The sequence below is a fragment of the Marinomonas phaeophyticola genome (assembly GCF_026966905.1).
Classification (GTDB): Bacteria; Pseudomonadota; Gammaproteobacteria; order Pseudomonadales; family Marinomonadaceae; genus Marinomonas; species Marinomonas phaeophyticola.
In genome coordinates this window covers 1-115,343 of the sequence record NZ_JAPUBN010000021.1, presented here as the reverse complement: position 1 = coordinate 115,343, position 115,343 = coordinate 1, and the positions used below count along the sequence as shown (strand labels likewise).

The 115,343-nt window shown below is 40.6% G+C and carries 102 protein-coding genes and 1 pseudogene (1 of these 103 running past the window's edge); 31 read left to right on the top strand and 72 right to left on the bottom strand.

Features of this window, described 5'->3' with window-relative positions; genetic code table 11:
- From O1D97_RS17925 to gorA, 4 genes are all read right to left on the bottom strand, one after another.
- Positions 1-701, bottom strand: partial view of a carboxypeptidase M32 gene (locus tag O1D97_RS17925; protein WP_269127552.1) — the beginning only. 790 nt of this gene lie to the left of the window's left edge; 701 of the gene's 1,491 nt are visible here — the first part of the coding sequence; it begins with the start codon at positions 699-701; the stop codon falls past the left edge of the window.
- A gap of 123 nt (positions 702-824) precedes the next feature.
- On the bottom strand, positions 825-1,100 hold the full coding sequence (locus O1D97_RS17920) for a TfoX/Sxy family DNA transformation protein (RefSeq protein WP_269127551.1): 276 nt from the start codon (positions 1,098-1,100) through the stop codon (positions 825-827).
- A gap of 53 nt (positions 1,101-1,153) precedes the next feature.
- Positions 1,154-1,624: an SH3 domain-containing protein gene (locus O1D97_RS17915; RefSeq protein ID WP_269127550.1), complete on the bottom strand. Its 471-nt coding sequence runs from the start codon at positions 1,622-1,624 to the stop codon at positions 1,154-1,156.
- A gap of 79 nt (positions 1,625-1,703) precedes the next feature.
- Positions 1,704-3,110, bottom strand: coding sequence for a glutathione-disulfide reductase (gene gorA, locus O1D97_RS17910; RefSeq protein ID WP_269127549.1), 1,407 nt, complete (start codon positions 3,108-3,110; stop codon positions 1,704-1,706).
- A gap of 276 nt (positions 3,111-3,386) precedes the next feature.
- Between gorA and xthA the strand changes: the two genes are divergently transcribed.
- The gene (xthA, locus tag O1D97_RS17905) at positions 3,387-4,196 is read left to right on the top strand and encodes an exodeoxyribonuclease III (protein ID WP_269127548.1); all 810 of its coding nucleotides are present in this window, start codon (positions 3,387-3,389) and stop codon (positions 4,194-4,196) included.
- Between the two features lie 162 nt (positions 4,197-4,358).
- On the top strand, positions 4,359-4,679 hold the full coding sequence (locus O1D97_RS17900) for an ArsR/SmtB family transcription factor (RefSeq protein ID WP_269127546.1): 321 nt from the start codon (positions 4,359-4,361) through the stop codon (positions 4,677-4,679).
- A 13-nt stretch (positions 4,680-4,692) separates the two neighbouring features.
- On the opposite strand, the gene O1D97_RS17895 is transcribed toward O1D97_RS17900, so the two are convergent.
- The 11 genes from O1D97_RS17895 to sdhC all read right to left on the bottom strand — a co-directional run bounded on the left by O1D97_RS17895 (position 4,693) and on the right by sdhC (position 18,696).
- On the bottom strand, positions 4,693-5,532 hold the full coding sequence (locus O1D97_RS17895) for a DNA ligase (RefSeq protein ID WP_269127545.1): 840 nt from the start codon (positions 5,530-5,532) through the stop codon (positions 4,693-4,695).
- 89 nt (positions 5,533-5,621) lie between these two features.
- Positions 5,622-6,842: an L-2-hydroxyglutarate oxidase gene (lhgO, locus tag O1D97_RS17890; RefSeq protein WP_269127544.1), complete on the bottom strand. Its 1,221-nt coding sequence runs from the start codon at positions 6,840-6,842 to the stop codon at positions 5,622-5,624.
- A 155-nt stretch (positions 6,843-6,997) separates the two neighbouring features.
- Entirely contained in the window at positions 6,998-7,870 is an 873-nt protein-coding gene (gene sucD / locus O1D97_RS17885) for a succinate--CoA ligase subunit alpha (protein WP_269127543.1), read from the bottom strand.
- The gene (gene sucC / locus O1D97_RS17880; protein ID WP_269127542.1) at positions 7,870-9,036 is read right to left on the bottom strand and encodes an ADP-forming succinate--CoA ligase subunit beta; all 1,167 of its coding nucleotides are present in this window, start codon (positions 9,034-9,036) and stop codon (positions 7,870-7,872) included. The genes sucD and sucC overlap by 1 nt, the downstream gene beginning before the upstream one ends.
- Before the next feature lie 99 nt (positions 9,037-9,135).
- Complete coding sequence (lpdA, locus tag O1D97_RS17875) at positions 9,136-10,575, bottom strand: dihydrolipoyl dehydrogenase (RefSeq protein ID WP_269127541.1); 1,440 nt, start codon at positions 10,573-10,575, stop codon at positions 9,136-9,138.
- Between the two features lie 133 nt (positions 10,576-10,708).
- Positions 10,709-12,235, bottom strand: coding sequence for a 2-oxoglutarate dehydrogenase complex dihydrolipoyllysine-residue succinyltransferase (gene odhB, locus O1D97_RS17870; RefSeq protein ID WP_269127540.1), 1,527 nt, complete (start codon positions 12,233-12,235; stop codon positions 10,709-10,711).
- 49 nt (positions 12,236-12,284) lie between these two features.
- Positions 12,285-15,116, bottom strand: coding sequence for a 2-oxoglutarate dehydrogenase E1 component (locus O1D97_RS17865; RefSeq protein ID WP_269127539.1), 2,832 nt, complete (start codon positions 15,114-15,116; stop codon positions 12,285-12,287).
- 366 nt (positions 15,117-15,482) lie between these two features.
- Positions 15,483-16,187, bottom strand: a complete 705-nt coding sequence (locus tag O1D97_RS17860; protein WP_269127538.1) for a succinate dehydrogenase iron-sulfur subunit — start codon at positions 16,185-16,187, stop codon at positions 15,483-15,485.
- Between the two features lie 14 nt (positions 16,188-16,201).
- On the bottom strand, positions 16,202-17,974 hold the full coding sequence (gene sdhA / locus O1D97_RS17855) for a succinate dehydrogenase flavoprotein subunit (RefSeq protein WP_269127537.1): 1,773 nt from the start codon (positions 17,972-17,974) through the stop codon (positions 16,202-16,204).
- A gap of 3 nt (positions 17,975-17,977) precedes the next feature.
- Entirely contained in the window at positions 17,978-18,325 is a 348-nt protein-coding gene (sdhD, locus tag O1D97_RS17850) for a succinate dehydrogenase, hydrophobic membrane anchor protein (RefSeq protein WP_269127535.1), read from the bottom strand.
- On the bottom strand, positions 18,319-18,696 hold the full coding sequence (sdhC, locus tag O1D97_RS17845; protein WP_269127534.1) for a succinate dehydrogenase, cytochrome b556 subunit: 378 nt from the start codon (positions 18,694-18,696) through the stop codon (positions 18,319-18,321). The genes sdhD and sdhC overlap by 7 nt, the downstream gene beginning before the upstream one ends.
- 561 nt (positions 18,697-19,257) lie before the next feature.
- Here sdhC and gltA point away from each other — a divergent pair.
- A complete protein-coding gene (gene gltA, locus O1D97_RS17840) occupies positions 19,258-20,541 on the top strand; it encodes a citrate synthase (RefSeq protein ID WP_269127533.1) in 1,284 nt (427 codons plus the stop codon).
- A 71-nt stretch (positions 20,542-20,612) separates the two neighbouring features.
- Here the strand turns inward: gltA and O1D97_RS17835 are convergent, their stop codons facing one another.
- Complete coding sequence (locus O1D97_RS17835; RefSeq protein WP_269127532.1) at positions 20,613-20,843, bottom strand: hypothetical protein; 231 nt, start codon at positions 20,841-20,843, stop codon at positions 20,613-20,615.
- Between the two features lie 2 nt (positions 20,844-20,845).
- Positions 20,846-21,928, bottom strand: coding sequence for a DUF2066 domain-containing protein (locus O1D97_RS17830; protein WP_269127530.1), 1,083 nt, complete (start codon positions 21,926-21,928; stop codon positions 20,846-20,848).
- 118 nt (positions 21,929-22,046) lie between these two features.
- Here O1D97_RS17830 and purM point away from each other — a divergent pair, with 118 nt between their 5' ends.
- The 3 genes from purM to O1D97_RS17815 are packed head-to-tail and all read left to right on the top strand — an operon-like array spanning position 22,047 to position 24,483.
- Positions 22,047-23,105, top strand: coding sequence for a phosphoribosylformylglycinamidine cyclo-ligase (gene purM / locus O1D97_RS17825; RefSeq protein ID WP_269127529.1), 1,059 nt, complete (start codon positions 22,047-22,049; stop codon positions 23,103-23,105).
- The gene (gene purN / locus O1D97_RS17820; RefSeq protein ID WP_269127528.1) at positions 23,102-23,755 is read left to right on the top strand and encodes a phosphoribosylglycinamide formyltransferase; all 654 of its coding nucleotides are present in this window, start codon (positions 23,102-23,104) and stop codon (positions 23,753-23,755) included. Before purM ends, purN begins: the two co-directional genes overlap by 4 nt.
- Before the next feature lie 14 nt (positions 23,756-23,769).
- Positions 23,770-24,483, top strand: a complete 714-nt coding sequence (locus O1D97_RS17815; RefSeq protein ID WP_269127527.1) for a DUF3108 domain-containing protein — start codon at positions 23,770-23,772, stop codon at positions 24,481-24,483.
- A gap of 7 nt (positions 24,484-24,490) precedes the next feature.
- Here the strand turns inward: O1D97_RS17815 and O1D97_RS17810 are convergent, their stop codons facing one another.
- The gene (locus O1D97_RS17810; RefSeq protein WP_269127526.1) at positions 24,491-25,087 is read right to left on the bottom strand and encodes a molybdenum cofactor guanylyltransferase; all 597 of its coding nucleotides are present in this window, start codon (positions 25,085-25,087) and stop codon (positions 24,491-24,493) included.
- 244 nt (positions 25,088-25,331) lie between these two features.
- Between O1D97_RS17810 and O1D97_RS17805 the strand changes: the two genes are divergently transcribed.
- Positions 25,332-25,976, top strand: a complete 645-nt coding sequence (locus O1D97_RS17805) for a hypothetical protein (protein ID WP_269127522.1) — start codon at positions 25,332-25,334, stop codon at positions 25,974-25,976.
- Positions 25,977-26,067: 91 nt separating this feature from the next.
- Here O1D97_RS17805 and O1D97_RS17800 read toward each other — a convergent pair whose 3' ends face one another.
- The 13 genes and pseudogenes from O1D97_RS17800 to O1D97_RS17740 form a co-directional block, all read right to left on the bottom strand.
- Entirely contained in the window at positions 26,068-27,063 is a 996-nt protein-coding gene (locus O1D97_RS17800) for a glycosyl transferase family protein (protein WP_269127521.1), read from the bottom strand.
- A complete protein-coding gene (locus tag O1D97_RS17795) occupies positions 27,060-29,780 on the bottom strand; it encodes a nitrate reductase (protein WP_269127520.1) in 2,721 nt (906 codons plus the stop codon). The genes O1D97_RS17800 and O1D97_RS17795 overlap by 4 nt, the downstream gene beginning before the upstream one ends.
- A gap of 324 nt (positions 29,781-30,104) precedes the next feature.
- Positions 30,105-30,428 (bottom strand): nitrite reductase small subunit NirD, encoded by a 324-nt coding sequence (gene nirD / locus O1D97_RS17790; RefSeq protein WP_269127518.1) that lies wholly within the window; start codon positions 30,426-30,428, stop codon positions 30,105-30,107.
- Between the two features lie 13 nt (positions 30,429-30,441).
- Positions 30,442-33,005: pseudogene (gene nirB / locus O1D97_RS17785) on the bottom strand (nitrite reductase large subunit NirB).
- A 54-nt stretch (positions 33,006-33,059) separates the two neighbouring features.
- Positions 33,060-34,292 carry an NAD(P)/FAD-dependent oxidoreductase gene (locus tag O1D97_RS17780; protein ID WP_269127516.1) on the bottom strand — a complete coding sequence of 411 codons (1,233 nt, stop codon included), beginning with the start codon at positions 34,290-34,292 and terminating at the stop codon, positions 33,060-33,062.
- A gap of 45 nt (positions 34,293-34,337) precedes the next feature.
- On the bottom strand, positions 34,338-35,186 hold the full coding sequence (locus O1D97_RS17775) for an ABC transporter ATP-binding protein (protein WP_428981137.1): 849 nt from the start codon (positions 35,184-35,186) through the stop codon (positions 34,338-34,340).
- A 12-nt stretch (positions 35,187-35,198) separates the two neighbouring features.
- Complete coding sequence (locus tag O1D97_RS17770) at positions 35,199-36,170, bottom strand: ABC transporter permease (protein ID WP_269127515.1); 972 nt, start codon at positions 36,168-36,170, stop codon at positions 35,199-35,201.
- An 82-nt stretch (positions 36,171-36,252) separates the two neighbouring features.
- Positions 36,253-37,596 (bottom strand): CmpA/NrtA family ABC transporter substrate-binding protein, encoded by a 1,344-nt coding sequence (locus tag O1D97_RS17765; protein WP_269127639.1) that lies wholly within the window; start codon positions 37,594-37,596, stop codon positions 36,253-36,255.
- Between the two features lie 336 nt (positions 37,597-37,932).
- Positions 37,933-39,135: a CmpA/NrtA family ABC transporter substrate-binding protein gene (locus tag O1D97_RS17760; RefSeq protein WP_269127513.1), complete on the bottom strand. Its 1,203-nt coding sequence runs from the start codon at positions 39,133-39,135 to the stop codon at positions 37,933-37,935.
- Entirely contained in the window at positions 39,135-39,743 is a 609-nt protein-coding gene (locus tag O1D97_RS17755) for an ANTAR domain-containing response regulator (protein WP_269127512.1), read from the bottom strand. The genes O1D97_RS17760 and O1D97_RS17755 overlap by 1 nt, the downstream gene beginning before the upstream one ends.
- A gap of 190 nt (positions 39,744-39,933) precedes the next feature.
- On the bottom strand, positions 39,934-40,584 hold the full coding sequence (locus O1D97_RS17750) for a response regulator transcription factor (RefSeq protein WP_269127511.1): 651 nt from the start codon (positions 40,582-40,584) through the stop codon (positions 39,934-39,936).
- A gap of 106 nt (positions 40,585-40,690) precedes the next feature.
- Positions 40,691-42,388 carry an HlyD family type I secretion periplasmic adaptor subunit gene (locus O1D97_RS17745; RefSeq protein WP_269127510.1) on the bottom strand — a complete coding sequence of 566 codons (1,698 nt, stop codon included), beginning with the start codon at positions 42,386-42,388 and terminating at the stop codon, positions 40,691-40,693.
- Position 42,389: 1 nt separating this feature from the next.
- A complete protein-coding gene (locus O1D97_RS17740; RefSeq protein ID WP_269127509.1) occupies positions 42,390-44,687 on the bottom strand; it encodes a type I secretion system permease/ATPase in 2,298 nt (765 codons plus the stop codon).
- A 152-nt stretch (positions 44,688-44,839) separates the two neighbouring features.
- Between O1D97_RS17740 and O1D97_RS17735 the strand changes: the two genes are divergently transcribed.
- Entirely contained in the window at positions 44,840-45,196 is a 357-nt protein-coding gene (locus O1D97_RS17735; protein ID WP_269127508.1) for a hypothetical protein, read from the top strand.
- 58 nt (positions 45,197-45,254) lie between these two features.
- On the opposite strand, the gene O1D97_RS17730 is transcribed toward O1D97_RS17735, so the two are convergent.
- From O1D97_RS17730 to O1D97_RS17710, 6 genes are read right to left on the bottom strand one after another with little or no spacing between them, the layout of a single operon-like run.
- Positions 45,255-47,204, bottom strand: a complete 1,950-nt coding sequence (locus O1D97_RS17730; protein ID WP_269127507.1) for a bifunctional diguanylate cyclase/phosphodiesterase — start codon at positions 47,202-47,204, stop codon at positions 45,255-45,257.
- Positions 47,205-47,218: 14 nt separating this feature from the next.
- Positions 47,219-47,662 carry a transglutaminase-like cysteine peptidase gene (locus O1D97_RS17725; protein ID WP_330221510.1) on the bottom strand — a complete coding sequence of 148 codons (444 nt, stop codon included), beginning with the start codon at positions 47,660-47,662 and terminating at the stop codon, positions 47,219-47,221.
- A 41-nt stretch (positions 47,663-47,703) separates the two neighbouring features.
- Entirely contained in the window at positions 47,704-47,868 is a 165-nt protein-coding gene (locus tag O1D97_RS19700; protein WP_330221509.1) for a hypothetical protein, read from the bottom strand.
- 36 nt (positions 47,869-47,904) lie between these two features.
- Positions 47,905-48,195: a DUF1244 domain-containing protein gene (locus O1D97_RS17720; protein WP_269127506.1), complete on the bottom strand. Its 291-nt coding sequence runs from the start codon at positions 48,193-48,195 to the stop codon at positions 47,905-47,907.
- A gap of 43 nt (positions 48,196-48,238) precedes the next feature.
- A complete protein-coding gene (locus O1D97_RS17715) occupies positions 48,239-48,811 on the bottom strand; it encodes a DTW domain-containing protein (protein ID WP_269127505.1) in 573 nt (190 codons plus the stop codon).
- Positions 48,812-48,833: 22 nt separating this feature from the next.
- Positions 48,834-49,562 (bottom strand): pyridoxine 5'-phosphate synthase, encoded by a 729-nt coding sequence (locus tag O1D97_RS17710; protein WP_269127504.1) that lies wholly within the window; start codon positions 49,560-49,562, stop codon positions 48,834-48,836.
- A 208-nt stretch (positions 49,563-49,770) separates the two neighbouring features.
- Here O1D97_RS17710 and O1D97_RS17705 point away from each other — a divergent pair, with 208 nt between their 5' ends.
- The 4 genes from O1D97_RS17705 to O1D97_RS17690 all read left to right on the top strand — a co-directional run bounded on the left by O1D97_RS17705 (position 49,771) and on the right by O1D97_RS17690 (position 52,062).
- A complete protein-coding gene (locus O1D97_RS17705; RefSeq protein ID WP_269127503.1) occupies positions 49,771-50,133 on the top strand; it encodes an alpha/beta fold hydrolase in 363 nt (120 codons plus the stop codon).
- Complete coding sequence (locus O1D97_RS17700) at positions 50,070-50,606, top strand: alpha/beta fold hydrolase (protein ID WP_269127501.1); 537 nt, start codon at positions 50,070-50,072, stop codon at positions 50,604-50,606. The genes O1D97_RS17705 and O1D97_RS17700 overlap by 64 nt, the downstream gene beginning before the upstream one ends.
- A gap of 62 nt (positions 50,607-50,668) precedes the next feature.
- Positions 50,669-51,352, top strand: coding sequence for a DNA-3-methyladenine glycosylase I (locus O1D97_RS17695; protein ID WP_269127500.1), 684 nt, complete (start codon positions 50,669-50,671; stop codon positions 51,350-51,352).
- A 71-nt stretch (positions 51,353-51,423) separates the two neighbouring features.
- Positions 51,424-52,062 (top strand): DsbA family oxidoreductase, encoded by a 639-nt coding sequence (locus O1D97_RS17690; protein ID WP_269127499.1) that lies wholly within the window; start codon positions 51,424-51,426, stop codon positions 52,060-52,062.
- A gap of 110 nt (positions 52,063-52,172) precedes the next feature.
- Here the strand turns inward: O1D97_RS17690 and parC are convergent, their stop codons facing one another.
- Complete coding sequence (parC, locus tag O1D97_RS17685) at positions 52,173-54,458, bottom strand: DNA topoisomerase IV subunit A (RefSeq protein WP_269127498.1); 2,286 nt, start codon at positions 54,456-54,458, stop codon at positions 52,173-52,175.
- A gap of 164 nt (positions 54,459-54,622) precedes the next feature.
- Between parC and O1D97_RS17680 the strand changes: the two genes are divergently transcribed.
- Complete coding sequence (locus tag O1D97_RS17680; RefSeq protein WP_269127497.1) at positions 54,623-55,342, top strand: cupin domain-containing protein; 720 nt, start codon at positions 54,623-54,625, stop codon at positions 55,340-55,342.
- Positions 55,343-55,367: 25 nt separating this feature from the next.
- On the opposite strand, the gene O1D97_RS17675 is transcribed toward O1D97_RS17680, so the two are convergent.
- The 17 genes from O1D97_RS17675 to O1D97_RS17595 form a co-directional block, all read right to left on the bottom strand.
- Positions 55,368-56,255, bottom strand: coding sequence for a GNAT family N-acetyltransferase (locus O1D97_RS17675; RefSeq protein ID WP_269127496.1), 888 nt, complete (start codon positions 56,253-56,255; stop codon positions 55,368-55,370).
- Positions 56,256-56,522: 267 nt separating this feature from the next.
- Positions 56,523-57,404: an N-carbamoylputrescine amidase gene (aguB, locus tag O1D97_RS17670; RefSeq protein WP_269127494.1), complete on the bottom strand. Its 882-nt coding sequence runs from the start codon at positions 57,402-57,404 to the stop codon at positions 56,523-56,525.
- 3 nt (positions 57,405-57,407) lie between these two features.
- Complete coding sequence (locus O1D97_RS17665; RefSeq protein ID WP_269127493.1) at positions 57,408-58,451, bottom strand: agmatine deiminase family protein; 1,044 nt, start codon at positions 58,449-58,451, stop codon at positions 57,408-57,410.
- 17 nt (positions 58,452-58,468) lie between these two features.
- Positions 58,469-60,364 carry a biosynthetic arginine decarboxylase gene (gene speA, locus O1D97_RS17660; RefSeq protein ID WP_269127492.1) on the bottom strand — a complete coding sequence of 632 codons (1,896 nt, stop codon included), beginning with the start codon at positions 60,362-60,364 and terminating at the stop codon, positions 58,469-58,471.
- Positions 60,365-60,485: 121 nt separating this feature from the next.
- Positions 60,486-61,337, bottom strand: a complete 852-nt coding sequence (gene speE / locus O1D97_RS17655) for a polyamine aminopropyltransferase (protein ID WP_269127491.1) — start codon at positions 61,335-61,337, stop codon at positions 60,486-60,488.
- A 144-nt stretch (positions 61,338-61,481) separates the two neighbouring features.
- Entirely contained in the window at positions 61,482-62,441 is a 960-nt protein-coding gene (gene lipA, locus O1D97_RS17650; RefSeq protein ID WP_269127490.1) for a lipoyl synthase, read from the bottom strand.
- Position 62,442: 1 nt separating this feature from the next.
- Positions 62,443-63,087: a lipoyl(octanoyl) transferase LipB gene (lipB, locus tag O1D97_RS17645; protein WP_269127489.1), complete on the bottom strand. Its 645-nt coding sequence runs from the start codon at positions 63,085-63,087 to the stop codon at positions 62,443-62,445.
- Entirely contained in the window at positions 63,087-63,395 is a 309-nt protein-coding gene (locus O1D97_RS17640) for a YbeD family protein (RefSeq protein WP_269127488.1), read from the bottom strand. The genes lipB and O1D97_RS17640 overlap by 1 nt, the downstream gene beginning before the upstream one ends.
- A gap of 37 nt (positions 63,396-63,432) precedes the next feature.
- On the bottom strand, positions 63,433-64,581 hold the full coding sequence (locus O1D97_RS17635; protein ID WP_269127487.1) for a D-alanyl-D-alanine carboxypeptidase family protein: 1,149 nt from the start codon (positions 64,579-64,581) through the stop codon (positions 63,433-63,435).
- 78 nt (positions 64,582-64,659) lie between these two features.
- A complete protein-coding gene (locus O1D97_RS17630) occupies positions 64,660-65,559 on the bottom strand; it encodes a septal ring lytic transglycosylase RlpA family protein (RefSeq protein WP_269127486.1) in 900 nt (299 codons plus the stop codon).
- Positions 65,556-66,626, bottom strand: coding sequence for a lytic murein transglycosylase B (gene mltB, locus O1D97_RS17625; RefSeq protein ID WP_269127484.1), 1,071 nt, complete (start codon positions 66,624-66,626; stop codon positions 65,556-65,558). Before mltB ends, O1D97_RS17630 begins: the two co-directional genes overlap by 4 nt.
- 2 nt (positions 66,627-66,628) lie before the next feature.
- Complete coding sequence (gene rodA / locus O1D97_RS17620; RefSeq protein ID WP_269127483.1) at positions 66,629-67,750, bottom strand: rod shape-determining protein RodA; 1,122 nt, start codon at positions 67,748-67,750, stop codon at positions 66,629-66,631.
- A complete protein-coding gene (gene mrdA, locus O1D97_RS17615; protein ID WP_269127482.1) occupies positions 67,747-69,624 on the bottom strand; it encodes a penicillin-binding protein 2 in 1,878 nt (625 codons plus the stop codon). The genes rodA and mrdA overlap by 4 nt, the downstream gene beginning before the upstream one ends.
- Positions 69,625-69,635: 11 nt before the next feature.
- A complete protein-coding gene (gene rlmH, locus O1D97_RS17610; protein ID WP_269127481.1) occupies positions 69,636-70,103 on the bottom strand; it encodes a 23S rRNA (pseudouridine(1915)-N(3))-methyltransferase RlmH in 468 nt (155 codons plus the stop codon).
- 12 nt (positions 70,104-70,115) lie between these two features.
- Positions 70,116-70,469, bottom strand: coding sequence for a ribosome silencing factor (gene rsfS / locus O1D97_RS17605; protein ID WP_269127480.1), 354 nt, complete (start codon positions 70,467-70,469; stop codon positions 70,116-70,118).
- Positions 70,466-71,146 carry a nicotinate-nucleotide adenylyltransferase gene (nadD, locus tag O1D97_RS17600; protein WP_269127479.1) on the bottom strand — a complete coding sequence of 227 codons (681 nt, stop codon included), beginning with the start codon at positions 71,144-71,146 and terminating at the stop codon, positions 70,466-70,468. The genes rsfS and nadD overlap by 4 nt, the downstream gene beginning before the upstream one ends.
- 11 nt (positions 71,147-71,157) lie before the next feature.
- Complete coding sequence (locus O1D97_RS17595) at positions 71,158-72,417, bottom strand: glutamate-5-semialdehyde dehydrogenase (protein ID WP_269127477.1); 1,260 nt, start codon at positions 72,415-72,417, stop codon at positions 71,158-71,160.
- A 118-nt stretch (positions 72,418-72,535) separates the two neighbouring features.
- Here O1D97_RS17595 and tsaA point away from each other — a divergent pair, with 118 nt between their 5' ends.
- Both tsaA and O1D97_RS17585 read left to right on the top strand, forming a co-directional pair.
- Positions 72,536-73,285 (top strand): tRNA (N6-threonylcarbamoyladenosine(37)-N6)-methyltransferase TrmO, encoded by a 750-nt coding sequence (gene tsaA, locus O1D97_RS17590; protein WP_269127476.1) that lies wholly within the window; start codon positions 72,536-72,538, stop codon positions 73,283-73,285.
- The gene (locus O1D97_RS17585; RefSeq protein WP_269127475.1) at positions 73,282-73,524 is read left to right on the top strand and encodes a hypothetical protein; all 243 of its coding nucleotides are present in this window, start codon (positions 73,282-73,284) and stop codon (positions 73,522-73,524) included. The genes tsaA and O1D97_RS17585 overlap by 4 nt, the downstream gene beginning before the upstream one ends.
- 192 nt (positions 73,525-73,716) lie before the next feature.
- Here O1D97_RS17585 and rpsA read toward each other — a convergent pair whose 3' ends face one another.
- The 6 genes from rpsA to gyrA form a co-directional block, all read right to left on the bottom strand.
- A complete protein-coding gene (rpsA, locus tag O1D97_RS17580; protein WP_269127474.1) occupies positions 73,717-75,399 on the bottom strand; it encodes a 30S ribosomal protein S1 in 1,683 nt (560 codons plus the stop codon).
- 136 nt (positions 75,400-75,535) lie between these two features.
- Positions 75,536-76,219 carry a (d)CMP kinase gene (gene cmk / locus O1D97_RS17575; RefSeq protein WP_269127473.1) on the bottom strand — a complete coding sequence of 228 codons (684 nt, stop codon included), beginning with the start codon at positions 76,217-76,219 and terminating at the stop codon, positions 75,536-75,538.
- A gap of 19 nt (positions 76,220-76,238) precedes the next feature.
- A complete protein-coding gene (locus O1D97_RS17570; protein WP_269127472.1) occupies positions 76,239-78,470 on the bottom strand; it encodes a prephenate dehydrogenase/arogenate dehydrogenase family protein in 2,232 nt (743 codons plus the stop codon).
- A gap of 63 nt (positions 78,471-78,533) precedes the next feature.
- The gene (gene pheA, locus O1D97_RS17565; RefSeq protein WP_269127471.1) at positions 78,534-79,655 is read right to left on the bottom strand and encodes a prephenate dehydratase; all 1,122 of its coding nucleotides are present in this window, start codon (positions 79,653-79,655) and stop codon (positions 78,534-78,536) included.
- A gap of 6 nt (positions 79,656-79,661) precedes the next feature.
- Positions 79,662-80,741, bottom strand: a complete 1,080-nt coding sequence (serC, locus tag O1D97_RS17560) for a 3-phosphoserine/phosphohydroxythreonine transaminase (protein WP_269127470.1) — start codon at positions 80,739-80,741, stop codon at positions 79,662-79,664.
- A gap of 72 nt (positions 80,742-80,813) precedes the next feature.
- Entirely contained in the window at positions 80,814-83,525 is a 2,712-nt protein-coding gene (gene gyrA / locus O1D97_RS17555; RefSeq protein WP_269127468.1) for a DNA gyrase subunit A, read from the bottom strand.
- A 264-nt stretch (positions 83,526-83,789) separates the two neighbouring features.
- On the opposite strand from gyrA, the gene O1D97_RS17550 reads away from it, so the two are divergent.
- The 4 genes from O1D97_RS17550 to O1D97_RS17535 all read left to right on the top strand — a co-directional run bounded on the left by O1D97_RS17550 (position 83,790) and on the right by O1D97_RS17535 (position 89,790).
- Positions 83,790-85,145, top strand: a complete 1,356-nt coding sequence (locus O1D97_RS17550; protein WP_269127466.1) for a TRZ/ATZ family hydrolase — start codon at positions 83,790-83,792, stop codon at positions 85,143-85,145.
- Positions 85,146-85,173: 28 nt separating this feature from the next.
- Positions 85,174-85,887, top strand: coding sequence for a bifunctional 2-polyprenyl-6-hydroxyphenol methylase/3-demethylubiquinol 3-O-methyltransferase UbiG (ubiG, locus tag O1D97_RS17545; RefSeq protein ID WP_269127464.1), 714 nt, complete (start codon positions 85,174-85,176; stop codon positions 85,885-85,887).
- 49 nt (positions 85,888-85,936) lie between these two features.
- Positions 85,937-86,698 (top strand): YciK family oxidoreductase, encoded by a 762-nt coding sequence (locus O1D97_RS17540; RefSeq protein ID WP_269127463.1) that lies wholly within the window; start codon positions 85,937-85,939, stop codon positions 86,696-86,698.
- 206 nt (positions 86,699-86,904) lie between these two features.
- The gene (locus tag O1D97_RS17535) at positions 86,905-89,790 is read left to right on the top strand and encodes an insulinase family protein (protein WP_269127462.1); all 2,886 of its coding nucleotides are present in this window, start codon (positions 86,905-86,907) and stop codon (positions 89,788-89,790) included.
- Between the two features lie 74 nt (positions 89,791-89,864).
- On the opposite strand, the gene O1D97_RS17530 is transcribed toward O1D97_RS17535, so the two are convergent.
- From O1D97_RS17530 to O1D97_RS17510, 5 genes are all read right to left on the bottom strand, one after another.
- Entirely contained in the window at positions 89,865-91,388 is a 1,524-nt protein-coding gene (locus O1D97_RS17530; RefSeq protein ID WP_269127461.1) for an FMN-binding glutamate synthase family protein, read from the bottom strand.
- Between the two features lie 711 nt (positions 91,389-92,099).
- Positions 92,100-92,429, bottom strand: a complete 330-nt coding sequence (locus O1D97_RS17525; protein WP_269127460.1) for a pirin family protein — start codon at positions 92,427-92,429, stop codon at positions 92,100-92,102.
- A complete protein-coding gene (locus O1D97_RS17520; protein ID WP_269127459.1) occupies positions 92,384-92,812 on the bottom strand; it encodes a pirin family protein in 429 nt (142 codons plus the stop codon). Before O1D97_RS17520 ends, O1D97_RS17525 begins: the two co-directional genes overlap by 46 nt.
- 9 nt (positions 92,813-92,821) lie before the next feature.
- Entirely contained in the window at positions 92,822-93,775 is a 954-nt protein-coding gene (locus tag O1D97_RS17515) for a glutathione S-transferase family protein (RefSeq protein ID WP_269127458.1), read from the bottom strand.
- Positions 93,776-93,832: 57 nt separating this feature from the next.
- Positions 93,833-94,273 carry a DoxX family protein gene (locus O1D97_RS17510; RefSeq protein WP_269127457.1) on the bottom strand — a complete coding sequence of 147 codons (441 nt, stop codon included), beginning with the start codon at positions 94,271-94,273 and terminating at the stop codon, positions 93,833-93,835.
- Between the two features lie 163 nt (positions 94,274-94,436).
- On the opposite strand from O1D97_RS17510, the gene O1D97_RS17505 reads away from it, so the two are divergent.
- A complete protein-coding gene (locus tag O1D97_RS17505) occupies positions 94,437-95,336 on the top strand; it encodes a LysR substrate-binding domain-containing protein (RefSeq protein ID WP_269127456.1) in 900 nt (299 codons plus the stop codon).
- A 46-nt stretch (positions 95,337-95,382) separates the two neighbouring features.
- Here O1D97_RS17505 and O1D97_RS17500 read toward each other — a convergent pair whose 3' ends face one another.
- The 5 genes from O1D97_RS17500 to O1D97_RS17480 all read right to left on the bottom strand — a co-directional run bounded on the left by O1D97_RS17500 (position 95,383) and on the right by O1D97_RS17480 (position 100,491).
- Positions 95,383-95,934 carry a hypothetical protein gene (locus O1D97_RS17500; protein WP_269127455.1) on the bottom strand — a complete coding sequence of 184 codons (552 nt, stop codon included), beginning with the start codon at positions 95,932-95,934 and terminating at the stop codon, positions 95,383-95,385.
- 144 nt (positions 95,935-96,078) lie between these two features.
- Positions 96,079-97,281 carry an enoyl-ACP reductase FabV gene (gene fabV / locus O1D97_RS17495; RefSeq protein ID WP_269127453.1) on the bottom strand — a complete coding sequence of 401 codons (1,203 nt, stop codon included), beginning with the start codon at positions 97,279-97,281 and terminating at the stop codon, positions 96,079-96,081.
- A 272-nt stretch (positions 97,282-97,553) separates the two neighbouring features.
- On the bottom strand, positions 97,554-98,213 hold the full coding sequence (locus O1D97_RS17490) for a LutC/YkgG family protein (protein WP_269127452.1): 660 nt from the start codon (positions 98,211-98,213) through the stop codon (positions 97,554-97,556).
- The gene (locus tag O1D97_RS17485; RefSeq protein ID WP_269127451.1) at positions 98,210-99,646 is read right to left on the bottom strand and encodes a LutB/LldF family L-lactate oxidation iron-sulfur protein; all 1,437 of its coding nucleotides are present in this window, start codon (positions 99,644-99,646) and stop codon (positions 98,210-98,212) included. The genes O1D97_RS17490 and O1D97_RS17485 overlap by 4 nt, the downstream gene beginning before the upstream one ends.
- Positions 99,643-100,491 carry a (Fe-S)-binding protein gene (locus O1D97_RS17480; RefSeq protein WP_269127450.1) on the bottom strand — a complete coding sequence of 283 codons (849 nt, stop codon included), beginning with the start codon at positions 100,489-100,491 and terminating at the stop codon, positions 99,643-99,645. Before O1D97_RS17480 ends, O1D97_RS17485 begins: the two co-directional genes overlap by 4 nt.
- Before the next feature lie 272 nt (positions 100,492-100,763).
- Here O1D97_RS17480 and O1D97_RS17475 point away from each other — a divergent pair, with 272 nt between their 5' ends.
- From O1D97_RS17475 to O1D97_RS17460, 4 genes are all read left to right on the top strand, one after another.
- On the top strand, positions 100,764-101,525 hold the full coding sequence (locus O1D97_RS17475) for an FCD domain-containing protein (RefSeq protein WP_269127449.1): 762 nt from the start codon (positions 100,764-100,766) through the stop codon (positions 101,523-101,525).
- 48 nt (positions 101,526-101,573) lie between these two features.
- Entirely contained in the window at positions 101,574-102,809 is a 1,236-nt protein-coding gene (locus O1D97_RS17470; protein ID WP_269127448.1) for a glycosyltransferase, read from the top strand.
- A 256-nt stretch (positions 102,810-103,065) separates the two neighbouring features.
- Entirely contained in the window at positions 103,066-103,275 is a 210-nt protein-coding gene (locus O1D97_RS17465; protein WP_269127447.1) for a hypothetical protein, read from the top strand.
- Positions 103,276-103,968: 693 nt separating this feature from the next.
- Positions 103,969-104,997 carry a succinylglutamate desuccinylase/aspartoacylase family protein gene (locus O1D97_RS17460; protein WP_269127446.1) on the top strand — a complete coding sequence of 343 codons (1,029 nt, stop codon included), beginning with the start codon at positions 103,969-103,971 and terminating at the stop codon, positions 104,995-104,997.
- A gap of 164 nt (positions 104,998-105,161) precedes the next feature.
- Here O1D97_RS17460 and O1D97_RS17455 read toward each other — a convergent pair whose 3' ends face one another.
- On the bottom strand, positions 105,162-106,094 hold the full coding sequence (locus tag O1D97_RS17455; protein WP_269127445.1) for a helix-turn-helix domain-containing protein: 933 nt from the start codon (positions 106,092-106,094) through the stop codon (positions 105,162-105,164).
- Positions 106,095-106,297: 203 nt separating this feature from the next.
- Between O1D97_RS17455 and exaC the strand changes: the two genes are divergently transcribed.
- The 7 genes from exaC to O1D97_RS17420 form a co-directional block, all read left to right on the top strand.
- Entirely contained in the window at positions 106,298-107,815 is a 1,518-nt protein-coding gene (gene exaC, locus O1D97_RS17450) for an acetaldehyde dehydrogenase ExaC (RefSeq protein WP_269127444.1), read from the top strand.
- 347 nt (positions 107,816-108,162) lie between these two features.
- Positions 108,163-109,737 carry a cytochrome ubiquinol oxidase subunit I gene (locus O1D97_RS17445; RefSeq protein ID WP_269127442.1) on the top strand — a complete coding sequence of 525 codons (1,575 nt, stop codon included), beginning with the start codon at positions 108,163-108,165 and terminating at the stop codon, positions 109,735-109,737.
- A gap of 1 nt (position 109,738) precedes the next feature.
- Complete coding sequence (gene cydB, locus O1D97_RS17440; protein WP_269127440.1) at positions 109,739-110,875, top strand: cytochrome d ubiquinol oxidase subunit II; 1,137 nt, start codon at positions 109,739-109,741, stop codon at positions 110,873-110,875.
- A gap of 70 nt (positions 110,876-110,945) precedes the next feature.
- Positions 110,946-111,056: a cytochrome bd-I oxidase subunit CydX gene (gene cydX / locus O1D97_RS17435; RefSeq protein WP_269127439.1), complete on the top strand. Its 111-nt coding sequence runs from the start codon at positions 110,946-110,948 to the stop codon at positions 111,054-111,056.
- A gap of 3 nt (positions 111,057-111,059) precedes the next feature.
- The gene (cydD, locus tag O1D97_RS17430) at positions 111,060-112,850 is read left to right on the top strand and encodes a thiol reductant ABC exporter subunit CydD (RefSeq protein WP_269127438.1); all 1,791 of its coding nucleotides are present in this window, start codon (positions 111,060-111,062) and stop codon (positions 112,848-112,850) included.
- Positions 112,843-114,492 (top strand): amino acid ABC transporter ATP-binding/permease protein, encoded by a 1,650-nt coding sequence (locus O1D97_RS17425; RefSeq protein ID WP_269127437.1) that lies wholly within the window; start codon positions 112,843-112,845, stop codon positions 114,490-114,492. The genes cydD and O1D97_RS17425 overlap by 8 nt, the downstream gene beginning before the upstream one ends.
- A gap of 519 nt (positions 114,493-115,011) precedes the next feature.
- On the top strand, positions 115,012-115,343 hold a 332-nt coding region (locus O1D97_RS17420), incomplete at its 3' end, for a site-specific integrase (RefSeq protein ID WP_269127435.1).

Here is a 115,343-nt window from a genome sequence, read left to right as displayed (position 1 = left end):
CAAAAAGGATGAGCACTAACATCCAAGCGACCACGCTCGAAGTCAAAACCAAGCATGGTCATTATTTGCTCACCCACACTCTTTTGAGCACTCTCTAAAAAAGGACCTAAAGGCGTTTTAATAGACTGTTTATTTTGAGAAACGATTACCTGTTGAATTAATTGAGGTAACCAAGTCTTTAAATCTGAAAATATGGCATCGAGTTTTTTTGATGTCATTCCAGGTTCAAACTTATCCAATAAAGCGTCATACCGCCCTAACCCTGTAGCCTTAGCGCGATAGTCAGCCTCTTGCCTAGCTAAACGAACCACTTCTTTGAGGTTCTCAGAAAACCCCGCCCAGTTATTTTTAGCCCTTTGTTCTCGCCATCCATGCTCGCATTTTGCCGCAGCAAGTGACTGTTGTTTTACTAAATCCGCTGGTAGACAGCTGGCCTCCTGCCAAACACGACGCATCTCCCGCACTGAACTTTTTTCATTGTCTGTCAGAGCGGTCTCATCCAATGTAAGAAAACATTCAGCTAACAAAGGAGAATTAAGCGACTCATGCATTAATAGGGACAATGTCGCCATCGCATCAGCTCTCGCTTGATGGCTTTGGTTCGGCATCATAGTCGCGGCATCCCAACTAAGAATGGCTTCAAAATGCTGAAGATGATGTAAACGTGAAAAGTGCTCGACAAGAGTACTGTAATTGGACATATAACCTCCTTATTTTGGGTTAACAAGTAACATAGAGGAAAATGTGGGTGGGGGGCAATCGAAATGAAGACTAACGGCTATAGAAAAAGTGTATCAACCTGCACTTTTGAAAATAAAAAAGCACTATTTAGGTGCTAACCCAAGATCATCAAGAGAAAGAAGTAGTTCACTACGACGTGTTTTTGCGATTTCGAGCCAAGTCACATTTTCATGCGCCCCTATCAACGCGTATAGTAAATTCATATTAGTAGTGCCTTTGTATTCAACAATACTGGCGTACACTAGGATCGGGTCCGAATTTAAGTAAGTAGTAACAGAATCAATTCCAACTGCATTTAATAGTTCTTCTGTTTTTATTCCAAACCCTTTTAAATCACGCAGTCGATTACTTCTTGCCATCAGCGTTTTCCTTAGTCAGTTAAGAAATAATTTTATATAAGAACAACTATTTATTATAAACAGAACATGTAAACACCAATGGACTCTTCGCCATAAGAGCAAATGAGACCTCCCCATTGATATCCTTCAACACCCTCTGTAGTGATTATTTTAAACCATGGATAACCATGCAGAATAACATCACTTCTCTCGACTAAAGTCACTCGATCCCCTTCTCGTAAAGAAAGAATTTTTACATATTTTTTTCCTGGGCCACTGCGAACAATACCGCCATAGGAGCGTCCTTTAACATTAAGCGCTTTCGAACCTACTGGATAACTTTTTTGCAACTGAACGCTATTCTGGTTGTTTTTTTGCTCATATAGCGCCAGCTTTTCTTCAAGGTTTTTAACCCTGTTCGTTAGCGCATTTAATGCTGATTCTACTTCGGCTGTTTTTGATGAGTTAAGAACATCTGATTGTGTAGGTGCCGCACATCCAGTTATTATCAAAGCCACCAGCATAGCCCCCATTTTATATAACATACTTAATCCTTTACTATTCATGGATCTTGTTCATCTAAAACAACAAACCGCTCAATTGAACGGTTTGTTTAATGTAGTCTTACCTTTGATATTCGTAACCTTGCTTTTTAGCCCAATTACCTTTTTTCAAAGAAGCTTCAGAGAAAGTAACAAACTCCTCAGCACTGGTTGGATGTACACCAACCGTAGAATCAAAATCCGCTTTGGTCGCACCGGCTTTCAATGCTACTCCAAGGCCTTGTATGATTTCTCCGGCATAATCACCTACCATATGAGCGCCAAGGACTTTATCCGTTTTATTATCCACCACCATTTTCATCAAGGTTCTTTCTGTTGAGCCACTTAACGTGTGTTTCATGGCTCTAAAATCGGTTTGATAAACTCTAAAATCGTAACCACGTTTTTCAGCCTCTTCCTCACCTAAGCCCACAGTACCAATCTGAGGCTGACTGAAAACGGCTGTCGGTACGTTATCATAATCAAAAGTAACGGCTTTACCCTCAAACCAATAACTGATGAGAGCCATGGCTTCTCCAATCGCTACCGGTGTCAATTGCAAACGATTAATCACATCCCCAATAGCAAACACGCTGGGTACATTGGTAGTGAAGTTGCTATCTACTTTTATTGCCCCTTTTTCTGTCTCAATACCGGCTTTATCAAGCGCTAACGAATCTGTGTATGGGATACGGCCAGTTGCATACAAAATCAAACCAAATATTTCTTCACGACCATCTTTAAATCGAACTAAGCGCTCCCCTTCTGGGTTTGACGAATCAACTAATTGAATCGATTCAACATCCGTATTAAGTTGAACATCCACACCAGCTTTCTTGTATTCTTCCTGTGCAAAGTCCCGAATATCTTGATCAAAACCACGTAAGACCTGCTCTCCACGGTAAGATAAGGTGGTATCAACGCCCAAACCATTTAAAATACCGGCAAACTCAACAGCAATGTAACCACCACCGACAACTAATGCTTTTTTAGGTAAAGCCTCTAAAAAGAACATTTCATTTGAACTCACCACTAAATCCGAGCCTTTAAACTCAGGAATAAACGGTTTACCTCCAACCGCGATTAAGATTTTTTCTGCGGTATACTGAGTGCCATTCACTTCAACTGTATGTTCATCAACAAAGCGCGCATAACCATTAATAATGTCTACACCCGCTCTGTCTAACATGGATTGATAAATACCATTTAAACGTTGAATTTCAGCGGTTTTATTATCACGCAACGTAGGCCAATTAAATTCACCTGAAACATTTTCCCAGCCATAACCTTGCGCGTCTTTGAAAGCGTGACTAAATTCAGAACCATAAACAAACAGTTTCTTTGGCACACAACCAATATTCACACAGGTACCGCCTAGCGCGCTGGCCTCAGCTACCGCCACTTTATAGCCTTTTCCTGCCGCAATTCGACTTGCACGTACACCACCAGACCCAGCGCCAATTACAAATAAATCATATTGGTATGACATTGATAAACCTCTTAAATTTTTTAAAAATAAACTTATTACATACATTATAGTAATACGACAGTTTTTAAATGAAAAAATTCAATTTCCTCGATGTTTACAATATATTAAAAATATTTAATGCTAATCGTTATATAAGAGAAACCTATATATAAACAATGAAGTCGCTTTTTTCTTGATTGATTATTCTAATTGAATGATAATCAAAAAATTACTGAGTTAATTTTTAGCATCTTCGGATAGTTCCTCCAAACCTTCATAAGAGGTTGTTTAGCAATAATGAAATTCATTTCTTTCAATATAAATGGCTTACGTGCCAGACCACATCAATTAGAAGAGCTAGTAAAGTCGCATGAACCTGACGTGATCGGATTGCAAGAGATCAAGGTTCATGATGAAGCTTTTCCTCATAACATTCCCGAATCCATCGGGTATCATGCCTATTACTTCGGGCAAAAATCCCATTATGGCGTGGCCATTTTTAGCAAACAGGAAGCCGTTGCTGTCGAGTATGGTTTTCCGGACGATGATGAAGACGCACAAAGAAGAATGATTATAGCGACCTTTGATACTCCTTCAGGTCCAGTAAAAGTCATTAATGGATACTTCCCTCAAGGTGAAAATAGAGACCACGAAACTAAATTCCCTGCCAAGCGTAAATTCTATCGTGACTTAATGTCCTATTTAGAAAATCAAAATCCAGGCGAAAAAATCATTGTCATGGGTGACGTTAATATTTCTCCCACAGACCTTGATATAGGCATTGGAGAGGTTAATGCAAAACGCTGGTTAAAATCAGGAAAATGCAGCTTTTTACCGGAAGAGAGAGAATGGTTTGCCACTCTAAAAGACTGGGGATTCACAGACACATTCCGACATTTACACCCATTAGTAAATGACCGTTTTAGTTGGTTCGACTATCGGTCAAAAGGGTTTAATGACACACCTAAACGCGGTCTTAGAATTGACGTCATCATGGCGTCTAGCGGGTTAATGCCAAATTTGCTTGAAAGTGAAGTAGATTATGATATTAGAGGTATGGAGAAACCATCAGATCATGCGCCAATATGGGCAACCTTTTCTCTCTAATAAAATCGCCAAGCCAATTTGGTTATAAAACGACCAAACTGGCATGGTTCGATGTTATAACTCTTTCATAGGATTTTGCTAAAGTTCTACGCAACTTATCCACATTAGATGTGGATTGTTTATATGAATTGAATACAAATAATAAAAAATTCTGGGAAAATAATGAATCACACTAAAAATTCTGACGTCGATGAGATGTTAAATAATGCTAAACAGGCCTCTAGTTTTCTTAAGGCTTTAAGCAATGAAAAACGCTTAATTATTCTCTGCCATTTACTAGATGAAGAACACACTGTTGGCTCCATTAATGAAAAGCTACCTTTAAGTCAATCGGCCCTGTCTCAACACCTCGCTGTATTAAGAAAAGACGGCTTGGTAAAAACACGACGGGATTCGCAAAGCATTTATTACTCAATTGCGGATGGAAAAACTGTCGCATTCATCCGCACCCTGCATGATTTATTCTGCAGCCCTAAATCCTAAGCACCGAGGCCATTTACTCGTCTTTTCTCACTCGAAGAAAGCTTGCAAACTTCGGCACGGAGTTTTTTGTTAGGCCATGATATTTAAACGTAATAGTTTCACCAACTTTTGGTGGATTATTACGTTCACCATCTGTAAACCCTGAACCTATTTTAAAGACAATTCCAGACTGTGTTTTTACAATTAACGCCCCCATTCGATCTTGGTTACGCCCTTTCCCTGCTACATATCCAATCACAACCGCTTCAGAATCCATATAAGGCTTTAATTTCACCAAAGCATTACTTCTTCCGTCTTGAAACATAGCGTCTTTCCTATGCAGCATGAGGCCTTCAGCTCCTCTCGCAACATACTCATCTAGATGTTGCAGTAACACTCCGCGAGACTCTATAGCAAACTGTTCAATAGGCCGAATATGCTTCAAACCTAGTCTTTCCAGCAGTGTTTTATAATACCGAGCTCTCTCACTAAATGGTTGTTTTTGATTGGGCGCATCAAACACCATGTAATGGATATTTTGCCAGTGATTTTCATTTGGTTTATAACTTAATACTGTGGATTGAATAAATTCAAAATCTTGTCGCTTACTCCACAATTCACCGTCCAACCACACATCAGGTAAGTCTTCTGTAAACCAGTCAGGAGCGAAGATCTGCTTACCAGTTTTGGTGACGAATTGCCCATCTTTCCAAATAGCTCGAATACCGTCGAGTTTCTCACTTACCAAGTATTCCGTTACCGGTAACTCGTCTGTATAAACTTGCGCTAATTGCACTGGGGGCGAAGCCGCTAGCAACGAAAGAGACATTACTGACAGCCATAAAACGGCGCACACCATTCTTATCTTTTTCATAGATCCTCCTTGATCTTGAATAGCCATGTTACTAAATTCAGTACATGTTCAGCTAACTTTAGCAAATTACTTATTGAGTAATCAATCCTTCAAACCTCTGTCATTATATCATCCAATTTTTCGATAATATGACGGCCGATAGGAAAAGAGGATGTCGCGGCTGGGGAAGGCGCATTACAAACATGTAAAGTACGCTTACTTTGCGCAAATAAAAAGTCATGTACCAAGCTACCATCTTTCATAACTGCTTGAGCCCGAACGCCGGCAGGATACGCTAATAAATCTGATTCAGAGACTTGATCACAGTATTTGTTGACTTGAGCTAGATAGCCAGATTTCATCCAAGAATTACGAGTTTCTTGCAACCCTGTTTTCCAATGATTGGTCAGCAACTTCCAATAACCGGTAAATAAAAGCATCTGCAAAGTATCTTTAATACTAAAGTTTACTTTCCCATAACCTTCCCTTTTCCAGCCTTGAACCGCATTGGGGCCTACAGTAACACTACCATCTATCATACGAGTCAAGTGCACACCTAAGAAAGGAAGCTCGGGGTCTGGGATTGGATAAATTAGGTGGTTTACTATTTGATTGTGACTAGGTGGTAATTGATAGTACTCGCCTCTAAATGGAATAATTTGAAAGTCTGTTGGAATACCTAGCATCTTCGTTATTCTATCGGCCATCAGACCTGCGCAAGATACTAAATAACGCGTTACTATTGACTGATTACCTAGTTTAATAATCACTTCTGAGGCATTTTCTTTTAATGAAGTTACCTTTGAATCCATGAATAACTGGCCACCATTTTCAACAAATAATTCAGAAAGTTTCTGACAAATTTTCTGATAGTCTACAATACCTGTCTCATGCACTAAAATAGCTGATTCACCTTTAATATTTGGTTCTTTCACCTTCAAAGCCGCCTTATCTAATAATTCGACTTTTATCTCATTTTCCAGACAGCGCTTATAAAGCGCATCCATTCTTTCCACTTCAAGTGAATTAGTTGCTACTAATAATTTTCCGCAAACCTCAAAGTCAATTTGGTGTTTATGACAGAAAGTTTTAATTTCATTTGAACCAATTTTGCAAAACTGAGCTTTCAAACTTCCTGGAGGATAATATACACCGGCATGTATAACGCCACTATTATGACCCGTTTGGTGAAGACCAACGCCTGTCTCTTTTTCGATCAAAGCAATTTTTTTACGAGGATGAGCTTGAGTTAACTGCCAAGCCGTTGCCAGCCCTACAATTCCTCCGCCAATAATAGCAATATCATAATCACAGTTCATAGAATCAGCCATTTCATTTACTCTCTCGAAGTCTAGTCATTAAATCTCTATTGTCATATTAATACCTCCATTTATCATAAAGATATTCGCACATACACGCGATGGTAGAATAAAAAAATCCCCGCAGATGCGAGGATTTTTAGATACTACCAGATCAACTTAGTTGCTTACCAACCAGTCAATTCTTTTAGTGCATCACCAATGTCGGCCAAAGAACGAACCGTTTTAACACCTGCGTCTTCTAATGCAGCAAATTTTTCATCCGCCGTACCTTTACCACCAGAAATAATGGCACCAGCATGGCCCATACGTTTACCAGCAGGTGCAGTAACACCAGCAATATAAGAAACAACTGGTTTAGTTACGTTTGCTTTAATGTAAGCAGCCGCTTCTTCTTCTGCAGTACCACCAATTTCACCAATCATAACGATTGCTTCAGTTTGAGGGTCATTTTCAAATAATTCTAGTACATCAATGAAGTTTGTACCTGGAATTGGGTCACCACCAATACCTACACAAGTAGATTGGCCGAAACCAGCATCCGTAGTTTGCTTAACCGCTTCATAAGTCAATGTACCTGAACGAGATACGATACCAACTTTACCCGGTAAATGGATATGACCAGGCATGATACCGATTTTACATTCACCAGGAGTGATTACACCTGGGCAGTTTGGACCAATTAGACGTACACCAAGTTGATCACAAGCCACTTTGCAATCAAGCATATCCAAAGTAGGGATACCTTCAGTGATACAAACGATCAATTTAATGCCGCTGTTCGCTGCTTCTAAGATAGAATCTTTACAGAAAGGCGCTGGTACATAGATTACAGACGCTTCAGCACCCGTTTCTTCAACCGCTTCTTTAACTGTATTGAATACAGGAAGACCTAAATGTGTTTGACCACCTTTACCAGGAGTCACACCACCAACCATTTTGGTTCCATAAGCAATCGCTTGCTCAGAATGGAATGTACCTTGTCCACCAGTAAAACCCTGGCAGATTACTTTAGTATCTTTATTAATTAAGACAGACATTATTTGCCCTCCGCAGCTTTAACAACTTGTACAGCCGCGTCTTTTAGACTAGTAGCAGCAATGATATCAAGATCAGATTTAGCAAGAACTTCACGTCCTAGATCTGCATTTGTACCTTCAAGACGTACAACAACAGGAACCTGAACACCTACTTCTTTAACAGCACCAATAATACCTTCAGCGATCATATCGCAACGAACGATACCACCAAAGATATTAACCAATACCGCTTTTACATTGTCATCAGAAAGGATGATTTTAAATGCTTCAGAAACACGTTCTTTTGTCGCGCCGCCGCCAACGTCTAAGAAGTTAGCTGGCTTGCCGCCATGTAGGTTTACGATATCCATTGTACCCATCGCAAGACCAGCACCGTTTACCATGCAACCAACATTACCGTCTAGAGCCACATAGTTTAATTCAAAAGAGGCTGCGTGAGCTTCGCGAGCATCTTCTTGAGATGGATCATGGAACGCTTGCATTTTCTTCTGACGGTATACCGCATTACTATCGATATTGATTTTTCCATCTAAGCAATGAAGATTACCTTCGTCTGTAATAACCAATGGGTTGATTTCAAGAAGTGCGAAATCACAATCATGGAACATTTGAGATAGACCTAAGAAGATCTTAGTGAACTGTTTAATTTGAACTGGGTTAAGACCTAATTTAAATGCTAATTCACGTGCCTGGTAAGGTTGAGCACCAACCAAAGGATCAATAATTGCTTTGTGGATCAAGTGTGGCGTTTCTTCCGCCACTTTCTCAATGTCCACACCACCTTCGGTAGACGCCATGAATACTACACGACGAGTAGAACGGTCAACAACCGCACCAAGATATAATTCGTTAGCAATGTCAGTACAAGATTCAACTAAGATCTTTGCAACAGGCTGACCATTCTCATCAGTTTGGTAAGTTACTAAGTTTTTACCTAGCCATTGAGAAGCAAATGCGGCAATCTCATCATGAGTTTTAACAAGTTTTACACCACCTGCTTTACCACGGCCACCCGCGTGAACTTGCGCTTTAACTACCCACATGTCACCGCCAATCTTTTTAGCAGCTTCTACTGCTTCTTCTGGCGTGTCACATGCATACCCTGTCGATACTGGCAGGCCATATTCAGCAAAAAGCTGTTTTGCCTGATATTCGTGTAAGTTCATTCGCTTATTCCGCTCATCTGAATTTATTGAAAACGTTGTTTACCAATTGATAAACAACAAAATGCTGACTCTGAAGCAAAGTCAGCAAACTTTATTAATCTAACGCTTTTTACGATTTGCAATATGAATTGCATGATTATCAACAGCAAGAGCTGCTTCATGAACCGCTTCACTCACTGTTGGGTGAGCGAATACAGTCAGAGCAATGTCTTCTGCTGTAGAACCAAATTCCATTGCGATAACAGCTTGGGCAATCAGATCGGCTGCGCCGGCACCAATAATATGGCAACCTAGAATACGATCCGTCTCCTCACAAGCAATCATTTTTACAAAGCCTGTTGTGTCATTTGCCGCCATCGCACGACCAGACGCGGCAAATGGAAATTTACCCACTTTGTATTTAACGCCGTCCGCTTTTAATTCTTGCTCTGTTTTACCAACCCAAGCAAGTTCTGGGTGTGTATAGATAACAGAAGGAATGCAGTCATAGTTCATTTGTGCTTTATGGCCAGCAATAATATCAGCAACCATCACACCTTCTTCAGATGCTTTATGTGCAAGCATAGGGCCACGAACAATATCACCAATCGCGTAAACACCAGGAACCGATGTTTTGCACTGCTCATCAACAAAAACAAAACCACGTTCATCCAGTTTCACACCAGAATCTGCAGCTAAACAACCATCGGTGAAAGGCTTACGACCAACCGCGACAATCAATTTATCAAATGTTTGCTTCTGCTCTTCACCTTTTGCGTCAAGGTAAGTCACATTAACTTCTTCACCGTTAATCTCACTGCCAGTAACACGAGCGCCTAGGCGAATGTCCATGTGTTGCTTTTTGAATACTTTTGCCGCTTCTTTAGCAACATCGATATCACAAACACTTAAAAACGAATCTTGTGCTTCAAGAACAACGACTTCGGAACCCAATCGAGCCCAAACAGAACCTAACTCTAAACCGATAACGCCTGCACCAATAACACCAAGACGCTTAGGAACAGTACGGAAGTCCAATGCACCTTCATTATCAACAATGATATCACCAGTGCGAGGTGCCGGTGGAATGTTCACAGGAACAGAACCCGTCGCTAGAATCACGTTTTCCGTTTCAATAACAGAAACAGTGCCGTCATGGGCCGTAAATTCTACTTTTTTACTGGATAGAACTTTACCCATACCTTCAAAACTCGTTACACCATTAGCTTTGAATAGACCTGTAATGCCACTAGTCAATTGATCAACAATTTTATCTTTGCGATCAACCATGACACTCACATCCATAGCAACATCACCAACCGTAATACCATGTACGCCATAAGACTCTTTGGCATCATGGTATTTATGGGAAGAGTCTAATAATGCTTTAGAGGGGATACAACCAACATTTAAGCATGTTCCGCCTAAACGAGGAGTATTATTTTTATCTAACCATTTTTCAATACAAGCCGTTTTCAAACCCAATTGCGCAGCGCGGATAGCGGCAACATAACCACCAGGACCACCACCAATTACCACAACATCAAATTTAGTAGACATAGTTATTTCCATTTTTGACTAATGAAACCTAATAAGCGGTTTCTTAGTTTTAATTACAATCGAAATGTGTAGACGGTAAACAACCTTATGGATCATCAAACCTCTACACATTTTTCAACTCAGAAGTCAGCAATTATACATCAAGCAATAGACGTGCAGGATCTTCTAAAAGCTCTTTCACTGTTACCAAGAACTGTACGGCTTCTTTACCATCAATCATACGGTGGTCATAAGACAAAGCTAGGTACATCATTGGCTGAATAACCACTTGGCCATTAACTGCCATAGGACGCTCTTGGATCTTGTGCATACCAAGAATCGCCGTTTGAGGTGGATTCAAAATCGGAGTAGACAGTAATGAACCAAAAGTACCGCCATTAGTAATAGTGAATGTACCGCCTTGCATATCATCAAGACCAAGCTTGCCATCACGACCACGCAATGCGAAGTCCATGATAGTACTTTCAATATCCGCTAGCCCCATCGAATCTGTGTTACGAAGCACTGGAACCATTAAGCCTCGGCTTGTAGAAACTGCGACACCAATATCTTGGTATCCATGGTAAACCATGTCGTTACCATCAATAGATGCATTCACGGCAGGGAAACGTTTAAGCGCCTCTGTACAAGCTTTCACAAAGAAAGACATGAAACCCAATTTAGTACCATCGTGCTTCTTCAGGAAAAGCTCTTTATACTTAGCACGCAACTCCATGATAGGACCCATGTTCACTTCATTGTATGTAGTTAACATGGCGGCAGTCTGTTGAGCTTCCACTAAGCGACGAGCAATAGTTGCACGCAAACGAGTCATTGGTACGCGTTTTTCTACACGTCCATCTGTATTTGCGATAGGCGCTGGCACTGCTGCTTTCGCTACAGGTGCTGCCACCGCTGGTTGCGAGGCTTTTTGTTTCAATGCCGCATCAACGTCTTCTTTAGTAATACGGCCGCCCTTACCAGTGCCCTTAACTTGAGCAACTGTTAGACCCGCTTCAGCCAAAGCCTTACGAGCAGCAGGACCTGCTACACCATCTGCCGAATCACTATCATCTGTATTAGCTACCGGAGCAACTGTCGCAGGTGCTGCTGCATTAGTAGCGCCTACAAGGAATGCCGCTAGTACTTGGTCACTCATAACTGTGTCACCTTCATTAGCAACAAGTTCACCAAGAACACCCGCTGCCGGAGCAACAACTTCTAATACAACTTTATCTGTTTCGATATCAACTAGATGCTCATCTCGCTCACACGCTTCACCTGGTTTTTTGTACCAAGTTGCAACCGTTCCATCAGCAACAGACTCAGGGAAAGTTGGTGCTTTAATATCAACGGTTTCTGATGCGTTAGAAGCGGCTGGCGCACTTGCTTCAGCAGGCGTTGCAGCAGCTTTTTCTGCAGGGGCCGACGTCGCAGCAGCGCCACCTTCAGAAAACATAGCTAAAACTTCATTACTTAAAACAACATCACCTTCATTTTTTAGAATATCTTGAAGAACACCATCTGCAGGCGCAACAACTTCAAGAACAACTTTATCTGTTTCAATATCAACAATGTGTTCGTCACGAGTACAAGACTCGCCAGCTTTTTTATACCAAGTAGCAACGGTACCGTCAGCTACTGACTCTGGAAAAACGGGTGCTTTAATTTCAATGCTCATTTGATACCCTTATCTTTTTGATAGGCTATTTTACTAATCAAACGAATAACTAACCAACTAAGGCGTCATTCACTAATGCTTCTTGTTCTTCAACGTGTATAGACATATAACCCGCCGCTGGCGCTGCAGACGAGATACGTCCTGCAAAACGAATTTTCAGCTGAGGATATAGTTCTTCTAATATACGATTCATACGATGGCGATTTGCATGCCAAGCCCCTTGGTTTTTAGGCTCTTCTTGACACCATACAAGCGTTTCCACTTCTGTATACGGTGCAAGTACTTCTCTAAAGTCCTCATATGGGAATGGGTACAATTGCTCCAATCTAATCACAGCAATGTCGTCTTTTTCCAAGGCTTCACGACGATTAATTAAGTCGTAATATATTTTACCGCTACAGATCACTAAGCGCTTCACATTTTTAGGCACTATATTTTCTGACGTCTCAGGTAATACATTCTGGAAACTACCTTCAGACAAATCTTCTAAAGTAGACGTAGCTTGCTTATGTCTCAACAAACTCTTAGGAGACATAATGATCAATGGACGTCTTAAAGGACGAATCGCTTGGCGACGAAGTATGTGATAAATCTGTGCAGGTGTTGTTGGCACACACACTTGAATATTATACTCGGCACACAATTGTAAGAAGCGTTCTAAACGTGCAGAAGAATGCTCTGGTCCTTGACCTTCATAACCATGAGGTAACAGCATGGTTAAACCACATAGTCTGCCCCACTTATGCTCTCCACTTGTAATGAACTGATCTATTACAACCTGAGCACCGTTAGCAAAGTCACCAAATTGTGCTTCCCAAATAATCAAGCCTTTAGGCGCTGTTGTCGAGTAACCATACTCAAACGCTAAAACCGCTTCTTCAGACAAATATGAATCGAATAAATCCATTTGAGGTTGACCTTCAAACAGGTTCTTTAATGGCGTATAACTATTGCCATCTTTCTGATTGTGAATCACCGCATGCCTGTGAGAAAAAGTACCACGACCAGAATCTTGACCCGTAATACGAATCGGATAACCCTGCTCTAACAAAGTCGCAAACGCTAATGTTTCTGCATAACCCCAATTTAGAGGTAATGCACCGGCACTCATTTTATCTCTGTCTTCGTATATTTTTTGCACTTGTCTTTGAACAACAATACCATCAGGAATGGATGTTAACTTACGAGCAACCTCTTGAAGCTTAGCAAGTGGATACGTTGTATCTGCACCGGCATCCCATTCAATATTCAGGTAAGGAGTCCAATCAACAAAGGAGCCTGTTTGAGACTCAAGAACAAGGCTTTTAACGGTATGTTTACCATCATCAAGGTCTTGGCGATTTTCATCTACCATTTTATCTGCAACAGATTTATCAATAACGCCTTTATTAACAAGTAAATCAGCATACTGTGTACGTGTTGTTTTTAACTTGTTAATCACAGAATACATCAATGGTTGAGTACCAGATGGCTCATCTGTTTCATTATGACCACGACGACGATAACAAACCATATCGATGACAACATCACGACCAAACTCATAACGATAATCTAACGCCAATTGAGTCACAAAAAGAACCGCTTCTGGATCATCACCATTCACGTGAAAGATCGGAGCCTGTACCATTTTTGCAATATCAGTACAGTATTCAGTAGAACGACTGTCTTCTTGACGGTTTGTTGTAAAACCAACTTGGTTATTGATAACAATATGGATGGTTCCGCCTGTTTTATAGGCGCGAGTTTGAGACATCTGAAAGGTTTCCATCACGACACCTTGACCAGCAAATGCTGCATCGCCATGAATCGAGATCGGAACCACCTTTTTGCCCTGAGGATCGGCTCTACGATCTTGTCTTGCGCGAACAGAACCTTCAACCACAGGAGAAACGATCTCTAAGTGGGATGGATTAAAAGATAGAGCAATATGAACTTCTCCACCTTCCGTCATCACATTAGATGAGAAGCCTTGATGATACTTAACATCACCTGAGGTATTAACTAATTTCTTACCTTCAAACTCATCAAATAAGTCTTTCGGGTTTTTACCCAAGGTGTTTACCAAAACATTTAAGCGACCACGGTGAGCCATACCTATCACAACTTCTTTGGCACCCAAGGATCCTGAGCGCTGAATCAGTTCATTCATCATTGGTATTAGACTTTCAGCACCTTCCAAGCCAAAACGCTTAGCACCAGGATATCGACTCGCCAAATATTTTTCTAACCCTTCAGCAGCCGTTAAACGCTCTAACAAACTAGTACGTGTATCAGATTCAAAGTCTGGATGAGACTTAACCGACTCAATACGTTGTTGAAGCCAGCGTTTTTCTTGAGTATCAACAATGTGCATATACTCATAACCAACGCTATCACAGTAGGTTTTATTTAAATCGGCAATAATATCGCTAAGCTTCATCGTTTCTTTATTAAAAAATAAAGACCCGGTATTAAACTCAGTGTCTAAATCTGCGCCTGTAAGCTGATGATAACCTAATTCTAAATCAGACACTTTATGTCTAACTTGTAGGCCTAACGGATCAAGACTAGCGTGCTGATGCCCACGTACTCGATACGCATTAATCAACTGCAAAACTTTAATTTGCTTTTGTTCATGATCAGAACCAACATTTGCAGCTGATACCTGAAAACGATTTTGATTTTTACTTAACTGTAGAAATTGTTCTTGGATTACCGAATGAGGGACATCTGTTGAATATTCCTCACTTACTCGTGGTAATTGATCAAAACATTTACGCCATTCTTCCGAAACCGAGTTCGGATCAACGAGGTAACTTTCAAATAAACCCTCCACATACTCCAAGTTTCCACCTGAAAAATGCGAGGTGCTCCATAGCAACTCCATTAAACTTTCGTGCATTCTCGATCACCCTTATGTTCGAGCCAGCTACCATTATTGGCGCCATCAATCTTTTAATTCGTTGACTTATTTCGGCCCAAATTGGCCACTAAAGCCTAGAATTATGTAGTACAACAACTCGCCCTGCATGAGTTAATACTAAAATAACTATATATTACTTTAACAGCTTCACTAATAAAGCCATTAGAAAATACACCCACTTCCATATAATTGGTTGAAACAGTTAGTTTTTCTTTGTGCATCCAAACGACATGAGGTCGATTCTTAATTCTTTTCAAATAATAAAATGGCGATATTGGGAAAGCCAATATCGCCTAGAAGACGGCTAATAATTTCTATTTAACACAGACTTCATACACATGGCTCTTAAGTCGCTCTTTGCAATAGCATTGTACGAATGTTGCCAATTGCTTTTGTAGGATTTAAACCTTTAGGGCAAACATTGACACAATTCATAATACCATGGCAACGGAACACACTGAATGGATCATCTAGATCAGACAAACGTTCTTGTGTTGCCGTATCACGACTATCGATTAAGAAACGATAGGCTTGCAATAGACCTGACGGCCCAACAAATTTATCAGGGTTCCACCAAAATGATGGGCAAGCAGTAGAACAACAAGCACAAAGAATACACTCATACAAACCATCAAGCTTTTCTCGCTCTTCTGGTGATTGTAGTCGCTCAATGGCTGGAGCTGGAGATTCATTGATCAAATACGGACGAATTTTTTCATACTGTTTGTAGAATTGCCCCATATCAACAACTAAATCACGCACTACAGGTAAACCCGGCAGAGGGCGTAAAATAAGCTTATCATCTTTAGCTGCAGCTGAAACTGGTGTTATACAGGCTAAGCCATTCTTGCCATTCATATTCATACCGTCTGAACCACACACACCTTCACGGCATGAACGACGATAAGAAATAGATGAATCCTGTTCTTTCAATAACTGTAACACATCCAAAACCATCAAATCTTTACCTGCTGGCAAATCGATTTGATAATCCTTCATGTATGGAGCGTCATCTACTTCAGGATTATAACGATAAATACTAACTAACATTTAAACTACACTCCTTAGTAAGAACGAATTTTGGGTGGGAATGCTTCTACCGTTTTAGGGGCGAAGTTAACATCACGTTTCGTTACTTTTTTATCTGCTGGGTGGAAAAGAGAGTGCTTCAACCAGTTTTCATCATCACGCTCAGTATAGTCATTACGTGCATGTGCACCACGACTTTCTTTACGGAATTCGGCTGGAATAGCCGTAGCTTCAGCAACTTCTAACAAGTTTTCAAGCTCTAGGGCTTCAATACGCGCGGTATTAAACGCTTGACTCTTATCTTCTAAATGCAAGTTCTCAACACGTTTACGAATCTCTTTCAATTGTGTCAGACCCGTTTGCATTGCTTCACCATCGCGGAACACACCGAAATAAAGCTGCATGGTTTTTTGAAGATCTGCTCGAACGGCGGCAACACTTTCACCTGATGTAGAGTTATTTAAGCGATTCAAACGAGCCATTGCTTTTTCAATATTAGTCTCATCCGCATCAAGGGAATCAAAACCTTCATCAAGAGATTTTTTAACTTGTAAACCTACCGCACGACCAAACACAACCAAATCTAACAATGAATTACCGCCTAAGCGGTTAGCACCATGAACAGAAACGCAAGCAGCTTCGCCACAGGCGTACAATCCATCAACAATACTTTCATTGCCTTCACCATCTACCATAAGAGCTTGCCCACCAACATTAGTTGGTGTTCCACCCATCATGTAATGGCATGTAGGAATAACTGGAATAGGCTCTTTAACTGGATCTACGTGAGCAAAGGTACGAGATAACTCTAGGATACCAGGTAAACGTTTATTCAACGTTTCTTCACCAAGGTGATCTAACTTAAGCAATACATGATCGCCGTCTGGACCACAGCCACGACCTTCAAGGATTTCTAAAATCATGGAACGAGCAACAACATCACGGCCAGCCAAATCTTTAGCATTAGGAGCATAACGTTCCATGAAACGTTCGCCGTCTTTATTAATTAAATAACCACCTTCACCACGACATCCTTCTGTTACCAAGGTGCCTGCACCGTAGATACCTGTCGGGTGGAATTGCCACATTTCCATGTCTTGCATAGGAAATCCAGCTCGTAACGCCATACCAACACCATCACCCGTGTTAATGTGTGCATTGGTAGTCGATTGATAAATACGACCAGCTCCACCTGTTGCTAAAACAGTTGCTTTCGCTTTTAGATAAACGGTCTCTCCCGTTTCGATACAAATAGCAATCACACCAACAACGGCATTTTCGTTGTTTTTAACTAGGTCAACGGCATACCATTCATTAAAGAAAGTCGTTCCACCTTTCAAGTTACCTTGATAAAGCGTATGCAAAAGAGCATGACCTGTACGGTCAGCCGCTGCACAGGTACGCGCTGCCTGACCACCTTTACCATAATCTTTAGACTGACCACCGAATGGACGCTGATAAATACGGCCATTTTCAGTACGAGAAAATGGTAGTCCCATGTGCTCTAGCTCAAAAACAGCCTGAGGCCCTACAGAACACATGTATTCAATTGCATCTTGATCACCGATATAGTCCGACCCTTTTACAGTGTCGTACATATGCCAGCGCCAATCATCATTTGGATCATCACTTGCAATCGCACAAGTAATACCACCTTGCGCCGATACTGTATGAGAACGAGTTGGAAAAACCTTAGTTACACAAGCGGTATTCAAACCTGATTCGGTTAATTGTAACGCAGCGCGCATACCTGCACCGCCGCCACCGATAACAATGGCATCAAAAGAAATTGTACGAATATTTGCCATTACTTATAGCCCCCAAAGAACCTGAATTCCCCATGCAACATAGACAAACATAACTAAGCCACATACGGATTGAAAAAAGAAACGCACACCAGTTGCTTTTATATAGTCTGTGGAAACTGACCAAAGGCCAATCCAAGAGTGCACGCCTATTGAAAGTAGTGTGAGTAAGCTAAAGATCCTTACCCATGTGGTTTCAAACAAACCACTCCACTGATCGTAAGTAAGGTCAGGATTAAAGACCAAATAACCTAGGATAAACAATGTGTATAGAGAGAGAACAAGAGCAGATATACGCTGCATCATCCAATCATAAAGGCCGGAACGACCAAAGCTGGTTATCTGAGTTACCATATCCACACTCCTACTAATAGAATTAAAATTCCAGCTATTACAAGGTTTGCTTTAGCGGCAGCTTGCCCACTTTCAAGTTCCTCGAAATAACCTAAATCCATAAACAAATGTTTAACGCCAGCAACTAGATGATACATCAGAGCAGATACAGTTCCCCAGATAATAAACTTAGCTAAAAAACTTGTTTGCAATGTGTTGACGACTTGATCAAAACCTTCTTGAGAATCCAAAGAAACATCAAACGCATAAAACAAGAATGCTAATCCGATAAAGAGGATGATTCCTGTTACACGATGAAGGATAGATACAATTGCGGTTACGGGCATTGATATTGTAGCAATATCAAGATTGACTGGTCTTTTTTTATTCACGACTCTATACACCATTTTTAAGTTGATTGAAGGGTCAATCACGACCTATTTCAGTTACAGAACAGACTCACACTACTCTATTTTTAGGTCCACTAAAAAAATCCCATCGATTTAAAGACGTTAGCTAAAGATGACTCACCATACACCTTTAACTTAAAACACCTACAAATCAATGAAATCCTTACGGGGTAATTATAAACCAGCAGTTTTTACTAAGACAAATACACAAAACACCCTCTTTACAATGATCAGCATTCACGACATGAATGTAGCCATAAAGACAAACAATAATGGTATAAAACAACATAAAAAAAATAGACCCAATAAAAAAATAAAACCTTTTAAATCAACAAGATAATCAAAACAAACAGAATAAAAGCGGTTACAAGCTAGAATAAATATGTAATTATAAACATAAATTTTATGTAAATTTCTTTCATCAACGAACTTTGATAGATTGACATTTATATCCCACAAACAGTATTTTTTCCGCACCTTCTGGGTCCACTATGCCAATATAAGGCATTTTAAGCCCCGGACCAGAACTCAAAGGAGACCAAAATGGCTGATAAAAAAGCACGACTGACGATAGATGGCATTGATAAGACAATCGAGTTACCCGTATTAAGTGGCACTCTTGGAACAGACGTAATTGATGTTCGTTCATTAGGTTCAAACGGCATTTTCACTTATGACCCTGGTTTTATGTCTACTGGTTCTTGTGAATCAGCCATCACCTATATTGATGGCGACGCAGGCATACTGCTTCACAGAGGCTACCCTATAGCCCAACTTGCCGAACACTCTGATTATTTAGAAACCTGTTATCTACTTCTTCATGGAGAATTACCTACTCCTGAAGAAAAAGAGACCTTTGTTAAAACAGTTTCAAACCACACCATGGTTAACCAATCAATGTATAAGTTCATTGAAGGTTTCCGAAATGATGCGCATCCAATGGCGATAATGTGTGGTTTAGTCGGTGCACTATCGGCCTTCTACCAAGATCACATGGATATTACTAAACCAGAGCATCGCGAGATCGCGGCAGTTCGCTTAATATCAAAAATGCCTACTTTGGCCGCCACATGTTATAAGTATTCGAAAGAACAGCCTGTAATGTATCCTCGTAATGAGCTATCCTACTCTGAAAACTTCCTACACATGATGTTTGCCACTCCCTGCGAAGAATATGTGGTTAATCCTGTATTCGCTAAAGCAATGGATCGAATTTTCATTTTGCACGCTGATCATGAGCAGAACGCCTCTACATCAACCGTTCGACTTGCCGGATCATCTGGAGCAAATCCATTCGCTTGTATCGCAGCAGGTATCGCGACACTTTGGGGTCCCGCTCATGGCGGCGCTAATGAAGCAGTATTAACCATGCTTGAGGAAATTGGTGACGAATCTAATATTGATGAATTTATTGCGAAAGCAAAAGATAAAAATGACCCATTTAGGTTGATGGGATTTGGTCATCGTGTGTACAAAAACTTTGATCCTAGAGCAAAAGTCATGCGTGAAACATGCGACGAGGTATTGTCAGAGCTAGGTCTATCTAATGACCCACTACTGAAAATAGCAAAACGCTTGGAACAAATCGCTCTAGAAGACCCTTACTTCATTGAAAGAAAATTATACCCAAATGTTGATTTCTATTCAGGCATCATTATGAAAGCGATCGGTATTCCAACAAGTATGTTCACTGTAATTTTCGCGATGTCCCGAACCATCGGCTGGATCTCTCATTGGAATGAAATGATAACGGGGCCATACAAGATCGGTCGTCCACGCCAACTATATGTTGGTGTTCCAGAAAGAGATTACCCCGAAGCTAAATAAAGTTGTTACAGATATAAAAAAACCGCCTCTATAGCGGTTTTTTTATATCTAAGAGTCAAGAGGGGGATTTGCTATTCCTCATCCCCCTCTTGAATTTCTGTGATAACTTCCGTCTTGCATACCTTACATTTACCCGCTATCCAGTGTCGAGAGTCTGAGTAATATTCTTTTGGATCCTCCATACCTAGATCCATCTCCTGACAATCATTACACCAAGTCATTGCAAGAAAATCATTTTGCTCTTCTTCTGTGCGGTTATAAAAGTCTAATTCGCGACAGACTTCCTCTTTTACTAATGTCATATCTATTTTCCTTTAAATTCATAAGATAATGATATATTCGCATTTGGATCGAGTGCACTTAAAGGGTTCTCAGTAAGAACGGTATTAAGTGCTATAGAATCTTTCAATTTCTTAACACCGCCATCAGATTGAATAATATAAACGACTTCCCCATCTTTTAACGAGGCTAAATGCCACTTCCTAACCAAAGTAATTGAATCTAGGTAGTTTTGAACTTTTTGCATTTTATCGTATGTATCAATACCGACTAAGCGCATTTTTAGACTGAACTCTTCATCTGCCCCTCTTACCGCGGCATAACGCTCTGACAACAATTGAGAGAGCTCATTATTAATTACCAATGCGACATTAGCGTTATTTGCAATATCAAAACTAAGAGGGATAATCTCTCCTGAAGGAAAATACACTCTTATATCGACCGATTGCTTGTTTGATACATGACTTACTCTCACAACACTAAAAAGATCCGTTTGATAACGCTTACTTGCTTGCGCTACCTCTTCTTCAAAGAACCCCCAAAGCGCAGAAATGGAAACCGCGTTGACATCAACTTCATCTAGAATAGGTGCATAAATAGGCAAGCCATTATCGGCCGCATGAGTTGCAACAGCAGACAACAAAGCTGAAGGAGAGTTCACCCCAGACAAATTCCTACCTCTTCCGTTATCTTCCAGTAACCACACAAGGACAGAGGGGCGATTATTTCCCCAAATAGCAATTTTCCTATCAATTAAAAACAAATTAATGGATTGCTCATAAAAAGTGACAACTACTTTTTTTGAACTGACCATTTCGCCATTAAATTGCACCAATTGATCCGATGATAAAATGGAATGTTGAGCAACCCAAGCAGGCGCACTCTTCAAATCATTATCTTTAATCGTGGTATTAATTAAATCTGGGCGACCAGACACTTTAATCAGCACATTTTTTGCCGCTTGTTTAAACGCTGCACCCAAAAGTTGACCTTCCGTTAAATTGCTCGGCAAAATAATTTCGGCCCTATACAGACCGGTTATCGTGTCAGCAAAACTGATAGGCATCCAAAAAACACAAAACATAAGGATTAAAATACGATTTTTCATAGCTCTCCCTTTAAATATTTACATATTCTACTGTGTAACGGGCAAAGAACCATAGCCCTATTGAAACTCTATGTTAAAATGCGGTTTTAAATCCCCACATCATGATAAGGCATAGGCAATGACCAAATCGGATAAAGCATCGATTAGTTATAAAGACGCAGGCGTCGATATTAACGCAGGCAACCAACTAGTAGAACGAATTAAAGGTGTTAGCAAAAAAACCCGTCGTCCAGAAGTCATGGGCGGATTAGGTGGCTTTGGCGCTTTAACACGCCTACCAACAAAATATAAAAATCCCATTCTTGTTTCTGGTACTGATGGCGTTGGCACTAAATTACGTCTGGCTATGGACATAAACAAGCATGACACTATTGGTATTGATTTGGTTGCCATGTGCGTCAACGATTTAGTTGTTGCAGGTGCTGAACCGTTATTATTTCTTGACTACTATGCGACAGGTAAGCTGGATATTGATGTTGCCGCTAATGTTGTTACAGGTATTGGAGAAGGTTGTCTACAAGCGGGATGTGCATTAGTTGGTGGTGAAACCGCTGAAATGCCCGGTATGTACCATGATGGCGACTACGACTTAGCTGGCTTTTGCGTCGGTGTTGTTGAAGAAGAGAAAATCATTGACGGCTCTAAAGTAAAAGCGGGTGATACTCTGATCGCTTTAGGTTCTTCTGGACCTCATTCTAATGGTTACTCCTTAATTCGAAAAATCATTGAAGTATCAAAAGCGGATCTATCTCAGAACATCGCAGGAGTCAAACTTCAAGACGCATTAATGGAACCAACGAAAATATACGTTAAATCCATTTTAAAACTGATGGAAACAATGGATGTAAATGCTCTTGCACATATCACAGGTGGCGGCCTTTTAGAAAATATCCCTCGCGTTCTACCTGAAGATGCGGCCGCTTATATTGATGCCGATTCTTGGGTTCGCCCTGAGGTCTTTAATTGGCTTCAAGAACAAGGCAATGTTGAACAAGAAGAAATGTATCGAGTATTAAACTGTGGCGTAGGCATGGTATTGTGCATTGATTCAGAGAAAGCGCAACAAGCCTTAGATATCTTGCAAGCTGAAGGGGAGAATGCGTGGATAATTGGAGATATCCGTTCTCGCACAACGGATCAGGAAGTTTATATTTCTGATTTAGAGGCCGGTGCATGAGTCTATCCGTTGTTGTCTTAATATCAGGCAGCGGCAGCAACCTCCAAGCTTTGATAGATCAAAGCTTGGAGGGTAAACTTGATATCAAGATAAATGCTGTCATTAGCAATAACGCCAATGCATTTGGTCTAGAACGTGCGTCAAAAGCGGGGATTCCGGCTATTTCGATCAATCATAAAGATTTTGCTTCTCGTGAAGAGTTTGATGCCCAACTTCAACTTGAAATAGACACTCATCAAGCCGATTTGGTTATACTAGCTGGTTTTATGAGAATTCTAACAGAGGGCTTTACTCGTCATTATGATGGTAAAATGCTGAATATTCACCCTTCGCTATTACCTAAATATAAAGGGCTCAATACTCATCAGAGAGCCATTGATGCAGGAGACAAAGAACACGGCGTAAGTGTACACTTTGTTACCGCTGAACTGGATGCTGGCGCTATCGTCTTGCAAGCCGCTACAGAAATAGAGGCAAATGACAATGCAGAGACTTTGGCAAAAAAAGTGCATGCCTTAGAGCATAAAATTTATCCATTAGCCGTAAAATGGTTTTCTGAAAAAAGACTTGCCTATAAATCAGGAAAGGTTATGCTCGATTCTGAGCTTTTGCCTGATACTGGAATAAGGTATCAACACGATATTCACTAATTTAAGGAGATAGTATGCGAGCAAAACTCATATTATTGGTCTCAATATTGGGGTTATTAAGTCAGCCTGCTATCTCTTCATCTGATACAGGGTCAAAGACAAGCAAGTTATTTTTCCCATATAAGGCCATATACAGTACCACATGGAAAAAAGGCGTTAGTTTTGAGGTCGAGGGAATGCAAGTGCTGACCAAAGAACAAGATCATTGGTTTTTTGAATTCAAAGCATCCACTTTTTTTGCCTCTTTGACAGAGAATGTATCGTTCCAACTTATTGGTAATCAGATTCGCCCAGAAAACTATTATTATAAAAGCCAACTCCTCGGGAAAAAACGCGAAGCTAAGCTGACATTCGACTGGGAAAAAATGCAAGTTGAAAATGATATCAAGAACAAGCCATGGAAAATGGATATTCACGAAAAAACCATAGATAAACTTGGAATTCAATTACAGTTACGACAAGACCTGAAAGCCAACCGGGAAGATTTGCATTACGAAATTGCAGACGGTGGTCGATTAAAGTATTGGACTTTTGCGCGGATCGGTACCCAAAAAATCAAAACCAGACTTGGAGATTTAGATACGGTTAAAGTAGTCAGAACAGATTCCCAAAATAACGATAGAGAATCTGTATTTTACTTCGCACCTGAATACGACTTTCTATTAGTTAAAATGAAGTATGTTGAAAACAAAGAATCCTATTTATTAGAAATAAAAAGCATAGAATAGATATAGGCTACGACAGTTCTTCTAAGTAATTAATATTCTTAAATACACTCTCGTCGTCCCAATGTATCTCTTCAGCCGCGATCATTCTATAAAATGCCATGACTTTATACTGCCTCTGCTGCAAAAAATCAGACAAATGATTAACAAGAGTAACCGGAATAATAGCATGTAATGGTTGGACTCCAGATTCTGTTTTCATAAAAAATACAGATTCAGGATTCTGCCTTGCTCTTTCAACTAGAACACCAAAAACATCACTAGGCACTAAAGGCGTATCACAGGGAGAAAAAAGGATATGGGAGTGGGTTGCTTGATATTTATTTAACGCTGTCATTATCCCTGAAAGAGGTCCACATTTTAAATAACTTGGAGCATCAGAAAAAATACAGAGATCATTCTCTAAAAATTCAGCTTGATTGTTGTTTACGTTGATACTAATTGACCCCAGTACTGCACTCATTGCATCTAAAACATATGCATACAAGTGTCTTCCCTTGTATTCTTGCAACGCCTTGTTTTTTCCTTCCATTCTAAGCGCTTGCCCACCAGCCAATACCACGCCAACACATTGAAACTCAGTTTGTTCAATCTTAGGGGACGACAATTTTCAATTCCTTATCATTAATACCAAAATTTTACACACAAAGTCATGCCGACAATATTATCACTCCTTGCTAAAGAGTTAACAATTCACGCAAAAAAACGCACCTAAATAGCAAACAATAATGAGATTTTTATGAAAATGATCAGGCAATATGCAAAGAAAGGTACATCTTTTATAGAACCGCGACTTTCCACACAAACTATAAGAGAATGCGCCCAATTTGTTTCAGCTAGGTAACACTACTATGTGGTCTATCACTCTAAAGTTTCTTTTTTATGTTGGCTTTACCGTCCTACTTGCTCAAATTATTTCAATTGAAGGCTTTCAACGAGGAATTGAAAGTGAATATAGTGAATATTCGTTAACAGAACATTTGCAATCTGCATTTTCAATCATCAGTGCCCTCCTATTCTTATATTCATTTAAATCAAATAAAGACTTAAAACCTGTGAGTTTATCATTAGCCGCTCTTTTATTAATGATGTTCGTCCGTGAGTCTGATATGCATTTAGACACGTATGCTTTTGATGGCGCATGGCAATCCATCGTAGCCTGCATCATTCTTTTTACGGTCACTTATTTATGGAAAAATCGTCAAGATATTCGTAAAGCGGCTTTACATTACTCACAACTGTCAAGCAATGGCTTGCTAATTTGTGGGCTGATTGTCACCTTGGTTTTTTCTCGACTTATGGGGCGAGGGGTATTTTGGCAAAGTGTGCTCGGTGATGATTATGTTTATTTACGCAGGGTAAAAAATATAGTTGAAGAAGGTACTGAACTACTTGGTTATTCATTAATTCTTTTTGCGGCCCTCGAGCTTGCTCAGTATTGTCGATCACAATCGAAAGAAATGAAGCAAGCCAAACTCCATCTAATTGAGTACTAATTCATCTGTTTACGCCAAACCGACTACCAAAAATGGAAAGGTTTTAGCGTAAACTCATAACACCCACAAAGGAGACTGTGTATAAACGACATTAAGCAATTCGTTGAGTTGTAAATATCCATTTTTCGCGACCTTGCCAAAACGCCTTAGCCATGTCATTACATTCCGTTGCGTCTTTTTGAGTGATTAATCTTAAGATACAAGCTATGGTCCCGATAATTGCAAGGCCACCAAATTCGTCCTCTTGCACTCCAGTCCAGTGGTAAGCCATCCTTTCAATATCCAAGCGATTTTTCTGACGGCAGTGACCTAATGCTGATCTCGGCCAAGATTCCCATTCAACATGATCACCTTGAACAAAGCCCAGCTCAACCTGTCTTTCTGGATTGATTTCTGCCTCTCCATTTCCACCGCGAAAAACCAAAACAGAATCATCCCCAAGTTCCGCTGAGGCTTGAATGTGAAGTTCATCATATCCTTTATGAAATACGCCATGAACACTATGCTCAGCCTGTGTCAAATTCATCATGCGAACTAAGGTATTGACCGGTGATCTCAAGCCTAGCAACAATTTTAAGTCCATTAAACGGGCTAGTTTAGGCGCCATATTATCAAGCGACATATAAGCAAAATGATAGTGCTTTAAATGCGCTTCAGCTTCTTCTTTCGTATGGGCAATAGGAAAACCTAAACGCTGCAAAGCACTTTCAACATAAAAGCGATCTTCCTCTAAAAATGCATGTCCATGCATAAAAATATTGATTCCTTGCTGACTGAGCGCTAAAGCAGAAAATAAAAACCAAGGTAATTCATTACGTTTACCAGCATAGGCAGGCCAGTCAATATCAACTTTGACAGACAAGCTCAAACGACAATGCTCACGTATTGCTTGGGTAAAACCAACGGTCTCCTCTATCGTCTCTTCTCTAATTCGGATCAACATCCAGAAAGCACCTAATTGCTCAGCCACAACTTGTCCAGATAAAATCAGCATCATGGCATGGCGGGACTCTTGCCGCGTTAAGCTACGGGAGCCCTTTTTACCTTTTCCGAGTATTTTTATATAGTCCACAAAGTTCGTACTCATAATGCAACCTCATTATTTAAAGCCAAAAACGACTTCAACTCTGGGATACAAGACCCGCAATTTGTTCCACACTGCAACCTATCACCAAGCTCCCTAACACTTTCTACTCCATTTACAATAGCCTTTTGAATTTGCTTTTCGCCAACATTAAAACAAGAACAAACGATTTGCCCTTTATCTTCAGAACACGCAACATAACCAACACTAAGAGCCAATTTATCCGTTTCACTCATAGGGCTAATCGCGTCGGTTATGACACCATCAGAACCTAGTAATAAACTGGAAAGCCAACTACGATCTAAGTTAATCGTGGTCTTAGAAAAATAAAACACCGCTACTGGAACGTCTTTAATTAGATAGACAAATCGCTGATCACCGTTCAACGTATTTTTATATTCACTCCAACAGCCAGCCAGAGTTTCATTCATAAAAGCCACTGACACTTGATGCCTTACAAACTCATCCAATTGCGTTTTACTATCCAAGGCAACTTCATATCGAACTCCAGAGCTCTGTTTAATTTCACAATGATAAAGGCAGTCGGATACATCAAGTTTTGTTGAACTAAGTAAGGTGCCATACAATAGGTTCTTTACAGGCTCAATATTCACAACGCCATGCTTTGACTCTGGTTGTCCAGATAACGGATCAACGATTTGCGAGATTAAATTGGATACCACCGCCTTACTCGAAATAGCTTGGTTCCAATGTATAGGAACAAAAACCTGACCTTGTTGAACTAACCATGATGAAGCCACTTTAGCAGGGACAACAATCTCTCCAGTCTCATTAAACACTCGTACTAACGTTTTATGTGTAATTCCTAACCTTTCGGCATCAGTTTTGTGTAATTCTACATACGGCTCTTGTGTGTGATTGGCTAAGGTAGGAGACTTGCCCGTCCTTGTCATTGTGTGCCATTGATCTCTAACCCTTCCCGTATTTAGCACAAACGGGTAACGGTCTCGCACCTCTAATTGTGGCTTTTGAGGTCGAATAGCAATGAATTTAGCCCGTCGATTCTCAGTAAAAAACCGTCCATCCGAAAACATCCTTTGAGTACCATTAAGAGAATTTGGCGTCACTGGCCATTGGATAGGCATTAACGAATCATATTCTGCTTTGGTTAAGGCTTTCAGTGCCCCAATATTAAAGTCTCTTTGTCCGTTATTTTCAAAATCCGATAAAGCCGCATGCTCAATAAAAATCTCATGGGGGCTTTTATATGGAAATGCCGACTCAAACCCCATTTTATGGGCCACTTGGGTAATCGCCCACCAATCGTGTTTAGACTCAGCAAACGGGGGCAATATCCCTCTCTGACGTGAAATCCTTCTTTCTGAATTCGTGACAGTGCCATCCTTTTCACTCCAACCCGTAGCAGGCAACAACACATCAGCAAATGCATTCGTATCTGTGACTTCTTGGCAGTCACTTACTATGACCAATTCACATTGTTCAAGAGCACGCTTCACTTGTGCAGTATCCGGAATACTCACCATTGGATTGGTTGACATTATCCAGATCACCTTGATTTTCCCTGATTCCATAGCCTGAAACATATCAATGGCTTTCAGTCCATTTTCTGTCGCTAGGTTGGGGGCATTCCAAAAACGCTGAACCAGATCGATGGCACCTGGAGTGGTAAAGTCCATATGTGCCGCCAATTGATTCGCCAACCCTCCCACTTCACGCCCTCCCATAGCATTAGGTTGACCTGTAATAGAAAAAGGCCCCATGCCTTCTTTACCAATTCGCCCCGTTGCTAGATGACAATTAATAATGGCATTGCATTTATCGACCCCTGTTGCAGATTGATTCACACCTTGTGAGTAGAAAGAGACCGTCTTTGGTGTATCTAACCACCACTTAACTAGGGTATCTAATAATGCTCTATCAACCTTTAACGTCTTTGCTATGACGTCAATAGAAGGGCTTGCTAATATGGCTTCGGCTAACGCATCAGCATAACCATCGGTTTTATTGGCTATGAACTCAACATCGAGTACATCATGCCGATGGCTTTCAGCAAGTAACAAAGAAAAAACATAGGCATCGGTACCCGGTGCTATGGCTAGGTGTAAATCAGCGATATCACATGTAGCCGTTTTTCTAGGATCAATAACAACCACTTTCATCTGAGGACGTAACGCTTTAGCGGCTGCAATTCTTTGATACAATACAGGGTGAGTCCAAGCCGCATTCGACCCCACCATAATGAGGAGATCACAGCACTCCAAGTCTTCATAACTGCAAGGCACCGTATCTGAACCAAATGCTCTCTTGTAACCCACTACGGCCGAAGCCATACAAAGACGAGAATTCGTATCGACATTAGCCGTCCCAATAAAACCTTTAGCGAGTTTATTCGCCACATAATAATCCTCCGTCAATATTTGACCCGAGAGATAAAATGCAAAGGCATCGGCACCATAATCATGGGTCACTTGTTGTATTTTTTTTGCAATGAAATCCGTTGCTGTCGACCAGGAAACGTTCTCTCCATTCACTTTTGGCGTAGCCAGTCGACCATCAGATGTCAGTGTTTCAGAGAGGTTGCTGCCTTTCACACATAAGCGACCGAAGTTTGCAGGATGCTCCTTATCCCCTACTACAGAGTCAATTTTTCCTTGAATCGAAGTTGGTTTTTTTAACAGGACCCCGCAACCAACACCACAATAAGGACACGTTGTTTTTCCAGCTTTTGGTTGCATCATTGGATACCTTCTTTAGTACATTTTTATTAAAAAAACAAAAAAAGCCCAAGCGATCTTTCGATCACTTGGGCTTCGTTGCCTTTTGTCATTTTTATTGACTTATAATTATCCCCTATTCATATCATTACTCATGATCAAATAGGACTAATATGCACGCCTTTGTGCAGGATGTTGCCTTCAACAATAATCTGCAAAAAACAAGCCAACTAATAAAAAAATCACAGAGTTATGTTTTCTATAGATTTTTTTACAAATATCACTTTTTTAACTTCATGTTCTATACAGCCAGCTAAATAGAATGCGCTGAGATATAACGCTTTTGATTTATTTTGGTGCAAGCCAAACGACATCATTCTCAAGTTTTACATTCCATATAGGCAAGACGATATCTTCATCGATGCAGACGCCCGTTGAAAGACAATACTTTTGCTTATAAAGCGGGCTCGCAACCGTAAGCACGCCCTCAATTTCCGCCATTAACCCTCTCGACATTACATTCGCTTTACCAATCGGATCCCAATTCGACAGTGCAAAAAGCTGATTAAATTCAGGGTCCAAAAAAATGGCGACTTGTTTATCCATTACTTTTACAGCAATGCCAGCATTTGCAACTAGATCCTCATAAGAACACACTTTTATCCAACTCATTATGTACTTCCCCTTAAGCAACCGTCGCAATCAATTTATTTTTTTCGTACTCAGAGGCTGGTCGTATTTGATCTCGTTCTTGGACGAAGACCACATTTTCATCTAGACCATCTGAGTTAACAAAGCTCTTAAAAAACTTTCGTGATTCAGGATTTTCTATAGCGGTTTTCCACTCACATTGAAACGTATCAACAATTAACGCCATCTGAGCTTCAAGCTCACTACCGATCCCAAGAGAATCTTCAATAACAACTTCTTTTAGGTAGTCCAACCCCCCTCTAAACTCTCCATCCAAACAGAGGTTCGCTGCAGCCTGTCTGCCGTTTTAACATAAAACATCAACAGCCTATCGATGTAAGTTATTAACTGCTGATCGGTTAAATCTGTTGCAAACAAATCCGCATGTCGCGGTTTCATTCCACCGTTGCCACATACATAGAGATTCCATCCCCCCTCAGTAGCAATGACACCAATGTCTTTACTTTGTGCCTCTGCACACTCTCGAGTGCAACCAGATACGGCAAACTTAAGCTTATGAGGAGAACGCAAACCCTTGTAACGATTCTCTATATCAATGGCCATTGTCATACTGTCATTAACGCCAAAACGACACCAAGTACTACCAACACAGGATTTCACGGTACGTACTGATTTTCCATAAGCTTGACCGGTTTCAAACCCAACCGCGATCAACTCCTCCCAGATATGTGGCAACTCTGACAAAGTAGCACCAAATAAATCAATCCTTTGACCCCCTGTTATTTTAGTATAAAGGTTGTATTTTTTAGCGACTTCACCCAGTACAATTAATTTGTCTGGCGTAATTTCTCCACCCGGAATGCGAGGAACAACAGAATAGGTTCCATCTTTTTGCATATTGGCAAGATAACGATCATTAGTATCCTGTAACGAAACATGCTCCTTCTTCAAAACAAAATCGTTCCAGACACTTGCTAAAATATTACCGACAGCCGGTTTACAAACTTCGCATCCTTTACCCTTGCCATACTTATCCAACAATTCTTTAAACGTTTTTATTTCATCAATTTTTACTAAGTTATATAAATCTTGGCGAGTATAAGAAAAGTGCTCACAAATATCTGTACTCACTTCAACACCCAATGCCAATAGCTCATTATCAACCACCTTTTTTAATAAAGCTGAACACCCTCCGCACCCTGTACTTGCCTTAGTCACACGTTTTACCTCTCCTAACGTCATCGAGCCAGAGGAGATCGTTTCTGCAATATCTTGCTTAGTCACATTATGACAACTGCAAATAGAGGCCGTGGCGGGTAACATATCTATTCCTAAACCAACCGGTTCACCATCACTGACTGGTAAAATCAGACTCTGTGGATTTGATGGTAGAGTGATTCCATTTAAATAATACTGTAGTAAAGTATCGTAGTAACTGTTGTCTCCTACTAAAACAGCACCAAGTAACTTAGTCCCATCCTCTGACACCACCATTTTTCGATACACATTTAAAAAATCATCTTGATACACGAAACGCTTTGCACTTGGGGTTGTTTGATGTGCATCTCCGATAGAGCCAACATCACAGCCTAATAATTTCAATTTAGTGCTCATATCAGCACCAGTAAAAGCCTCCCCTTGAAAGCCAAGAATGTGATTTGCCGCCACTTTCGCCATGGAGTAGCCCGGCGCCACTAAACCAAAAATACGCCCCTCCCACAAGGCACATTCCCCTATCGCATAGATATCATCATGGGATGTTTGACAGTAATCATTGACAACAATACCGCCTCGCTCGCCGACCTTTAATTGAGCCTGTTTTGCTAGCGCATCTTGTGGACGAATACCTGCAGAGAAGAGAATTAAGTCCGTTTCTAAATAATCTCCATTTGCAAATTCCATACGGTGTACAGCATCGTTGCCTGCTACGATTTGTGTTGTGGCTGTCGCCGTATAAACATCAACACCTAACGTCGAAATCATATTTCTTAATAAGGCACCGCCTGTTTCATCCAATTGCACTGGCATGAGTCTAGGAGCAAATTCCACAACGCTGGTTTTAAGACCTAAGTTTTTCAACGCATTAGCCGCCTCTAAACCAAGCAATCCACCACCAACAACCGTACCGGTTTTAGCACTTTGCGCACATTCTCTGATGGCATCAAGATCATCTAATGTCCGATAGACAAAGGTATTTTCTCTATCATGACCTTTAATAGGAGGAACAAAAGGATAGGAACCTGTCGCCAAAATCAATTTTTCAAAAGAAAATTCACGACCGTCAGCCAATTGAATGTTTTTTGCTAACGAATCAATAGCGGTTACTCTTGCACTGGTTTCGTATGCAATATCATTGTTATCATAGAAGGAAGGCTCCGACATGGCCAAATCGTGATAACTTTTACCTGTGAAGTACTCACTCAAATGCACTCTATCATAGGCCAGATTAGGCTCTTCTCCAAAAACGGTAATCTTGTAGTTCTGATGAGCACCTAATTGAGCAAGCTGTTCAATAAAATGATGACCGACCATACCGTTGCCAACAATAATTAAATGGGGTTTATCTGTGTTACGAATTAATTGCGTGATGTTACTCATGTTCACCTCTGACTCACGGATTACCTAACTCTGTGCGGATTGCCTTGTATGAATTTAGGCCACACTTTTAGAACAATAGGCTTCACCAAAAATTAGGGTATCTAACATATTAGATACGTCTGTTTGATTTTGAATAAGCTGAAAATACCAGCCACCATCGACAACATTGCCATATAAGATTACCCCTACTAATTTGCCCTCTTTGACAACCAGTTTGCGATAATGATTTAACGAACGGTCGGTATATTGAATTACCCCTTCCTCTTTCAGCGGATGGATTTCTCCAACGGAAAAAAGTTGAACGCCAGATACTTTTAATTTTGTTGGAGTCGGTTTTACAGAAAAGGCTTTTTTCCCTGCCGACAAAGAAGAAAGTAAACAATCTAATTGATCCCAAATAGGCGCAACGAGACCAAAGGTATGTCCTTCAAACTCACTGCACTCACCAAGAGCAAATACATCTTTCATTGACGTTTCTAAATGCTGATTGACGACTATGGCTCTATTCACTATAAGGCCTGATTTTTTTGCTAGGGAGACTTCTGGATCAATACCCGTTGCACATACAAAAAGGCTTGCTGTAATTGTTTCAGACGTTGACAAAGTCACCGAATCAGCTTGTGTTGATGTTTTATTAGATAAGTGAAACTCTTTTGATGTTACCCCTAAACGAAATTCTATTCCCATAGCAGACAGCCGACTGAGTAAAAGCCCCGCGGCAGTTTCATCTAGTTGTCGATTTAATAAGAATTTAGCCCGATGTAATACTGTTACTTTATGCCCTCTTTTCATCAAACCAACCGCGGCTTCCAATCCCAATAACCCCCCTCCGATCACAACAACACGACTCTCAGCAGTAAGGCTTGTCATCACAGATACATCCTGCATGTCTCGAAAACCAATCACATTGTCGGCTGCTGCGCCCGGTATCACTAGACGGCTAGAACGAGAGCCTGTGGCTAAAATTAATTTATCAAAGCCAAGACGCCTACCATCCTGCAAACCTATTTGCTTAGATTGACAATCAATGTCAATAACAGGATTCGCCTTAATAACTACGCCTTTTTGATGTGTAAACCGAGTGACATCAATCAAGGACAAATCGTTCATAACGCATTCTTTTGCCAATAGTGATGACAATAAAATACGGTTGTAGCCGACCTCTCTTTCCTCACCAATTAGGGTAATAGAAAAGCGCTGCGGATACTCCTCTTGTATTTTTTCTGCAAGACGACTCCCTGCCATTCCTGCACCGACAATCACCAAATTTTCTTTTATCAAACTCATACTATGGCTCCTAAAACACACCTTGCTCACCTCATCCGAAACGCATTACGATGCCACTTTCTCATCATGATCAGGGGGAGTAGGAGTGACCTTTTTAGGTTGAGTGATTGGTTCTACCTTGCGCTGCTTTTCATATAAAAACTTCAGTACTTGAGCACGGTACTGCACATACTTCGGATTATCAGCAAGCTCCAAACGATTTCGTGGTCGCTCTAAATCAACCGATAAAATTTCACCAATGGAGGCAGCTGGACCATTTGTCATCATCACAATTCGATCAGAAAGTAATACCGCTTCATCTACATCATGGGTAATCATAATAACGGTATTGTTTAAATCTTTTTGAATGTCCATTAAAGAGTCTTGTAAGTGCGCCCTAGTAAGAGCATCCAAAGCACCGAAAGGCTCATCCATTAACAGCACCGAAGGCTCCATTGATAATGCTCTCGCAATACCAACCCTTTGTTTCATACCACCAGATATTTCTGCAGGGCGTTTGTCCATTGCGTGCGTCATTTGAACTAGATCCAAGTTATGCAAAATCCAATCATGCATGTCTTTTTTCGTTTTTCTCCCTTTAAAGACCTGTTTTACCGCCAACTCCACATTTTGATAGGTGGTCAACCAAGGTAATAGAGAATGATTCTGAAACACCACCGCGCGTTCAGGGCCTGGTCCGCGAACTTCTTTTCCATCCAATAAAATGCCACCTTCCGTCGCATCATATAACCCTGCTACAATATTCAAAACCGTCGATTTACCACATCCAGAATGGCCAATTAAAGAAACGAACTCGCCTTTTTTTATTTTCAAAGAAACGTTATCTAATGCCTTAAAAGGTCCTTTAGGAGTAGGAAATTCAATTGAGACTTTACTGATATCTAAATGTGTCATGATCACTATCCTTTATCTTAAAACTTGTGTTTTATCCCACGAAGACAATCTCTGGATCATCAACATGACTCTATCCAGTAAAAAGCCAATGAAGCCAATAACTAAGACAGCCACCATAATTCTTCCTAAGGAGTTAGAACTGCCATTTTGAAATTCATCCCAGACAAATTTTCCAAGGCCAGGATTTTGGGCTAGCATTTCAGCGGCGATCAAGACCATCCACGCGATACCTAAAGACAGTCTTAATCCGGTAAACATCATAGGAATGGCAGAAGGAATGACGATTTTGCTAATGTGGGTTATCCAATTTAATCTCAGTACTTTTGAAACATTTAATAGGTCCTGCTCTATTGCGGCCACTCCAACGGCTGTATTAATTAAAGTAGGCCACATACAGCATAGAGTGACAGTAAACATGGAGGTCAAAAAAGATTTTGCGAAAATAGGGTCATCGGTTACATAAGATGCACTCACAACCATAGTAACTAATGGTAACCAAGCTAACGGTGATACCGGTTTGAAAATCTGTATGATTGGATTAAGTGCGCTGTAAACATGGCCATTCAAGCCAATCAAGATACCAAGGGGAATAGCGATTAAACTTGCTAGACCAAAGCCAGCAAGAACCGTATATAAACTGGTGAAAATTTGATCAAAGAAAGTTGGCTTACCCGTATAAGCTCGTTCCTTTACAACATAATTAGGATCTTTAACCAGCTTTTTAGCGTTGCGAATTTCTTGACGCTCAAAAAAAGCCGTTTCTTTATCTCTTTCTTCCACATGATCAGCAACCAAACTGTTCCATTGCTCATAGACCACCACAGGACCAGGAAATTCGCCAAGTGACGTTTGTATACGATTAGCAGATGAGTGCCATAACGCTAAAAAAACAATAATGCCTAACAATGGAAACAAGCATTTTTTTATTGAAAAAGAGTCTTTCAAGATATCAAACAACCTTGTGTATGCGCTCTGTACGGTCATATTTATTCACTCTTACTTTTACTTTATTAATCGATTTGCCATAGAGAGAAGAACTAAACGACTTTCTATGGCAAACTGAGACTTAAATACCCTCGTGACCCTTAAGTCCTATAGGAAAACTCTCAAGATATTTGTTTGGAAAGCGACCGTCATAGCTAACACCATCGATAAACTCTTTCTGCGGTGGTTTAAATCCTGTTTCAGTCTCCAGATCAGGGAATTCAGACGCCGAAACTATCCCATCCTCAATTAAGGCCTTCACTGCCATCCCATATATTTCTGGACGATACACTTTTTTAGCTGTATCTATGTACCAAGAGTCAGGTTTGAACTCATCAATTTGTCCCCAACGACGCATTTGAGTTAGGTACCAAATCGCATCGCTATAGTAGGGGTAAGTGGCGTTATGTCGAAAAAATACATTAAAGTCAGGGATCTCTCGTTTATCCCCTTTTTCATACTCAAATGTGCCTGTCATGCTGTTGGCAATGACGTCGTAATCGGCACCAACATACTGGCTTTTTGAAAGAATTCTAACGGCCTCAGGTCGATTCGCATTGTTATTTTCATCTAGCCATTTCGCCGCACGAATCATGGCTTTCACCACTCTAATATGGGTATTAGGATGCTCATCTGCCCAAACTTGATTTACCCCAAACACTTTTTCTGGATTATTTTTCCAGATTTCATAATCGGTAATAACAGGAACACCAATACCTTTAAATACGGCTTGCTGATTCCAAGGTTCACCAACACAGTAACCATGAATAGTGCCAGCTTCCATGGTTGAAGGCATTTGTGGAGGCGGTGTTACAGAGAGATAAGCATCGGCATTAATTTGACCACTCACATCCCCTTTTGACGGTGCATAATAACCAGGATGAATACCCCCAGCCGCTAACCAATAGCGCAATTCATAGTTATGCGTTGAAACGGGAAAAACCATACCCATGTTGAATGGTTTACCTTGGGCTTTAAAATCATCCACCACAGGTTTAAGTGCGCTAGCGCTAATTGGATGAACGGGTTTACCGTCACTGTCTTTCGGAATATTCGCTTTCATTTGCGCCCAGACATCATTAGAAACCGTAATTCCATTACCATTTAAGTCCATACTAAATGCCGTTACTATATGGGCTTTGGTTCCATACCCTATAGTTGCGCCGAGCGGTTGACCTGCCAACATATGTGCACCATCTAACTGACCATCAATCACCCGATCTAATAACACTTTCCAATTTGCTTGTGCTTCAAGCGTGACGTACAAACCTTCATCTTCAAAGTAACCTTTCTCATACGCTATGGCTAACGGCGCCATATCCGTCAATTTAATAAAGCCAAACGTTAAATCCTCTTTCTCAGGCTCTCCTAATGCAGCTAATGCAATCGAACTGGAAACAGACGCACTGACAATAAAGCTTCCCATCAGTAGAACCTGACGAACTAGGCCAATGGATTTAAGATTTTTGATGAAAACTCGTTTTTTCTCTACACAATGACTCATAACTACTTACCACCCAGAGCGTTAATTACAAAAACAAAAAAAGGCGCATGCACAACAAGATAAACTTGCTGCACAGGCGCCTTTGCCATTCTTAGATAAACCCACATTGATTTATCTGTTAAATTTTAATTACTTTAACTAAAGCATTAATCATGCCAATAAATAAACATTTGATTTATAAAAATATTTTGCTTTTCCCTTTTCAAACTATCCCCTATCTGCCTTGATTTGGGTCATCGATGCACTGGAAGTTAACATTTACAGATAGACAAAACCGAACTCAATCCCCTTTGGATGCACTCTCACCTTGTCCGCCTTAATTAGGTCAAGCCATTCACTCTCTTCATAAGATCCGATTAATGGTTTGAGCTTCCTAGGGTGATCAATACGTAATGCGCGACAATAAATATCATCATTAAAGGTATTGTTTGCTACATTGATTAAAGAGGATGCAACCGGAAGCTGATGCCAACGATGCATTTGACCAAGAAGCCATAGCGCATACTGAGGGTTTGGCCTGTTAATCTTGTCACTCGAAAATTTTTGATACGCCTCCATAGGCCAATCAAATTGACCAGAGGGCTTTATTGCACTGAACCCATATCTAAGCTGGGCGGCGGGACAATTCAAATAATCAGGATGACTTAAAATATTCAAAAGCTCCTCTAAATTGTTTTCGTCATCAACCCACTTACATGCCTTATCTAAAGCACGAATAAGAGCATAGTGCTCTTCCTCATTCTCATTGGCCCATTGTAGATTGGCGCCTAGCACTTTTTCCGGTGTATTACCCCAGATCTCATAACCTGTCACCAGCATATGACCAATTCCTTGCTCTACTGCTAAACTATTCCATGGCTCACCAACACAATAACCATCAATCTCACCACTCCTCAGATACCCCATCATTTTTGTTGGCGGTACGACAATAATTTGCACATCATTATCTGGATCAATGCCCGCTCGGCTCAACCAATCGCGCAACTGATAATGATGGGAAGAATAAGGGTATACCACAGCAAACTTTAATAAGTCACCTTGGGCGGATCTATGTCTGATAGCAAGCTTCAAAGCATGACCACTTCTTAGCGCTTGAAAAGCATCACAACAAGAATACATTAACTGATACAAATTATTAGACACTGTAATGCCATTACCATTTTGACTTACAGTAAAACTGGTTTGGATTTTCACCTTGTTGGCCGAACCGATACCAAGACTCGTCGCGAGGGGCATGGAGGCAAGCATATGAGCACCTTGTAATAGGTTAAAAGTAACTTTATCCCGAATACTCGCCCAAGAAGCCTCCTTAGATAGAACGACATCCACACCCTCTTTTTCAAACAAGCCTTTTTCCTTTGCAATGATAAAAGGCGCACTGTCAATCAAAGGGATAAAACCTAAAGTAATATCGGCACCAGAAGGCTTTGTTCCTTGAGAGGTATTATTAAATCGATCCATTATTCTACCTCACCCATTAAGTTCATTACCGATATAACATTAAGGGCGACCTCTGACATTCTTTGACTCCTATCCATTGCTAACTTTCTTAATGCTTTGTAAGCCGCCGCCTCATCACAACCTTGATGCTTCATAATTAACCCTTTAGCTTTATCAATTAATTTACGATCCTCTAGTTGAGTTTTAATCGTTTCTAATTCTAATCTTAAGGCTTGGAACTCACGGAAGCGTGCAATAGCGACCTGTAAGATGGGCTTAAATCGATTTGGCTGCATACCATCAACGACATAAGCACTGACACCTGCACGTATTGCCGCTTCCATTGAAGTCGACTCATTCTCTTCAGCAAACATGACAATTGGTCTAGGGTTATTTCGTGTGAGCTGAGACATGTTCTCTAACATATCTCTATCAGGAGACTCAATGTCAATGATTACCATATCAGGAAGACTTTCTTGAACCGCACGTGTTAAATTTTGCGTATTTTCTAACCGACGTATAACTTTATAGCCATTATCGAGTAAAGCTTGCTCAACAATGGCCGCTCTGGCAGGCTCGTTATCCACTAGCATGACAGTGAGAGGTAGTTGAGATGTCTTTGAATGCATCGTATAAATTACCTAGAATTGAATTACCTAGAATTGAATTGCCTATTCAATTAAGCAAGTTACGCGCCTACTCTCAAAATGTTAGAAAAGTAATGGGGCAAATACAAACTATAAGCACCGTAGTCTATACAGCACTTATAGTTTATGTCTTACCATGTAGATATATTTCTTAGAGAAGCAGAGCATTAAACTAATGCACTGTATTTGATTTTTGCACCAAAATAGATAAGGACAATCTATCTTTTGTATTTGTTTTTTTAAAAATGCTTGTCATGTGTGATTTAACCGTTCGTTCTGTAATCAGCATTTCAGATGCAATCTGCTTGTTACTTAATCCTTGGCTAATATAAGACACAACTTCTCGTTCCTTTTCTGACAGTGGTTTCAACTCTCCATTCAAAGATACATTTTCTACGTTTCCCCCCATAGAGTTAGCAACGATCAAATTATCAATAAATGCTTTGCCACTCCATATCTCCCCCATACCAACAACAGATAAGACAGTCTCTAACTGCTTCTTGCCAATATAAGGACTACATTGTCCATTAATCCCTTGTGATAAAACCCTCAATGCCGCCGTTTGACTAGGTCTATTGGGAAATACAATAATTTTTAAATGAGGATATGCACGACGAACTAATACCGCATTTTCTACCATTTGAGAAAAATTATGTCCATCTAGATAGATAAAACAATAGTCTATTTGGTTGTGGTTTTGCTTTTCAAATACCGCTTTCAATTCATCCATTGATAACGCTCTTATAAGCGATGCATCTGATGGTACTATCTTCAACCAATGAGACCAAACAGATTCATTTACATTCCAACAAAGTATTTTCAAAATAGTCCTCAATAACCTAAAGGATAATTGGTAATTTTCACAAACCAACAAAGTATGTTCAGTAAACTTTTGTAACCATTACAAAGATAAGGAATTATTTTTGTAATTATCTTTCTCTTAAGGAGTTTTGCTGCGCTTTCAATATTGGTTTAAGCAAATAGTCTAACAGACTCTTTTTACCAGTAAGAACATCAACTGTCGCCTGCATTCCAGGAATAATAGGCAAAGGTGCTTCCTCTGTCCCTAAAAAGTTCTTATCGGTTCTAACCCGAACAATATAGAAACTATTTCCTTCTTCATCCAATATAGTATCCGCTGTTATATTATCTACTACTCCCGTTAAACCACCATAGATAGAAAAATCATAAGCGGATAGCTTCACCACCGCACCCAGTCCTGGCTTAATAAAGCCAATATCTTCTGGGCGTATCTTAGACTCTATTAATAAAGAATCTTCTAATGGAACAATTTCCATTAAGTTTTGACCTGGCTGAATTACACCACCAACGGTATTAATTTGTAGCTGCTTAACGATACCTTTTACTTGCGAGCGCACCTGTGTTCGTTGAACTTTGTCTTGTAAAGAAACATTCACTTCAGCAAGTTGCTCAAGTTTACTTCTTACACCCGTCAAGTCCTCTTGAGCTTCTGCTCGATATTTAGCATCATTTTCAAGTAACTTTGTGCGTGCTTCAACCAATGCTGATTTCGCCCTTGGTAAAGCAAGTTGAGTTGCTTTCATTTCACCTTTCAATTGGTTTACTTGTCGTTCTAGCTGTAATAACTCAACTTTAGAAACCGCGCCTTGATCGTAAGCAGGACGAGTCAGCGTTAACTCTTCATTCGCAAGCTCAAACCCTGTCCTTAAGTTATTAAGTTTTGCTTCTAATTCAATGATTTCTTGTTCTTTTTGCAAAACCTGTTGCTCAAAAACGGCCCGATTCGCAGATAAGGATTCCCGTCGGTTTTCATATAAGGACATTTCACGTCGAACCACTTCAGGATAATTAGTTCGGGTTTCTTGATCAAAGCGTGGAGCATTCACTCCCGTTGCCTCAGCAGTTAGGCGAGCAGCACGAACGAGTAAACCAACATACTCGGCTTGCCGTTCTCTTAAACTCGACAAAGCTTCTGTATTTTCAATGGTCATTAACAGTTGGCTCTTCTCAACAGTTTGACCAACAGCCACATGAATTTCTTTTAAAATACCACCCTCAAGATTCTGTACTATCTGAACTTGGCTAGAAGGTATTACTTTACCTTGACCAACCGTTACTTCATCAAGTTCAGTATAGTTAGCCCAAACAAGCCCGCAAATAACAAAGACTAAAATGCTCCAAAGAATCGTTCTTCCTCCTTTTGGAGAGCGCAACATTAGGGCGGCATTTCGGTTTGAGAGATAGTCTAAATCTCCTTGCTCGACCTGATTTAACGCACCATTCTTAAGGCTTGGAGGATCCTCTAAAAAATCAAAAACTTGTTTCGCTTTCTCTTTTACATTCGCATACAAACTCTGTATTTTTTCTAATATACTTAATACCCTTTGCTGAACACCATCGGGTAAATGTGAAAATAATATACGTACTTTTGTTTTAACAAGAGTAAAAAAGAACCTCACTTTTATACGACAAACACCATATACCTGCCTAACCCTAGCACCGAATATAAGCAACACTTGCTTTACGCTCTCCGGTAAACGGTCAAATAAACGCCCTATCACCTCTTTGCATAGAATCAATAAACGTCCAATTTTATCGAGTAGATGAACAAATACATTTTTTTCGTTATCTAAAGGGTCACTCATATTAACTTACCTTCAACTTACCTTGACGAAGCGCTTCATGTACTTGCGCTTTCGGTCCATCAGCAATTAAACGACCATTATCCATAACAATGAGACGATCAACCATATCAAGCATTGACGCTTTATGAGTAATTAAAATAAGAGTCTTGTCTTTTCCCGCATCAATCAAACGGCGTTTCATTCGAGTTTCGGTCGTATTATCCATGGAAGCAGTAGGCTCATCTAAAATTAAAATCGGCGGATCGAATAACATTGCTCTAGCAATAGCGATACTTTGCCTTTGGCCACCGGATAATAATGCTCCCCTTTCTCCTACAGAGCTGTCTAAGCCACTTGGTTTTCGGTTAGCAAATTCGGCAACACCAGATATTTCAGCCGCTTTGATAATAGACTCATCTTCAACATAGGGGACACCCAAAACAATGTTGTCCTTAATGCTGCCATAGAAAAGAGAAATATCTTGAGAAACAGCGCCAATATTTCGCCTTAAATCCGTTGGGTTGATTTGCCTTAAATCAACACCATCAATCCTGACAGCCCCCTCTGATGGATGGTATAGCCCTGTCATTAATTTACCTAAAGTTGATTTTCCAGAACCAATGCGTCCAATAATGCCAACTTTTTCACCCTGTCTTATAGTAAAACTAATGTTTGAAATGGCCGCTTGTTCTTCATCTGGGTATGAAAAATTCACCGATTCGAACTGAAACTCCCCGTTAAAGCTTGAGCGATGGACGTATTTTACACCATCAGGCCTCTCTACATCTGAATCCATTATTTCTTGTAGAGCCATGAAGGCAGACTTAGCTTGGTTATATTTTGTTGCTAAACTGGCTACCTGAGCCATAGGTCCGAGGGCTCTTCCAGTCAGCATAACAGCCGCAATCAATGCCCCCATACTCATTTCATGTTCAGAGATCTGATAAACACCAATAATGACCATGACAACGGTAGTCAATTGCTGCACAACCATAGCAAAATTAGAGCAAGACTGGGCGAGTTGACGCGTTTTTACCCCCCAATCAGCGATATTTCCAACCGCATCTTCCCATTGTTTCTGTAAGACGCCTTCAGCATTATTCAGTTTTACACTTTCAGCATTAGATAAACTCTCAATCAACACCGCATGCTTTTGAGATGCTGTTTTTGAACTTTCCGTAATCGATCGCTTTAATGGAACTTGTATAATTAGGCTGTATGAAACAATCAAAAAAATTGCAATTAATGGTATGTAAGCGACAGGGCCACCAATCATCCAAATGACGGCAATAATTAAAAACATAAAAGGGATATCAACAAGTGTCGTAATACTCGCTGAAGTAATAAACTCTCTAATACTTTCAAATTCTTGAAGGTTCTTTGCGAACGCCCCTACAGACCTAGGTCGAGACGCCATATTGATATGGTTAACTTTAGCAAATATGGTTGATGATATCAAAATTTCAGATTTTTTCCCTGCAATATCAATAAAGTAAGCTCTGAACGTACGCAATAAAAAATCAAACCCGTAAACAACTATTGCACCTATTGCTAACACCCATAAGGTATCAAATGCATTATTAGGTACCACTCTATCGTATACATTCATAACAAACAGAGGGCTCGCCACAGCAAATAAATTAATTAATAAAGAGGCAAAAATAACATCTCTATAAATTCTCCATGATTGGGTAATTGTCCCCCAAAACCAATGTCTTTTAGACTCTTCCGTGTCTGCTTTTTCTTCCGATCGTTTATCAAATCGATACTGAGGCCTTACAAAAAAACAATATCCAGTATACATATCCGTGAGTTCATCTAAATCAATAGACACTTCACCTTCACCAGACTCAGGAAGAAAAATTTGCGCAACGTTTTTATCGTTATTGATTTCTAATAACACGCAAGCCTGTTGATCTTTTAAAAGCAATACGGTTGGTAATACAGCTATCGGTATTTTATTAAACGGACGTTTTACAAAACGTGCCACTATGCCAACTTTTTTGGAGGCACGTTGAAACATTTCTGGAGTAAGAAAATCATCAGTAAGAGGAAGGCCCGCTCGAATAGCATCAGCCGTGTAAGGGTTACCAAAATACTTACTTATCAGCACCAAAGAGTCTAACAGTGGGTTTGGGTAACTGAGACTCGCTCCATTAACAGACCACTGGGTTTTAGATACAGGCTCTTCTGATTCAAAATTTGTTGAACGATTCTTCACGCTGTCTTTCTTTTCTAAACTATCATTACTTTCTGAAAGGGTTCTATTTTCAGTGGAACTGTTCAGAGACTCAGAAGTTGTATTTTCGGAGTGTGGCATGCCATATCTCTCTTAATTTAAATCACTTTTACATCTAAGATAACGCTATATAACTAAGAATACTAATCAAACTCTCCATAGAATAGTTCTTCTTAGACAAATTGGAAAGCTCTGCTACAATTGATTATTGCATTTATATCAAGGAATTAGTCATGTTATACGCAAAAATAGATGAGCATGGTGTCATCATTGACGTTTCTACAGAACAAAGTGATGAATACCGAAAATTAGTTGCACCAAACGACCCCAATGTCACTCAAATTTTAGAAGATAAAATTAGTAATACTCAGGCACAAGGAATGTTATCGAATTCAGATTCAGATATGATGAGGATTCTTGAAGATTTAATCGACTTATTAACTGAAAAGCGCCTCCTTCAATTTACTGAACTTCCAATAGCGGCACAGAAAAAAATCCTTAGTCGAAAATGGGTTCGTGGCTTGCATGTATCTAATGATGATAACCTGATAGATGAACACTTCCCAGAAGACAATGACTCTCTTATTTAATTGAGTCTCTTGCTACAAGCACTTTATCTAGGTAGCAAAAGCCTCAACCAGCAATCATTTACATATCTTCTGCTCGGCCTAGAATAAAGCCTTGAGCGCCATAAATATCAAATCGTTGTAGAATCTCCAACTGTTTACTGCTCTCTACACCAGTAGCAATGACCTGTATGTTAAGGCTATTAAACATTTTACACAGTGTGTGCATAAAGAAAGATTCGGATTGTTTACCAACGGCCAGTTTTGTATAGGAAGGATCCACTTTGACATAGTCAGGCATGAGTTTTTGTAGATATTGAAATGCGGAAAACTGCTTGCCTACATTATCAATACCAAAGGTTACATTGTGCTTCTTAATTACTTGCACTAATAGAAAAGCATGATCCTCGGTCGACAGAACGCTTTGTTCTGAAACTTCAAATGACATTTTTTCTTTGATTTCTTTGCTCAGCTCTTTCAATCGACTGTCGAGCCAAGAGACAAATGCAGGCTTAATGTACGCAGAAGCAGATAAATTTATTACTAATGGAACTTGTGGTCGATGCAATGCAACGTAATCAATAACCATATTAATGATGACCTGATCTACTTTATCTCCTAGATCAAACTGCTCAGCTAATCCAATAAAATACCCAGCATGATATTGCTGGCCTTGGTATTCAAGACTTGCAAACACTTCCTTTTGCAGAATATGCTCTTGATTAGATAACTCTGTCACTCTCTGCTTTCTAAGCCTAAAAGATTTATGTTCTATTGCAAAATCGAGCATTTTCTTCCACTCTATACGCCCAATAGCCATATGTTGCCCAGTATCAATATCAAAGACTTTAACTCCATTTGAGCCTATCGCTTTCGCTGCCCGCAGAGCCGCATCGGCTTCTGCCATGGCTTTAGATTTATCCGCGGTTGAATCTAGGAGAACAGCGCCAATATTGGCCACTGATTCCGAATAAGGTACTCTTATAGCAACTAATTCTTTTAACGACTCCATGATGTTTGCCACAGTAGTTTCTAAACGCTCTAAATCTATATGAGACATTAGAATAACAAAATCAGCACCAGACATACGAGCAACAATTGTCGATGAAATACTCCACTTAACGTGCTCAGTTAAAATTTCTGCTGCCTGCTTAATAAATGTATCAGCGGCCTCATACCCTCGCTCATTATTTAGCTTTGCTAGGTCAAACAGACTAATCAAAATCAATCCATCCATTGTTCTATCAGATTCAACAAAGTGAGCCGTCGCTTGGCTTTCATAAAAATTACGATTACCAAGACCACTTACAGGGTCTTTAAAAGCCTTTGCTTGCAACCATTGAGCGGTTTCAGCTTCCGCTGCAAATTCCTTCTCTAATTTTTCTGCCATCCGATTCATCGAAAGTACAACAGAACGTAACTCTCGGGTTTTTGGGACATAGTCCATTTTGACAAAGTTTCTTTGTTGAATCGCTTCGGCTTGAGCTTCAACAGCCGCCAATGGTTTAAACAATTGACGTAAAGCAACAGTGCCAATGAGTAAAGATAAAGATCCTATAATTACAAACGATATAACCAAATCTCGAGTGGCTAACCAAAGTTGATAATATCCATAACCAGCACTACCTGTCACATAGACTTGCCCTAGCTCATTCCAACCATTGGAAATTACGGCACTTGCAACAGGCTCATCGAACTCAACTAAGTTAAGAAACCATTCAGGCACTCCGACAACCTGATTCGAATTAACCCGCTTAATATAAGTATCCGTTTCATAAATATGTACTTTCACTGCAGAGAAGTAACCACTGTCAAATACAGCTTGGACATTACTATCAACAGAAACATAGTCCTGTTCGCCCATAAAATCAGAAATAGACATACTAAGAGACGTTGCAGAATCCTGAGTTGTTAATTCTAATTGGTTCACTAAATATACTTTTGTGGTATTAAAGTTAATGCCCATTACAACTATTAGCATCAAAGAGAATATAGCTATAATCGTAATCATCAACTGCTTAAAAAGCGTCATTTTTTTCTCCAGGTTTAATTAAATGTCGTTAGACGACTATTTAAATCTGTCCACAAACTTAATCTTGACGAGCCACCAACCAACACACCTCGACCTTTTTCTTTCGATAACCATAAGTTCTTTGCGTTAAAAGAGTAAATAGGTAATAGATCTCTTCTTTTGTTTGCAGGCTTCAAGGTTTTATCAAGGTTATCTAACAATACTGGTATTGCCGTAGGTTTATGATAATAGGCTAAAACCATATGATGCTGGTCTAACGTTAATGCCTTAACATACACTAAACGTAACTTTTCGTCGGGAACACCGAGTTCACGTAATGAAAAATACTTGGCGATAGTAAAGTCTTCACAATCCCCTCCACGAGTCCCAAGAAACTCAATTGGCGTAGCCCAATAATCTTCTTTGCCCCAATGGATAATATCGTCAACAAAATCCATCTGATTAAAAAAGTCATTCACTGCAACTAGCTTTTCAAGATCAGTACCGTCTCGAACCTCGTCTAGAGTACTTCTCCATGTAATAATTCTTTTTCTGCATCAACGCCGTATTTACGAGCTACTTTTTTGGCGAGTTCTAGGTATTTATCTGAACTGTCTGCAATAAGGGACCCTGCCATAAACACTAAGGCACATAGAATCATCAGAAATGACTTTCTAATACTCATCTCAACACTACGATCTATGCAGTACGGACATCGTGGTTATTTTCCATTCTTTTTTTCAAATTCAGCAAGTTGCTCAGGAGTGGCCTTCTTTTGGTACTTATCTTTCCAATCACCATAGGGTTCACCATAAACAAATTCTCTTGCTTTGTCATAATCCATATCGACCCCTCGATCATTACACTCAGCCATGTACCATTTACTTAAACAGTTACGGCAAAAATCAGCGAGATTCATTAACTCAATATTTTGAACTTCTTTATGTTCATCCAAATGCTTTAACAATCGTTGTAATACCGCCGCTTCGATTTCATTTTGTTTATCTGTCATACATTTTCTCATTTACAGTTTAAGAATTAACTCAACATTTGGCTTACTGAAGGCATTTTTCGCCATTGCAATGTCTGCGCTTGCAAAAAAAGCGTCTCATCGAAGACAAATCGGATAGCTCAAGACATTCCAAAGTATAGACACAGGCCTCAAAAGTGGAGAGCGCTTTTTCTTTGGATGTTTTTCGAATCACATAGTTCCCATTCGGTGGCGATAAAAAGTGTTTCGTCGAAATACGACCAAACACCTCACTAGTGTGATACATAGCAAACGCTTTACGCCAGGTTGCATCGATTAAAATAAAACCTTCTAAGGTTTCGCGCTCATTTTCTGACATGGTTTCCAATGGCATTGAATGATCGCATGGATAAATAAGGCACCATTTACTTAAATCCAGTTGGCGAAGTTTGGTGACAACATCGACTTCAGACGTCACTACCACTACCTCAACTCTTGAGAATGCTAGTTTTAATAACCTAACAGAATTTTTTGGATGAAGCGCCTCTTTTGCATTTTGGAACACAATTATCCTAAGGTTAGTATGAACATTAGGGATTAAGTCACACACACAATTCTGCTTTAAGTATTCACAACATGTACATACTGGTCTTGGCATTAGAGATACGACTGTATCGAAGTTATTGAGTTAATATACTTAAATACTTTTTAACTACATTATCCCAACCTAGATCTAAAGACTCAGCGGTTAATGCATGCCCTATAGACACCTCTGTAATTAATCCATTTTCACAAAATTTGCCTACATTTTCTAAATCAAGATCGTGGCCAGCATTTACCTCTAAGCCAGCGTTTTTCGCAGCTTGGGCCGCCTCTTGATATTGAGCTAAACAGGCGTTTTCTAACTCAGTTGAAAACGCATTTGCATAAGCTTCTGTGTAAAGCTCGACACGATCGGCTCCAATATTTTTAGCCATTTGCATGCTTTCCGAATCAGGGTCCATAAACAAAACCACACGAATACCTTTATCTTTAAGTCTAGCAATTATAGGCCTAAGAACATCCTGATCTCTTCCTAAATTCCAACCGTGGTCAGATGTAAGTTGATTTGGGTCATCTGGGACCAAGGTACATTGATCTGGAACCACTTCTAAAACGACTTTCAAAAAATTTTCATCGGGAAAGCCTTCTATATTCAACTCTCGACCAGGATAACGAGAAATCAAACTCTTAAGGTCATAAGCATCTTGATAAGTAGCATGACGTTGATCCGGTCTTGGGTGTATGGTTACACCGAATGCACCAAGCGCTAAAACACGTTCAGCCATCACCACCATATTAGGGTAATCTCTACCACGAGAATTACGTAACAAACCGATTTTATTCAGGTTTACACTCAAATGCGTCATAAATCACTCTCAAAAAAATTTCCATTAGTATAAAGTAATCCTTTACAGAATTTTAAGCTCTTTCTGATAAGTTACTTTTTAATCTCGTCTTTTCATTATAAAAACACTATTTCTGAAGTAATTTATCTTATTTAACTGAATTATTGAACTTTTTCTAAGTGCCGCTATTCTAAGTCACTCATACATCATGATATAGATGAATATAATTATGAAACTGTGGCTGATTTCTGTTTTTTCTCTCACATTAATGGCATGTTCCAATCAAAAACAAGAACTGGATAACAACTCTGAAACAACCAAACGCGTTAAATCCACCCCTAACCTACTGTCTCAACATACATTGACCCCTTCCTTATATTCACTGCATTACGTCAGTAACCATAATGTAGATAAACCCAATTTATTATTTGTTCATGGAACACCTGGTAGTTGGGGCTCTTTTTCTCGCTATTTTGAAGACCCAGAATTAATGAAAGCATACAATATCAATGCGTTAGATAGGCCTGGGTGGGGGAGTCTTCCTACCCAGATGGCCCATTCCCTAAGACATTATCCGATCAATCTCGTCTAATTGCCCCTATACTTGAAGATATATGGAATAAAACCCAGAAAAAAACGCTTGTTATTGGACATTCCTTAGGGGGATCATTAGTACCAAAACTCGCCGTTGATTATCCAGAATACATTAGCGGAGTGATCATTCTTGCTGGCGACATAGGGCCTAGGTTAGCAGAAGCTCGTTGGTTTAATTACGCTTTAGATATGCTACCTAAGCAATGGGTTCCTGAATTCTGGTATAACTCGAATCAAGAAGTATTGGAATTAATGCCTGAATTGGAGCGACTTCAAAATGAATTCAGCCAATTATCATTACCGGTTGTGGTACTTCAAGGTACCGAAGATGATCTTGTCAGACCTAAAAATGCCTCATTTTCTGAGTCCCTATTTCCAAATGTTAACGTTATTTGGTTAGAAGGTGCCAGTCATATAATCAATATCACTCATGCTGACGACGTCAAGAAAGCAATTCAATCGTTTCATTAATTGGATGATTTTGTACAATAGTCAATTTCATTTATACAATAACCGATGAGATAGAAGTCATAATGACAGAGAACTATGAGCCTTTCGAAAATATTTTTAATCGTGCTGCCGCAAGGCATAATGGCGAAGCCTTTTTAATACAGAGTTTATCTTCCCCTTTATCTACTGAAAGCCTGTATCATATAAGTGATGATCGCTGGTTAGCAGCCATGACCCAAAAGATATTCCAGTCAGGAATCAATTGGCAGGTTGTCAGAAATAAATGGGAAGGATTCGAGGACGTTTTCTTTGGTTTTGATATTGAAAAAATGACACTAATTGCCGATGAAATGTGGGAAGAGAAAGCCAAAGACACCCGTATCATTCGCCATTTAGGAAAAGTACTAACTATTAGAGATAATGCTTTAATGATGCATGATGCCCAACAAACTCATGGCTCTTTTGCTAAATTGGTGGCGGACTGGCCAAGCTCTGATATTACCAATCTATGGCTCTACCTAAAAAAACACGGCAAACGTTTAGGAGGTAATACCGGTCCTTATTCATTACGAGTGATGGGAAAAGATACTTTTTTACTGACCAAAGACGTAGAAGGTTATTTAAGAAATAGAGAGATCATCACTACAGGGAGAGACACTCAAGCTGCACTTGCCGCCGCGCAAACCGCCTTTAATTATTGGCATGAAGAAAGTGGCCTACCCTATTGTCAAATTAGCCAATGCATTGCTTTTAGCGTTAATGCTTAACTAACCTTGATTTTCAATAAACTACCCAAACATTAGAGTACAATCTAATCCCCCTGTTAATGGAGTATTTCATGGCCGATTTTCGTATCGACATTATTTCTGACTTTGTCTGCCCTTGGAGTTACCTTGGGTATAATCGCTTAAAACAGGCCATTGATCAGCTCGGTGAAGACTATCGCTTTGATATAAAATGGCAACCTTTTGAATTACACCCAGAGATCGCTTCGAACGGTGTCGAGAGAGAGTCTTATCTTGAGAAGAAATTTGGTAGCTTAGAAAAACTTACAGAAGCTACCCATGCCCTACAACAAATAGGTATTGAAGAAGGTATCCAATTCAATTTTACCGACAAGGATGTTTTACCTAATACCTTTTTGGCCCATAGGCTCATCATGATTGCCAATAAAGAAGACCTTAGTACACAACTCGCCCTGGCTTTGTACCATGCTTATTTTACTGAGGGCAAAAATATTGGTGATGTTGATGTATTAACAGATATCGCAAAAGTAGTTGGTTTAAAAGAAGACGCTATTGAAGAAGCTTTTACTGAAAAGTCCAAGCTCATTGTAGAAAAGAAAATGCAACGTTTTAAAGAAGTTGAGATACTGTCAGCTCCCACCTATGTGATTGATGACAAATTTGTCATCCACGGTGCCCATACACCAGATTCATTCTTTAAAGTACTGACGGACATTGCAAAAAATAAATAATACGCCTAAGCACACCTCTCTTCTTTTCTAAAAGCTCATTCAAAAATGAGATGTCGTAATGCACTAAAATACGACACCTCATTTACTCTTACTCTAACGACTCAACATTATTAAGACAGATCAGAGTTAGCTTGAGCACTTTTACCTTCACCTAATCGAATTTCAAATGAATCAACTCGTTGGAAGCCTCTAGGGAGTTTTAGCCCTCTTCGCCCCCTTTCTCCTCTGTATTCTTCTAAATCTTTAGACGTCATAGACAAGAAACGTTTGCCTGAATGAGCAAGCAAGAGATCTTCGGGTAATACACTTGTCACCGTTTGTAAATACTCTTCACGAGACGCGGCTCTAGCCGGAGGAATACTCAACATTTTATTGCCTTTACCTTTCGACATCTGCGGTAATGAGCTGGCTTTAAAAACCAGCATTCTACCTTCATTAGACACTACGGCAATATCACTCTCTTCAGGGGAGGCCACTGGAATTGGCGGCACGACATGAGCACCTACAGGTAATGTTAATGATGCTTTACCTGCTTTATTCTTCGCATGTAAATCACCCAATCTAGCAATAAAACCATAGCCAGCATCACTTGCTAATAAAAAATAACTATCATCCGCGTCCAGCATAGCCGCAACAATCTGAACGTCTTTGTCTAAACTTATACGTCCAGTTACAGGTTCTCCTTGGCCTCTTGCAGAAGGTAGTTGATGTGCTTTCAAAGAGTAAGTTCGGCCATTAGACGCCAATAACACTAAAGTTTGATTTGATCGCCCTTTTGTTGATAACAGATATTCATCACCAGATTTGTAACTCAGTCCAGCCACATCAATATCATGGCCTTTAGCCGCTCTAATCCACCCCTGCTTTGATAAGACTACGGTAATAGGGTCGTTTGATAACAGGTCTTCTTCGCTAAATGCCTGTGATTCTTTGCGAGCGACAATTGGAGTACGTCTATCGTCACCATGTTGTTCAATTGCTTCTTCAATTTCTTTAGTGATCAATTTTTTAAGCTTAGATTCTGATGACAATAAACCTTCTAACTGCTTCCTTTCCTTTTCAAGCTCATCTTGCTCACCACGAATACGCATTTCTTCTAGCTTTGCTAGATGGCGAAGTTTTAACTCTAGAATAGCTTCTGCTTGAATATCGGTTATACCAAAACGTTCCATTAATACTGGTTTTGGTTTATCTTCAGCGCGAATAATTTCGATAACTTCATCAATATTTAAAAAGGCGACTAATAGACCTTCTAAAATATGTAATCTATTAATAACCTTGTCTAAACGGAATTGTAAACGCCTACGAACAACATGGATTCGAAAGCGCAACCACTCAACAAGAAACGGTTTTAACCCTTTAACCTGAGGCAACCCATCCAGTCCAATTACATTCATATTAACACGGTAGGAACGCTCCAAATCAGTTGTAGCGAACAAATGCGTCATCACAGCATCAACATCTACACGATTTGATTTTGGCACTATCACCAAACGAGTTGGATTTTGATGATCTGATTCATCTCGTAAATCTACGACCATTGGTAGTTTTTTAGATTGCATTTGAGCGGCTATTTGTTCAAGAATTTTATTTCCAGAAACTTGATGAGGCAACTCATTGATAACGATATCGCCTTCTTCTATAGAGTACCTCGCTCTCGCTTTAATCTGACCTTTACCCGTTTCATAAAGCTTTCTTAAATCCGCTTTTGACGTGGTTAACTCCCCTCCGGTTGGGAAATCAGGTCCTTTCACAAATTCCAGTAAATCGTCTAATTCAGATTTTGGATTATTCAATAAATGTATACAAGCCGCACCCACTTCTCTTAAGTTATGAGGAGGGATATCCGTTGCCATGCCTACCGCAATACCCGTAGTCCCGTTAAGCAACAAATTTGGTAATCGTGCCGGTAAAACAGAGGGTTCATTCAGTGTTCCATCAAAGTTTGGAACCCAATCCACCGTTCCTTGAGCAACCTCTCTTAATAGAACATCCGCATACTTAGACAGACGCGATTCAGTATAACGCATTGCCGCAAACGATTTAGGATCATCCGGGGCCCCCCAGTTTCCTTGCCCATCAACTAATGGGTAACGATAGGAAAAGGGTTGCGCCATTAATACCATGGCCTCATAGCAGGCACTGTCGCCGTGAGGGTGGAACTTACCGAGCACATCACCCACCGTTCTCGCTGATTTTTTATACTTCGCAGAGGCTTTTAAGCCTAATTCGCTCATAGCATAAACGATACGCCTCTGAACAGGCTTTAAACCATCTCCGATATGCGGCAAGGCTCTGTCCAAAATAACGTACATAGAATAATTTAAATACGCTTTTTCGGTATAATCGCGTAACGAAAGCGTTTCGTTTTCTTCAAAATTTAGCAACTCAGACAAGGACTTATCCCTTTATAATTTTCGTTGTATCTATACTATAAAGAATGCAGCTAGAAACCTGCAACTTTAATATAAACTTAAATCAAACATTATGTTATTGAATTTGTCTAATGCGACATGATTCAATAACCACTTAACCTATTAAATGAAGACGTACCCGCCCTATGCCGTTTTTAAATTCTAAGCCATTAAATCTGTCATCACCACGAACCATGAATTTAATCGGCAAAAATGGTATGAAAAACTTACTATGTTTCAGTGAAAACATGAAAATATATCAGGAGCACTTCTTTCAAAATGAAGTTCAGCAACGCTTTTACCGATACACTACTGATTGTTATTTATTCATCTTGGATGGCCAAGCCTTCATCCAAAATGGAGACCAAGAACGCTCTATAAAAAAACATCAAGGGGTCTGGTTAAAAGCAGGTAGTAATAATAAATTGGTGCCAATAAGCCATCGTTTTGAATGTTTAATTGTTACCTTTCAAAACTCAACCGCTGCTTTAACGTTTACAGAGTTCATGCAAGTTCAATCTACCGGCACAGCTGAAAAGTCTAATTCACCACCCAGCAATACACGCTGGATATTGTCAAGCCATCCACTGGTAAAGATTGAAATTGAGCTTATACCCAAAAAATGCCATGGACCATTACAATATCATCGATCCACTCAAAAGTTCCTTGTTAGTTTAACCGACACAATACAGATCATCCAAACTGGAAAAGAGCATGTATTAGAAGCAAAGAGCGGATTAATTTTTACACCTAATAGTAAGCACAAAATTATCAATAATAATGAACATTCGGTACAAATTCTAAATATTTATTCACCAAGAGTAGATAGAGATAAAGTGTTAGTTATCAATAAAACAGAACATTAAAATAAACCAGACAGATACCTACTCTTTATCTAAGAATTAATGCCGTCATAATATGGTCTTCCCAGTTACCTGCGATTTTCAAGTAATTTCTCGCTTTACCTTCTTTCTCAAAGCCTAAAGAATGCAATACCCTTGCACTTTTTTCATTATGAGGCATGTAATTCGCCATAATTCGGTCAATATTCATTTCTTCATTTACATACTTAATACCGGCTGTCAAAGCTTCTTTCATATAGCCCTGCCCTTGATATTTTTCACTGACACTGTATCCAAGGTAGCAAGCTTGAAACACACCGCGAACAACAGATGAATAATTACTGTACGCTAAAATTTCAGTTTCATCTTTGTTTAAAAGACAAAGCACAACGCCTTTATCTCGAATGAAGTCTTTTCTCATTTCATTAACCCTTAATACCGCCGTTTCCAGACTGTAATAACTTTCGTGCCTCATAGGTTCCCAGGGCTCAAAAAAAGCTTTGTTACTCTTAACATATTGATGCAATAAGGGCGCATGGCGATCTTCTAAAAGCATTAAAACACCGCGAGGGGTTGCTATCTTTGGAAACTTCGTTTTTAACATATCACTGTCTAAATTACTAAAACCGTATTCTCTTTCTACTTTAACGACTTTGACATCATAAGATTCAAACCAAAACTCTTTGCTCATTTTTTGAACACGGTCATGAAAAGTATGCTCTTTCCATGACTTAATACTGGCTAGGTCTTTCCAGTACGAAATTAAAATGTGAATTTCATCAGATGAGGTTTCAACACCTAAAAAACCTTCTTGCATTGAAGCCAGATCAATCATTTTATCAAGTAAAGCTTTATATATAACATCTGACTGAATGAGTTTACTGGTAAATATAACCGCATAATAAGGTAGAGAAGGTTTTTCATTATATAGAGACACAATATTTTTCCATGCAATTGAATAAAAAATAGCCAAGTAGTGTTAAAACAGTTTATAGTTGTAACATTGATATAGATTTTTTATCTATGAAGTGTATTTCTACATATTTCTCCAGAGCATACCTATTTTATCGTTCTGTTGAGGAGGTTATTTCAACTTACGGGATAAGTTAAGTCAACAATATACACTTCTACTGCCTTCCCCTTTGGCAGTATTTCATTTTAAATGATTAGCCCGCATCTTATGCGGGCTTTTTTTATCATATAATTACTTATCCCAAGTTTGACCTGCGCCCGAAACAACGGCATTGTATTTTTCTGGTCTTCTGTCTCTGAATAATCCAAAAGCACGTCTTTCATGGCGAATGGCCTTTAAATCATAAGAGGCATATAATATGGTTTCTTCGGTACGATTCGCTTCAGCTATCTTCTCACCTGTTTCATTGGTCATAAAAGACGATCCATAAAACTCAATAAAACTGTTTTCTCCGAACTCTTTCCCTACTCGATTAGACGCAATCACGGGTGTCATATTCGCCGCCGCATGACCTTGCATTGTTCTTTGCCAATGATCCTTACTATCCAGATCCGGATAAGGTGGTTCTGAACCAATTGCCGTGGGGTAGAAGATTAACTCTGCACCATTCAATGCTAATGTACGTGCGAGTTCAGGAAACCACTGATCCCAACAGATACCACAACCAATTCGACCAAATTGCGTATCCCATACTTTTATCCCCGTATTACCAGGGGTAAAATAGTACTTTTCCTGATAGCCAGGGCCATCTGGTATATGAGTTTTTCGATACAGATCCAACACACTTCCGTCTGCATCAATGACAACTAAAGAATTGTAAAATGACTGTCCGTCTTTTTCGAAAAAGCTCACAGGCAAAACCACAGATAACTCTTTTGCAAGCAAAGACATTCTCGCCACAACATCACTTTCTTTTAAAGATTCTGCCCAATCAAAAAACTCCGGCTTTTGATCGATACAGAAATAAAAACCAGCAAAGAGTTCTTGTAATAGAATAATATTAGCGCCATTGTTCGCCGCTTCACGTACTTTGCTTTCAGCCTTTGTAATATTATTGGCTTTATTATCACCAACCGCCATCTGAATACAGGCGACTTTCACAAGAGAGTTCATTCTTTATTCCTCCAAATTTTCACGTAAAGCAGGCTGTTGCATTGTAATACAATGAATACCACCACCCCCTCTAAAAATAGGTAAAGCAAATACGGGAATCACATTATGTTCAGGAAATACTTGCTCAAAAATAGCCAAAGCAATGTCATCGTTAGGATCATTGAAAATAGGGACAATCACAGCGCCATTAACAATATAAAAGTTAATATAAGACAAAGGCAAAGGTTGCTCATTCCACATCTGTGGTGCGGGCTGTGGAATTTCAATGATATTAAATGAACGACCTTTAGCATCAACGGACTGCTCTAAGACCGCTTTGTTTTTCATATAGATAGAGTAGTTTGGATGCTCTGTATCTTCTGTAGACATGGTAATAACCGTACCGGGTTTGACGAAGGCGGCAATCACATCAACATGACCATCCGTATCTACATCTCCGAATATACCTTCTTCCAGCCAGATCACTTTACTGATGCCAAAGTAATGCTTCAGATTATTTTCTATTTCATTTTGAGATAGATCTGGGTTACGATTTGCATTCAATAAGCACTGTTTAGTGGTTAGTAATGTACCTTCTCCATCGAAATGCACACTTCCGCCTTCTAAAATCATCGAAATAGATTCAAATGAAGCCAGTTCCTCTGAATCATCTAAAGCGCGTATAAGATGGTCTCCAATCTCTTGATCCTTTGTGTATGGAGAAAACTTCTCTCCCCACGCATTAAATGCCCAATTGATAGCATGTAATTTATTGTCTTTCGTCACGGCAAAGAAAGGCAACACATCTCTAGCCCAAGAGTCATCGACACCTTTAATAAAAAAGGTAACCGTTGAATGGATATCCGCCAGTCTTTGAGATACCTCCTCAAAAAGCTCAGGATTAACAATCACGGTTACCGATTCATATTGAGCAATTGCCCTAATAACCTTTTCATAACTTTGCTTTGCAAGTTCTTCTTGCCCTTCCCAAATTTCAGTTCGGCAAGGCCAAATTACCCACGTTCTTGTGTGTTTTTCCCATTCCGCAGGCATTCTAACAGCATTCATAACAACACCATCGCTAATTAAATTAAGTAGGTATAGCCTTTTAATACTTTCTTACAAGTGGCTAAGAATTGCTCTTGATCGATTTCATCAAGTTTGCTTGAGGAAATTTTTTCCGTATAACGTTTTAAGAGCTCATTATCGTTATAACTGACATAGCGCAGCACATCTTGAACACTGTCTCCCATTAAGACATGATCAATTTTAAAGCCATCCTCTTCCAGATAAACATCTACAGAACTAGTGTCACCAAACAAATTGTGCAGATCTCCCAAGGTTTCTTGATAAGCACCCACTAAGAAAAAGCCCATCAAGTAATCTTCTTCCTTTGGTGGTGGGGGAGGCAATGGCAATGAACTTTCTAACCCTTGACCGTCAACATAACGATACAAACACCCATCGGAATCGCAGGTTACATCTTGAATCTTCCCTCGAAATGAAGGCTCTTGATCCAACCCTTGTAATGGGATAACAGGAAATACTTGATCAATACCCCAAGCATCAGGCATGGATTGAAAAACGGATAAATTGACAAATAATTTTTCAGCAAGGCGTTCATTAAGTTCATCGATGACGGCCCTATGCCCTCTATTACGATTATCCAATCGTGGAAGCAATAATCGACAAGACGCTAAAAATAGATTTTCTGCTAATGCTCTTTGCTCTAAGTTTAGCTGGCCATGGGTATACAAGGACAAAGCATCATTAAAATCATCCGATAAATCATGGTAAAGTTCTACCAGTGAACGCTTATCCTTGCCGCCTGACTCCAATACTTTTAAAGCATCCCAAAGACGTAGAATTTCCAGTTCACTGTCATCCTGAGGCTGACTCACAGTTAACAATTCAGCACCAGAAGAAAATACATTGGCAATCATCATGGCATGATGAGCCGTGACGGCTCGACCAGATTCAGAAATTAAATTTGGGTGGGGTAAATCATGCTGCTCACAAATATTGTGGAATGCAAACACAACGTTATTAGCATATTCACTGATACTATAGTTGGCTGAATACGCACTTTGTGAGCGAGTACCTTCATAATCAACACCTAAACCACCACCAACATCCACCCACTTTATAGGCACGCCCATTTGATGTAATTCAGAATAATAACGAGCACATTCTTTCAAGCTGTTTTGGATATCTCGGATACGGGTAATCTGTGAACCCAAATGGAAATGAATTAACTCTAAGTACTCGATAATATCGAGTTCACGTAACCTATCAATGGCTCTCATTAATTGTGATGTCGTTAGGCCAAATTTTGACTTCTCACCGCCACTATTCCCCCAATGTGTTGAACAGGTTGAAGCCAAGCGAATGCGAATACCGATTCTTGGCTTAACATTAATCTTCTCCGCTTCTTCTAAAATCCAATCAAGCTCATGCAATTTTTCAACCACTAAAAAAACTTTATGACCCATTTTCTCAGCCATTAGAGCAAGATTAATAAATTCTCTGTCTTTATAGCCATTGCAGACAATAATACCGCTTTGACTTTGGTGCATTGCCAATACGGCCATCAACTCAGGCTTACTGCCGGCTTCTAAACCAACCGCTTGGGGGTTCTCGGGCTGGCATCCAGTAATTTCTTCTACCACACGCCGCTGTTGATTCACCTTAATAGGGTAAACAATCGAATAGTCACCTTGATACTTATAATGCTGAATTGCATCCTGAAAAGAACCGGTTATTTTTTCAATTCTTGAATGTAATATATTAGGAAAACGCACCAAGGTCGGCAAAGGTATATTTTGCTCTTTTAAGGCTTTAGCAATCTCTGTTAGGTCAATATTTCTTTCTCTATCCGGTAGAGCAACGGCTCGCCCCTTATCATTGATTGAAAAAAAACCGGCGCTCCAATGATCGACATTGTACAAATCAATGGAATCTTTTACTGACCACTTTGACATATGGGTACCTTTAAACAAAAAGACTACGATGGCTCGCTATCTCTAAATGATAAAAAACCCCTAATCTTAAACTCAAAGACTAGGGGTGTATAAATAAATCTAAATGTATTTAACGCTTAATTTAAAAAGCATCCAATACGTATTGCGGCAAAGAGAAAGCCGCTTGATGTAATTCTGGCGTGTAAAAACGGGTTTTTATTCCAGAGACATCAAAACGAGCTCTTAATTCTTCAGCGGTTAACTGACGCAAGGCCTTGTTATCTGTTGCCCAAGCAAACGTCATAATACCACCGACATAAGTAGGTACCGCGGCGGAATAAAAATGCACATCATTGAAATAAGGTTGTAAACGCTGAGCCGTTGTTGTGACTTCATGCAACTGCATAAAACTCACACCATTTTGAGCAACAAATACTCCACCTTCATTTAAACAACGTTTACAGCCTTCATAAAAGCGAGAACTGAATAACACTTCACCCGGGCCTATAGGGTCGGTACAATCAGAAATAATAACGTCATACTTTTCGTTCGTCTCATTAACATAGTTCACACCATCCGCAATGACAACTTTTGCTTTAGGATGATCGTATGCTCCTGCAGAATGATTTGGCAAATATTTTGTACACATATCAATAACAGCTTGATCTATTTCAACTTGCGTAACTTGTTCAACGCCTTCATGACGTAGAACTTCACGTAACATACCACCATCACCACCGCCAATAATAAGAACCTTTTTCGCATTACCATGTGCGAACATAGGAACATGAGCCATCATTTCATGATAAACAAATTCATCTCGTTCCGTAGTTTGTATAACACCATCTAACGCCATAATACGGCCAAATTGCTGATTTTCAAAAATGACAAGATGCTGATGGTCTGTATCTAATTCAAAAAAAACTTGATCCACTTCAAAATTCTGTCCGTAACCAGCATGCAATGTTTCAGCTAACACTCTTTTATCTGTCATTTCGTTTATCTCCAAATACTGTAGGCTTAATCATCATAGTACAATGTCATTATGAAAAAATAGCATCACCAAGCCTATAAAAAAATTAGGGAAAGCGTTTATACACGCTTTCCCATTTTATGTTCTACAAAAAAAGACAATAATCTAAGAAACTCGTTCACCATGGGCTTGCTTATCAGCATGATACGAAGATCTTACTAATGGACCACATGCCGCATGTTTAAAACCCAGTTCTTTTGCCACTTCCTCATAACGCTCAAATTCAGACGGTGGTACAAAACGAGCCATTGGAAAATGATGCTTTGATGGTTGCAAATATTGACCTATGGTTAACATTTCAACGCCATGAGCACGTAAGTCTTTCATGACTTCAACGATTTCTTCGAACTCTTCTCCCATACCAACCATAAGTCCAGATTTTGTAGGGACATCAGGACAGCGGTCTTTAAAGTTCTTAAGTAAATCGAGGGACCATTGATAGTCAGAACCCGGGCGTACTTGACGGTACAAACGTGGTATTGACTCTAAGTTATGGTTAAACACATCTGGTGGGGCAATTTGTAACGTGTCTATTGCTACTTCCATACGTCCACGAAAGTCTGGTACCAGTGTTTCAATTTCAATTGATGGGCTGGCTTTACGCGTTTCCGTAATACAATCAACAAAGTGTTGTGCACCACCATCACGTAAGTCATCACGATCTACAGAAGTAATCACAACATACTTAAGCTTCATATCACGAATCGCGGCAGCCAATTCTTTTGGTTCATCTTGGCTCAAAGCATTCGGCCTACCATGAGCAACATCACAGAAAGGACAGCGTCGAGTACAAATATCCCCCATAATCATAAATGTCGCTGTACCATTACTAAAACATTCACCTAAATTTGGGCAATTAGCTTCTTCACAGACTGAGGCAAGTTTATGTTCACGCAATGTTTTTTTAATACGTGCGATTTCCGGAGAAGACGGCATTCTTACACGCAACCAATCTGGTTTACGAGGAATCTCTTCTGTCGGAATCACCTTTACTGGGATACGGGCCATTTTCTCAGCGCCACGGAGTTTTTCTCCTTTGACGACGCGTTTTACTTCTGCTGTCATGTTAATTCCACCCTTGTTGGATAGTCGGATGTTCGTGCCCAAGTAATTCAGATAACTGATTTGCCAACTGAACAACAACTTCTTGATATGTGACGTTCGGGTTTAAACGCACCATATCAATCATTTCTAACCCCTGATAACCACAAGGGTTTATACGGTTAAATGGAGATAAATCCATATCCACATTCAATGCCAAGCCATGAAAAGAACAACCTCTTCTCACCCTTAAACCAAGAGAAGATACTTTCTTTTCCTCTACATAAACACCGGGAGCATCTGCTTTAGCATAAGACTCAATATCATTTTCTCTCAGCGTTTGAATCACCGTATTTTCTAATACAGTAACCAGCTCTCTAACCCCAAGTTTGGAACGTTTCAAATCAATTAAGACATAAGCAATTAATTGCCCAGGGCCATGATAGGTAACTTGCCCCCCTCTATCGACAGGAATAACAGGAATATCTCCAGGAGCAAGCAGGTGCTCGGCTTTTCCTGCTTGTCCCTGAGTAAAGACACAAGGGTGTTGCAGTAACCAAATCTCATCAGCCTGTTGAGAGTCACGATTTTGAGTGAATGCTTTCATTCTTTCCCAAGACTCTTGATAGTCAACTAAGCCTAGGTCACGGCATATTAATTCTGCATTCATCACATAACCATCTTAACATTAGTAATCGCCATTAAATCTTTATGCAATTCGGCCAGCTGGGCTTCGTGAGTAGCCAAGATTCGAAAGGTAAAACTAATGAATTTACCTTTACTTGAACGGTTTGAGCCAACATTTTTATCATCTACTTCTGGCGCATGCTTTTTGACCACATCCAAAACCGTTATGAAAATCAGCTCATCTTCAAGCGCAACCACTTTGACCATATAGTTTTCACATGGAAAAACAATTTTCGGGGCGTCCTTAGACTCTCTAGTCGTAAGGTCACCATTCTTAGTAACTAATGCCATAATGCCTACTGTATTAAAGAATTCAAATATCTTGTTACTAAAACAAGTTCATAAAAAAGAGCTTCACTTTATCTAACAAGCGCTTAAATAACCCACCTTCTTCAATGGCTTCTAAAGCAACTACATCTCTTTCAAGCAAAACATTGCCTTCTGTTCCAACAACAATTTTACCTAACACGTCACCAACAGCAATTGGTGCTTCAATGACAGGCTGTAAATCTAATGTTGCAGGAAGCGCATCTGTTTGCTGACGAGGTATCGTAACCAGCACATCTTCAGCAAAACCGATTTTAACCGATTCATTTTCACCACCCCAAACTTTGGCTTCATTTACCACTTGTCCACGGCTATATAGCTTACGAGTTTCAAAATACCGAAAACCATAATTCAATAATTTTTGTGTTTCTGCGGCTCTGGCTTCATCGCTGCTTGTCCCCATTACAACGGTAATCAAGCGAGTACCATTACGCACCGCTGAAGCGGCTAAACAATAACCCGCCTCATCTGTATGACCTGTTTTTAAGCCATCAACAGTAGAGTCTCTCCAAAGTAATTTATTACGGTTAGGCTGTTTAATACCGTTATAAGTAAAATATTTTTCTGAGTACATTGGGTAATTATCAGGAAACTGAATGATTTTAGCTCTTGAAAGTAAGGCTAAATCAAAGGCGCTTGAGACATGACCATCCGCAGGGAAACCAGTCGAGTTCACAAAATGACTGTTTTTCATACCAAGAATTTGCGCATGCTGGTTCATCAGATCCGCAAACGCCGATTCACTACCCGCGACATGCTCTGCCACCGCAACACTGGCATCATTACCCGACTGGATGACAATACCCCTCATCAAATCTTCTAAAGATACTTGGGTCCCTTCACGAATAAACATACGAGAACCTTCCATTCTCCATGCTTTTTCGCTAATACTCACTTTATCATCAAGAGAAACATTGCCTCGAGCCAGCTCATATTCAACAATATAGGCTGTTAACAATTTTGTTAGGCTTGCTGGTGGTAGTTCTTGATGTGAATTGTTTTCAACCAACACATCTCCAGTATAAGCATCCATTAGAATATAACTACTCGCAGATAATTGCGGAGGGGCCGGAATCAGGGAAGGCGCAGCAGTAACCGTTAAAGAGCAAAAGCCCAACAATGTGGTAAAAAGTAAAATTAGATTTTTCATAACCAACTTAAATCTTTTAATGAAAATGAGAGTGAATGATACTAAAGGGAGAACGCAATCTCTAGCTTAATCCTTAATCTAAGGCAAAAAGGCAATTCTAATTGGCCTAGAAAATCCAGCCGCTTCAATCCTGCCGCTCCATAAATCGAGGTCGTTTAAGGAATTATATGGGCCAACTATCACTTTATAAAGGTTATCTCTCTGCTTCTTTACACTAACTTTAATTTGAGTATCAAACTTTTGGATCAATTTGGCCTTTAAATTGTTCGCTGAAACAGAAGAACTAAACGCACCTAATTGGAGATGAGTAAAACCAACCGCGGTATTGACACTGAGATTATCGTTACTTTCTAAGGCAACGGGTACTTTTGTGGCAACCCTTGGTGGAGCATAAGTTTCACCTTTCGCCGGCGTAATGGCTTCAATTTTGACTCGAGCTAAGCCTTTTTTATGATAATCAAGCCGTGCGGCAGCAGCATAAGACAAATCAATTAATCGATTGCCATGGAAAGGTCCACGATCATTCACACGCACAATGACACTTTTATTATTATCCAAGTTAGTGACTTTCAAGTAGGTCGGTAAAGGCAGACTTTTGTGTGCAGCAGAGAAACTATACATATCATAGGTTTCGCCATTAGACGTTTTATGCCCATGAAACTTATTACCATACCATGAAGCAGTACCAATGGCAGTGTAACCTTTTGCGGAGTTCATTACCCTATAGGTTTTCCCCCAAACCTTATAACTGGATTTGTTCCCTCCCCTGCTTTTTGGTTCCCATACAGGAACTAAGTCAGGCAAATGATCCACTTTAACATCGCCTGTAGGTGCGTGGTCTTGCAATATAGAATAACGCCCCCCGCCCGATGCTTTTTCGTAATCAGCCACTGTTTTTGTAGAAGAATTATTAATATGCTCAGTACTAGTACAAGCCGACAATAAAACCGCTAGAGCACCACTTATAAGACGTTTCATTTAACCCCATTAGTGTCATGAATCAATTTAGATAGTTCAATTACCGCCATTGTGTAACGCCTACTAGGGTTGTAACTCATCAAGGCGAAAAAATTATTATACGCCAACCAATAATCAATTTCCTCAGGTCCTGATTGCAATCGAATCAATCCAGATTTAATTTTCGGAAAGGAAGCAGAAACATCCACACCCAACGCTTTCCAAGTTGACGGGTAATTAAAAGGCTTTCTTTGCTTATTCGACCAGGATTTAATCTCCTGGCTCTGTTGTTGCGCTTTATCTACAGTCACAAAGTCAAGAATAGGTCCATTTGCTTGCCAACCATTTGCCTTTAAATAATTGGCGATACTTCCGATTGCATCCGCGGAAGATTTCCAAAGGTCTACCTCACCATCACCGTCAAAATCAATTGCTAGCTTACGGTAATTAGAAGGCATAAATTGCGCCATACCAAGAGCCCCGCTATAAGATCCTTTTATCGTTTCAATTGGCCAACCTTTTTCTCTCGATAGCAATAGATAGGCTTCTAATTCACTTCGAAAGTAATCACCACGCCTTGGGTAATCAAACGCTAATGTTGATAGTGAGGTGAATACATCTCGGCTCCCAGTAATTCGCCCATAATAGGTTTCGACACCCGCAATGGCTACAATGATTTCGGCAGGCACACCAAAGTCTCGCTCCGCTTTATCTAACCACTGTTTATTAAGTTTTAAAAACGTTTTTCCTGAGTCAACTCGAGACCTTTCTACAAAGCGTTTTTTATATTCGTAATACGGAGTAATCACTTCAGGTTGATTATTCGACTTGTGAATGACCTGTTGCCTAGGCTTTATATGACTAAACGCATTGATCAAAAGAGACTGATCATAACCATGTTTATCCCCCATGTAGGTGATAAATGCATTCACATCCTCCTTTCCCAAAAAACTCTCTGACACAATCAAGTCATTATTTAATAGCTTAGAAGAGGCGTCGCCTTCAAGTAGCACCGCATTATTTTTACTCTCTACTGTGCTACAAGAGACGGTTAAAAAGCATACTAATGTTGTCCATAGTAATTTCATTATCATCTCGCTTTCTTGTGAGTCTGTATAGACATTAAAATACCGAACGTCGCCATGATGGTAATAATAGAGGTTCCACCATAACTGATTAGTGGAAGAGGCACACCAACTACAGGAAGAATCCCTGAAACCATGCCAATATTAACAAACAAATAAACAAAAAAAGTTAATGTTAAACTGCCAGCTAACAGACGCGCATAATTATCTTCAGCCATGGTAGATATATACAAGCCACGAGCGATAATAAGTAAATACGCAACCAATAGTGTAATACAACCAACCATACCAAATTCTTCAGCCAGCACGGCGATAATAAAATCAGTATGACTCTCCGGTAAAAAATCTAATTGAGCTTGAGTCCCTTCCAGCCACCCTTTACCATAAACCCCACCAGAGCCAATCGCCGTTTTTGACTGAATAATGTTCCAGCCTGAACCTAAAGGGTCGCTCTCTGGGTTCAAGAATGTTAATACTCGTTGCTTTTGATAAGAATGCATAACTTGCCATAAACTAAAACCAGCCAAGGGAGCTAACGCAAAAGCACCAATGATATAACGCCACTGTAGACCCGCTAAAAATAATACAAAGATACCCGAAACGGCGACTAATAAAGAGGTGCCCAAATCAGGCTGTTTAGCAATCATTAAAACGGGCAGCATAATGATAAATAACACCATCAATATATGCTTTAATTTTGGAGGCAGATGCCGATCAGAGAAATACCATGCGACAGTCATTGGCATAACAATTTTCATTAGCTCAGATGGTTGAAAACGAAAACCACCTGGCAACTCTAACCATCGTTGAGCTCCTTTCGCTCCCACCCCAAAAAACAATACGGCGGCCAACAGAGACAGTGCAAAAAGGAACAATACCGGTGATGCTCTACGCATATATTTTGGAGGCAGTTGAGCCAAAGCAATACAGGCAGAAAAACCTAAAGCAAGACGAAACATTTGCCTTTCAACCATGTCGTCTCTCTGACCTGAGGCAGAATACAGAACAACCAAACCACCAGAAATTAACAACAGTAGAGACACCATTAGCAATACATCAATGTGCGCTAACTTCCACAGTCTCGCATTAGTGAAAGCCATAACTCTTGAATACAAGGAGCCGTTCATAAATTTGGTCCTTTCAGATAATCGTACTCTTCTGGGTAATCATCTAATAAATACGCGTCAAACAGTTTTTTTGTTAAATCAGCAGGCTTAGCACTACTGCCACCATTTTCAAAAATAGCAAACACAACAATTTTGGGTGCTTTTGATGGCGCAAACCCAATAAACAAGGCATGATCATGTAATCGAGCTTCAAGTTTATCGGCCTCGTATTCCTCATCTTCTTGCAAACTAAAGACCTGTCCAGTCCCTGTTTTACCCGCTATTTTATAAGGTGTTCCCTGTAACCGTCTTGCCGTTCCTTTACGATCTGATATCACCTTCTCCATAGCCGTCACCACTTTCTCCCAATTACGCTGATTTTTTAGCGTAATGGTTTTTGTTGTAACTTCCTCTTGTAGCAATTCAAAGTCATCATTGCCTATTTTCTTTGCCATTCTAGGAGAATGCCACACACCTCTATTTGCAATAACCGTCGTAGCTGATGCTATTTGTAACGGGGTTGCCACCATAAACCCCTGACCTATCCCAATGTTAACGGAATCACCCGGGTACCATGGCTCTTTATACTTCGCTTTTTTCCACTCATTAGAGGGAAGCAACCCATTACTTGCACCGTTTAAATCCAGAATCGCAGGTGAGCCAAAACTCAATTTTTTCAAAAAATTATGTATAGGAGTAATACCCATTTTTTGAGCCAATTGGTAATAATAAGTATCAACGGATTCAATTATGGATCTCTCTAAATTAACCCAACCATGCCCACCTCGCTTCCAATCTCGATAACGTCGTCCATTAGGGTTAATCTGATAATAACCCTGAGCGTAAAAACGCTCCTCCCAACTTGAAAATCCATTTTCTAAACCAGCCAACGCCATAAAGGGCTTTATTGTTGATGCGGGGGGATAACCCCCTCTTAATGCTCTGTTAAACAGTGGCAATCTTGGGGAGTTACGAAGAATGGCGTAGTTTTTATAAGAAATCCCTCGAACAAACAAATTTGGGTCGTAACCTGGCTTACTTACAAGAGCAAGAATCCCTCCCGTCTCAGGATCTATCGCGATAACAGATCCTTTATATGTGCCAAGTGAATCATAGGCATATTGCTGTAAACGAGCATCTAGATGCAACTGAATATTATTGCCTGGTGTCGGATTTTGACGCTCAAGTTCTGACATAATTCGCCCACGAGCATTCACTTCCAACTTACTTAGCCCAGGAATCCCAAACAATTCTTTTTCATAAAAATCTTCTACTCCAGACTTACCAATATATAGAGCACCTTGATAAATAGCCGGATCAACACGCGCGAGATCTTTTTCCGTAATACGACCTACATATCCAATAGCATGAGCAAACGCTTCTCCAAAGGGGTAATATCGCGTCAGCTGTGCCTCAACCTGCACACCATCCCATTTATATAAGTCAACCGACAGTTTGGCCCATTCTTGATCGGTAAGTTGCTGCTTTAACGTAATGGATTGATAAGGTCGTCGGTAAGATTTACGTTTTTCATTAAATGAATCCCACTCTTCCGGAGTGATATCAAGAACCGCTTCAAGCTCTTCCCTCAATTCGGAAAAATTCTCAATTCTTTCGGGGGTAATGGTTAAACTATGGATAGGACGGTTATCAGCTAATACAAGGCCATTACGATCATAAATCAAGCCTCTAGGAGGAGGCTCTGGTATCAACATCACTCTATTTTCATTAGCTTTAGTTTGATAACGATCAAACTCAACAACCTGCAGAAAAAACAGCCTCCCAACTAAAATAGCAACCATTATAAGCACAAGAATCCCAGAAACAATGACTCGCCTCTGAGTTAAAGATTGCTCCTGCCGATAGTTACGAAAATACTGTTGACCCTGACCCATTTAAGTATCCTCTACCTATGGTAAGGATGATTATTCATCAATGTCCAAGCTCGGTATATTTGCTCAGCAAGAATAACACGGACAATAGGATGAGGAAGGGTAAGTTTAGATAATGACCAGCACTTATCCGCTTTTGCAGTACATCGAGGGTCTAACCCATCAGGACCACCGATTAGCAAACATAAGTTACTGCCTTCCATTCGCCACTCTTGAGCTTGATCTGCAAGTTGCTCCGTAGACCACTCCTTACCTAAAACCTCCATGGCAATGACTTTTTCATTTGCAGAAATAGCGTCTAACATAGCATCACCCTCTTTACGAATTGCTTTAGCTATGTCAGCATTTTTTCCCCTTGGAGCCATAGGAATTTCTACAAGCTCAAGAGAAAAATCTTTAGGCAAACGCTTAGTGTAATCGGCAAAGCCTTCTTGAATCCATTTTGGCATTTTTGTGCCGACGGCAATCAATCTAATGCGCATGTTAACTAATACCTATAAAACTTCCGGAGTGATATTCCAAAGTTTTTCTAAGTCATAAAAAGAACGGGCTTCGTCCGTCATCACATGTACAACAACATCATGTAAATCAACCAACACCCAGTCACTGCCCATTCCCTTGCCTTCAAAACCTAACGGTTGCAAGCCATTCTTTTTCGCATGTTCAACCACATTTTGCCCTAAAGCATTAACATGACGCTTAGAAGTACCTGTACAGATAATCATGTAATCCATCATATCCGTATGAGCTTGAACATTTAGCACAGTGATCTTATCACCCTTAACATTCTCTAGAGACTCAATTGCTAAAGCAAGAATTTGATCATTTGTGTAGTTTTGATCGCTCATGTATTTGTATTTTCCTGTAAATAAAGTTTATTTGTATCAATATATTTTCGTACTGAATTGGGTAACAAGTAAGCAATAGATCGATTACTTGCCACTAACGCTCTAATCATGCTTGATGAGATGTCAAGAGGGGCTAAAGTCTCAAACCAGATACTTCCTGAGGGTGCGCATTGTAACTCAGCTATAGAGGAAGCACGATACTTTTCATAATAGTTATTCAACTCATCCGAAAACGTAGGATTCCAACCAGGCCGAGAAACAACGAAAATATGTGCATAAGAGGTCAGAAGGTGCCAATCTTTCCAATAGTTTAGCGATAAAAAACTGTCCATACCAACAATCATAACAATTGAGGCGTCCGCTCCCAGCTCGACCCTAAGCTCTTTAAGGGTATCAATAGTATAACTGGGTTTAGAGCGAAGCACCTCTCTATTATCAATCGTCAATCTAGCATCAGACTCAATCGCCAGATCCAACATATTTAATCTATGGAGAGTTGACACTGTCGGTCTAGATTTATGGACTGGCTGCAAGCAAGGAACTAATTTTAGCTCATCAAGAGAAAACAAATCAGCCACCTCAACCGCAACTCTTAAATGCCCATTATGAACTGGATTATAAGTCCCTCCCATAATGGCAACCACTTTTAAAGTGCTCTGATTCACTTGATTAGACACTTACAACACTCTTAATTATCACGTATATGCCCATCACCCAAGACAACAAATTTTTGACTAGTTAGACCAAGTAAACCAACAGGACCACGAACATGAATTTTATCTGTTGAAATACCGATCTCCGCCCCAAACCCATACTCAAAGCCATCTGCAAAAGCGGTTGATGCGTTTACCATGACAGATGAAGAATCTACTTCCGTCATGAAAATTCGAGTTTTAGTATAATTCTGGCTAATAATAGCATCCGTATGGTGAGAGCCGTATTTATTAATATGTTCCATTGCCTCATCGATACCAGATACAAGTTTAATAGACAGTTTTGGCGCCAAATATTCTGTATACCAATCGTCTTCAATCGCCAAGCCTATTTCATTTGAATATTGTTGACTACTTTCACAACCCACTAACTCAACACCTTTGCTAACAAACTCTCTCACTAAACGGGGCAAAACCTGATCAGCGATATCGGCATGAACCAATAAAGATTCCATAGCATTACATACGCCATAACGCCTTGTTTTAGCATTGATCGCAATAGTCAACGCCTTCTCTACATCTGCTTCATCATCAATATACACATGACAATTACCATCTAAATGCTTAATAACGGGAACTTTAGCGTCTTTTGAAATTCTCTCTATCAAGCCTTTGCCACCACGAGGAACAATAACATCAATATAATCAGGCATTGAAATCATTTCACCTACGGCTTCCCTATCCGTTGTATTCACTATCTGTACTGCATGCTCTGGAAAACCAACTTTATTTAAACCAACCACAATCGCTTCCGCTATAGCTTGGTTTGAGTGATAAGCTTCACTTCCACCTCTTAATACTGTCGCATTACCAGATTTCAAACATAGGCTTGCCGCATCAATCGTAACATTAGGACGCGACTCATAAATAATGCCAATCACACCTAAAGGCACTCTCATCTTGCCGATCTGAATACCTGAAGGACGATAAGCCATATCGGTAATTTCACCAATAGGGTCAACAAGATTGGCCACCTGAGTGAGCCCTTCAATCATGCTGGATATTTTTTTATCATCCAATAACAACCTATCCAGCAACGCGGGACTAAGACCTTTTTGATTACCTGCATCCATGTCTTTCTTATTTGCCAATTTCAATTGAGGTCGAGCATTATCTAATGCAACAGCCATTGCCATTAACGCCGCATTTTTATCTTGTGTAGAAGCACGCGCCAAAATACGAGACGCTTTACGCGCTTGTTGACCCACTTGTTGCATATACATTTTTACAGACATTCTAGACTCTCAAAAAATATTAAATTAAACATTAAAGCAATTCTATCAAGTATTTCTTTTAATAAAGTTATACTAACATACAAGTATTTATTCTTTTTAGCATTTCCATGAGGTTTCTTTGAGCTTTCATCCTAATTACTCATTTAAAACAATCGGTGTAATTCATTCTTGCTATACTCAAAAATTTGGTATCCCTCGCCAACCTGGGCTGGTAAACGAAGCAACTGCAACTCTTGAACTACTGCCTCCGTTTAACAGAGTAGATGTGATTGAGGGACTCGAAGATTTTTCTCATATTTGGATACAGTTCATTTTTCATGAGTGCATAAAAGAGAATTGGAAGGCAAAAGTACGCCCGCCTAGATTAGGAGGAAAACAAAAGGTAGGCATATTTTCCTCAAGAGCCACACATCGACCAAATCCATTGGGTTTATCCGTTGTCAAACTTGGTCGTATTTATCAAAAAGATAAGCAAATTTTTATTGAGTTACATGGAAGCGACTTACTCGATGGAACGCCAATAGTTGATATAAAACCCTACCTTCCTTACGCTGACATTGTTCAAGATGCGAAAGGAGGTTTTGCACCCTCTCCACCCAAACTCAATAAAGTCACTTTTTCTCCTCTTGCCAACAAACAATGTAAGGCATACCTAAATGAGACAGGCAGAAATGCAGCCACCCTCATTAGTGAAATTTTGTCACAAGACCCTAGACCATCTTATTTGCATGACAAGGAAAACAAACAATATGGAATTCAACTTTGGGATATAAACATCAGATGGCAAGCCAAACCAGGTCACTTCAAAGTACTGTATGTAGAAAAGGTAAAGAATGAACAGCCAGACATTAAGGGCACTATAAAATGATATCTAAAAAAGCATTCTTAAAAGCTTATCAAGACGTAAAAAACCTTACCGAAGAAGAGTCAGCACACAACCCGATCTATAAATCCAAACGAGATGAAGAACTCATAAAAGAATACCATTTTGCAAAATTCAAAAAAAACGAACAACAACTAAACAAAAGTAAAGAGTTTCAGGAGTTATTATCTAAAGAAGAATGGACTAGCGAGGATATAAAGCGTTTTTTACAAGAACTTAAATAAAAATTCTTATTTATCAATTAGTTACCGATTTTATATAGAGTTTTTAACCCTATACCCAAAGTTATCCACACATTCTGTGCATAGTTTCATTGTCAATATAAAAGTTAACTTTTCTTCACTTTAAAACTTAATTTTATACAAAAAAAATGCGAGCACTTGGCTCGCATTTTGTAACACTTAAAAAGTCAAAACTTAGTTTTGATTTTCTAACTGAGCTTTAATCAAATCACCGATAGTCGTTGGACCACTTGCTTCAGCTTGCTGTTTTTCAGAATGAGACTTAAGAGCAGCCTTCTCTTCTGTAGCATCTTTCTGCTTGATAGAAAGAGCAACAGTACGAGCTTTACGATCTAAATTAATGATCGCTGCTTCAACTTTATCGCCTTCTTTCAATACAGTAGTCGCATCTTCAACACGCTCACGGCTCAATTCAGAAACCTTAAGAGTTGCCTCAACACCACTAGCTAGAAGAATAACAGCGCCTTTAGCGTCTACTTCTTTCACAGTACCTTCAACGATAGCACCTTTGTCATTTTCAGCTGCGAAACCAACAAAAGGATCTTCTTCAAGTTGTTTAACACCCAAAGAAATACGCTCACGTTCAGCATCGATAGACAATACAACCGTTTCAAGGTTATCGCCTTTCTTATATTGACGAACAGCTTCTTCACCTGTTTCATCCCAAGAAAGATCGGATAAGTGAACAAGACCGTCAATACCGCCTTCAAGACCGATGAATACACCGAAGTCAGTGATGGACTTGATTGCGCCTGAAATCTTATCGCCTTTGTTGTAAGAAGTAGCGAACTCTTCCCATGGATTAGGAGTACATTGCTTAACACCTAGAGAAATACGACGACGTTCTTCGTCAATATCTAGGATCATAACTTCTACTTCATCACCAATTTGAACAACTTTAGATGGGTGAATGTTTTTGTTTGTCCAATCCATTTCAGATACGTGAACAAGACCCTCAACACCTTCTTCAAGCTCTGCGAAACAACCGTAATCAGTAAGATTAGTTACTTTAGCTGTTACTTTAGTGCCTTCTGGGTAACGGGCTTTGATTGCTACCCATGGATCTTCACCCAATTGCTTAAGACCTAGAGATACACGATTGCGCTCACGGTCAAACTTAAGAACTTTAACATCAATCTCATCACCAACAGCAATGATTTCGCTTGGGTGCTTAATACGCTTCCAAGCCATGTCAGTGATGTGTAGAAGACCATCAACACCACCAAGATCAACGAATGCACCGTAGTCAGTAAGGTTCTTAACGATACCTTTAACTTCTTGACCTTCTTCTAGAGAAGCTAGAAGAGTTTCACGTTCTGCACTGTTAGTTGCTTCCATAACAGCGCGACGAGAAACAACAACGTTGTTACGTTTTTGATCAAGTTTAATCAGTTTAAACTCAAGATCTACACCTTCAAGGTGAGAAGTATCACGGATCGGACGAACGTCAACCAAAGAACCAGGTAAGAAAGCACGGATATTTGCGATGTCAACAGTGAAACCACCTTTGACTTTACCGTTGATAACACCTACAACGATTTCGCTGTTTTCATATGCTTTTTCAAGAACTTCCCAAGTTTCAGCACGTTTCGCTTTTTCACGAGACAATTTAGTCTCACCGAAACCATCTTCAACAGCATCAAGAGCAACTTTTACTTCGTCGCCGACTTTTAAAGTGAATTCACCGCTTTCAGATAGAAATTGAACGCGAGGAATAACACCTTCAGATTTTAGACCTGCATGAACAGTTACCCACTCACTATCGATATCAACGATAATACCAGTAACAATCGAGCCTGGAGCCATTTCTACGGTTAACAGGCTTTCTTCAAACAGTTCAGCGAAGCTTTGAGTCATTGTGTTTCCTTTAATTTAGTACGCTAGCGTACTTTAACCATACAACCAGCCTGTACGGGGTAATTTTATGATGATGCAAGAAAGATTCGGCTGGTTCTTTCTCGACTAAAAAAACGTTTAGATAAACGAAAATGCTTTACGCCATACCTTTTTTTACCACTTCAGCAAGAATAATTTCTACCACTTGCTCAACTGTGGTTGACGTACTGTCTATCACTATAGCTTCAATAGCAGGAACAAGAGGCGCAATTGCCCTATTAGCATCACGCTCATCCCTCTCTTTTATAGAAGCCACTAAATCTTGAAGGTTAACATCTTCACCTTTCGCTTGCAATTGCAAATAACGTCTACGCCCTCTTTCTTCTGCAGAGGCCGTCAAGAATATTTTAATCGTGGCATCAGGAAAAACCACTGTCCCCATATCTCGACCATCTGCAATCAAACCAGGATCCTGTGCAAACGCTCTCTGGCGCAACAGCAACCCCTCTCTAACTGCTGGTAACGCGGCCAATATAGACGCTTGATTTCCCACCGCCTCGGTACGGATAGCCTGAGTAACAATTTCACCTTCTAAAATAATATCTAATTTCCCATCATCGCCTTGTAGAAATTGAATATCCAAGTGCTCAGCTAATATTTTAAGCGTATCATGATCGTCCGTTGACATATCATGATGAGATACCGCAAGTGCCAGAAGCCGATAAAGAGCCCCACTATCTAATAGGTGCCACCCTAGTTTATCCGCCAATATCTGACTGACAGTACCTTTACCTGCACCACTCGGTCCATCAATCGTGATAACAGGAGACTGATTTATCATATTACTTCCTCTTTCAAAACTACTGCATTAAAGAACACTGGACACCCAATGATTCAGTAACACGCTCAAACTCATGAAATTCTTTAAACAGCCCAAAGCAGTCATGAACCTTAATAGCAGCAGAACTTCTTGCCCCTAACGCAATTTGCGCCATCGCCAACAAGTAATCACCTGCACTATCTAAATCACCACCATTGGGTACACCCCCCTCAATTTCCACATAGTCATTACCTATAACACAGGTAACTCCTACTTTAATTAGGGAATCAATTAAGCTTCTTAACCGCTCTTCACATTCAAAAGGCAACTTATTAATGCCATTCACTCTGCTCTTTCCTTTGGCAAAAACAGCAGCGACACAAAGAAACACCAATTCCTCACGCACTAGAAGGGCCTCATCCGCATCAATATAGAACGCAGAAAGTGTCGAAAATTGGACCACAATTTTTTCTGAGTTTTCAGGCACAATAGCCATCAAAGACAAGGTCTCTATACTCGCCCCTGCCCGCCTCAAAACGGACAAATAGCCTGTTCTAGTATCGTTAACAAGCACATTATCAACCTCCAACCTAGAACCAGGCAAAATACTTGCCAACAAAATCAACCAAGCTGTTTTTGTTACATCCGCAGGTAAGGCAATATCAACAGACTGAAGGTTTACCGAATCAGGAAAAGTCAACATATTTGCACTTTCTTGTACAGAACAACCAAACGCAAGCAAAAGATTTTCAGTATGGTTTCGTTTCGAGGAAGCCTTACCTAAATCAACCGAACATGAACCCGACTCATTAGCCAAATAACAAGCCGCAAAAAGAGCCGACATTTTTGCTTGCGCATAAGAACCATGAACAACAACGTTTAATTTTTCACGTTTATTTGGCTTGATATGAACCGGCAAGCCTGACGTCGAAGAAGATGCAACCTCTGCTCCCATTGACTCAACCACAGGCAACACATCATTTAGCGGCAAATCCAGTAAATCACCTTCTCCAACTAAAGACACTGAAAAATTTTGCCCAGCCAATATTGGCAATAAGACATACAAGGTTGTTGAAGAGTTACCTACATTTATGGGTGCGATTGGCGCTTTCAATCCCCTCAAACCAACACCGTGTATTCGTAATTGACCTTCGCCTAATTCCTCTATTACAACCCCCATATCTCTAAACGCCTGCACAGTAAGTCTTGCATTAGAACCAATATCTAAATTACTTAACAAACTAATACCTTCCGCAAGAGAGGCCATTGCAATCGCTCGATGAGATAAAGACTGATCACCTGGAAGAGAAACACTACCTTTAATAGAACTCATTAACGGGAATGTAACTGAAAGCGATTGAATCTTTTCATTACCCGCCGCCTTTTCCTCAAGCAACCTTAAAAAATGATCCCTGGCTGACTTCGCTCTAGTAAACACACCAAACATAGAAGCACTATCTGATGTCTCAATCGCCACCTTCATCTGATCAAGTTTCTCCATAAACTCATTCAGAACAACTAAAGTGGCGTCTTTGTTGGCCAAGAAAACGTCTCGCCACATAACAGGATCACTTGAAGCAATCCGAGTGAAGTCTCTAAATCCGCCAGCAGCAAACCGAAACACATCCTGCCTTAACTCACTATTTGCCAAAGAGTCAACCAGAGTATAAGCCAACAAATGAGGTAAATGGCTGGACCCAGCCAAGACAAGATCATGATGATCCACATCCATGCTAACCACCTCACCACCAATAGAAGCCCAAAATGAGTGCAACCGATCCAACAGAGAGAGATCACTTGTCACAAGAGGGGTAACAATAACCTTATGGTTTTCAAATAAATTCGGATTAGCCGCCAACACACCGCTTTTTTCAGCACCTGCTATAGGGTGGCCAGGAATAAAGTTAGCAGGAACACAACCGAAAACACGCTTTGCCGATTCAATAACACTGGACTTTGTCGAGCCCACATCCGTCACTAACGTAGTCTCTCTTAACATTGGCGCTATAGTAGCCAGTACATGCTCCATTGCACGAACCGGTGTAGCCAATAAAATTATATCCATCTTGGCAATAGCATCAGGAGTCAACTCGATTGAATAATCAATAACACCGGTTGAAATTCCTAATGAGAGCTCCGTTTCTCGACGGTCATAACCATATAAAGTTGCTAGACCTCTGTCTTTTAATGCTTTAGCGACAGACCCGCCGATCATACCAAGACCGATGATCAGTACATTTCCAAACCCTTGAGACGCTTGTGGCAATGACAATTAAACCTCCACCAAACTACTACTGATCAACGATCAACATAAGCAAAAATAAAAACAGCTAATTTACAAGACAGCTATTGGATAGGAACCCAACACTTTTACTTCGGAAGCACAGGCCTGCAATTCTTTAATCAGAACCTGAGATATTTCAGATTGATAATGCCCTTCAAAGTCAATGTAGAAAATGTACCCCCACTTGCTCATAAGCGACGGACGCGTCTCTAATCGGGTCATACTAACCCCCAATCTTTTAAAAGGTTCAAGCAAGCTATACAAAGCACCCGCTTCATTTTTTGCACTAATCAATAATGACGTTTTATCTTGCCCACTCTCAGGCACATCTTGATGACCGATAATTAAAAAGCGCGTCGTATTATCAGGCCTATCTTCAATATTCGAAGACACCTTCGTTAAACCATATAGCTCACAGGCAATCTCACCAGCAATAGCCGCTACTGAGCGACCATTTCTAGCCGATTCAGAGACCATTTTCGCCGCCTCCGCATTCGAGTTAACGGCGACACGCTCAGCATGAGGCCAGTAGCGATCCAACCAAGCTCGACATTGAGCCAATGATTGCTGATGAGAATAAATATGAGTAACTTCATCAGGGTTAATAGAAGGTGCTACCAACAAATGATGATGGATTCGCTCCTCCACTTCACCACAAATTTTCAGCTTAGAATCTCTAAAACTATCCAACGTGTGATTCACCACACCTTCGGTAGAGTTTTCAACGGGTACAACTCCATAATTTGCCGAACCAGATTCAACTTCACGAAACACCTCATCGATTGCTGCCATAGGCGCACTCACTATCGACTTACCAAAATGCTTAATCGCCGCCTGCTGAGTATAAGTACCTTCAGGACCTAAAAAAGCAATTCGCATTGGCTTCTCTAACGCAAGACAAGAGGACATAACCTGGCGAAAAATTCGTGCCATCTCCTCATTACCTAAAGGACCTAAATTCCTTTCCATTACTCGTCTTAATACTTGCGCCTCTCTTTCTGGGCGATAGAAAACAACTTCCTCATCCCCCTGATCGGCCAACTTCACCTCTGCCACTTTCTGAGCACAACGTGCACGCTCATTGATTAATTGCTGAATTTCGTTGTCAATCGCATCAATACGATCGCGCAATAATGGTAAGGTCTCAGGCACATCCATTTTTTTATTAGTCATATTTTATTACCCGTAGCGCTTTTCAAACGACAACATAAAATCAACCAATGCTTGAACGCCTTCCAGCGGCATAGCATTATAAATACTCGCTCTCATACCACCAACAGAACGATGACCTGCTAAGGTTTTTAAACCTGCCACCTCAGACTCAGCAAGAAACGTCTTTTCAAGCGACGCATCAGCCAATACAAACGGAACATTCATTCTTGAGCGGGAATTGATATGAATAGGGTTCGAGTAAAACTGACTATTATCAATTGCCTGATACAATAATTTGGATTTTTCAATATTGACCGTTTCCATCGCAGCAACGCCACCACGCTGCTCCAACCATTCAAAAACTAAGTCAGCAAGATAAATAGCAAAGGTTGGCGGGGTATTAATCATGGAATCATTGGCCGCTAAGTTAGCAAAATTCCACGTTGTTGGTAATGATTCTTGGCTACGCGCCAATAAATCTTTACGCACAATGCAAATAACCACACCAGCCGGACCCACATTCTTCTGTGCACCCGCGTAAATCATGCCATAGCGACTAACATCTATCTCACGAGACAGAATAGTGGAAGATAAATCCGCTACAATAGGTAAATTGGTTTCAGGCAAATCCGCAAACTCAACACCACCAATCGTTTCATTAGGAGTAATGTGCAAATAAGCGGATGACTCATCTATATTCCAATCAGAAAAGCTTGGAACATGAGTATAGTTATCACTTTTTGACGAAGCAACAACCTGAACCTCACCATATTTTGTAGCCTCTTTAATCGCCTTAACAGACCAGGCACCCGTATCTAAATAGCTTGACGAACGATACCCAGCCATCAAGTTCGCAGGAATTTGAGCAAATAACGAGGAAGCGCCACCTTGAACAAATAAGATCTCATAATCGTCATTTATATTTAAAAGCCTAGCCAAGCGTGCTTTTGCCGAATGAAGAACCGAAACAAACTCATCACTGCGATGACTCATTTCCATTACCGACATACCCACACCATGCCAGTCCAACATTTCTTTTTGCGCCTTAAGCAGAACTTCTTCAGGAAGCGCAGCAGGACCAGAACAAAAATTATACACTCGACTCATTACAACAAACACCTCTAAAAAGGACACACCTTAAACCAACAAAAATGCGGCCCCACAGCCGCATTTTAAACTTTATTCGCTGTCAGTTTGATCACTTTCAGCGTCGGTATCTTCAGGAAGAATAGGTTCATCGCCCGTCGTAGTAACTGCATTTTCCCCTACAGCAACGACACCCTCTTCCAACTCATCCAGATCTTCACCTTCGACAACCCTTTCTAGGCCAACAAGATGCTCACCTTTGGTTAAACGAATCAAGGTGACGCCCTGAGTATTTCGCCCTTGACATGAAACCTCAGAAACACGCGTTCTCACCAACGTACCCTGATCAGTAATCAAAATAATTTCATCACTCTCATCAACCTGTTTAGCACCAATAACCGGACCATTACGCTCGGATACCTGAATACCTATAACACCTTGACCGCCACGACCATAAATAGGGAAATCCCCGATCGCCGTACGCTTACCAAAACCATTTTCACAAGCTGTTAAGACACTCATACCCTCTTCAGGAACGATCAGTGAAACCACTTTGGCGTCGTTTGCAAGCTTAATACCTCGAACACCTGAAGCCGTACGCCCCATTGCTCGCACATCGGTTTCTTTAAAACGAATTGTTTTGCCAGCAGAGGAAACCAACATAATATCGTTTTCGCCATTAGTAATGGAAACCCCTACTAAAGCATCTGTTTCATCCAGCCCAAGAGCAATCAAACCAGTAGACCTAGGTCGTGCGAAATGCTTAAGCGCTGTTTTCTTCACAGTACCGTTAGCGGTAGCCATAAATATATAATGGCTAGAAGCATCATCCGTTTCTTGAGCATCTACTTCTGTTTCCGCACTATCATCAGACTCCTCCTTAGAAGGAACCACCAAAGGCAGCAATGCGGAAATAGATTCACCTTCACTTAAAGGCAGCAAGTTAACAATCGGACGACCTTTTGCATTGCGGCTAGCAACAGGAATTTCAAACACTTTTAACCAATACACTTTACCGAAATTACTGAATAGCATAATAGTGTCATGACTACTCGTAACCAAAAGATGATTAATATAATCTTCATCTTTCATACTGGCAGATGACTTGCCTCGTCCGCCTCGGCGCTGTGCTTGATACTCTTCAAGGGGTTGCGATTTTGCATAGCCCGTATCAGATATAGTCACAACCATTGGCGCTTCTTCAATCAAGTCTGCAATGGTTAGATCTTGTCTAGAAGTCAAGATTTCAGTACGACGCTCATCACCAAACTCTTCTTTAACGGCCACTAACTCTTCTCGGATCACTTCCATCAAGCGAGTTGGATTGGACAAAATATTCAGTAGCTCACCGATTAAATCAATTAAGGCCTTATATTCGTTTAACAGTTTGTCATGCTCCAAACCGGTTAAGCGATGCAAGCGCAAATCAAGAATTGCTTGAGCCTGGTCAGGAGATAAATGATACGTTCCGTTATTAAAGCCATACTGAGCATCTAAGTTATCCGGACGGCAAGCATCCGCTCCCGCTCTTTCAAGCATGGCCATAACATCACCAGGCTGCCAACCTTCAGAAATTAATTTTTCTTTGGCTTCTGCCGATGTTGGGGACATTCTAATCAACTCGATCACGCGATCAATATTAACCAAAGAAACCGCTAAACCTTCTAAGATATGCCCGCGTTCACGCGCTTTACGCAATTCAAATATAGTACGACGTGTCACCACTTCTCGGCGGTGCTTAACAAAGCATTCTAAAATTTGCTTTAAATTCAATAGCTGAGGACGACCCTCTACCAAAGCGACCATATTGATCCCAAAAACAGATTGCAACTGAGTTTGAGTAAACAAGTTATTGACGACAACGTCCGCATTTTCACCACGACGCAATTCGATCACGATACGCATACCATCTTTATCAGATTCGTCGCGTAACTCACTAATGCCTTCTAATTTTTTCTCTTTTACTAGCTCAGCAATTTTTTCAATGACTTTGGCTTTATTTAGCTGATAAGGTATTTCCGTAAAAACGATGGCTTGTCGATTAGCCTTGTCCATTTCTTCAATATGATGTCGAGCACGCATGTAGATGCGTCCTCGCCCCGTTTTATAAGCCTCGACAATACCCGCTCGACCATTTATAAACGCCGACGTTGGAAAATCAGGACCAGGAACAAAATCCATCAACTCATCTATAGATATTTCTGGATTATCTACAACAGCAAGACAACCATCAATCACTTCATTAAGGTTATGCGGAGGAATGTTAGTCGCCATGCCTACCGCAATACCTGCAGACCCATTAACCAACAACCCCGGAACACGAGCTGGCAAGACTTCCGGCATAAATTCTGTACCATCATAATTGGGTACAAAATTAACCGTCTCTTTCTCAAGGTCCATCAATAGGTGATGGGAGATTTTTTCCATTCGAATTTCGGTATAACGCATCGCCGCCGCGTTATCACCATCAACAGAACCAAAGTTACCTTGCCCATCGATTAAGGTATAACGCATTGAAAAAGGTTGCGCCATACGAACGATAGTATCGTAAACTGCAGTATCACCATGAGGGTGGTACTTACCAATAACATCACCGACAATACGAGCCGATTTTTTATACGGTTTATTCCAGTCGTTTTTGAGTTCGTTCATTGCAAAAAGAACTCGGCGATGCACTGGCTTCAAACCATCTCTTGCATCTGGTAATGCACGTCCAACGATAACGCTCATAGCATAATCGAGATACGAACTTTTTAATTCATTTTCGATACTGACGGGAATGATTTCTTTGGCTAATTCACCCATAGGTACAACCGATCCTTATGACGTGGAGTTCAATATACTCCATGAATATCTTTTTTTATAAGCGCGGTATTGTATCACAAGCCTTTACAGAACTCCCATATATCCCCCTATGTTTTACGCTAAAATAAAGCACAGACCACTCTAAGCGCATTTTTTATACAATACCCTCTATTTTTCAGTGATTTAGTATCAAGAAAATGACCTACAACTTGGTAGATTATACTTGTAACGCTATAATCAAATTATCTTTCTTAAGGACGCATTATGAGCAATCAATTAAATACGCTATGGGTTGATACCATTGTATCCCCCAAATGGATTGCAACATCCTCCTCCCAAGGCCTTTTGAGTGATCACAGCGTGGTTATACAAAATGGCACTATCTTAGCTATTTTACCGACTAATGAATGGCCTAATCATTATCAAACCAACCATCATTTCGCCCTAGAAAATCAAATACTAACTCCTGGTTTTATTAACACCCACGGACATGCTGCTATGACCCTTTTCAGAGGGTACGCTGACGACCTACCATTAATGACTTGGCTGAAAGAACACATTTGGCCAAACGAAGCAAAATGGCTTTCAGACGATTTCGTTAATACAGGCACAGAGCTCGCCATTGCCGAAATGATTAAAAGCGGCACCACAACATTTAGTGATAACTATTTCTTCTCTAATAATGTCGGTATGACAGCAGAAAAAGTAGGGATTCGAGCGCAATTATGCCCCACCATTTTAACGATGCCGACCGCATGGGCTAATTCAACAGATGAATACCTTAGTCGCGCCATCGATACACACTTACAATTTAAAGAATCCACTTTAATCAATGGCGTGCTTGGCCCCCACTCCCCTTATATACTGTCAGACGAAGAGTTAACTAAAGTAGTACACACCGCTCAAGATCTGGGTTGCATGATTCAAATGCATGTTCACGAGACACAAGCTGAAATCACAGACTCTTTAGCACAATTTTTTTGCCGTCCTTTAGCTAGGCTGAAACGTGTTGGCATGCTTAACAATAAGCTTCAAGCGGTGCATATGACCCAACTAACAGAACATGAAATTGAGCTAATAGCAGAACACCAAGTTAAAGTACTTCATTGCCCAGAATCCAACCTAAAACTCGCCAGTGGTTTTTGCCCTGTAAACGCATTAAAACAGGCGGGCGTGACGGTTGCCCTAGGCACAGATGGCGCCGCCAGCAATAACGACTTAGACATGCTTGGAGAAATGCGTACAGCCTCTTTACTAGCCAAAGCGGTCGGCAATGATGCCACTGCACTTGATGCGGAAGCCACATTAAAAATGGCTACAATTGAAGGTGCTAAGGCGCTCAATATAGATCATATTACCGGCTCGATTGAAATAGGAAAATCGGCGGATTTATGCGCCACTTCCTTAGACGACCTATCAAACATGCCTATTTACAATCCTATTTCTCAATTAATATACACCGCCACCAGAAACCAAATAAGCCATGTCTGGGTCGCCGGAAACGTACTCCTTAAGAACCATAAACTAACGACGATTGATACCAATGAATTACGATTTAACGTAAACAGATGGCATCAAAAAATAAACCGTTCAAACCAGACATTCGTACAGCAGAATTAACCTTTTTAGTTATACACGGGTATTTAAAATGACAACTGAATCGCAAAATGTAGACACTCACGAAATTGCCAAATTTGAAGCTCTTGCCAGCCGCTGGTGGGACCAAGAGAGTGAATTTAAACCATTACACGAAATTAACCCATTACGCATTAACTACATTAATGATGCCGTTTCACTGCAAGATAAAAAAGTAATCGATATCGGTTGTGGCGGCGGCATTTTATCAGAAGCGATGGCCGCACTAGGAGCAAAAGTCAAAGGTATCGACATGGGTGAGGCGCCTCTAGGTGTAGCTCGCTTACACCTATTGGAAAGTAACTTAGAAGTCGACTACGAACGCATTACTGCAGAAGAAATCGCAGCAAGAGAAGCAGGGCAATATGATGTGGTTACCTGCCTAGAAATGCTTGAGCATGTTCCAGATCCCGCGTCTGTTATCACCGCTTGCGCAAAACTAGTTAAACCAGGTGGGCACGTATTTTTTTCCACGATTAATCGTAACCCAAAAGCTTACTTATTTGCCGTAATTGGCGCCGAGTATGTGCTAAACATGCTCCCAAAAGGTACACACGACTACGCTAAATTCATCCAGCCATCAGAGCTCAATAACTACGCAAGAAGAGCAGGGTTAGAAGTAGAGAACCTTATGGGGATGACTTACAACCCTCTTTCTAAAATCTATAAACTTAATGAAAAAGATGTATCCGTAAACTATCTTATGAATACGCACAAGCCAGCTTAAGATAAGCAACATCTCTATTAACTCTCAAAAATGAGAGTAAGGATTATTTATGCTCGACTACCAAGCTCCCAATGACCTCTTAAAAGACAAAGTCATTCTCGTTACTGGTGCGGGAGATGGCATAGGACGCTCAGCGGCATTAAGCTATGCCGCTCATGGCGCAACGGTCATTCTATTAGGACGCACCACAAAAAAACTTGAACATGTATACGATGAAATAGAAGAAAGGGGCTACCCTCAAGCGGCCATAGTACCTTTGAACCTAGACTCAGCGGCCGAACACGATTACATTGAAATTGCCAATACTATAGAGTCCGAATTTGGCCGTATTGATGGCATTCTGCACAATGCGAGTATATTAGGCGACAGGACAGGCCTAGCGAATTATGAACCTAGCACATTCGAACAAGTTATGCGGGTCAATGTCTCCAGTCAGTTTTTACTCACCCAATCCTTAATGCCTCTTTTACTGGAAGCACCTGAAGGCTCTATTGTATTCACAACATCCAGCGTAGGCCGTAAAGCCAGAGCTTACTGGGGGGCGTATGCGATCTCTAAATTTGCAACCGAAGCCATGATGCAACTGCTCGCCGACGAGCTAGAAAACACATCTAATATTCGCGTTAATGCCATTAACCCAGGCGCAACACGCACCAATATGAGAGCCAGAGCCTACCCGGCTGAAAATCCAGCTTCTGTTGCCGCTCCCGATGACCTAATGCCTCTCTATTTATACTTGATGGGAAATGATAGCACAGAAGTGAACGGCCAATCTATTGACGCACAGCCCAAACGTCAAGCCTCCAAATAACCCATGATTATTCACTTTACCTAGCATCATGTGTTAAACAATAATGCTAGGTAAACTTCAACACATTACAAGACACAATCCTTAAAAGCGTTAGAACCATACAACTTAGATACTTTTAAATGCATAAATCAGAAAAAACTCACTTTTTTCACAAAAAAACTCTGTTACATCTACACAGCTTATTATCATTGCTGTACTCTGAAAAAATGAAAATTCCTTATCTAGATACACCCATTATCCTAGCCTTGCTTGCCTTTGTTTTTATACATCCAAACTCAGCAACCGCAAACAGCACTTCATCTGAAACCCTAAATCAAATGACCACGATAAACAAAAGCAACAATGATCAAAATACATACAAAAGCCTGCAGCTCGAAAATGGATTACGCGTTTTATTAGTGTCCGATCCTATCGCTGAGAAATCATCAGCATCTCTTTCTGTTAATGTTGGCTCTTATCAAGACCCCAAACAGCAGGAAGGCTTGGCACACTTCCTAGAACACATGCTATTTCTTGGAACAGAAAAGTACCCTGACGCATCCGCCTACCAGGCTTTTATTACTGAAAATGGTGGCGCAAACAATGCATATACCAGTAGTAACACAACCAATTATTACTTTGATATTAGAGAAGAATCGTACCCAGAAGCACTCGATAGGTTTTCTCAGTTTTTTATTAGCCCATTATTTAGCAAAGAATTTACCGATAGAGAAAAGAATGCCGTCCATTCGGAATACCTGTCTAAAATCAACGATGATTCAAGGCGTGCCAACCAAGCCTTCAAAACACTATTAAACCCAGAACACCCTCAAAGTCGATTTAGTGTCGGCAACTTAGAGACCCTAAAAGACAGGCCCAACTTAGATTTACAAGCACAATTACGCTTGCTTTTTGATACCTACTATAAAGCCAATAATATGGCGCTCACACTCATATCCAAACTGCCTATTGAACGCTTAGAAGCCCTGACCAATACCTACTTTCAGAACATTAAAGGTCAGCCGACAAAGATAATTGATACCACTCCACAGCAACCTCTGACATTAAACAACACACCTAGTGTACAGTTTATTGAACCGATTGCTGATATTCAGAAAATACAGTTTTATTTCCCAATTCCCACACAACAGGAAAAATACAAAAGTAAACCAGCTCAGTATCTAACCTATATCCTAGGCCATGAAGGAGCAGGCTCTTTACTCTCCTATCTAAAGCAACAGGATTGGGCCAATGCCTTAGGTGCAAGCACAGGTACACCATTTGGAAAAGAACAACTATTTAGCTTGAGCATCCGCTTGACAGACTCAGGATTAGAGCACATAGATGAGGTAGTGAAAGCGGTTGCTCATGCAATTAGAGTGCTCAAAAACTCACCTATTGAGCCTCTTTATCTAGAAGAAAGCCAGACACTGAGTCGTTTAGGATTTGAATATTACGATTATATTCATCCGATCAGGTTGTCGTCGATTTTATCAAGTCGCGTATTACGCTATCCAGCAGAGGATATTCTCTCCTCTTTTAAAATAAGCGAAACAGCAGCGGTGCAGGACATAGAATCATTAATGCCCTATCTTAATGTTGACAATATGCTAGTGCAGTTAATTAGCAAGAAAGGCTTTCCAAACTCCTGGTCTGATAAAGAAACCTCTTGGAACACTGAAACTTGGTATAAAAGCAAATATGCCAATTTAACGCCAAATCAACACTTACGGCAGTTATTTCTAGATCCCTATGAGATCGGACAGATCTCATTACCAGAAGCCAATCCATTTTTACCGGATAACTTAGACACCATTAATGAATTCGATGAGCACCCAAGGCTAATTTTCCAACGTCCTGGACTGGTTTATTGGCATAGGTCCGATAATCGCTTTGATAAACCAGCAAGTAACCACTTTCTATCTATCCGCTTTGCTAATGCGGCAGACACAGCCCAACACTACCTTTTGAATAGATTATTAACCAGGCTATTTGATGAGGCCATGAGTGAACAAACCTATTTACCTTATGTGGCTGGACTGGGTTATCGTATTTACCCTCACTTAAACGGCGTAACAATCAACACTAGTGGTTACTCAGACAAACAGTTTGATTATTTAAAGCAATTACTAAACGATTTTTTAACATTTAAACCATCAGAAGATCGTTTTGAAGAAAATAAAAAACAGCTACTTAAAGATTTATCGAATCAAATAAACACACCACCTTATCAACTCGCTATTTCTCAACTTTCTGATTTAATTACCGAAGAAAGTATCCCTAATAGTAAAATGATCGAAGTATTACCTTCGCTCACTTTTGATGATCTGATTGGTTTTATGAAACCAAGGTTGAACTCATTTAATCTGGTTGCCTTTAGTAATGGCAATGTTACCCACGCCCAAAGCCAACAATTTGCGAACACCTTACTATCAACAACCAAACCTTACTTGAACAATCAAACTGGTGTTGAAAATGATGCGGTAACGCTAGCCGTAACCGATCGCCTTACTCACGAGTTTACCGCGAATAGTAAAGATCAATCAGTTTTATACGTTATTAGAGAACAAACAGGATTAACGCTAGACAATGAACTTAAAAGCAAAATGTATTTTGCCATTCTGAATCAGCTGTTTGCCACCGAGTTTTATAGCTCTTTAAGAACTAGACAACAGTTTGGTTATATTGTCAGTACGCATAATTTTGTCATGCAAAACATCCCTAGTCTCGCTTTTACCGTACAGTCCCCTAATCGCAGTAACACCGAGATAGTGACGGCCATTGAACGCTTTATTACGAATCAGCACTCTAGAATAGAGGAGCTAAGCCGCTATCGCTTTGACAAGGCAAAAACCACTATTATGCAGAGCCTTTTAAGAGAACCGAAAAGCCTTAAAGAAACGACAGGAAGAGATTGGCGTGAAATTGCAAAACTAGCGCCCGACTTTAAAAGAAAAGAAAGGCTGATTGAAACACTGGATGCTATTTCAATGGAAGAGTTTATCCACTTCTATCAAGATAAAATACGTAATGGTAATGCGACTCGCCTACTCATTCACAATCACCCACTAACACTTGATAACATAGATGGAGGGAAGTGGTTAAAAATTTAACCTCTTCTCCCCAGAGTAGAACGGACGTTGATATTTTGCAGTAATATAGCGATATACAAATAAATCGGTAACTCTTATAACGCTTCCGTATTAATGAATTCCTTTTTTACTTCTGGCATAGGGTAAACTTCAGACATAGGCATCGGTATACCCAATTCATTCACGAGTTCAGCATGACTACGCCCAAGCTTTCTCGGTTCGACTACGCCACATGAATGCGCAATAATCCCTAACTCTTTGCGCATATTTTTCACAAAATAAGCCACCCTTTCCGCCTTATTCGCAGGAATCAAACCCTGCTGCAACTTAGGGTCATGTGTTGTGATGCCTGTGGGGCAGGTATTTTTATTACATTGCAACGCTTGGATACAACCAAGAGCAAACATAAAACCACGCGCCGATACAATGAAGTCAGCACCAATACAAAGTGCATAGGCAACATCAGAAGGATTAACCATTTTCCCAGAACAAATCACCTTCACGCGGTCTTTTAAGTTATAACGTAATAGAATATCAATCACCTTAGGTAAACTGCGCTTTAGCGGTGTCCCCATATAATCCATTAAACTTTGCGGTGCCGCCCCTGTGCCACCATCGGCACTGTCTATCGTAATGAAGTCTGGCGCCGACTCAATACCACGTTCATGAATTTTAAGGCATAATTCTTTAATCCATTCAGATGTGCCTATTACCGCCTTAAACCCCACTGGCTTACCTGTCACTTCACGTACCCTATGAATCATATCCAATAAATCATCAATATTACGAATATCTGGATGACCATTAGGACTAATGGAGTCATGTCCCACCACAATCCCCCGTATAGCCGCTATTTCCTCAGTCACCTTTTCACCAGGAAGAATTCCGCCCTTTCCAGGCTTAGCCCCCTGACTCATTTTGATTTCAAACATTTTCACTTGCTCATGAGAAGCTATCTCTTTAAGTTTTTCATCACTTAATTGTCCATGCTCATCACGCACACCATATTTAGCCGTGCCTATCTGGAAAACAATGTCACACCCACCCTGTAGATGATACGAAGACAGTCCACCTTCACCCGTATTCATCCATACGCCAGCTTTTTTAGCACCTGTTGATAACGCTTTTACAGCAGGTACTGATAATGCACCAAAACTCATCCCAGAAATATTATAAATGGAATTCGTTACATAGGGTTGCTTTGCATAAGGCCCAATCGTTACAAAAGACGCTTCTTCCGCTTCTTCTTCTAATGTTGGAAAAGGACAGTTTAAAAACAACAGATCACCCGGCTTATCTAGTGGTCGCGTAGAACCGAAAGCCACTGTTGAATCAACATTTTTGGCAGCTCGGTAGACCCAAGCTCTTTGGGCTCTATTGAAAGGTAACTCTTCACGATCTTGTGCAAAAAAGTACTGGCGAAAAAACTCACCTAGATGTTCAAATTTATAACGTAAGCGACCAATAACGGGGTAGTTTCGACGTATCGTTTGCTCTGATTGATTAACATCGACTATATACATATAGATCACTGCTACGACAATAACAGCGAGTCCAGCCGCAAAAGCAAGAGATAAAAACTCTAAAAAACCGTATGCAAAATCGGCTATTATTTCCATAAAAACATTCCCATAAAAGATTAAACACAACAAAGAACCTAGCGTCTACGATGCTCTTATACATCATAATTACCCCTATTTTTATAGGGATATCATTCTACTAAACCATTTAATTCAAGAGCGCTATTTACTGCCGCCGCTACATTATCCAACAAGCGAACTCCTCCTCAGAAACAAGTTAAAGCACAAATAAGAAAACCGTATTCTACATCACTATTGTGATTTTCGATGAGATCCTCATAGCACCTATAAAGACTTTGACAGCTAAGAGCATATTCAGTTCACCTTTCTAAGCACATCCATGATAAGTAATCATCACTATTGCAATGTTTAAACCCTATCGTTTTTTGTCACACTTATAAAAAATGCCAGTCTAACTCGTCATTAAAATCCAGCATTGTGATCATAACAAAACCAGTGGTGATCACAATTTAAAGGCTATCATCTTATGATTAATAACAATGAAAGCGCTATAGGTTAGGCAATGCGCTGTCGAAAGGAGAAAAATACGAAGATGAAAATGCATTTGAAAAAAATGAATATTCTACTGATAAACTCGAAACTGACGCTTACTCTCAAAAGAAGCGAAGTAATCCCCTCGCCTTTAAAAAGTAAAAAGCCCTCTGACTTTAATACAAAGCCAAAGGGGTATTATTTCACTACTAGGGAGTGGTTGTTCTATTAGATAGTTATTGCTCTATTAGGTAAAAGTCATCGACGTGGGGCATCAATCACTAATATTTCACTGTCTTCAATGACGTCAAAAAGAATCGAATCTACTTTGGTTATTTCCGCACCATCACCTTTATTTAAGGTAATAACGGCATCATCAGTAATGATATTAAAGCGACCACTCGATGCTAAAACGTAAATTTGATGGGTAATCTGATGATCAAATTTGGCCGACTTTGAAACTTTCCCACCATAAATACGCGCATCTTGGTGAATAAAAAGCGCGTCTTCTTTATCCTCCGGATAACCAGACACTAATAAACTTAAACGATCGTCTTTACTACGATTAGGAAATTTTTTGAATCCCATCTGGGCTTAACATTACGTTGATTTGGCTCAATCCATATCTGATAAATCGTTAACGGATCTTGAGAAAGGTTATATTCAGAATGCACAATCCCCGTTCCCGCACTCATGACTTGCACTTCCCCATTCTCAGTCACCCCTTTATTTCCTTTATTGTCTTCATGGGTCACCGAACCGCTTCTAACAAAAGTAATAATTTCCATATTATTATGGGGATGCGCTGGAAAGCCCTGACCCGGCTCAACCCAGTCATCATTTATCACTCTCAATACACCAAACTCCATGCGGCTAGGATTATAGTAGTGAGCAAAACTAAAATGATGATTCGCTTTCAACCAACCATGATCAGCTTTACCTAATTGTTGAAAGGGGAAATGCTTAATCATATTATTCTCCTATAAAAACAAGCTGGCTCTATTATGAGGTACGTCAAATGATTGCAATGGACCTAACGGTACAACCCCGGTTGGGTTAATCGTTTTGTGGCTCGCGTAGTAATGTCGTTTGGAATAGTCTAAATCAACGGTGGCAGCGACTCCTGAAATCTGGAATAACTCCCTTAGATAATTGCTCAAGTTCTCAAACTCAGATAATTTATTACGATTGCATTTAAAATGACCGTGATAAACCGCATCAAAACGTATTAAGGTTGTGAATAAACGCCAATCTGCTTCTGTCAGCCTATCTCCTACTAAATATCGTTGCTTAGATAAGCGATCTTCTAGCCAATCTAAACTATCAAACAATTCATGATAGGCCATATCATAAGCCTCTTGAGTTGTCGCAAAGCCAGCTCGATAAACACCATTATTCACCGTGTTGTAAATACGTTCATTAACGCTATCGATTTCACTTCTTAACTCTACAGGATAGTAATCATCGTCATTTTCTGTTATCGCATTAAAAGACGAGTTTAAAATACGAATAATGTCACTGGATTCATTGTTCACAATTGTATTGGTTTTCTTATCCCAAAGGATAGGCACAGTTACGCGCCCTTCATAATCAGGAGCGGCTTGAAGATACAGCTGATAGACATAGTCTAAATGAAATAATGGATCACCCTGATCACCGAACTCCCAACCATTTTCAAGCATTTCAGCCTTCACCACACTCACACTGATGTGTTTTTCCAACCCTTTAAGAATGCGAAAAATCAAAGTACGATGAGCCCAAGGGCAAGCAAGGGAAACATAAAGATGGTAGCGACCACTCTCTGCTTGATACAAGCTACCTTCTTCCGAAGAAACCGCATGTCGAAAACGACTTTCTTGCCTTTCAAAATTACCTTTAGAGTCTTTGGTGCTATACCATTGATCAACCCACTTACCATCAACAATTAATCCCATGACACACTCCCCAATAGTTAAAAACTTAGCGCTCAAACAACAGAACAATAACGGTTATTATTTATTACTTAATGCCGCATCGATAGAAAATTTACCACCACCTTGGAAAATTAAAGCCACACTCATTGCCAATAAAGTGAGCCCAAATTCATAACCGTTATTTGACATAAATAAGCCGTTACCAATATGCACTGTAAAAATCGCAACCAGCATAGTCACAGCTAATGCAAATGCGGCAGGCCTAGTAAATAGCCCTAAAATTAACAAGATACCCCCAAAAAATTCGGCACTACCTGCAAGTAAAGCCATTAAGAAACCGGGCGCAATACCAATCGATTCCATCCATTGCCCGGTACCGTCAAGACCATAGCCACCAAACCAAGCAAATAACTTCTGTGCTCCATGGGCAGAAAAAATAATTCCCGCGATTAACCGCAGAGGCAAAGACGAAAGGGTATTCTGTGTTTTCATAACATTCATTAAAATTGATGCATTCATAAGGTCACTCCCAGAACGTAAGTTCTAATTAATTTAAGATGTGGCCATTGTAGTGATTGTAAAAAGTTTCAATAAGCTCTATTTTTAGAATGAATCATTCAAAAATTTTGAACATTCCATTTTAACTTTTATTTAAAGCAAATCACTTACTGAGGTTCTAGCAATGAATACATCTCTGCTTACTCTTGAATCCTTACTCGTTTTAGATGCCATAGAGAGAAGAGGTAGCTTCGCAGCGGCCGCGGAACAGTTAAATAAAGTACCATCCGCCCTGTCTTATATCGTTCAAAAACTGGAAGAACAATTAGGGGTAACGCTGTTTGTTCGACAAGGTAGGCGTTCCGTATTAACACCTGCAGGTCAACATTTATTAGAAGAAGGGAGAAAGGTTTTAACCGCTGTCAGTAAAATCACCGAACAAACTCAAACCATAGCTCATGGATGGGAGCCTAAAATCAGAATAGCCATTGATTCAATTTTAGATAATGAAAAAATATTTAATGTTATGGCTGATTTTTTATACGAGCACCCCTCAATAGAGATAGACATCAAAGAAGAAGTAATGAACGGAACGTGGGAAGCACTCATAAAAGATGAAGTCGATTTGGTGATTGGTGCACCTGAGCCTATACCTAGCCAACAAGGACTCCGTGCCGTCAAAATAGACACCCTTGACCTATTACTGGTAGTAAAAGCCAACCATCCTCTTTTGCAATACGAACAACCGCTCAATAAAAGCGATTTACGTCAATTTCGTACAGTTGTAGTACATGATTCTGTAAAAGGCGAAATCCCTCGGTCGAGCAATTTAATTGAAGAAAGCCAACACTTTTTCGTTTCTTCTGTTAATCAAAAAATAGAGGCGGTACTTGCAGGCATTGGCATCGGATTTCTCCCCAAAAACCGTATTCAACCCTATCTAGATAAGCAGCTATTTATTCATTTGGACTTCCCTGAAGCCGTAAAAAAATGTGATTTATTCATGGCATGGAAGACAGTTAATCATGGCAAGGGGTTGCAGAATTTAAGATCTCGATTAGAAAAGGCTTATTTAGAAACTTAATAATTAACAGGAATGAAGAACACTGTTAATAACGACTTTCTAGAAATCAACCTCCAATCAGTTTTTCTAATAACGCTTCGTCTGTTTTATCTTCAGCGGCTTCATCAGTACCAAAGACTTGTACTCCTGGAATATTCTCGGGGATATACACTTCGTCTTGGCTTTCTGTTACTTGACTAGCGGCTTGATCCTTTTCTAATTTATTTAGCTGGTCCCCAAAGACTCCTACCTCTGGCATCAATTGCAAACGCTTCGCTTGTATTTCAGCAGGTATATTCCCAGTAAACAATACCGTAAAAGGCGCTTCTTCCGTCCTTCGATTCACCTCATTGTAAATTTCCTGTTCACGCGCAGCAATTTTTGACACTTCTAAATAAGAGCGACTGTCCTCTTGAGAGCCTATGATCACATTTGGTCCTAAGTTTACCACTTGCGTTTTTTCTGCTGGAACAATACCTACTTCAGGCGGAGAAGAAAACACTATTTGATGCTTACCTCGAATGACTTGATTGCCGTAGATAACATCAACCTCTCTAATTTGTATTTCTTGAGAAAAAGCATGAGATACAGACAGTGCACCCAACAATAGGCTCAACACGACACAGCTCTTTTTTCTTAGAAATTTCAAGGATGTCATCATAGCATTACTCAATATTACACAGTAATCATAGTAGGCTATCTTTGCATAATAAAAAAGAAGTAAGAGAAATCCACTTACTCCTTTTTTGTAGCCTATTGTTAACTAAAGCGTAATAACATCAAAGTCGACTTCAGGACTGACATCAGCCTCATAATCCACACCGTCTACACCAAAGCCAAATAATTTCAAAAATTCATCTTTATACAGTTGGTAGTCGGTCATTTCAAATAGGTTTTCAGAGGTCACTTGAGGCCACAAGTCACGACATGCCGCCTGAATATCATCTCGTAATTCTAAATCATCCAGACGCAAACGATTCGACTCATCCGTTAATGCTTCAGGAGTTAATCCATTGTACAAACGTTCAGAGAACATACGGTACACTTGATCCAAACACCCTTCATGAACACCTTGCTCACGCATGATTTTAAAGACCATCGCAAGATACAAAGGCATGACTGGAATCGCTGAGGACGCTTGTGTCACCACAGACTTCAATACAGCAACATTTGCACCACCGCCCGTTTGAGACAACTGAGCATTGATTGCTGTTGCCGCACGATCTAAATCTTCTTTCGCCTTACCTAGCGCACCATGCCAGTATATTGGCCAAGTAATATCCGAACCTATGTAAGAATAAGCAACAGTGCGAGCACCTTCAGCTAACACACCTGCAGATTGCAAAGCGTCCATCCAAAGTTCCCAATCTTGCCCACCCATTACGATTTTAGTTGCTTCAATTTCTTCCTCTGTAGCAGGTTCGATTTCAGCATCAATGATCACATTTTTATTGGTATCTATTGCCGTTGAACGGTACGTTTCGCCAATGGGCTTTAATACCGAACGGACGACTTCACCTGTATCAGGCAATTTACGTACTGGCGACGCTAAAGAGTAAACCACCATATCAACTTGACCAAGGTCCGCCTTGATCAACTCAATGACTTTTTCACGTGCTTCATTTGAGAACGCATCACCGTTAATGCTTTTTGCATAAAGCCCTGCTTCATGGGCATATTTTTCAAAGGCCGCTGCATTATACCAACCCGCAGTACCTGTTTTCTTTTCTGTCGCTGGTTTTTCAAAAAATACGCCTAACGTTGCCGCACCGGATCCAAAAGCCGCTGCAATACGTGAAGACAAACCATAACCACTTGAAGATCCAATCACGAGTACTTTCTTAGGACCGTCTTTAATCTGACCTTTTTGTTTAGTCAGTTCAATCTGCTCTTTAACATTCAAGTCACATCCCGTTGGGTGTGTGGTTGTACAAATAAAACCTCTGATTTTAGGCTGTATTATCATAAAAAAATCTCTCGCATTTTGTGTAGTAGATGCCACACCTGAATTGAACAATAATCGACTAACACTTTCAGGCAAGCACTTCAGAAGAGAATAATACAATAGTGCAGGTAAGATGTCTCAATTTGTCGTTTCAGAACTCTGTAAAGAGCGTTGGTGTAAACATCATGCAACAAAGCCCCATATTAATCGATGCTTTACGTTATTAACCCCGTTAATAGATAAGCCTAACTACTCACTTCCATAACGATTAGTAAAGCGGTTAGGCTAGCGTGTTATTCTTCAACCAAAACAATCACTAATTCTTTAGGCCCATGCACCCCATAAGCCAAAGTTTGTTCAATATCTGCTGTTTTTGAAGGACCTGATATAAGCAGCGCATTCGTCGGCATACCTTCAGACCAGTTATGATGGTGCATAAAATGCCAAAAAGTTGGTTGCATCTGAGACTCATACAAAATAGCAATGTGAATTGGCGGTACTAAAGACATCAGGCGTGGCTCTGAAACGCTGGGCCATAACACTAATGTACCCGTTTCTGCGATACCACCTAGTGTCGAAGTAATAGCGGCATCTATATCGTTAAATAACGCTTCTTTCCAGCTTTCAATGGCCTTGTCATAAATTCTCACCTCATCCAGTAATCCACTAAAAGACGCTTTATAAGGGCTTTCTGGTGACAGTAACAGAGTCTTAATCGCTTTTGCTTCAATAATAGCATTAAGCCTACTTTCAAGCTCTTCTTGAGGGACTCGAATCACCTCCCCTTTCACCTTAGCCATCATGTTTTCAAATTGCTGACTTAGTTGAGCATTACTTTTCCTCTCCCTTTGCATCACTTGAAAACCGGGTCTATCAGGAATCACATCCCCATCTCCTATTCGCTTCAATGAAGACTGCTGTAATTTATCTAAAATAGCCTGTCTAGCATTCATCGTAATGCCCCTTTCTTAAGTCTATCTGTGCGTGCTTTCATTTGTTGATGAAACGATTTTTTCGCCATTTTAGGCAGGGTTCTCTTGTTCGTCCAAGGCGCTAATTTACTAGGCTGTAAAAAATGTAATTTCGTCAGCATGGATGTCATAATGTGATAGCGAGTCCCTCTTTGATGCCACCAACGCCACATTGACCACAAAACGGGCTCCATACCATGTCGTTTAATGCCTGCGCCCTTTATATAGCTGTCCTGGGGATTTGGATGATTTGCCTCTTCTCTTAAACGAACCAATAAATCCGGAATAGGGATTTTCACAGGACAAACTTCAGCACACGCTCCACATAGACTCGAAGCCGTCGGCAAAGATTGGGTGTCATCCAGCCCTTCTAAATGAGGCATTAAAATTTTGCCGATAGGTCCAGGGTAAGTAAACCCATATGCATGACCGCCAATGCGAGTATACACAGGACAATGATTCATACAGGCGGCACAACGAATACAGCGTAATGTATCCAGCAATTCATCATCTTGATACATTTGAGTGCGTCCATGATCCAATAAAACGAGGTGAACCGTTTCAGGCCCATCAAGCTCATTCTCCTTTCGAGGCCCCGAGATCATATTAAAATAGGTTGTAATAGGCTGACCCGTAGCACTGCGCGTTAACAAACTTAACAATGGCGCCGTGTCTTCCAGCTTTTCAACTACCTTTTCAATACCCATGATGGCGATGTGAGTTTTTGGAACCGTTGTCGTCAGACGGCCATTGCCTTCATTTTCTACGAGGCATAAGGTGCCTGTCTCAGCCACGGCAAAGTTCACTCCAGATAATCCGATATCCGCTTCCATGAAATTTTTACGTAATTGTTGCCTTGCCTGCTCCGTCATATAGAGTGCATCTTCTTTGCGCTCTATCCCTGTTTTTTCATGCAATAAATCAGCAATCTCAGCGGTGTTTTTATGAATTGCAGGCATAACAATATGCGAAGGAGTTTCTTTCGCCAATTGAACAATGTACTCACCAAGATCGGATTCAAGGCAGGTAACACCCACCTGCTCCATTTTGTCATTCAGATGAATCTCCTCTGACACCATGGATTTACCCTTAATAATTTTTTGGGCTTTCTCTTTCAACGTGATCGATTGAATAATATCAACGGCTTCGTCAGGAGTTTGTGCCCAATGAACTTGCACGCCTCGTTGAGTTAATTTTGTTTCTAATTCAACCAATAATTCTGGCAGTTTTACTAAAGCATTTTGCCTCACTTGAGCGCCAAGGATTCGCAACGCTTCCAATTGCGTTTTGTCATCAAAAGCCAAATCTCGTTTTTCCATTAGCCCATCCATCGCAGACAGAAAGTTCGCTCTGAGTTTTTTATCCTGTATGGCCACATCACTTCGCTGTTGAAAACTTCCTGTCGTTGTACTCATACCTCTACTCCATCAGCTATCAATCCAGCTCGACGAGCCACAAAACTCAGTAAATGCTCTCCTCTTCTCAGCGTTAACGCACTCTTATCTTTTTCAGCCGCCCCTTTAATATTCATTAAACATCCGCAATCTGAGCTCAAAAAAGCATCGGCTTTAGTATTCGACAAATGCATTACCTTGTCCTTCACCATGGCGCTCGATATTTCAGAGTGTCTGACTGAAAATGCCCCTCCAAAGCCACAGCATTCGGTCACTTTTTTAGGCTCAACTAAAGCCACATTTTTCAGTTGTCCCAACAACAATTTTCCAGAATCCGTTGTTTTCATTTCTCGTCGGCTACTGCATGAAGTATGTAGCGCAATCTTAGTCCGCTCTCCCTTATCCTCTAAAGATAAGTCACAAACATGCACTAAAAAATCGGTGAGTTCGTAAATGCGCTCTGAAAAATCCAGTGCTTGTTGATGATGCTCAGTCCCTTCAAATAATCGTGGATAATGCGTTTTCATCATGCCGCCGCAGGAACCAGAGGGAACAACAATCGGATAATCTTCACCAAAAATTGACATCTGAGCCAAAGCCACCAGTCTAGCTTCTTCTTTATACCCTGAAGTATAAGCAGGTTGGCCGCAACATGTTTGATCCTGTGGAAATAAGACTTCCACACCAGCATGCTCTAATAAAACCACCCCTGACATACCAGCCTCGGGATAAAACAAATCCACCAAGCAGGTTCCAAAAACATAGACTTTTTCAGGTTTCGTCGGATAGAGCTTTAATGGCGTTGAAAGAGCATCAGTAAGCGATTCAACTAACGGCTCTTCTGGAATAAAGTGATGAACAGGCATGATGATTCCTCAAGTACGAATGCTAGTAGCTCGGCACAAAACAAACCTAAAAACGTATCGCACAAACAATAAAGTAGAGATTAATTTTTATTTTTTCAATATTGGTAATACCAGTATTACCAATATTTCCTTTATTTTAGACATGCTCTCTAGATAAAATCAACCAAAGTCTTTATATATAGGGAAAAAAGTGCAATTAGCTTGATTTTCAATTGAAAAAAATGGTCTTACCAATTAGGATTTCAGCATTCATTTTAGAAACAGGTTTTGTTATGTCTCGCTCACTTCCCTCTCAAGGAAAACTTTCTGATCTCATTACTAAAGAATTAGAAACCATGATGATAGAAGGACTGCTTAAACCAGGAGACAGACTGCCTCCTGAAAGAGAATTAGCGGAACGCTTCGATGTTTCACGCCCCTCCTTGAGAGAAGCAATCCAAAACCTCAAAGCCAAAGGCATGGTGGTCAGTCGGCAAGGTGGAGGCAATTACATCAGCGAAGATCTAGGTAGCGACTTACGTGACCCGCTTTTGCAAGCCATGTCGACCCATCCAGAATTTCGTTATGACTTACTCGAGTTTCGTGACGCCATGGAGGGCATATCTACTTACTATGCCGCCATACGCAGCACAGATGAAGATAAAGAAAAACTCACAAAATCCTATAATGATCTTATAGAGGCCAACAAGCAAAAGAACCCCGCTCTAGAAGCAAAACTCGACGCGGCCTTTCACCTCACTATAGCGGAATGCGCTCACAATGCCGTTATGCTTCATACCATGCGGGCATTATTTCAAATGTTGGCACAAAGTATCGCGGCAAATTTAGATTATTTATTTCAGCACTCCGAAGCCCGTGGCAAAGTAATGGAACAGCATACCGCCATTTATCAAGCGATTATGGACAGTGATCCTCAAGCCGCAAAAAACGCTATTCACAGTCATTTATCCTATGTTGAAGATATATTACTGGAAGTTAGCCGTTTAGAATCCCGTCGGCAAAGAGCCTTGAAGCAAGCTAATTTGCTTAGATAACAAGATTTTTTAGCCGCCAACGATCTATTAAATTAAAAAGAGTACAGTGTGAATATTCTCGTAATCGGCTATGTATGGCCAGAACCAAACTCCTCTGCGGCCGGTAGCCGTATGATGCAATTATTAACCAGTTACCGAAACCAAAACTGGACAGTCACGTTTGCGAGTCCAGCACAACAAACAGATCATATGGCAAATTTAGAAGCGCTGAAAATCCAGTCCGTTGCCATTGAGTTGAATAACAGCAGCTTCGATGAATTTATTCAACAGCTGAGCCCTGATCTGGTCATGTTTGATCGTTTTATGATGGAGGAGCAATTTGGTTGGCGAGTCGAAAAACACTGCCCTAATGCATTGCGTTTGCTTAATACGGAAGACTTACATAGCCTGCGCCAAGCAAGACATCAAGCCATCAAACAAGATAAAACCTTCAATATCTTAGATATGCATAATGAACATACGGTTAGAGAAGTCGCCGCTATTTTCCGTAGCGACCTTACTTTGATGATTTCAGAAAAAGAAGTAGCACTCTTAAAAACACACTTTAACGTTCCTGCAGCGCAACTGTACTCTTTGCCCTTTATGCTAACCATAGCAAGCGAAGCGGAGTCTCAACAAAGCCCTTCCTTTCATGCAAGACAGCATTTTATCAGCATTGGCAACTTTCGCCACGCACCTAACTGGGATGCGGTGTTACAACTAAAAACTGAAATTTGGCCTCTCATCCGTAAAGCACTCCCTCAAGCTGAAATGCATATATACGGTGCTTACCCTCCACCTAAAGCCACCCAACTGCACAATCCTAAACAGGGATTTCATATTAAAGGTTGGGCTGAAAACGCAAAAGAGGTTATGCAACAGGCAAGAGTACTGCTGGCTCCACTTCGATTTGGTGCCGGTATTAAAGGCAAATTAGTGGAAGCCATGGAAACGGGGACCCCTAGCATCACTACCGCTATAGGAGCAGAAGCCATGCATGGAAGCCTTCCTTGGAATGGGGTGATTGTAGACGATCCAACCGAGTTTGCTGAAGCGGCCATTAATCTGTATCAAGATGAAAACCAGTGGCAATGTTTTCAGAAAAATGGTGAACGAATACTTAGAGAAAAATACGATAAAGATCTTCTTGAAGCGCCTTTTATCAAACACATAATTCAGCATCAAAAAGCCCTATCAGACATCAGGAGTCAGAATTTCATGAGTATGATGCTTAGACATCATAGCCTAAAGAGTACGCAATATATGTCACAATGGATTGAAGCTAAAAACAAGAAAGAAGCCTAACGAATCCTTCAAAATCAAACAGGTAACGCTCTACTAGCCGCACCTGTTTACCCTATTGTTTATCGAATATAAACCATCGAATACACCTCTCTCATAGTGCGTCACAAACGCCAATACCAACAACTATCACAAGATAGGTTAGTTTTATTCAGCTATCAGTACAATATTAGTCGTTTGTCTTTCTGACTCTAGATTCCTATTATAGCGTTACTGAAAGAGACAACGATGACCTTAACGAAAATCTAGGAGTACTACGATGAAAACTGAAAAATCACTTACTGAATTACTAAAAAATGTTGATACAAGCTATATGTCTGAATTTGAAAAAATCGAACTTATTGCTCGTGCGGAACGTGCTGAAGCAATCAGCAATGGTATCTTCCATGTTGCTCGCTCTATCAAACAATTCGCTATCAATACGAAAAACGCGTTAACACACGTTTCAGTAAAAGGCCAACAAGCCTAAGTTCAGTAACAACCCAAAAAGAGGGGTACAGTAAGATTTTCTACTATACAAATCCGTATTAGAAATGACTTACTTTACCAACAGGGCGAATGCGCAAGAATAAAAATATCAGCGCACATCCTCCCTAATATAATGATCCTTTACCCACATATTAATTCTTCCAAACCTTTCTAACGCCACTCCCTTTAAATACCAAGCACTAACTTTAAAAAAACCATTACATTAAACTCCAACGTTAGTTTTCATTAAAATGATAATGTTGATTTCAACCATTCTATAAAACGCATCTGCCACACCAATAAAGAAACTTCCTAGCACTTTGGGACCATTCATATTCTTTATTCCAACTCACTAAAGCGTTTTTTAGGATAGGGCCATATTTATCAGCAGACAATGCCTTCATTGTGTTTGTAATACTAAAAAATAGACAAAAGACTACAGCAATTCCCACTATTAAATGGTATATATCTGCAATATAGAAAAACGGTGAATAGAGCGGTTAATTTCAATAATAACCAGCCAAAAATGAGCAGGCCGCCTATTTGACTCGTCAATATTCGCCCGAATTTCTCAGGAAAAGGTAGCTCAGTAATTGATCAATACCAATGCACCTACAGAAAAGCATGCCTAAAGAATCGATTTAATCGTACCAAAAACAGACCTAATCACACTTAGACAAAAGGTAAAGGCTAGATGAGTGAGCTCATAATTGCGGGAGAAAGCATTAAAGCGGGTGAAATCAAAAAAATTGAGTTACCCATGCCTCCCTTGTATACCGACACACGTATGTCTATACCGATATATGTTCAGCGAGGGAAAAAACCAGGTCCTTGTATTTTCGTAAGTGCCGCTATTCATGGTGACGAGCTCAATGGGATTGAAATCGTTAGTCGATTGATTAGTAATAAGTCCATTAAATCCTTACGAGGAACCTTAATCGCTGTACCAATGGTTAATGTGTACGGTGTACTGAATCAAAGCCGATACTTACCCGACCGACGCGACCTAAATCGCAGCTTTCCAGGTAGTAAAAAAGGGTCGCTTGCAGGCCGTATTGCCAATATATTTTTAACTGAAATCGTATCAAAATGCGATTACGGCATTGACTTACATACGGGCGCAATCCATCGAAGTAATTTACCGCAAATACGTGCCAATTTAGATGATCCTGTCACCTTAGAACTTGCTAAGGCCTTTGGTTTACCTGTATTACTAAATTCTGAAATACGAGAAGGATCCTTGCGTCAAGCCAGTTCGGATTTTGGCACTAAAGTACTGCTTTATGAAGCCGGTCAAGCGTTACGCTACGATGAGTTTTCCATTCAAGTTGGTGTAAAAGGCATTATCAACGTCATGCGCCAAATCGGTATGCTCAATAAACGTAAAACCAAAGGCCATTCTATTGAACCCTTTATCGCCCGCCAAAGTGGTTGGATTAGAGCCAGCGAAAGTGGCTTTGTCAATCATGTCGCCAACCTTGGAGATCATGTTGCGAAAGGAGAAGCCTTAGCCTACATAAATGACCCTTACGGAATAACGCTAGCAACGATAAACAGTCCCGCAGAAGGCATCGTCATCGGTAAGCAAAACATCCCCCTCGCCCAAGAAGGTGAAGCCATGTATCACATTGCTTACTTCAACTCTCCGGACTCAGTTGCTGAGCATGTAGAACTACTGCAAGATAATTTAATCTTAGACGAAAATAATCTAGATATGGATTAAACGGCCGCTTTATTAATAGGCGGCTACAAAATCTGAGACACCTATACGGAATGAATGGGCGTCTCGGAGTACTCCTAATATCTAGCAAAATAACATAAAAAATGCCAATTTTCAGACAACAGGTTACCCCACGCAAATTGCGGTTTGTCGAGATAAATCTCAACCTACATGAGTTTACGATCTAACGCTTTTGGCGCAACGTGTTTTGGTGAAACGCCAAAGTGTTGATGGAAACGACGGCTAAAATGGCTCAAACTGGCGTAACCGACTTCATAACTGATTTCGGTCACAGAGCAGTGCTCTTGCAGCCGTTGATAAGCACGATTCATACGTCGTTGGTGTTGATATTCTAGTGGTGTGCAGCCGAGCTGGCGTTTGAAGGAGTCATAAAATCGACTGCGGCTCATGCACGCAATTTTGGCTAACTTTTCGGCCTCCAAAGGTTGAGCTAAGTTCTGTTCTATCCAATGCAATACACTCGTGAGTCCATTCGCATCAGGAACATTAAGAGTAAAGTGCAACAAAGCATCCCGCCCATGATGCCTTAAAATTCTGGTAACTAATTCATTGACCCCAAAATCCACCAGCAAATCCCTATCCGGGTCATTCTGTATAAAATCACTGGTTAAACGATCCAATACCTGTTGTGTCGCTTGAGTGTGCAGCGTATGTAAGGGTTGGTGAGGGTCTATTACTGTACTTGCAGGTAAAGATTGAGCCAAAATATCGTTCATCCTGTCACAAATTTGCGCTACGCGTTCTTTAGAAATTTCCACCGTCAGACAGGTTGTCGGCTTGTCTATTTGCGCTTCAGGAAAATCAATAAACACCTCTTGCTCAGGCGCAAGAATAAAAGATTCATGGGGCAAAAATGAGATGTCTTTTTGAAATTCGGTATGCATAACCTTAGCCCCTGTTACCATGCCGCAATACAACAAGGAATCCGATTTCAAACTGACTTTCTGCGCTTGATCATAAGTATCGTAAATACTTAATTCAGCGTGAGGGCCAGCAAAACAAACACGATTTTCTACTAACTGCGTAGGAATACGTTTTTGTCTCAACAAAAGGTTTGCAGCAGACATCGAGTGACTCATTTTCACACCTCTTTTATCGTTTTTGTTTAGGGTGATGCAGGTAATGCTGTTTTTATAATCACTCTTAGAGCGTCTTTGGTCAACACAAATACTGGATAGTCAGACAAATATCATGGACTGACAGACAAGTCTTTCTTTACCGTTATTTATACAGTGTAGACAGAGGTTAACCTCTCAAATAAAAACAATAATGGAGAAGCGTTATGATTTATGCAAAACCAGGTACTGAAGGTAGTTTGATTTCTTTTCAAGAAGAATATGGAAATTTTATTGGTGGCGAATGGGTGGCTCCAGTGAAAGGCCAATACTTTGATAATGTCAGCCCCGTTAATGGTGAAGTATTTTGTCGCATCCCTCGTTCCACTGAAGAAGATATTAATCTCGCCTTGGATGCCGCTCATGCCGCTCGTGAAGCATGGGGAAAAACATCCGTCGCCGCTCGCTCAAACCTTTTATTAAAAATAGCTGATCGCATAGAACAGAATCTTGAAGCATTAGCCGTGGCAGAAACATGGGACAATGGTAAAGCCGTTCGCGAAACGCTTAATGCCGATATTCCATTAGCGGTAGACCATTTTAGATATTTCGCCGGTTGCCTAAGAGCTCAAGAAGGCTCAGCAGCCGAGCTAGATGAACACACAGTCGCTTACCATTTCCATGAGCCATTAGGCGTGGTTGGTCAAATTATCCCTTGGAACTTCCCTATTTTAATGGCCGCATGGAAATTAGCACCGGCCTTAGCTGGGGGGAATTGCGTTGTATTAAAACCCGCTGAACAAACGCCCGCATCCATATTAGAAATGATTAAAGTCATCCAAGATCTTCTACCAGCCGGTGTTCTGAATATTGTGAACGGTTTCGGTAAAGAAGCGGGTGAAGCCCTTGCTACCAGTAAGCGCATAGCGAAAATCGCCTTTACCGGATCAACTCCTGTTGGCGCTCATATTTTAAAATGTGCGGCTGAAAATATTATTCCTTCCACAGTTGAACTCGGCGGTAAGTCCCCTAACATCTATTTTGCAGATGTGATGCAACAAGAAAAAGAATTTGTCAGTAAATGCGTTGAAGGACTCGTACTGGCCTTTTTCAACCAAGGTGAAGTCTGTACTTGCCCATCCCGTGCTTTGGTTCATGAGTCCATCTACGACGAATTTATGGCTCTCGTGATTGAACGGACCAAAACCATCAAACGAGGCGATCCACTAGACACCGAAACGCAAGTCGGCGCTCAAGCGTCAAAACAGCAATTTGAAAAGATACTAAGCTACATTGATATTGGTAAAGAAGAAGGTGCAGAACTCTTAATTGGCGGTGAAATCGCCCAGGTCGAGGGGTTAGATGGCGGCTTCTATGTACAACCGACGCTGTTTAAAGGATCAAATGACATGCGTATTTTCCAGGAAGAAATCTTCGGTCCGGTTGTCAGTGTCACAACGTTTAAAGATGAAGCGGAAGCATTGGCCCTTGCAAACGACAGTGAATTTGGTCTGGGGGCGGGCCTTTGGACAAGAGACACTAACCTAGCCTATCGTATGGGTCGTAACTTAGAAGCCGGGCGCGTGTGGATGAATTGCTATCATCAATACCCAGCACACTCTGCTTTTGGTGGGTATAAAAAATCCGGTGTTGGCCGTGAAACCCATAAAATTGCGCTTGAGCATTATCAACAAACTAAGAATCTATTGGTTAGCTATGATATCAATCCGTTGGGATTCTTTTAGTTCAGTAACCCATAACCACTAGAATTTCAGATGGTTATAATGAACAAATAACATCCAACCAAAAGCCAAAGGTCCCCTGCCTTTGGCTTTTTTTATAACCTCAAATACCAGATTCAAATATCCTCACACAACCTGCTTTTCGCAGCTACTTTCTTTAGACATTTCTTCTGTTCTCACTTTTTATATTGATCTATCGCAATGTTTCAAATAAGGCCTAGACTTATAATTTTACCTTATAGTAAGCCCTGAAAATGATTTAGGGCTTCGGTGGGCGTGGATAATAAGAATTTCTCCAAAAAACATCTACAAGCGCCTTAATCTCAATCAAATGAATGGGTAGAAGTCATATGATTAACGAAGCTGTAGTGGAGTTATCACGGTTTCAATTTGCTCTCACTGTTTTGTACCACTTCTTGTTCGTCCCTTTGACATTAGGGTTAGCTTTCTTGCTGGCCATCATGGAATCGGTTTACGTGATTACCGGCAAGCAAGTCTACAAAGACATGGTGAAATTTTGGGGTAAATTGTTTGGTATTAACTTTGCTTTAGGAGTGACCACAGGTCTGACTATGGAGTTCCAATTCGGAACCAACTGGTCATATTATTCTCACTACGTTGGCGATATTTTTGGCGCCCCTTTAGCCATTGAAGGGTTAATGGCTTTCTTCTTAGAATCAACCTTGGTTGGTTTATTCTTCTTTGGCTGGGACCGTTTAAGTAAAGTCAAACACTTAATGGTTACATGGGGGGTCGCACTTGGCTCTAACTTATCCGCTTTATGGATTCTAATTGCCAATGGCTGGATGCAAAACCCTGTCGGTTCAGAGTTTAACTATGAAACCATGCGTATGGAGTTAGTCGATTTTGGCGCCCTCCTATTAAACCCAGTCGCTCAGGTTAAATTCGTACATACGGTTTCTGCAGGCTATACCACTGGGGCGATGTTCGTCTTGGTTATCTCTAGCTATTACCTACTCAAAGGCCGTGATCTTGCATTTGCTCGTCGCTCCTTTGCCATTGCATCGGCTTTTGGTTTGGCCTCCGTATTGAGTGTCATCATTCTAGGAGATGAATCTGGTTATGAATTAGGTGAAGTCCAAAAAGTAAAATTGGCGTCTATTGAAGCCGAGTGGGAAACACAAGCCGCTCCCGCCGATTTCACCATCATAGGTTTCCCTAATCAAGAACTTGAAGAAACGGAGTTTGCGCTCAAGATTCCGGGGTTAATGGGCATCATTGCCACGCGATCATTCGATGAAGAAGTGACTGGGATCAAAGACCTAAAAGAGCATAACCGCCAACGTATTATCAATGGCATTTATGCGAATCAATTGCTTGAAGAGTTGCGCAACGGATCAACAGACCCTCTTATTAAAGACAATTTTGAGAAAGTCAAAGGTGACCTTGGCTATGGCCTACTGGTGACGGCATTTAACGAAGATATCAACAACGTGTCTGCGGCCGATATTGATATGGCAGTCGATTATTCTATCCCTCGTGTCGCCCCCTTATTCTTTGCTTTTCGTATTATGGTTGCCTGTGGCTTTATTATGCTCGTTGTCTTTGCCGCGGCGTTTTATCAGAATGCACGTCGAAGAATAGGTAAGAACCCTCTCTTTTTAAAATTCATTATCTTGTGCTTACCCTTACCATGGATCGCCTGTGAATTAGGCTGGTTCATCGCAGAATACGGTCGTCAACCTTGGGCCATCGGTGAAATTTTACCCGTACACGTTGCCGTATCTAGCTTAACTGAAACGGAGATCTGGATCACTATTATAGGGTTCACCGCCTTGTATACAGTGTTTTTAATCGCCGAGATGTACTTGATGATTCGCTTTGCTAAACAAGGCCCATCCAGTTTGCACACAGGTCGTTATGCACTTGAACAAGAAGCCGCTCAGCTAAAGCAGGAGGTATAAGATGGATTACGAATCATTAAAAGTCATTTGGTGGGGGTTGATCGGTGTCTTACTGATCGGGTTTGCTGTTACAGACGGATTTGATATGGGCGTTGGTAGCTTACTAAAAATCATTGGTAGCACAGATTCCGAACGCCGAATCATGATCAATTCAATCGCTCCCCATTGGGACGGTAACCAGGTGTGGTTCATTACGGCTGGTGGCGCCTTATTTGCCGCTTGGCCAGTGGTGTACGCCACCTCATTTTCTGGTTTTTATTTCGCTATGATGCTGGTGTTAGCGGCCCTTTTCTTTCGACCAATCGGGTTTGATTACCGCTCTAAGTTAGAAAATTCAAAATGGCGTAATAGCTGGGACTGGGGGATAGTCTTTGGTTCGGCCGTGCCTCCGATCATTTTCGGTGTGGCGTTTGGCAATCTATTACAAGGGGTCCCTTTTGAGTTCGATCAATATTTGCGTTCCACTTATACGGGTTCTTTCTTTGGTTTACTGAACCCTTTTGGCATTCTTTGTGGTCTGATTAGCTTGATGATGCTCATGACACAAGGTGGGGCTTGGTTACAGATGAAGACCGATGATGAGTTGCATCGTAAAGCCTCTCTTGCTACTGCGGTAACGGGTTCGCTTGCAGCCGTTTTGTTCATCATTGCAGGGATGTGGCTGGCTTACGGCATCGATGGGTACGTGCTTACCAGTGTGATTGATGGTAACCAAGCCATAACTCCTTTGATGAAAACCGTCGAAATACAGTCTGGTGCCTGGCTAGCAAACTACGATAAGTACCCAGTACTGATTCTGGCTCCGGTTCTTGGCATTGCCGGCATGCTCTGTGCGGCTTTAGCTGGTTTGATGAAAAAAGGCGCACTGTCTTTCTTGGCGTCATCCCTAGGTATTATCGGTATTATTGTGACCGCTGGCGGTTCCATGTTTCCTTTCTTAATGCCTTCTTCCAGTTATCCTAGCATGAGTTTAACTATGTGGGATGCGACATCAAGCTATAACACAATGATGATTATGTTTGTCGTTGTTTGTATTTTTGTGCCCATTGTTCTGACCTATACCTTATGGAGTTACTACGTAATGTCTGGTCGTTTGAGCAAAAAACACATTGAAGATAACAGTCATTCGCTTTATTAAAAATGTAAACTATCAATACGATTAACATAAACAGGTGAGGTGCATTTCACCTCACCTTGGAGGGTAAATTATGTGGTATTTTGCTTGGATTCTAGGCATTTTATTGGCCTGTTCATTTGGCATCATTAATGCAATTTGGCTAGAGTTTAGTGGCTACGAAGGCGAAGAAGAACAGTTGTAAACGATGTCGAGACTGGAAAAAGTGCAACAGCAGACATTGAAAAAAAAGCAGGCCGCCGTGTCGAGTCGAGTTAAGACGCTGGAGGCGCTTTTTTTAGGTGAGTTAGCTAACCTTCAATCTGTAAAGTACCATTCTGCTCAAGCGGTTGGTGTCGTGTTCGCCGTGTCTTTAGTCGTTCAGGCTTGGGCACTGGCGAATGTATTTTCTGAGATGGCCTTGCATCAGTCTTTTTCCCTGTCTTATCTGGTTATTGGTTTATTGGCGCTATTAATGCGAGCCTTCGCCAATTTCGCACGAGAACGCATTTGTGCCGATGCAAGTCGCGCTATACGTTATGATTTACGTCGTAAGCTGTTGTCGCACCTGACTAAACTTGGGCCTGCCCGCTTAATAATCGACGAAGATGCGGCGCTTTCTACCCGTGTTTATGAGCAAGTCGATGCACTCGATGACTATTTTAGTCGCTATAAACCCCAGGTGTTTATGGTGGCACTCATTCCCTCAGTAATTCTATTGTCTGTAATGTCTGTTTCTTGGATCACTTTTTTTATTTTCATGCTGACGGCCCCCTTAGTCATTCTCTTTATGATTTTTGTTGGTCATAAAGCCGCGCAAGCAAACCGTCGTCAATTTAATGTGTTAGCCATGTTATCCAATCAGTTTATGGACCTGAGCCAAGGGTTAGCTGAATTAAAACGTCTTGGCCGAACCCGTGAAGCAAGAGACCGTTTATCAGACAGCGCTACGGCCTACCAAAAAACGACTATGGGTGTCTTAGCCCTGGCCTTTTTATCTACCGCCACCCTTGAGCTTTTTGCATCCTTGTCGATTGCTATGATAGCCCTTTATCTTGGCCTTGGGCTACTGGAGATCCTCCCATGGCAAGTCGGCAGTTCACCCGTCACACTCACTCAAGCTATGTTTCTTTTGTTATTGGCGCCTGAGTTTTACTTACCTTTACGACAATTAGGCAACGACTATCACGCAAAACAAAAAGCCGAAGCGGCCGCCACCGATTTGTTAGAAATAATGAACGCACCGATACAGAGTCCGCACCTTCAAACACAAAAAAAGACATCCACTACTGAAACGGAAACACAACCCCCCTCAGAAACAGCGTATTACTACGCTATCGATGGCCAAGCTCTTTTGCGCTTTAAGGACCTCAGTTGGTTTGAAGAGGGTCGCTATCGACTGGCTCCTATCAACGCACATGTATCCCAAGGTGAACGTATTTGGATAAGTGGTGAATCTGGCGTAGGGAAATCCAGCTTATTGCATCTATTACTAGGATTTGAGGAAAACTATCAAGGGCAATGCCTCATCAATGGCCAACCCTTTCGCCATCTCAACTTGAGCAATTGGCGGAAGAACCTCGCTTGGTTACCGCAAACACCAGAATGGGTCAATGGCAGTATTCGCCGTAACGTATTACTCGGGATCACACCACCGAGCGAACAAGCCATTCAGACGGCTCTAATAAAAAGCCAATGCGATGCATTTATTCAAGCACTACCTGATGGCCTCGACACTAAGTTAACAGAGTTAGGCTCGGGGCTGTCAGGTGGTCAAATGCAACGACTTTCCATTGCTCGAGCTTTATTGTCTAACGCCGATGTGTGGTTACTAGATGAACCTTGCTCTGGTCTTGATAACGAAACAGCTCAAGCGGTACTGACCACGCTAGAGCAAGCCTCAAAAGGGAAAACCTTACTGATTGTCAGTCATGACACTCACCCAATTCTCTGGGCAGACAAACATTGGGTGCTGACTAAAAGGGGGTTACATGAGTAAAAAGTTATCCCTAAAGCGACTTCTGTTGGCTAACCCTTGGTACTTTGCCATTCCTATTGTCTTAGGGGTCATCTCCAGCTTAGCGGGTGTGGCCTTGTTAGGCATTTCTGGTTGGTTTATTTCAGCAACAGGCTTAGCCACTGCCATGGGGGTAGGATTAGCCTTTAACTACTTAACGCCAGGAGCCATTGTGCGTTTAATGGCCATTTTGCGTACTGCAGGTCGTTACGGTGAACAAGTGACCGCCCATAACCATTTGCTGAGTTTATTACGCACTCTTAGACTCTGGGTTTGGGATCAGCGAGTAGCGCAGAACCCAGCAAACCTCCATCAACAAAGCCGTGGAGATTTATTACAACGTTTGGTCAGCGACCTTGATCAGATCATTCGTTGGCCCTTAGTCGTTTTTTTACCTTGGCTTTATGCACTTTTATCCTATGGAGCCGTTTCTCTTTTAGCCTATATCATTCTACCTACCTTACTCTGGCCTCTATCAATTGCCGCCCTACTCCATTTGCTACTTGTCCCTTATGTTTGTGGCCAGTTTGCCAGTCATGCTGTACACGTTGGACAGATTCTTGGTGTGCATCGTCGGAGCCGTTTTATCAGTGTTTTTTCCGCGCTGATCACCCTAACCATTCGCGGTCACTGGCAGACGTACGCTCAGCGATTAAAACAGCTTGATGAACGACAACGCCAAACCGAAATCCGTATCCAAAACGCCATCAGTTTAGGACGGCTAGGTTGCTACGGCGTCACCATAGCATTATTAGCCGTGAGCCTCTTTATGGTCGGAGAGTACCAAGCCGACACTGGCCGCTGGGGATTATTAGCAGACGTTCAAGGCACCTGGGTGGTTGGTTTTACCCTGTCTTTATTGGCCGTGAACGAACTGGTATTGCCCCTCGCTCAATCCTTTGTCGCGCAAGGTCAATCGCAAGTAGGATTACGCCGTTTAAACCAGCTGCAACCAGACCCTTCCATACAGGACAAAAAGACCATCGCCCCCATTCAACAGATGCAATTTAGAACATGGCGAGGTTTCCACGCAGCCAGTGGCATGGGAAACGCCCCGATTGATCTTGATATTCAAACGGGAGATTCTATCTGGATTGGTGGTGCCAGCGGTGCCGGTAAATCCACTCTACTCGCGGCCATGGCGGGCGATTGCTTATCATCCGGAAACGCCTTAATAAATAACCAAACCTGTGAACTGTACAACAACCCGTCTTATCAAGCGCAATTAAGTTATTTACCTCAATCACCTTATGTTTTCCAACAAAGCATTGAGGCTAATTTGCGCCTTGGCAACCCCAACGCCACAACCGAATCACTGTGGTCTGTATTAGACGCCGTTTCCCTCGGCGACTGGGCACGCGCCTTACCCAATGGGCTAAACACACTGCTAAGTTCACAAGGACGCAACCTGTCCGGCGGTCAACGAAAACGCCTCGCCCTAGCCAGACTGTTATTAAGACAAGCCCCTATTCTGCTCTTAGACGAACCTTTTGACGGCTTAGACACGCACACCATTGAAAAAATATGTGAGTCACTACAAGGGCCATACAAACCAAACATGTTACTCTTAGTCAGCCATGTCAGCAGCCCTTTAGGAAACCAATCACGCAAGATAACACTCTGATTTTTATTACATTAATCAAAAACTGTCGCGCCTTCAGGCCGACAAAACCATCTAAACCCGCCAAACTCTCTTGAAACATAAAAAAACCAACCACAGAGCCCTGTGCATAATTTCAATTACTCTGTACACCCATACAGTTTATTTTCTAGCCAGTCACAGTCTTGCGCGTTTAGCCATTTTAAAAAACTTAATTTCGCGCGTTTTGTACTAGCAAGAATTAAGAAAGTCTTTTAGTATCAATGGATAATAATATCCTCAGCAGAAATAACAGGCCGTGGATAAATGGGTAAACACGCACGCTCGTTTTTCCAGTTTTGGATTTTGTGAATAATTTTATAAAAGTCATAATATTCAATTGCTTATAAAGTTTTTCAGAGGTTTTCCAAATTGTCTAAATGAGCGTGCGCATTATTAAAAATGTTGAACTAAGCCGCTTCGCGGAGCGGTTCATTGTTTCCTTTCTAATTTTATGATTCGTTACCAAACTTAATTCTCTATTCATAATTGGAGGATTCAGTGATGACCCCATTACGTCAAAAAGTCATTGATCAGATGACATTGCAAGGCCTCTCAGCCGCCACTCAAAAATCTTATCTATATCAGCTAAAAGAAGTCGCTAAGTATTTTCATCTATCCCCTGATGTGCTCAGTGATACAGAAATTCAAAGTTATTTACTTTACCTTATTCGTGATCGTCATTGGTCATGGTCCAGTTGCCGTCAAGCCTTGCATGCGCTTAACTTTCTTTATCGTCATGTTTTGAATAAGCCGTTAGGCCAGATGGCTTTACCACATTCTAACAAGACGCAAAAAATTCCGGATTTACTGTATCCCGATGAAGTATTAAATAT

Bases quoted from the DNA above. Each gene is read 5' to 3' on its own strand.
- O1D97_RS19700 (WP_330221509.1), bottom strand. From the start codon at position 47,868: ATGAGTATTAGAAAGTCATTTCTGATGATTCTATGTGCCTTAGTGTTT.
- O1D97_RS17690 (WP_269127499.1), top strand. From the start codon at position 51,424: ATGGCCGATTTTCGTATCGACATTATTTCTGACTTTGTCTGCCCTTGG.
- O1D97_RS17920 (WP_269127551.1), bottom strand. From the start codon at position 1,100: ATGGCAAGAAGTAATCGACTGCGTGATTTAAAAGGGTTTGGAATAAAA.
- O1D97_RS17505 (WP_269127456.1), top strand. From the start codon at position 94,437: ATGAATACATCTCTGCTTACTCTTGAATCCTTACTCGTTTTAGATGCC.
- O1D97_RS17815 (WP_269127527.1), top strand. From the start codon at position 23,770: ATGCGAGCAAAACTCATATTATTGGTCTCAATATTGGGGTTATTAAGT.
- serC (WP_269127470.1), bottom strand. From the start codon at position 80,741: ATGAGTCGAGTGTATAATTTTTGTTCTGGTCCTGCTGCGCTTCCTGAA.
- O1D97_RS17800 (WP_269127521.1), bottom strand. From the start codon at position 27,063: ATGAGTACGAACTTTGTGGACTATATAAAAATACTCGGAAAAGGTAAA.
- O1D97_RS17915 (WP_269127550.1), bottom strand. From the start codon at position 1,624: ATGTTATATAAAATGGGGGCTATGCTGGTGGCTTTGATAATAACTGGA.
- O1D97_RS17490 (WP_269127452.1), bottom strand. From the start codon at position 98,213: ATGAATGCTAGACAGGCTATTTTAGATAAATTACAGCAGTCTTCATTG.
- O1D97_RS17465 (WP_269127447.1), top strand. From the start codon at position 103,066: ATGAAAACTGAAAAATCACTTACTGAATTACTAAAAAATGTTGATACA.
- cydD (WP_269127438.1), top strand. From the start codon at position 111,060: ATGTCGAGACTGGAAAAAGTGCAACAGCAGACATTGAAAAAAAAGCAG.
- O1D97_RS17630 (WP_269127486.1), bottom strand. From the start codon at position 65,559: ATGAAACGTCTTATAAGTGGTGCTCTAGCGGTTTTATTGTCGGCTTGT.
- O1D97_RS17710 (WP_269127504.1), bottom strand. From the start codon at position 49,562: ATGACGCATTTGAGTGTAAACCTGAATAAAATCGGTTTGTTACGTAAT.
- O1D97_RS17515 (WP_269127458.1), bottom strand. From the start codon at position 93,775: ATGGGATTAATTGTTGATGGTAAGTGGGTTGATCAATGGTATAGCACC.
- lpdA (WP_269127541.1), bottom strand. From the start codon at position 10,575: ATGTCTACTAAATTTGATGTTGTGGTAATTGGTGGTGGTCCTGGTGGT.
- O1D97_RS17665 (WP_269127493.1), bottom strand. From the start codon at position 58,451: ATGAATGCTGTTAGAATGCCTGCGGAATGGGAAAAACACACAAGAACG.
- pheA (WP_269127471.1), bottom strand. From the start codon at position 79,655: ATGACTAATAAAAAAATGGATGTGCCTGAGACCTTACCATTATTGCGC.
- O1D97_RS17695 (WP_269127500.1), top strand. From the start codon at position 50,669: ATGACAGAGAACTATGAGCCTTTCGAAAATATTTTTAATCGTGCTGCC.
- O1D97_RS17550 (WP_269127466.1), top strand. From the start codon at position 83,790: ATGAGCAATCAATTAAATACGCTATGGGTTGATACCATTGTATCCCCC.
- xthA (WP_269127548.1), top strand. From the start codon at position 3,387: ATGAAATTCATTTCTTTCAATATAAATGGCTTACGTGCCAGACCACAT.
- O1D97_RS17425 (WP_269127437.1), top strand. From the start codon at position 112,843: ATGAGTAAAAAGTTATCCCTAAAGCGACTTCTGTTGGCTAACCCTTGG.
- cydB (WP_269127440.1), top strand. From the start codon at position 109,739: ATGGATTACGAATCATTAAAAGTCATTTGGTGGGGGTTGATCGGTGTC.
- O1D97_RS17520 (WP_269127459.1), bottom strand. From the start codon at position 92,812: ATGATTAAGCATTTCCCCTTTCAACAATTAGGTAAAGCTGATCATGGT.
- nirD (WP_269127518.1), bottom strand. From the start codon at position 30,428: ATGAGTTGGATAAAAGTGTGTTCTTATGAGGATCTAGTTGCAAATGCT.
- speE (WP_269127491.1), bottom strand. From the start codon at position 61,337: ATGACAGATAAAAGAGTGTTAGCTGAAACATTGCATGCTGGTTACGGA.
- O1D97_RS17535 (WP_269127462.1), top strand. From the start codon at position 86,905: ATGAAAATTCCTTATCTAGATACACCCATTATCCTAGCCTTGCTTGCC.
- O1D97_RS17475 (WP_269127449.1), top strand. From the start codon at position 100,764: ATGTCTCGCTCACTTCCCTCTCAAGGAAAACTTTCTGATCTCATTACT.
- O1D97_RS17745 (WP_269127510.1), bottom strand. From the start codon at position 42,388: ATGAGTGACCCTTTAGATAACGAAAAAAATGTATTTGTTCATCTACTC.
- O1D97_RS17795 (WP_269127520.1), bottom strand. From the start codon at position 29,780: ATGATGCAACCAAAAGCTGGAAAAACAACGTGTCCTTATTGTGGTGTT.
- purM (WP_269127529.1), top strand. From the start codon at position 22,047: ATGACCAAATCGGATAAAGCATCGATTAGTTATAAAGACGCAGGCGTC.
- purN (WP_269127528.1), top strand. From the start codon at position 23,102: ATGAGTCTATCCGTTGTTGTCTTAATATCAGGCAGCGGCAGCAACCTC.
- O1D97_RS17735 (WP_269127508.1), top strand. From the start codon at position 44,840: ATGTTATACGCAAAAATAGATGAGCATGGTGTCATCATTGACGTTTCT.
- gyrA (WP_269127468.1), bottom strand. From the start codon at position 83,525: ATGGGTGAATTAGCCAAAGAAATCATTCCCGTCAGTATCGAAAATGAA.
- fabV (WP_269127453.1), bottom strand. From the start codon at position 97,281: ATGATAATACAGCCTAAAATCAGAGGTTTTATTTGTACAACCACACAC.
- O1D97_RS17765 (WP_269127639.1), bottom strand. From the start codon at position 37,596: ATGGGAAGCTTTATTGTCAGTGCGTCTGTTTCCAGTTCGATTGCATTA.
- O1D97_RS17780 (WP_269127516.1), bottom strand. From the start codon at position 34,292: ATGAGTTTGATAAAAGAAAATTTGGTGATTGTCGGTGCAGGAATGGCA.
- cydX (WP_269127439.1), top strand. From the start codon at position 110,946: ATGTGGTATTTTGCTTGGATTCTAGGCATTTTATTGGCCTGTTCATTT.
- O1D97_RS17595 (WP_269127477.1), bottom strand. From the start codon at position 72,417: ATGTCTGTAAAAATGTATATGCAACAAGTGGGTCAACAAGCGCGTAAA.
- ubiG (WP_269127464.1), top strand. From the start codon at position 85,174: ATGACAACTGAATCGCAAAATGTAGACACTCACGAAATTGCCAAATTT.
- gorA (WP_269127549.1), bottom strand. From the start codon at position 3,110: ATGTCATACCAATATGATTTATTTGTAATTGGCGCTGGGTCTGGTGGT.
- sucD (WP_269127543.1), bottom strand. From the start codon at position 7,870: ATGTCTGTCTTAATTAATAAAGATACTAAAGTAATCTGCCAGGGTTTT.
- lipA (WP_269127490.1), bottom strand. From the start codon at position 62,441: ATGACAGCAGAAGTAAAACGCGTCGTCAAAGGAGAAAAACTCCGTGGC.
- O1D97_RS17460 (WP_269127446.1), top strand. From the start codon at position 103,969: ATGAGTGAGCTCATAATTGCGGGAGAAAGCATTAAAGCGGGTGAAATC.
- gltA (WP_269127533.1), top strand. From the start codon at position 19,258: ATGGCTGATAAAAAAGCACGACTGACGATAGATGGCATTGATAAGACA.
- rsfS (WP_269127480.1), bottom strand. From the start codon at position 70,469: ATGAGCGATCAAAACTACACAAATGATCAAATTCTTGCTTTAGCAATT.
- O1D97_RS17455 (WP_269127445.1), bottom strand. From the start codon at position 106,094: ATGAGTCACTCGATGTCTGCTGCAAACCTTTTGTTGAGACAAAAACGT.
- rlmH (WP_269127481.1), bottom strand. From the start codon at position 70,103: ATGCGCATTAGATTGATTGCCGTCGGCACAAAAATGCCAAAATGGATT.
- odhB (WP_269127540.1), bottom strand. From the start codon at position 12,235: ATGAGCATTGAAATTAAAGCACCCGTTTTTCCAGAGTCAGTAGCTGAC.
- O1D97_RS17865 (WP_269127539.1), bottom strand. From the start codon at position 15,116: ATGCACGAAAGTTTAATGGAGTTGCTATGGAGCACCTCGCATTTTTCA.
- O1D97_RS17585 (WP_269127475.1), top strand. From the start codon at position 73,282: ATGATATCTAAAAAAGCATTCTTAAAAGCTTATCAAGACGTAAAAAAC.
- sdhA (WP_269127537.1), bottom strand. From the start codon at position 17,974: ATGGCAAATATTCGTACAATTTCTTTTGATGCCATTGTTATCGGTGGC.
- exaC (WP_269127444.1), top strand. From the start codon at position 106,298: ATGATTTATGCAAAACCAGGTACTGAAGGTAGTTTGATTTCTTTTCAA.
- O1D97_RS17705 (WP_269127503.1), top strand. From the start codon at position 49,771: ATGAAACTGTGGCTGATTTCTGTTTTTTCTCTCACATTAATGGCATGT.
- O1D97_RS17485 (WP_269127451.1), bottom strand. From the start codon at position 99,646: ATGAGTACAACGACAGGAAGTTTTCAACAGCGAAGTGATGTGGCCATA.
- speA (WP_269127492.1), bottom strand. From the start codon at position 60,364: ATGTCAAAGTGGTCAGTAAAAGATTCCATTGATTTGTACAATGTCGAT.
- O1D97_RS17680 (WP_269127497.1), top strand. From the start codon at position 54,623: ATGCCGTTTTTAAATTCTAAGCCATTAAATCTGTCATCACCACGAACC.
- O1D97_RS17755 (WP_269127512.1), bottom strand. From the start codon at position 39,743: ATGCATTCAAAGACATCTCAACTACCTCTCACTGTCATGCTAGTGGAT.
- mltB (WP_269127484.1), bottom strand. From the start codon at position 66,626: ATGAAATTACTATGGACAACATTAGTATGCTTTTTAACCGTCTCTTGT.
- cmk (WP_269127473.1), bottom strand. From the start codon at position 76,219: ATGATAAATCAGTCTCCTGTTATCACGATTGATGGACCGAGTGGTGCA.
- O1D97_RS17760 (WP_269127513.1), bottom strand. From the start codon at position 39,135: ATGGATCGATTTAATAATACCTCTCAAGGAACAAAGCCTTCTGGTGCC.
- O1D97_RS17860 (WP_269127538.1), bottom strand. From the start codon at position 16,187: ATGTTAGTTAGTATTTATCGTTATAATCCTGAAGTAGATGACGCTCCA.
- O1D97_RS17720 (WP_269127506.1), bottom strand. From the start codon at position 48,195: ATGACAGATAAACAAAATGAAATCGAAGCGGCGGTATTACAACGATTG.
- O1D97_RS17530 (WP_269127461.1), bottom strand. From the start codon at position 91,388: ATGGAAATAATAGCCGATTTTGCATACGGTTTTTTAGAGTTTTTATCT.
- O1D97_RS17895 (WP_269127545.1), bottom strand. From the start codon at position 5,532: ATGAAAAAGATAAGAATGGTGTGCGCCGTTTTATGGCTGTCAGTAATG.
- O1D97_RS17830 (WP_269127530.1), bottom strand. From the start codon at position 21,928: ATGAAAAATCGTATTTTAATCCTTATGTTTTGTGTTTTTTGGATGCCT.
- O1D97_RS17805 (WP_269127522.1), top strand. From the start codon at position 25,332: ATGTGGTCTATCACTCTAAAGTTTCTTTTTTATGTTGGCTTTACCGTC.
- O1D97_RS17480 (WP_269127450.1), bottom strand. From the start codon at position 100,491: ATGCCTGTTCATCACTTTATTCCAGAAGAGCCGTTAGTTGAATCGCTT.
- O1D97_RS17635 (WP_269127487.1), bottom strand. From the start codon at position 64,581: ATGAAAAATCTAATTTTACTTTTTACCACATTGTTGGGCTTTTGCTCT.
- O1D97_RS17900 (WP_269127546.1), top strand. From the start codon at position 4,359: ATGAATCACACTAAAAATTCTGACGTCGATGAGATGTTAAATAATGCT.
- rpsA (WP_269127474.1), bottom strand. From the start codon at position 75,399: ATGACTCAAAGCTTCGCTGAACTGTTTGAAGAAAGCCTGTTAACCGTA.
- O1D97_RS17510 (WP_269127457.1), bottom strand. From the start codon at position 94,273: ATGAATGCATCAATTTTAATGAATGTTATGAAAACACAGAATACCCTT.
- O1D97_RS17445 (WP_269127442.1), top strand. From the start codon at position 108,163: ATGATTAACGAAGCTGTAGTGGAGTTATCACGGTTTCAATTTGCTCTC.
- O1D97_RS17540 (WP_269127463.1), top strand. From the start codon at position 85,937: ATGCTCGACTACCAAGCTCCCAATGACCTCTTAAAAGACAAAGTCATT.
- O1D97_RS17640 (WP_269127488.1), bottom strand. From the start codon at position 63,395: ATGGCATTAGTTACTAAGAATGGTGACCTTACGACTAGAGAGTCTAAG.
- lhgO (WP_269127544.1), bottom strand. From the start codon at position 6,842: ATGGCTGATTCTATGAACTGTGATTATGATATTGCTATTATTGGCGGA.
- O1D97_RS17770 (WP_269127515.1), bottom strand. From the start codon at position 36,170: ATGACCGTACAGAGCGCATACACAAGGTTGTTTGATATCTTGAAAGAC.
- O1D97_RS17835 (WP_269127532.1), bottom strand. From the start codon at position 20,843: ATGACATTAGTAAAAGAGGAAGTCTGTCGCGAATTAGACTTTTATAAC.
- O1D97_RS17740 (WP_269127509.1), bottom strand. From the start codon at position 44,687: ATGCCACACTCCGAAAATACAACTTCTGAGTCTCTGAACAGTTCCACT.
- sucC (WP_269127542.1), bottom strand. From the start codon at position 9,036: ATGAACTTACACGAATATCAGGCAAAACAGCTTTTTGCTGAATATGGC.
- mrdA (WP_269127482.1), bottom strand. From the start codon at position 69,624: ATGGGTCAGGGTCAACAGTATTTTCGTAACTATCGGCAGGAGCAATCT.
- O1D97_RS17775 (WP_428981137.1), bottom strand. From the start codon at position 35,186: ATGACACATTTAGATATCAGTAAAGTCTCAATTGAATTTCCTACTCCT.
- O1D97_RS17730 (WP_269127507.1), bottom strand. From the start codon at position 47,204: ATGACGCTTTTTAAGCAGTTGATGATTACGATTATAGCTATATTCTCT.
- rodA (WP_269127483.1), bottom strand. From the start codon at position 67,750: ATGAACGGCTCCTTGTATTCAAGAGTTATGGCTTTCACTAATGCGAGA.
- aguB (WP_269127494.1), bottom strand. From the start codon at position 57,404: ATGAACTCTCTTGTGAAAGTCGCCTGTATTCAGATGGCGGTTGGTGAT.
- lipB (WP_269127489.1), bottom strand. From the start codon at position 63,087: ATGAATGCAGAATTAATATGCCGTGACCTAGGCTTAGTTGACTATCAA.
- O1D97_RS17715 (WP_269127505.1), bottom strand. From the start codon at position 48,811: ATGCCAAGACCAGTATGTACATGTTGTGAATACTTAAAGCAGAATTGT.
- sdhD (WP_269127535.1), bottom strand. From the start codon at position 18,325: ATGGTAACTCAGATAACCAGCTTTGGTCGTTCCGGCCTTTATGATTGG.
- O1D97_RS17525 (WP_269127460.1), bottom strand. From the start codon at position 92,429: ATGGGATTCAAAAAATTTCCTAATCGTAGTAAAGACGATCGTTTAAGT.